Origin of the sequence: Janthinobacterium sp. LM6 (assembly GCF_002002885.1) — a bacterium.
Taxonomy (GTDB): Bacteria; Pseudomonadota; Gammaproteobacteria; order Burkholderiales; family Burkholderiaceae_D; genus Janthinobacterium; species Janthinobacterium kumbetense.
Genome location: NZ_CP019510.1, coordinates 2,519,277 through 2,631,578, shown reverse-complemented (window position 1 = coordinate 2,631,578; position 112,302 = coordinate 2,519,277). Strand labels below are relative to the sequence as shown.

The following is a 112,302-nucleotide window of genomic DNA, read 5'->3' as shown; positions in this document are numbered from 1 at the left end:
CGTCATCTTTGCTGCCGCCATCGTGCTGGCACGCATGACGCAGTGGGCGGAAGCGCGGGAACTGCCCGCCTACCTCGTACAGGGCATGCACCTGGTGGGCAAGGTGCTGTTTTTCCTGGACGGCTGCATCGTCATCGCCGTCAGCAGCATTCTGGCAGCCCGGCTGTTCCGCATGCTCACCAAGGAGGATTTATGAACGACCTTCACTACCTGTTCACACTCCGGCATCCGCGCCGCTTCTGGTACAGCGCCATCGTCATCGCCGTGGCGTCGGCCGTCCTGCTGGGACCATGGCTCGACAGCATTCCCTGGCTGGTGGCGGTTCCCTTCGTGGCCGGCGGCTTGCTGGTGGCGCTCGGCGAGCTGTGGGACGAGATGCACGGCAAGCGCCTGCGGAACGGCGACGACACGCATACACCGTGCCGGCATCCCTGAGACAACGTGATGCGTGCACGCAACAATGGTCACGCCATCGGCCGCGCCTGCGTTCGATTTAAGACTGGCTTCAGCCTCGCCGTGCATCGTGATATGGCGCCAGCGGCAATGGCGCTTCCCTTCACCCTCACGGGCACTGCCCAGCGAAAGAGCCGACATGAGCACATGGATGCGCGCCAACAAAGGTTTTTTGATGTTCCTCCTGCTGTTCGGGGTGTTCCGCACGGCCGTGGCAGACTGGAATCCCATCCCGTCGGCGTCGATGCGCCCCAACCTGCTCGAAGGCGACGTGGTCTTCGTCAACCGCCTCGCCTTCAACCTGAAAGTGCCGCTCACCGATATCGTGCTGCAGCGTCTGGGCGAACCGCAGCGGGGCGACATCGTCACCTTCTCCTCGCCGAAAGACGGCACGCGCCTGATCAAGCGCATCATCGCCCTGCCTGGCGACACGGTGGAAATGCGCAATGAGCAACTGGTCATCAATGGCCAGCCCGCCCAGTACACGGCCCTCGACACGGCCCCTGAAACCATCGCCCACGTGGGCCAGCTGACGGCGCAGCGCATCAATGAACGCAACCCGACCGAGCAGCACCGCATCCAGGTCTTGCCGCAAATGACGGGGGCGGCGCGCAGCTTTGCCCCCGTGACGGTGCCAACCGACCACTTCCTCATGCTGGGCGATAACCGCGACAACAGCGCCGACTCGCGCTACTTCGGCTTCGTGCCCCGTGCATTGCTGATCGGCAAGGCCGAGCGCATCCTCGTGTCGGCCAATATCCAGGAGCATTGGCAGCCGCGACTGCAGCGCTTCGGCATGAAACTGGAATAAACATCCCCTCTGCAACGGCGCCATGCTTTTCGGTTAGCATGGCGCATCATGCAAAATTTTCCCTCCGCCAGCCAGCGGTCCGCCAGCAACGATCTTGCCCTCGTGCAGCTGGCGCAGTTCCTGCGGCGTCATCCCGACGTGCTGCTGCTGACGGGCGCCGGCATCAGCACGGCGTCCGGCATACCCGATTACCGCGACACGGAAGGCGTGCGGCGCGGCAATGCGCCCGTGCAAGGCCCCGATTTTCGCCGCCAGGAAGCCGTGCGCCGCCGCTACTGGGCACGCAGCATGGTGGGCTGGCCGACTCTGGCGCGCGCCACGCCGAATCCCGGCCACCTGGCCATCGCGCAACTGGCCCGGCGCGGGAGAATAGGCGGTCTAGTCACGCAAAACGTGGATGGGCTGCATCAGCAAGCGGGCAGCACCGCCGTCACGGAGTTGCACGGCAGCATACATGGCGTGGTCTGCCTCGATTGCCGGGCTCGTCACACGCGCCGCCTGATCCAGGATCAGCTCGAACACGACAATCCGCAGCTGCTGGGCGCCACGGCCACGCCGGCGCCCGACGGCGACGCCTTGCTGGAACCAATGCAGCTGGCCACCTTCCACCTGCCCGTCTGTCCCCGCTGCGGCGGCACCCTGCAGCCGGACGTGGTGTTTTTCGGCGATGGCGTGCCCGCCGCCTGCGCGGCCGAAGCCGAGCGCAAAATGATGGAAGCTGGCGCCCTGCTGGTGGTGGGCTCGTCCGTCATGGTGTATTCCAGCTTTCGCCTGTGCCGCATGGCTGCCGAAACGGGCAAGCCCGTGGCCGCCATCAACCTGGGCAAGACGCGCGCCGACCATTTGCTCGCTTTCAAGACGGAAGCGCCGGCGCAAGATATCCTGCCGCTCCTCGCGGCCGTGCTGGATTGATGCGGCCCCTGCCGCTGCCACGCGGATCGGCACGCATGCTGGCCGGTGCCGGCATCGCCGTGCTGCTGCATGTGCTGCTATGGCAAGTACTGCGTTCAAACAAGCTGCCGGTTCCCCCTTTGCTGCCGCAGCGCAGCATGCAAATGCTGTTTTTGGCCCCCGTAACGCGGCCTGCGCGCCCCCTGCCGCCAGCCGTTTCAAAAAGCCAGGCGCGGCCCCGGCATGCCGTGGCCATCACGCCCGCGCCAGTGCCCGCAGCAATGCCCGCGCCCGCTTCCGACGCAGCAGCATTGCCGCCGCCCGCTGCGCTCGATCTTGACGCCTTGAAACGCCTGGCCAGGGAAGCGGCGCGCCAGGCGGGGCCATCCATCGTCGGGCAAGCATTGACGGTCGGCGACAGGACGGCGCAAGCCATCGCCAGCGCTGCGCGGCCCAAGTGCGACAACGATTACAAGCCACGCCTGGGCAATGTGGAATTCACCGGCCTGGCCAAGCTGCCCTTCCTGCTGAAAGGCGCGGCGGGCGACAGCGGCTGCAAGTGGTGAGGCGCGGGCCGGCCATGACAGCGCTCCCCCACTCTGGCTATACTGTGAGATTAACGAGGAGAATTCATGCTGGAACTGTTGAGTGAACACGCCTGTTTTGGCGGAGTACAACGCTTTTATCGCCACGACGCGCACGCCATCGGCTTGCCCATGCGTTTCTCGGCCTTCATTCCCGATACGGCGCCAGGCAGTGTGGCCGCCACCAAACGCCCCGCCCTGTTTTACCTGGCGGGTCTGACTTGCACGGAAGAAACGTTCATGATCAAGGGCGGCGCGCAGCGCGTGGCGGCCGAGGAAGGCCTGATCCTGATCGCCCCCGACACCAGCCCCCGTGGCGCGAACGTCGCGGGCGAGAGCGACTCCTGGGATTTCGGCGTGGGCGCCGGCTTTTACGTGGACGCCACCGAGGCGCCGTGGAGCAGCCACTACCGCATGTACAGCTACATCCTGGAATTGCGCGCCCTGCTGGAGCAGGAACTGGCGCTCGACGCGCAGCGCACGGGCATTTTCGGCCACTCGATGGGCGGCCATGGCGCGCTGGTGCTGGCCTTGCGCAATCCTGAACTGTTCCGCTCCGTCTCCGCCTTTGCCCCCATCGCCGCACCGAGCCAGTGTCCGTGGGGCAAGAAGGCGTTCACAGGCTACCTAGGCAACGATGCAGCCAGCTGGCAGCAATACGACGCCAGCGCGCTGATGCGCGGCCTGCAAGGCCAGCCCGTACTGTTTCCCAAAAGCATCTTGATCGACCAGGGCCTGGCCGACAAGTTCTTGCCCGAGCAACTGTACCCCGACGTCTTCGAAGCGGCGTGCCGCGACGCCGGCCAGCCCCTGCAGCTGCGCCGCCATGCCGGCTACGACCACGGCTATTACTTCATCGCCAGTTTCATGGAAGAGCACGTGCGCTTCCATGCTCAAAACCTGCGCACCATAGAGGTATAAGCTACCGAGGCATTTTTTTGATGTAATTTTTACCATAATTCCGTTGATTTTTTAGTTGCTAAAATACATCCTTCCTGCTCCCTGCAATACTAATTCTGGAACTGAATTCGTGCATTTTTTGTACACGCTTTCGCAGCGTAATTTGCGCATTTTTTGTGCACGGAATCGGTATTGCAACACTTCAGGAGAATGAAATGGCAATCTACCAACGTAATGGTCTTTGGCACTGGCGCAAAATGGTCGATGGTGTAACGCTTAGCCGATCCACCAAGACGGACGACAAAGCCTCAGCGACTAAGATAGCCCGGAAATGGGACCATGAAGCAGTCCAGAAAATCAAGGTAGATGGCGAACGTCCTGTATTACTGCATGACGCCATCGACGACTTTCTTGCAGACCGCATGCATAATAAAGGTTACGTCTCGGCAGTGGGCTACATGAAGAAATGGAAGAACGCGTTGCCGAACGTGTACATGAAAAAAAATCATAAGCACCAAGTGCAAAAGGTCGTGACGAATCAGATTAAGCTTGGTCTAGCACACAACACAGTGTCGATATTTGTCACGTATTGGAATGCACTCGTCAATCACTACGAACGCAAAGGCCTATCACCCGGATCTAAGCTAGACCATATCAAGCAATCACCAACCCGCTTCCGAGTTATCACAAATGAGGAAGAAGCCTTGTTGCCGGCAGCAACTTGCCCTGACACCAAGTATCCAGCTAAAAATGCAACCTTCGATGCTATGCGGCAGGACAATCAGGATACTTTCGTTTGCCTACTACATCTGGGTGCCCATATCGGCGAGGCCCATAACTTGCTCTGATCGGACATCAACTTCGAACTCAATACGATCTTCGCAAGACGGCTGAAGCGCGGCAATGACTGTTTGCTTCTCATGACAAACTCACTACGCGCCGTTATGAAGCGCCGGTTCAAGACCCGCATTGACAAGAGAGTATTCCCGATGAAACGCGAAAAGCTCCATGCCGATACCGTCTGGGTACAAAACGTCGTCAAGCGGTCAGGTGTAAGCCTAGAAGGTGGCAAGATCAACAGCCATACATTCCGGCACTCGTGCGCAACTCGCCTATTGCGCGCAGGCATGGACATCACCATGGTGCAGAAATTCCTGGGCCACAAAAACATTGCCAGTACGATGGTCTATCTCCATACCTTGCCAAGTGAAGTTGCGAGTAAGGCAGTGGCAGTGTTCAACAGCGGGTAGCAATAACCTGACTTTTGTTATTGTATGACTTATAGTTCTTTACTGAAATTTTATTTTCTGCCAACTACGTTTCTAGAAAAATAGACTTAACTAAAGGAGAACGAATGAAAAGGCGTGAACGTGACCTAATTGCACTTTTTAACGCACTTTGGTATCGAGATTTTCCCGTGATTCCAGGTCACGAGGATCTTGGCAAGCGCGCAGTTTGGACTACCCACATTGCATCGACCGTGAAGCAATGTGGTGACTTGATGGGTTTGTTTACATGTTTTGAGAGCGGTGGCAGGACTGATGCGGTAATTCAAGATTCTAATCGTCGAGCCTGGGCCAAGGTTGAATGGGAGTGGATTCAACCTAAGCAAGAAAAAGTCAACGAAATTCATAAACTGGCTGAAGCCCACAACCAAGCAGATGTTTTTATCTTCATTGGCTATAGCCGCGCTGATAATCACGAAGAGAATCTTCTAAAAATAAGGAACGTATGGGGTCAGCTTGAAAAGCCCTTAATAGTCATCCTCGTAACGTACTCCTATAAAGGCAAGCGCCGACACTTCGACCATCTTCAAACTCACGTCATCCAGAAAAATCGACAAAAAAAAGTTAGACGGCAGCCTGCGTTACCATGGCATGTACCGGGCACAAAGTGGTCTGCGCTATCACCCGTTTCCGCGAGGATGGATGCGCCGGAAAATGACAGTGAAGAGTAAGTCACCTATCGTATTATATGAATCGAACCTTTTAAAGCTACCCTGAATACCCATGAACGAAACATCCACAACCACAAAAAAATTATTGACTTAGAAGAAGACTCTATTGATGTAGCCACCAAGTGATCTTTTGTGCGCCGCATTGACCCACTCTGTTTGACCCTCCCTTCATTGCCTGGCGAACACCGCCACTCGGTCGTAAGACCCCTTGAACCCCAATTCCATTAGATCCTCGTGAAGCTGTTTTATGCTGCGCCGTTGATAAGTCCAAGGAAGTCCCGGTCACGACTGCGCTTTGCCCTCGTTTGAACTGCGCATACTCAAGCGGAAAACGCCATTCATAGAAATCAGTCACTTGCGCATGGACGATCAGGTCGCGATTGCCAGGCACCGTTATCATAATGAAGTCCATGTCTACGCACTTGGGCACGCCGCCAGCGAAATACGTCTTGCGCTTGGGAAACACCGACTCGACGGTGAACTTGACGTTCAGGCCGACATCATCGCCATAGTCCGTATGCTTCATTAGTCGGCCTGTTCGTGGGTCACGAATGCCGCGTGTATGTTCTTCCGCAAAGCGATTGATGCCGCCTTGATTGGCAATAGCGACATCCAGGTTGATTTCATTCAGGTCGTTATCTGTACTCATTGATTTCTCCTGCCATGCTCGGTGTGAGTAACACTTGTTATCGCGGCTCTCGGATCTGGCGGCAAATAGCAACAGCGTGATTACTGCGCTGATGTATTTAGCTGAAGTCTATTTTTAGAATGACAACCACCATCAAATGAGTTAGAGTCCTCTTTCCATCGCTATCGACCATGTTCTGCCCTTTACCGGGTGAAGGACAGGACTTTGTACATATTCAGTTTTATACCAAAGCTTGTTCTGGAGTGGCTTAAAAAATATCAAGCCACTCTTCTTCACCCTACACATTGACCCATCCTATTTGCATAAATAAGTATCATTTGGATTTTTAAATATGAGCTCCAGTACATCCCTCGACAAAGCATTAAAAGGAAATCCCAATGCCACCAAGGTGGCAGATGGCTACCTAATTAAAGGTGACGGATGGGTGTTCCACGCATTTGAACAGCACAGCGCTGAAGAAATCGAAGGATTAGATCATGCTGAAATATTTTACCTCCCTTTTTGCACGCGAGAGGAAATACTCAGAATGCGAGATAAAAAGAAGGCTGAGGATCACCTATTATGGCTGCGAGCTGAGGCCATCGCTGATCAACCCAGATTTTGCCGAGTGTTCAGGTCCAGGCTAAAGAATGCAAAAAACTGGTCTTTGACAAATTGGTATGCAAAAAAAGAGTCTGCCAGAGACGAGTACCTTAATGGCCTCATGCGATCCGCGATGCAAAAAGTATCTCCAATTCCAGCAGGAATGGCATTACTTAAAGACGTTAATGCCATGTGTTGCAAAACTGAACATGGGAACTACATCGCCATATCTGAAGCCCTTGAACACTTTCTTTATTACATGAACTTGGCGACTTATGGAGAGACGTTTAAACTTGATATTAAAGATCAAATGGCCGCTTTGGTCATAGGTGTGCGCACAATGTTAGGTACAGAATCCATTGACTTTGACATTGATCCTCGTGGAACTCCGCCTAGACTTATAGATGAAGCCATAAAGAAGCTAACCCATGATCAATTATCGTTTACATTTGGCCATGAGTATGCGCACCACCTTCTAGGCCACCTCTCTCAAGGTCAAATAAAAAAGAAATCATTAAGTGAAATATTTTACGCAAATGAATTAGGGAAATCCGTTGGGAGCTACTCATACAAACACAAACAAGAATATGAGGCAGATTTTTTCTCAATTAAAAACATAAAAAGCAACACAGAATACAAAAACCGCTTAGCAAATGCTGCCTTTATTATGTTTTCCCATTTCTCAGTATTAAATCATGCACTTGAAGTGATGGCAGTAAAATCGCAATTCAAGTCAGACCATCCGGATCCTATTGATCGCATTTGGAAGCTGCGCCGTCGCCTAAATAGAAAAATTGGCATGCAATCTGAAGAAATAGAAAATTTACTTGCTAGGGCGGATCAATTTAAAAAAATTCTAGCTGAAAATTTCATACCACTCCATTTTGAAGAACTTGAAATGTACGGATCACATTACCTTCCTAGCTACAAAGAAAAAATCCTTGTCGATAGAGTTGATTTTTAGTGAGGGAAGTACAACACACAGAAATTAACTTAGCGTTCAACGTACTCTTCAAATAAAGAAAAATGACGGCACTGGGTACGGATTCAATCGGCAAAACCCAATCTAAAATATTGCAGTTTTGCCAAATAATAAAAAGGCTGTTCTTTTACGCGCCGAATCGACCCACTCTATTTGCCCTCCCTCCATTGCCTAGCGAACGCCGCTACTCGGTCGCAAGACCCCTTGACCCAATTCCGCTAGGTCCTCGTGAAGCTGTTTTAGGCTACGCCGTTGCTTGCGTGATTTGGCCGCCTCGGTCTTGAGCCACCCTGCGAGGTGAAAAACGTATGGGTCGATGGCGCTGGCCGATTGGCGCTCCGCATAGGCGGGCTCGGTTATCTCCGAGCGTAGGTAACGCCGGACGGTGTTGCGCGAAATTCCGATGCGCTTGGCGATTTCCATCAATGAGCCTTGGTCGCGAAGATGCTAGCGCCTAATAATTCCTAGTAATACCACGTCAATCACTCCGATCCCCTACTCATTCAGATAAGTAGGATTGTGTGCTAAACATGGGGCAATTTTCGATGTAAATCAACACCATTAGCGCATTGCACAGTCAGAACGAAAAGCCAGATAAGCGAAACCGTTACATCAATGCCATTAAGTTGATGATGAACTGTTCAAGTGGTGAAAATTTGAATGCCGACGGAAAATTGTAAACTTTTTTTGAAATTTCATATTTTTCGTGCAGAATTTGTACATGCAATTGTTAACAACGGGAGAGCCGCATGGTTCCTGATGCTCCGCCAATTCAAGGGCTACCGCATGTACAGCTACATCCTGGAATTGCGCGCCCTGCTGGAGCAGGAACTGGCGCTCGACGCGCAGCGCACGGGCATTTTCGGCCACTCGATGGGCGGCCATGGCGCGCTGGTGCTGGCCTTGCGCAATCCTGAACTGTTCCGCTCCGTCTCCGCCTTTGCCCCCATCGCCGCACCGAGCCAATGTCCGTGGGGCAAGAAGGCGTTCACGGGCTACCTGGGCAGCGATGCAGCCAGCTGGCAGCAATACGACGCCAGCGCGCTGATGCGGGGCCTGCAAGGCCAGCCCGTACTGTTTCCCAAAAGCATCTTGATCGACCAGGGCCTGGCCGACAAGTTCTTGCCCGAGCAACTGTACCCCGACGTCTTCGAAGCGGCGTGCCGCGACGCCGGCCAGCCCCTGCAGCTGCGCCGCCATGCCGGCTATGACCATGGCTATTACTTCATCGCCAGCTTCATGGAAGAGCACGTGCGCTTCCATGCGCAAAACTTGCGCGCCGCCTGATCTGCTGCCTTACTGCGCCGTGCTGGTATGCCCGTTGAAGTGGCGCGTGTACCAGTCCGTGGCCAGCAAGGCGGCCTGGTGGCGCGTGTCGGGGCCGCCAGGGGCGGCGATCTGTTCCAGTTGTTTGTCGCAGCGCAAGGTGGCGAACGCCATGCGGTTCAGGCCGGCCACGTCGGGGTCGCGCCCGCCCACGATCAGCAGCGACGGCACGCGCACGTTTTCCAGCGCCGCCTTGCCGGCCATTTCCACCTGGCCATCGCACACGGCCAGCGCGGCGATTTCCGCGCTGCGCCAGGCCGCCAGCTGCATCACGACGGCCGCACTGGTGCCATAGCCATACAGGCCGCAGGGCAAGCGCCGCGTGGACGGGTCGAGCTGCAGCCAGCCCAGGGCTTTTTCCAGCTGGCGCGCCAGCAGCACGATATCGCTGCGCACGAAATACGCATGGCCATTGCTACCGCCGCCAGGCTCGACACCGCCCTGGTCGAAGCGCAGGGTGGCGATGCCCGCTCGCAAAAAATCCTGGGAAGTGGCGTGGCTGGAAGCGCCCAGGTAGTCGCTGTCGGCGCCTGCGCCGTGGGCAAACAGGACGATGCCCACCGGCCGTTCGGGCATTTCAAGCACGCCATCCATTTGAAGTTCATCGGCCGTAATGCTGACAAATTGTTCTTGCATGGTTGCCTCCGCAATCGAGCTGGGATCAAGCTAAAGCTGAAGTCAAGCTGTACGCTGATTTTACGCTGATCTTGCCGGGCCGGGGACAGCCTGCGTGCCCCGGGCGGCCAACTTCAGTGTAGCAGCCCGCGGCCATTCCTGCGCAGCCGTCCGCGCACCGCCGCCAGGAAGGCAAGACTATACGGCGCCGTGCCGGTCCAGCCCCTTCAGCACGGCTTCCGGACGGATCGGCAAATGCCGCACACGCGACGCCACAGCGGCGAAGATGGCGTTGCCGATGGCCGGCGCCACGGCCGTCGTGGGCGGTTCGCCCATGCCCGTTGCCGTGTGCGTGCTGGCAACGAATTCGATGTCGAGCTCGGGCACGTCGGCCATGCGCAGGGGCGTGTAGGTATTCAGGTTGGTATCCTTCACTTCGCCGTTCAGGAAAGCCGTGCCTTCATGCAAGGCCATGCTCACGCCCCACAGGGCGCCCCCTTCCGCCTGCGCCAGCGCGCCATCGGGGTCGACGATGCTGCCCGCATCGATCACCATGAACAATTTTTCGACTTTCACCATGCAAGTGCCGCGATCCACCTTGACCCGCGCGACGCACGCCGTCCAGGTGGGCATGTCGCGTTCCTGGCCGAACGTGGCGGCGATGCCCAGGCCCGTGTCGGGCGGCATGGCCTTGCCCCAGCCCGCCTTGTCCGCCACGCGCTGCAGCACGTGGGCCAGGCGCGCGGCGCCGCCGACGGCGTTCGGCGCGCTGCCCGCATTGCGGCCCGACGCCTGCAGCAGGGACAGGCGGAATACCAGCGGATCGACCTTGGCCGCCTGCGCCGCCTCGTCCATGAAACTTTCCACAGCCCAATTCGTCCAGCCGGGCCCCACGGAGCGCAGCCAGCCGGAGCGGAAACTGCTGTTGGCCAGGTCGTTCGACACGGCCCGCACGCGCTGCGCGCCCACCGCGTACCAGTGGTCCGCGCCGGCGATGGCGAACGTGTCATACGGATGGCCCTGCTTATCCTTGGCCAGGAAGGCGGGAATCATCGCTTGCGTGGGCCAGCCCGCGCTGGCCTCGTGCACCATCGCCGACACCTTGCCCGCGTCGTCGAATGCCATGCGCACATGCTGCACGGACGGCGAGCGGGGCGAATCGAAACGGGCATCGTCGGACCGCGTGCAGATCATCTTGACGGGGCGCCCCACGGCTTGCGCTGCCAGGGCGGCCGGCACGCAATAATCGCCATTCAGGCGCCGCCCGAAACCGCCGCCCAGCAGATAGGTGTGCAGCATCACCTTGTCCTGCTCCACCTTGAGCGCCTGCGCCAGCACGGGCAGGATCAACGATTGCCATTGGTTGCCCGCATGAATGTGCCAGACGCCGTCGATTTCCTGCGCCAGGGCATTCACGGGTTCCAGCTGGAAATGCAGCACGGTGCTGGTCGTGTAGTGGCGTTCCAGTTGCAGGCTGGCATCCTTGAACGCTTGCTCCACGCCGTCATCGTCGACCACGCGCGCGCCCAGGCTGGCATCGGCCAGCTGCTTGGCGGCGTAGTTGAGGATATCCTGCTCCGCCACGTGGGCCGCCGCGCCAGCCCGCCATTTCACTTGCACCAGGTCGGCCGCGCGCATGGCGGCCGCATACGTTTCGGCCACCACCATGACCCAGCCGGGCACCGTGCCGCTGGGATCCTGCAAGGCGAACGAACGCAGATAGCCCTTGACCTTTTTCGCGGCCGCATCGTCGATGGACACCACTTTCGCGCCGTAGCGCGTGGGCGGAATCTTCGGGCGCGCATACAGCATGCCCTCGACCTGCGCATCGATGCCGTACACGGCCGCGCCATTGATTTTCGCGGGTATGTCGAGCGCCTGCACGTGCTGGCCGATCAGGCTGCGCTGCTGCGGCGTCTTCAGCACGATGGCTTTCAATTGTTCCGGCGTGTACTGGCGCGCCAGCTTGCCACGGCGCACGATGTCGCCATAGCTGATCGACCGTCCCCGGCCATGCACGACGCCCAGCCTGGCGTGGCAGGCGGACACGGGCACGCGCAGCAGGCGCGCGCCCTCCTCGACCAGCGCCAGACGCCCGGCCGCGCCGGCACGGCTGAGTGGATCGAAATTCTGCCAGACGGACCAGCTGCCGCCCGTCACCATCAATCCCCATTTCGGGTCCGTGTCCACATAATGCAGGCGTACCTTGCTCCAGTCCGCTTCCAGCTCTTCGGCGACGATGCGCGCCAGGGCCGTACCGATATGCTGGCCCATTTCCGCCTTGGCGATATTGACGGTGATCATGCCATCGCGGCCGATCTGGAACCAGATGCTGGGGTCGAACACGGGCGCGGCCGGCTTGGCGGGCGGCACGCGTGCCACCTTGCTGTCGGCCAAGGAGCTGTCGGCGCGCAAAAAGGCCAGCGTAAACCCCGTGCCGGCGGCGGCGATCAGGAAACCGCGCCGCCCCAGCGAGCTGGGACGGGCAGCAGAATTTTCTTTCGGCAACTTAAACACCGGGCGCCTCCTGCATGCCGGCCGCCAGCTTGATGGCCTTGCGGATGCGCACATACGCCATGCAGCGGCACAGGTTGCCGCTCATGACGGCATCGATATTCGCATCCGTCGGTTGCGGATAATCTTTCAACAAGGTGGCCGCCTGCATGATCTGGCCCGACTGGCAATAGCCGCACTGGGGCGCCTGCGTGGCCAGCCACGCCCGCTGCAACGGGTGCGTGCCATCGGGCGAGAGGCCTTCGATGGTGGTGATGGCGCAGCCGGCCACGGCGGCAATCGGCGTGATGCACGAGCGCATGGCGCGGCCATCCACGTGCACGGTGCAGGCGCCGCACATGCCGATGCCGCAGCCAAACTTCGTGCCTTTCAAGTTGACTTCGTCGCGCAGCACCCACAGCAGGGGTGTTTCGGCGTCGGCCTCGGTGCCGAAGGGCTGGCCATTGACGGTAATGTTATACATGAGTGCTATACATAAGAAACTTTCAAGAATTACTTGCCGGCACGCGCGCGTGTCACGGCCGCTTCCAGGTTCGTCCAGGCCGGCTGGTGGCTGCGGCTGCGGCGCAAATAGGCGGCCAGCTGGGCCACATCGTTGTCCGTCAGCGAAGCGGCAAAGCCGGGCATCAGCAAGCCGGGCATGGCGTCGTCCTTGCTGATGCCGTGCAATATCACCTGGATCAGGTTGGCGGGATCGGGCGCGCTGACGGCGCTGTTCAGGCTCAGTTCCGGGCGCAGAGCCACGGGTTTTCCATCGCTGTTCGAGTGGCACGCCGCGCAGGCGGCCACGTACAGGCTGGCGCCACGGTCGTTGTCGACCAGGCTGACCCTCTGCGAGCGGACGATGCCGGCCTTCACCACGGCATCGGTATCGACCTGGCGTTGTTCAGCCCCGGCCACGCCGGCAAAATACGTGGCCAGCGCGCGGAGATCGCTATCGGGCGAGGCGCCCATGCCTTCGTGCACGACGGCCGACATGGGCCCTGCCGCCACGCCGTGCAGGGCCGTCGCGCCCGTGCGCAGGAAGGCGTACAGCTCGTCCTGCGTCCACGGCAAGGGGGCCGTGTTGGCGCTGGTCAAGGCCGGCGCATACCAGTGGTCGATGGCCGCGCCCAGATAGGACGAACCGGCCAGCTCGGCGCCCAGCGCATTGCGCGGCGTGTGGCAGGCGGCGCAATGGGCCAGGCCCTCGGCCAGGTAGCGGCCCCGGTTCCAGTCCAGGCCTTGCGCAGGATCAAGCTGGAAAGGCGCTGGCTTGAAAAACAGCAGCTTCCAGCCCGCCTGTAGCGGCCGCAAGTTCAGGGGAAACGGCACGCTGTTGGCGGGCGCCGCCGCATACACGGGCGGGCGCGTCATGAAATACGCATACAAGGCCGTCAGGTCCGTATCCGAGACAAGGTTGAAATGGGTGTACGGAAAGACGGGATACAAATGCGCGCCATCGCGGCCCACGCCTTCGCGCATGGCCCGCTGGAAGGCCGCCAGCGACCAGCGGCCGATGCCCGTTTGCCGGTCGGGCGTGATATTCGTCGCGTAGATCGTGCCGAACGGCGTGGCCAGGCCGTGGCCGCCCGCGTAATCGGCGCCGCCCTTGGCCGTATGGCAGGCGGCGCAATTGCCCATGCCCGCCAGGATGCGGCCCCGCTCCACCACTTGCGGGGAAAATGCCGTGGCGGCAGGCGGATCGATGGGCGCCAGCGCGGGGCGCCAGTAATACAGATACGCGGCAAGGGCCGCCACGATGAGCAATGCCAGCGACAGCAGCAGGCCGGTGAAGATTTTCTTGAGCAAAACGGGAACCAGTGAAAAGTAAAGTCCAGGGTGACAGCAAAGAAATAAAGCAAGGCGACCAGCCGCCGGCCAACGGCGGCGGCAACAGGGGCACAGTGACAATCTTACCGCGATTGTGACTTGTTGTATGTACGCAATGACACGCAGGCAACGCCTGCAGGCGGGCTGCGCCTTATAATCAGCGTTTCAGCACGCCGCCGCTCCTTCATGCATACCGTTACCATCATCCTCATCCTCGTCCTGACCGTCGTCCTGTGCGGCTTTCTCGCCCGCTCGCGCTGGGTCAGGCTGCCGCTGCCCCTGATCCAGATCGCCGGCGGCACGGGATTGGCCTTGTTTGGCGTGCAAGTGCCGCTCGATCCCGACATTTTCTTCCTGCTCTTCATCCCGCCGCTGCTGTTTCTCGATGGCTGGCGCATCCCCAAGGGCGCCTTCTTTTCCGACGCGCGCTCGATCCTGATGCTGGCCATCGGCCTGGTGCTGTTTACCGTGCTGGGCATGGGCTTTTTCATCGACTGGCTGATCCCCAGCGTGCCGCTGGCCGTCGCCTTCGCGCTCGGTGCCATCCTGTCGCCGACGGACCCCGTGGCCGTCTCGGCGATCGCTGCCGGCAACCCGATCCCGCCGCGCCTGATGCACATCCTCGAAGGCGAATCGCTGCTGAACGACGCTTCCGGCCTGGTCTGCTTCACGTTTGCCGTGGGCGCCATGATGACGGGCGGTTTTTCCATCGGCGCCGCCTCGCTGAGTTTCCTGCAGGAAGCGGGCGGCGGCATCGTCATCGGCCTGGCCATCTCGTGGGGCGTGGGCCTGGCGAATAAATGGCTCGTGAGCAAGGTGGGCGAAGAACCGGGCCTGCAAATCCTGATCAGCATCCTGATCCCGTTCGCCGCCTACCTGGGCGCCGAGCAAATCCACGGTTCCGGCATCCTGGCCGCCGCCACGGCGGGCGTATCCATGCATTACGCCGACCTGATCGGCCGCCCGCTGGCCGCCACGCGCACCCAGCGCAAGGCCGTGTGGGATACCGTGCAACTGGTCTTGAATGGCGTGATCTTCGTCATGCTGGGCGCGCAGCTGCCCGCCACCGTGGCCGGCTTGCCCGCCGCCTCCGCCGAAATCGGCGCCGGCAGCGCCTGGAAGCTGCCCCTGTTCGTCATCGCCATCACGGTGGGGCTGACCTTCATGCGCTTCCTGTGGGTCTTCATTTCCATGAAACTGACCCTGTTCAAGCACCACAAGAAAATCGCGGGCGAACCGAAGGATGCGGCGCTGCTGGCGCGCCCCAGCCTGCGCCTGCTGCTGGTGGCGTCGTTCGCGGGCGTGCGCGGCGCGCTGACCCTGGCCGGCATCCTGACCCTGCCCCTGTTCTTGCCCGATGGCAATCGTTTCCCGGCGCGCGACCTCGTCATCTTCCTGGCCATGGGCGTGATTCTGCTGTCGCTGCTGCTGGCCAGCGTCACCCTGCCCCTGCTGACCAAGGGCCTGGTGTTCGCGCCGCCCGCGCGCCGTTCGACGGAAGAGCGCAATGCCCGCGCCGCAGCCGCCGAGGCGGCCATCGCGCGGCTGGAAAAAGTGTGCGAAGGCATCGACAAGAATGACAAGCAGCAAGTCGTCACGGAGGCGGCCAACCGCCTGATCGAAGCCTACCGGCGCCGCCTCGCGTATGGCGAAAGCAGCAACGACGAGGCGATGCGCTTGCAGGAACTGGCCAAGGCCGAGCGCGCGCTGCGGCTGGAAGCGCTGAATGCGGAGCGCGATGAACTGTTCCGCCGTCGTATTTCAGGCGAACTGGACGACACCATCCATTTGCGCCTGCTGCGCGAAATCGACTTGCTGGAGGCGACATTGGAAGAATAGCAACACTCTGGCGTGCCACGGCAGTGTTGACAAGTAATTCTCATGGTAAAGAATGCAAGTTTTCACATTCGTGTTTATAATGCAAGGTTGTATGGCGTAGCGCCGTGATTTACTTTCAACCGGGACTTCCGTACAGTCTGTGTTGCTGAGTAACAATTTAAGTAGCCACCCGACCCGAATAAAGACACCGACGCCGTGCCCTCCTCCCCTCGCCACCGGCAGCGCTCCGCGCCGCCAGCCCTGTTCGCTGTCGTGCTGCTGGCCTCGCTGCTCGCCTGCAGCGCGCTGGCGCCGTGCGCGGTGTGGGCGCAAACGGGCGCGGCGGCCGACGCCAGGCGTCCCGCCGAGGTGGCCCAGGTCCTGTTTGGCATCGTCAGCTATGTGCGCTGGCCCGTGGCGCGCCAGGAAGTGCGCGTCTGCATGGTCGGTGCACCCCGCTACGGCGCGGCCATCGTCGACACGCCCGCCTCCAGCCTGGGCCAGCGCATCCGCGTGAAAATCCCGGCGCTGGCAAGCGCGGCCAGCGAATGCGACGTCGTCTACCTGGGCAGCCTGCCCGAGGGAGAGCGCGAGCACTTGCTGGCGCAGCTCATCGGCAAGCCGATTTTATCGGTCGCCGAGCCCGGCACATCGTGCACCGTGGGCACCATGTTCTGCCTGCGCCTGAACGAGGCGCAGATCGGTTTTGACGTCAACCTCGACGCCATCGCCCGCAGCGGCCTGCGCGTGCATCCGAACGCCTTGCAAATTGCACGTCGCAAGGGACCGCCGCCATGAGCGCCCGCATGAGCAACAAGCCTGCCCGCCCGCCCCGCCCCACGCTCGACAGCGTGCTGCGGCGCGCCCACCTGAGCGTATCGCTGATCGCCGTGCTGGCGGCCGGCCTGACCCTGACGGCCGTGGCGCTGCTGGCCCTGCGCGTGTATTCGGACCAGAACCTGCGCCTGGTGGCCCGCTCGATGAGCTACACGGTGGAAGGGGCCGTCGTCTTTGGCGACGCCATGGTCGCCAGTGAAGCGCTGGCCTTGATCGGCGTCAATGAGGATATCGACCAGGCGCAGGTGAGCGACAAGGCCGGCAAGGTACTGGCCCGCTGGGAACGGGGCGAACACAGTACCCGCTACTACATCGAACGCGCGCTGACGGGCTGGATGCTGCCCGATTCGCTGACCTTCCCCGTCACGCGCAATGATCAGGTCATCGGCAACATCACCCTGGTGCCGCACAGCCGCAGCCTGCTGCCCTTCCTGCTCAGCGGCCTGGCCTGCCTGCTCGCCTGCCTGGTGCTCAGCCTGGCCGTCGCCGTGCGCCTGTCGCGCCGCATGGAAACGGAAATCACGTCGCCCCTGCGCCACCTGGCGGAAACGGCCCACCGCGTGCGGCGCGACCGCTCGTTCGAACTGCGCGTGCCGCCAGCCAATATTGCCGAGTTGAACCAGATCAATGACGACTTCAACGCCCTGCTCGACGAACTGGAAGCATGGCAAAGCCATCTGCAAAAGGAAAACGCCTCGCTGTCGCACCGCGCCAACCACGACAGCCTGACGGGCCTGTCGAACCGCGCCTTCATGGAAGCGGAGCTGGAACGCGCCATCCTCGAAGCGCGGGTCGGCAATGGCAAGGTGGCCGTGCTGTTCCTCGACAGCGACCGCTTCAAATACATCAACGACACCTTCGGCCATGCCTCGGGCGACCGGGTGCTGGTGACGATCGCCGCGCGCATCAAGCAGCAATTGCGCGAGGGCGACCTGGTGGCGCGCCTGGGCGGCGACGAATTCGCCATCCTGCTCAAGCCGCTGCGCAACAGCAGCGACGCCATGCATATCGCCGACAACATCATCGCTGCCATGGCGCAAGCCATTGAATTACCCACCGGCAACAGCATCGTCAGCTCGCTGACCATCGGCGTGGCCGTCTTCCCCGACCACGCCATCGACGCCGTCTCGCTGGTAGGCGCGGCGGATGAAGCCATGTACCGCGCCAAGCAGGCGCAGCGCGGCACGCGCCAGGTGGCGCGCCTGCCGCAACCCCATATTCACCCCTGAACCAAGGAGCAACACCATGCAATTTCTCTACAAGCAATTTCGCCGCGGCGTCCTCGGTCTGTTCATGCTGGGCCTGCTGGCCGCCTGCCAGAGCACGCCAGAAATCAAACCGCTGTTCAATGCCGAGCAAGTCGCCACCTTGAAGGAGCAAGGCTTCAACCAGACCGACGAAGGCTGGGAACTGAGCTTTACGGACAAGCTGCTGTTCGAATTCGACGCCGCCAAGCTGACGGCACCGAGCCGCAACGCCATCCAGAAAATCAGCGCCGCCCTGCTGAAAGTGGGCATTACCCACATGCGCGTGGAAGGCCATACGGATAACGAAGGCACGGAAGCGTACAACGACAAGCTGTCGCTGGCGCGCGCCAACGTGGTAGCCGACGCCATGAGCGCATCGGGCATTCCGCGCGACAACATCAGCGTCAAGGGCCTGGGCATGAGCAAACCGGTCGCCTCGAACGCCAGCAAGACGGGCAAGGCGGAAAACCGCCGCGTCACCGTCATCGTTTCGGCGCCTTGAGCCTGGGCGTGCCCGCCGTGCGCTGGGTCGTGATGGGCGTGTCCGGCTGCGGCAAGAGCGCCGTCGGCAGCCTGCTGGCCGAAGCCCTGCACGTGCCCTACGTGGAAGGCGACGACGTGCATTCGCCGCAAAACGTGGCCAAGATGGCGGCCGGCATCCCGCTCGACGATGCCGACCGGGCCGGCTGGCTGGCCGCCCTGCGCGACCGGATCGCCACGGCCCGCGCGCAAGGCAGCGGCCTCGTCGTTTCCTGCTCGGCCCTGAAACGCGCCTACCGCGACGTGCTGCGCGCAGGCGACCCGGCCCTGCGCTTCGTCCACCTGGACGGTCCGCGCGCCGTGCTGGAAAGCCGCTTGCAGCGCCCGGGCCACTTCATGCCCGCCAGCCTGCTCGACAGCCAGCTGGCCACCCTGCAGCCGCTGCAGGCGGACGAGGCCGGCATCGTGCTCGATATCCGTCAGCCGCTGCCCGCGCTGCTCGAACAGATCCTGCAAACGCCCTGACTGGCGGCCGTGCGGCTGGACAGCCCGCGGCCCCCTGTGTAGACTGGCGCGCACTTTCATGAGGGATTTTTATGAGCACACCAACGACAAAACCAGCACCGGGCCCGGAATTCTGGGAACGCGCCGACCAGGTCATCGCCCTGGCCAATGAGCAATGCATGCACAGCGGCGGCAATGAAGTCGCCACCTCGCTGCTGTACGCGGCCGCCCGCTTCAACGCCTTCCTCGTCGCCAGCAAAAGCAGCGACGTGGCCAAGATGCAGGCAGAGAAGGAAGGCGCCGTGGCCTTCTTCACGGAACAGTACAAGCGCATGCTGACCGACAACTTCAACGATTACATCACCAACTTCGACAAGTACACGCAACCGTCGTCGGCCCCCAAGGGCTGATGCCAACGGCCAGCCTGGACAGTCACCGCGTCCGCGCCAGCCACGCTGGCGAAGTGCTGGACGGCTCGGTGCGCTACGCGCCGCTGTCATCGCTGTGGCTGACGGCCATGCTGGCCGGCGCCATTGCCGGCGCCCTGCTCGCCTTCAGCTGGACGGGCATGGCGCTGTTTATCGTCAGCACGGCCATCGTCCTGCTGTTCGGCCACTCGCTGGGCAGCCACCGCAAACTGATCCACGACAGCTTCCAATGCCCGCAGTGGCTGGAATACCTGCTCGTCTACCTGGGCGTGCTGGTGGGACTCAGCGGCCCGCTGGGCCTGCTGCGCCAGCACGAGCTGCGCGACTATGCCCAGCGCTTGCCCGACTGCCACCCGTATCTGCGCCACGGCGCCGGCTTCTGGCGCGATGCCTGGTGGCAACTACACTGCCGCCTCGACCTCGACCACCCGCCGCACATCGCCATCGAGCAGCGCATCGCGCACGACCGCTTTTATCGTTTCCTGGAAACAACCTGGATGCTGCAGCAACTGCCGTGGGCCGTGCTGTTCTACGCCTGGGGCGGCTGGGGCTACGTCTGCTGGGGCGTCTGCGCGCGGGTCAGCGCCGGCGTGCTCGGCCACTGGCTGATCGGCTACTTCGCGCACAACCATGGGCAGATGCACTTTCATGTCGACGGCGCCGCCGTGCAGGGCAGGAATATCCGCCTGACCTCGCTCCTGACCATGGGCGAATGCTGGCACAACAACCATCACGCGTATCCGGGTTCAGCCAGGCTGGGCCTGCTGCCGGGCGAATGGGACCCGGGCTGGTGGATGCTGCTGCTGTTGCGGCGCCTGGGCCTCGTGTCGGGCCTGCGCCTGCCGCACGACCTGGCGCCGCGACCGGAATTGCGCCAGCGGCTGCCCGCCGATAGTTATTGACCAATCGTTCACCAATGCATATAGTGTAAGCAGATACGGGACATCCCGCCCCGCCGCACGCATTGCATACGTACCATGGCCAGACCGCGCAACTTCAACGAAACGACCGTCATCAGCCAGGCCGCCGCCGTCTTTGGCAGCCTGGGCTACAACGCCGCATCGATCGATGACCTGGTCAAGGCGACCGGTTTGCTGCGCGGCAGCCTGTACAAGGCATTCGGCTCCAAGCGCCATCTGTTCGAGCGCGTGCTGGCGCAGGCGCTGCAGCCTGGCTGGCCGGCGCGGGAAGAAGCGGTCGATTTACTGATCATCGCCTTGAAGGAACTGGCGCCCTCCGACGCCGCCATCACGGCGCTGTGCCGCGCCGCCGTGCTGGACACGGGCGCCGAGACGGCCCGCCTGCTGGGCGAACGCCTGTTAAGCCATCTGGATCAACCACCAAAGGAGACACCATGCCTGTCCTCGAATTGAACGACGATGCACTGACCATCCGCCTGGCCCTGTGGGAAAAGCTGGCGTCCTTTCACGGCAACCTGCATATTCCCCTGCAGCATGTGCGTGGCGCCACCGACGATGACGGTTTCCGCGGCACGGCCCTGGGCTTGCGCGCCCCGGGCACCAACTTGCCTGGCGTCATTTCGGCGGGCACTTACCACAAGGGGGGCGACCGCCAGTTTGTCTTCATGACGCGCGGCACGCAGCCGCTGGTCATCGAATTGCAGGGCGAAAAGTGGGCGCGCCTGGTACTCGGCGTGCCTGACGCGCGCGCCATGGCGGCGCGCATCAATGCGCTGGCCACGGCGCCAGCTTGACGCATCAGCCCGGCTCGCCCGCCAGGTAATTGTTCTTCACGCGCACGTAGTGCTCGGCCGAATAGCGCAGGTAGGCGATCTCGGCCTCGGTCAGTGCGCGCACCTTGGCGGCGGGACGGCCCACGTACAAGTGGCCGCTTTCCAGCACCTTGCCCGGCGACACCAGGCTGCCCGCGCCCAGCATCACGTGTTTTTCCACCACCACGTCATCCATGACGATACTGCCCATGCCGATCAGGCATTCGTCGCCGATGGTACAGCCGTGCAAGATCACGGAATGGCCGATGGTGACATACTTGCCGATGGTCAAAGGCGATCCATCGGGCTTGGCTGCATTCCTGTGCGACACATGGCCCATGGAAAAGTCCTGGATATTGCTGCCCTCGCCGATGACGATGCGGTTGACGTCGCCGCGCAGCACGCTGTTGCACCAGATGGAACAGTCGTCGCCGATCTGCACGTCGCCAATCACTTGCGCCGTGTCATGCAGGTAGACGCGCTCGCCCAGCACGGGACGGGTATTCAGGTAAGAGCTTACAGGCATTGTCTTCTCGTTTCTTTAACATTAAACAACAGGTTTCACACCCAGCCGGCGGCCAGCGCAAAAATCGCCAGCCCATGCGCCAGCGATGCGCCCAGCAAGCCGGCACGGCAATATACCAGCCCCGCCACCACGCCCTCGATCACGGTAAACACGAGGATGGGCGCGCCCACCTGCGTGACGGTGGCGGCGAGAAAAGCATGGCACAGGCCAAACAGCAGGCCCGACACCAGCGCCGCGCGCCAGGCCGGCAGCCAGGCGCGCAATTGCTGCTGCAGCAAGCCGCGAAACAGCAATTCCTCATAACAGTTGGCCGCCAGCGCAAAGCCCAGCAGCAAGGGCAGCGCGGATGGCGCAACGGGCGCCAGGGACGGCAAGCCGAACAGGGCTTTCAATCCCGTCGCCAAGGCGATGATCACGCACGCGCCCGCCACGCCCAGCAGCACGGACAGGGCCGGCCGCGTGCCCAGCCAGCGGATCTGCCGGCGCGCCTCGCTTTCCAGCCAGCAAGTACTCGCCACCAGGCCCAGCGACATGGCGCCCAGCGCCAGCAAGACCGGCGGCGGCGCCGTGAAGCGCAAGCCGCCCGCCGCCACTTGCCAGTAGCCGTGCGCCGTCATCGCGTCGCGCGCCAGCACGAAGAACAGCATATGCACGAGCACGCGCAGCAGCGGCACCGTCCGGGGAATGGCCAGCAGCAAGGCGGCGCAGACGAGGAAGGCGGGCGCGATCGCCAGCAGATACTGCGCCAGGGAAGTGATCTCGGGCATCGTTCAATCGTTCAGTGGTGCCAACGGGCACGGGCGCAGCAATTGTATGCGGCGGCCGGCAACATGGGCAAGCTGTCCGGCGATGCCGCCGTCAAGCCGCCTTGCGCCAGCCATGCATCAGCGCATGCGCCGCCAGTCCGGCCGCCAGTCCCCACAGGGCGCCGCCCACGCCCAGCAGGGTCACGTTCGCGGCCGTGGCAAGAAACGTGATCAGCGCCGTTTCGCGCATGCGCACGTCCGCCATCGCCTGCGCCAGGCTGTTGCCGATGGCGCCCAGCAGGGCCAGGCCCGCCAGCGCCGTAATAAAACTGCGCGGCAAGACCATGAACAGGCTGGCCAGGGTCACGCCGAAGATGCCCACGAGGATGTACAGCACGCCGCACGCCAGGCCCGCCACATAGCGCTTCGACGGATCCGCATGCGCATCCTTGCCCGTGCAGATGGCGGCCGTGATGGCGGCCACGTTGAAGGCGTGCGCGCCGAATGGCGCCATGAGCAGCGAACCGAGTCCCGTCACCGTCAAAATGGGATTGGCACTGACCTGGTAACCGTCATTGCGCAGCACCAGCATGCCGGGCATGTATTGCCCCGTCAGCGTAATCAGGAACAGGGGCAGCGCCACGCCCAGCAGGGAGGCCACGGAAAAGCGCGGCATCTCGAACACGGGCGCGGCCAGGGCCAGCTCGATGCCTTGCGCATCGATGCGTCCCTGCGCCAGCAGCAGGGCCAGGCCGATCAGCATGATGCCCACCACGGCAAAGCGTGCCGTGAAACGGCGCAGCACGGCGTACGACAGCAGCAATACCACCACCAGCAGCGGATCGGCGCTGGCGCCGCCAAACGCGTTCACGCCAAACTGCAGCAGGATACCGGCCAGCAAGCCGGCGGCGATGCCGCCAGGAATCCAGCGCACCAGGCGCTCGAAGGCGCCGGACATGCCCAGCACAATGAAGGCGATGGCGGAGATCATGTAGGCGCCGATCACCTCGGCATACGGCGTATGCGGCATGACGGTGGCCAGGAAGGCCACGCCGGGCGTGGACCAGGCCGTAATGATGGGAGCGCGGTAGCGGTAGCTGAGCCAGATGCCCGTCACGCCCACGCCGATGCTCAGCGACCAGACCCAGGACGCCGTCTGCGCGGCGCTCAGCTGGGCCAGCTGGGCCGCCTGGAACACCAGCACGAAGGTGCCGCCATAGTTGACGAGGACGGAAATGAAGGCCGCCATGATGGGGGACGCCAGGTCGCGCCAGCGCGCCCGGTCGGCCATCGCGGCCGTTGTGGTGGTTGATGTCATGTGTATGCCCCTGCCAATGAAAGGGAGCAGTGTAATGGCCACATGGACTGCTCAGGCAGGCCAATTTCCTCACATATAACAGACCACTTGCGCAGTCACCCCAGGGCGCGGGCCAGGCGGACGATGCCGCTGTCGATCTCGTGCGGTGTGAGCGCGGCAAAGCCCAGCAGCCAGCCGCCCCGCACCGGCGGCGTCGCATACAGCCGGCTCAGGCCCGGCAGCACGATGCCCGCCTGCGCCGCCAGGCGCAGCGTTTCCAGCTCGTCCCTGCCCTCGTGCAGCAGGCACGGCATCTGCAAGCCGCCCGGCGGCAGCTGCGCCGCGACCACGTGCGGCAAGTGCCGCTGCACGGCCTGCGCCATCGCATCGCGGCGCACGGCGTAGACCTTGCGCATGGCGCGCACATGGGCCGCGAAATGGCCATCGGCGATGAAACGGGCCAAGGTCAGCTGGTCCAGCTGCGGCGTGTGGCCATCGAGAATGCTGCGCGCATACGTCATCGGTTTCACCAGCGCGGGCGGCAGCACCATGTAGCCGATGCGCAGGCCCGGATACAGCGACTTGGCGAAAGTCCCCAGGTAAATCGTGCGCTGCCGCGTGTCGAGTCCCTGCACGCAAGCCGTCGGCAAGCCCGCGTAGTGAAACTGGCTGTCGTAATCGTCCTCGATGATCCAGCCCTGGCGCTCGGCGGCCCAGGCAGTCAGGGCCAGGCGGCGCTCGAGCGCCAGGGTGGCGCCCGTCGGGTATTGATGCGACGGCGTGACGTACACCGTGTTAGCCCCGCTGCGATCCGCCTGCAGGTGCTCGATGGACAAGCCATGCGCATCGACGGGTACTGGAATCACCCGCAATTGCGCCATCTCGAACGCCTTGCGCGCACCGAAATAGCCGGGGTCTTCCATCAGTATGGGACCATGCGCGTCGGCCAGCACTTGCGCGCACAGGTACAAGGCCTGGCGCGTGCTGCTCAGCACCAGCACCTGGTCCGCCGTGGCCCGCGCGCCCCGCTCCAGGTTCACATAGTCGGCGATGGCCTGGCGCAAAGGCCCGGCCCCTTGCGGGTCGCCGTGCAGCAGCACGCCGGCACTGTGTTCGCCGGCGGCCTGGCGCCGCAAGCGCTCCCACACGTCGACGGGAAAGGCCCGCGTTTCCGGCAAGCCCGTGGCGAAGGCCTTCACGCTCTGCTGGTCAGTCACGCCGCCGCTGGCGAGAATCTGCGCGCCGCGCGCGCTGAGCGCCACCGGCTGCGCGGACAAGGGCGGCAACGCAGTCGCAGGCTTGCCCAGCAAGCTCGCGCCTATCGTCGGCGAGACAAAACTGCCCGATCCCGCCTGCCGCCGCACATAACCATCGAGGCGCAGCTGCGCATACGCCATTTCCACCGTCTCGCGCGACACGCCCAGCGACTGCGCCAGCGCGCGCGTGGCCGGCAGGCGCAGGCCGGGCGCCAGCACGCCGTCGAGTATCAGCTGGCGCAGTGCGCGCTGCACCCGCACGCGCAAGTCGAGCGCCGCCAGTTCGGGCGCGGCGATACGGATTTTCAGGGTGTCGAGTTCGAACTGCGGCGTCATATGGCCTTGGCGCGGGCCGCATCCACGGCCGCCATGCTGCTGGCCAGCGAAAACCCGTGCTGCTGCAGCACCGCCACCAGCTGTTCGCCGGCGCAGCCGAGGCGCAGGTTTTCCGCCACCCAGTCCTGCCAGGCGGCACCGATCTCCGGCATGTGTTCTTCTTCCAGCGTGAGACCGAGTATGCAGCTGGCCAGCAAGCCGTTGATGCGCTTCGTGTCGATCAGGTGCTGCACCACCGCGTGACCCGACTGGGGATATGGGTGCAGGGTGCAGCGGCCGAACGCAGCCAGGCGCTGCGCGTGCATGGCGTCGAGATTCACCGATTCGCTGGCGCTGGCGCCAGGATTAGCCGCGTCCGGCCGCGTGCCGAACACCAGATGCAGCTGCGTATCGTCCGTCGCCCTGGCGCGGCACAGGGCCGCCAGGTCGTAGTAGCCAGACGGCGGCGGCTCTTGCGCCAGCGACTCCATCACGGGCAGCCAGCGCAGCTCGTGGTACAAACGCGCCTGCTGCACGTCGAGAAAGGAGAGCGGTCCGAAGGCGACGATCTGCTGCACATCCAGCAGCAAGCCATACATGACGGCCGCGTACGCGCCCATGGATTGGCCGAGGGTGGTGACGGTACTTGGCGCGATGCGGCGCACCAGTTCGCGCAGGGCTTGCGCCGTCTCATCCACGTGGCTGCCCAGGCCCGCGATGCGGCGGTGATACCAGGCATTGCCCGAATCGCGCACGAGGATCTTGTTCAGATGCTGGCCGCTGGCCTGCTCCAGCTTGCGCAGGCGCCCGTAGAAATCGAAGGCGGGACGCGTGGTCCACGAAACGAAGCCGAAGGCGATCACCAGCGGCGCGCCGGGCACGATGCGATCGACCAGCACGTCGTCGGCACTGGTGGCGACCAGTCGATTATCCAGCGCTTGCGCTTGCAGCATCGGCCCGGCTCCCCGATCAAGGTTGAAACAGCAGAAAGCATGAGTGTAATGCCAGTACTGGCAAAATGGAAACATTCGCCGCTGCGGTACGCGGGCAGGCACGGAAAAACTGCTAGTCTGGCGGCTATTCCCCTTGACACTGGAGTTCACCATGCTGCATCGCCTGACGCATCGTCTCACATACCTGTCCCTCGCCGCCGCCATCGCCATGGCCGGCGGCTGCGCCGCCACGTCCGACAGCGCCAAGCCGGACACCGGCCTGACGCCCAGCTACAGCCTGACGAATACCTACTGGAAGCTGACGCAGCTCGATGGCGCCCCGGTGACGATGGCGCCGCAGCAAGAGCGCGAAGTGCGCATCACCCTCACCGACGATGGCAAGGTCCATGGTTTCACGGGCTGCAACCAGGTCATGGGCGGCTACACGCTGGCCGGCACGGCCCTGCGCTTCACCCAGTTGGCCAGCACGCGCATGGCCTGCCCGCCGCCGTTGATGCAGCTGGAAAGCGCCGTGCTGGCCAACTTGAACAGTGTGACGGGCTACCGTTTCGAAGGCGAGTACCTGATCCTGCTCAAGGATGGCGCGCCCGTGGCCCGCTTTGAATCGGTCTACCTGTGAAATAAAAACCGGCTGCCGTTACAATGGCTTCCAGCCCATCATCCGGAAGGAAGCCATGTCCGCACTGCCCTCGCCGTCTTCATCCCTGACACCATCGGTCGCCGGCCGCTATCGGGCTTTTCTTTTTGATATGGACGGCACCGTCATCAATTCCATCGCCGCCGCCGAACGCATCTGGGGCACCTGGGCCCAGCGCCAGGGCCTCGACGTGGCGTCCTTTTTGCCCACCATCCACGGCGCGCGCTCGGTCGACACCATCGCCAAGCTGCGCTTGCCCGGCATCGACGCGCAGCGCGAATCGCAGGGCATCACGGATGCGGAAATCATCGATGTGGAAGGAATTATTGAAATCGCGGGCGCGCTGCGCTTCCTGCAGTCGCTGCCGCCAGCGCAATGGGCCATCGTCACTTCGGCGCCGAGGGCGCTGGCCACGGCGCGCCTGAAGGCAGCCGGCATGCCGATACCGGCCATCATGGTCACGGCGGAAGACGTCAAGGCGGGCAAACCCCGGCCCGATTGCTATTTGCTGGCGGCGGAAAAGCTGGGCGTGGCGCCCTCAGACTGTCTGGTATTCGAGGATGCCTCCGTCGGCATCGAGGCGGGCGAAGCGGCTGGCGCCAAGGTCATCGTCGTCACCGCCACGCATGCGCATCCGCTGGCCACGCGCCACCCGGCCATCGACAGCTACGAGGGCATCGTGGCGACCGTCGATGGCGACGGCTTTATTGTCCTGGCCGAGACGGCTGCAGCACCCGCGACAAGATAGCCTGCTCCAGCGCGGCGAAAGCCGCGGTGCCGCGCTGACGGGGGCGCGGCAAGTCCACCCGCACGTCCAGGGCGATCTGCCCATCCTCGATCAGCAGCACGCGGTCGGCCAGGGCCACGGCCTCGGCCACGTCATGCGTCACCAGCACGGCCGTGAAACCGCGCGCCAGCCACAGCGACTCGATCAGCTGCTGCATCTCGATGCGCGTGAGGGCGTCGAGCGCGCCCAGGGGCTCGTCGAGCAGCAGCAGTTGCGGCTCGTGCACGAGGGCGCGCGCCAGCGCCACCCGCTGTTTCTGTCCTCCCGACAGGGCTGACGGCCAGTCGTCCGTCCGCTCGGCCAGGCCCACCGTCCACAGCGAAGCGGCCGCCGCGCCGACGGAACGGGGCAGGCCCAGGGCCACGTTGTCGAGCACCGTCTTCCACGGCAGCAGCCGCGATTCCTGGAACATGATGCGGATATCGGGCGCGCCCACGCCGCTGCCGATGGCGATGCTGCCTTCATCGACGCTTTCCAGGCCCGCGATCGAGCGCAGCAAGGTGCTCTTGCCGCAGCCGCTGCGCCCCACGATGGCGACGAATTCTCCCGCTTCCAGCTGCAGGTCGACGTTTTTCAGGACCGGACGTTCGCCAAAGGCCTTGCTCAATTGCGTCAGTTCCAAAGGCACGCCACGGCGCGCCAAAGGAGCTTGCGGGGCAGCCTTGGCCTGCGGCGGCGCGCTGGCCGGGTCGTACTGGACGAAGTGCGACAAAAAATCCGTTTCGATCTGGATGGGGGCGAGCAGCATGGTATGTACTTTCTTCGTTAGCGGTAAGCGGGATTCCAGCGCAGGCAGTGGCGTTCCAGCCGGCGCGAGAACAAATCGGCCAGCTTGCCCAGCAAGGCGTACAATAAAATCCCCACCAGCACCACGTCCGTTTGCAAAAATTCGCGCGCATTCATGGTCATGTAGCCGATGCCGGCCTGCGCCGAGATGGTTTCGGCGACGATCAGCAGCACCCACACGAGACCGAGCGAAAAACGCACGCCGACCAGGATCGACGGCATGGCGGCCGGCAGGATCACGTCGCGGTACAGGGGCCAGCCCGACAGGCCATAGCTTTTCGCCATTTCGATCAGCCCCTGGTCGGCCGAGCGGATGCCGTGGAAGGTGTTCAGGTAGACGGGAAAGAACACGCCGACGGCCAGCAAGAACAGTTTCGCCGTCTCGTCGATGCCGAACCACAGGATCACCAGCGGGATCAGGGCCAGGGCCGGGATGTTGCGCACCATTTGCAGTGTTGTGTCGAGCAGGGTTTCCGCGTGACGGAAGCTGCCCGTCAATAGCCCCAGCAGCAAGCCCAGTCCCGCGCCGACGGTGAAACCGACCGTGGCGCGCCACAAGCTCGTTTTCAGGTGCAGCCACAGTTCGCCCGATACGGCCAGGTGCCAGAAGGCTTTCGCCACGGCCCACGGCTCGGGCAGGATGCGGCTCGACAGCCAGCCCCACTGCGCCGCCAGTTGCCAGGCCAGCAGCAGCGCCACGGGCAAGGCCCACGGCGCCAGCGCATTGCGCCACGGCGTGCCGGGCAGACCTTTGACGGTGGCCGTCGCCATCTCAGGCCGCCTTTTTCTGCGGCGCAGCCGGCACGATATTGCTGGCCATGACTTCGCCGAACGGGCCGCTCAAGGATTGCTCACCCACGGCCTTGCCCTTGCCCAGCAACGGGAATACCAGTTCGGCGAAGCGGTACGACTCTTCCAGGTGCGGGTAGCCCGAGAAAATGAAGGTGTCGATGCCCAGGTCCGCGTATTCCTGCATGCGCGCCACCACGGTCGGGCCGTCGCCCACGAGTGCCGTGCCCGCGCCGCCGCGCACCAGGCCCACGCCGGCCCACAGATTCGGCGACACTTCGAGCTTGTCGCGCCGCCCGCCATGCAGGGCCGCCATCCGTTGCTGGCCCACGGAATCCATCTTGCCGAACGCCGCCTGCGCCTTCGCGATGATGTCGTCGTCCAGGTGGCTGATCAGTTCATCGGCCGCGCGCCAGGCCGCCTCGTTGGTTTCGCGCACGATCACGTGCAATCGGATGCCAAACCGGACTGTGCGTCCCCGCTTGGCGGCGCGCGCGCGGATGTCGGCGATTTTCTCGGCGACCGCGGCGGGCGGCTCGCCCCACGTCAGGTACACGTCCATCTGCTCGGCCGCCAGTTCATGCGCCGGCTCCGACGAGCCGCCGAAGTACAGCGGCGGATACGGCTTTTGCACGGGCGGATACAGGGTTTTCGCACCCTTCACCTGGATATGCTTGCCCTCGAAATCATAGCCGGCCGCGCCGCCCTCGCCCGCCAGGGTGGCACGCCACACCTTGATGAATTCATCGGAGATTTCATAGCGCTTGGCGTGGTCGGCAAACAGGCCGTCCGCTTCCAGTTCTCCCTGGTCGCCGCCCGTGACGACATTGATCAAGAGGCGCCCGTTCGACAGGCGGTCGAAGGTGGACGCCATGCGCACGGCCAGGCCGGGCGTGGACAGGCCTGGCCGCACGGCCACCAGGAATTTCAGCTTTTGCGTCACGCTGATCAGCGACGACGCCACCACCCACGCATCTTCGCAGGAGCGGCCCGTGGGCAGCAGCACGCCGTCGTAGCCGAGCGTGTCGGCGGCCACGGCTACCTGGCGCAAGTAATCGGCATCGACGGGACGCGCGCCCTGCGACGTGCCCAGGTAGCGGCTGTCGCCGTGGGTGGGAATAAACCAGAAGACATTCAATGACATGATATTTGTTCCTTATTTTGTGCTGGTAGCCAGCTGGCGCGCCGGCAGCAGCGCGTCCTTGACGATGATCGGTTTCGGAATCAGCTTCAGGCTGGAAAACGCGTCCGCCACCCTTTGCTGCGAAGCGATCACGTCGACCGACACGGGTTTGACGCCATACGCATAGCGCGAAGCGGCCAGCGCCACGACATCCTTGCCCAGCCCAGTCTGGGCCGACAGGATCGTCGCCACTTCCTCCGGATTGTTGCGGCCCCAGTCATCGACCTTGGCCACTTCATCGAGCACGATGCGCAGGATTTCCGGGTTTTTCTCGGCATACGTGCGCGAAGCGAGATAAAACTGGTAGTTCGCCACCAGGCCCTTGCCATCGGCCAGCACGCGGGCGCCCAGCTGCTTTTCGGCGGCCGCCAGGAACGGGTCCCAGATGGCCCACGCGTCCACGCTGCCGCGCTCGAAGGCGGCGCGCGCATCGGCCGGCGGCAGGAACACGGGCTGGATGTCGGCGTACGCGACACCCGCCTTTTCCAGCGCTTTGAGTAACAGGTAATGCACGTTCGAGCCCTTGTTCAGGGCGATTTTCTTGCCCTTCAAGTCGGCCAGGGTGCGCAGGCCGGAACCCTTGGGCACGACGATGGCTTCGCTGGCGGGCGACGCCGGCTCATTGCCGACATACACCAGGTTGGCGCCGGCCGCCTGGGCAAAGATCGGCGGCGCCTCGCCCACCGTGCCGAAGTCGATGCTGCCCACGTTCAGGCCTTCCAGCAGCACGGGACCGGCCGGAAATTCCGTCCATTTCACGCCCACGCCCTGCTCGGCCAGGCGTTTTTCCAGGGTGCCGCGCCCTTTGAGCAAGGTCAATGTGCCGTATTTCTGGTAGCCGATGCGGACCTCTCCCTTGGCCTGCGCCTGCGCCGCGACCGGCATGCCGGCCGCCATCACGCCGGCGGCGGCGGCAAACAGCAAGCCCAGGGTGGTACGGCGCGAGAGTCGTTGTGCGTGGCGGTGTGTCATGGCAGTTCCTTGGTCGGTGAATAATCAGGCGGCTTGATAGTGGGGCGCGTAAGGCTGGTCTTGCAGCGAACGCACGGGTACGGAGATGTCGGCGGGTGCGGGCGGGCGCTGTCCCTGCAGCACGAACAGGCCGGTGGAGAGTTCCTCGATACCGGCCTGCACGCGCTCGGCAATCGGCGCATCCAGGCTCAGGCCCCGTTCTTCGTGCCACGCCAGCTGCTGCGCATTGGCGTAGATGCTGGTGAAGACCTGCTTGGCGCCCAGCGCATGCAGCACGGGGCGCAACGCGTAGTCGAGCGCCAGGGTGTGGGCATGGCCGCCGCCCGTGGCCAGCGGCAGCACCAGCTTGCCGGCCAGGCCATCTTGCGGCAACAGGTCGAGGAATGCTTTCAGCAAGCCGGTATACGAAGCCTTGTAGATGGGCGTGGCGATCACGATGGCGTCCACGTCGGCCACGGCGCGCACGGCGCGGGCAATCGCCGCGTCGTCGTAGTCGGCCAGCAGCAAGGCGCGCGCCGGCAGGTCGCGCACATGCAGCTTGGCGTAGCTGTGGCCCTGCAGCGCCAGCTGTTCGCCGATATGCAGCAGCAGGCGGCTGGAACTCGATGGGAGTTGCGGGCTACCGCCCAATAACAAGATGCTCATGTGATGCCCGTCCCTGTACGTAATGATTTGATTTGGCTACTTGGATGCTTGCAGCCTATCGCCATCAGCAGTCCGGTAAAACGAATGCTTTCGCGCTTCGATATGCGTTTTTTGACTATCCGGGCCTGACGCCCCGCACGCCATCGCGCATTCAGCCGCGCGGCTTTTTTCGCATATCCATGCGCGGTTTTCTTCGTGTACGGCACGCGCCTGGCGGTGCAATATCGGCCTCATCGTCTTTCTGGAATGTCACTCATGTCTAGCGCCTTTCTCCACTCCGCCTGCTCCCAGGTCCCCGCACAGGAACCGCTGCAGGACGCCATCCGCATCGCAACAAAGCTGGCCGCGCGCCTGGCCGAAACGGCCAATGCCCGCGACCAGGCCGGCGGGCACGCGGCGCAGGAACGCGAATGGCTGCGCGAGTCGGGCTTGCTGACCCTGTCGATTCCCGTGGAATTCGGCGGCCAGGGCGCGTCGTGGCCCCTCGTGTATCAGGTGATCCGCATCCTGGCGCGGGCCGACAGCGCGCTGGCGCACGTCTTCGGCTTCCACCATCTGCAGCTGGCCGGCTTGCAGCTGTACGGCAGCGCGCAGCAGCAGCGCCGCCTGCTCACCTTGACCGTCGACGAGCGTCTGTTCTGGGGCAATGCCTTGAATCCCCTCGACAAACGGGTCACCGCGGCCGACAGCGACGACGGTTTCACCCTCGACGGCATCAAGAGCTTTTCTTCCGGTTCCGTTGGGTCGGACTGGCTGACCGTCTCCGCCTGGCACGCGCCCACGCAGACGGCGCTGATCGCCGCCCTGCCCACGCGCCAGGATGGCGTGACCGTGCAGGCGGACTGGGACGCCTTCGGCCAGCGCCAGACGGACAGCGGCAACGTGCATTTCCACGGCGTCGCCCTGCCGCGCGAGCTGGTGCTGCAGGCGCCCGCGCAGGCCGCCACGCCGCAAGCCACCGTGCGCTCGCAGATCGCACAGCTGATCATGGCCAACCTGTATCTGGGCATCGCCGAAGGCGCGTTCGAGGCGGCGCGCCGCTACACGGACGAACAGGCGAAAGCCTGGTTTGCCTCGGGCGTGGACAAGGCAACGGACGACCCTCTGGTACAGCACCGCTATGGCCAGCTGTGGCTCTTGCTGCGCCCCGCGCAAGTGCTGGCCGACGCGGCGGCGCAGGAACTGGAAAAGGTGTTCCGCAAGGGCGCGCTGGTGACGGCGCGCGAACGGGGCTTGCTGGCCGTCTCCGTGGCCGAAGCCAAATGCCTGTCGCACAAGGCGGGACTGGAGATCAGCAGCCAGATGTTCGAACTGACGGGCGCCCGTTCCACCTCGGCCCAGTATGGCTTCGACCGCTACTGGCGCAACGTGCGCGTACATACCCTGCACGACCCCATCGACTACAAGCTGCGCGACCTGGGACGCTTTGCCTTGAACGGCACGCTGCCCGAGCCGACGGCGTACTCATAATTCACCCACCAAGGAGCTACCATGACCATCGCCCGCCGCAGCATCCTCCTCACCGCCCTGACCCTGGCACTGGCCAGCAGCTTCGTCCACGCCAAGGACCCGAAAGACATCACCATCGGCACCAGCGCCGGGCCGTACGCGGACCAGATCAAGCTGGGTATCAAGCCTATCCTGGAAAAGCAGGGCTACAAGGTCAAGCTGGTGGAATTCAACGACTATATCCAGCCCAACTTCGCGTTGGCAGAGGGTTCGCTGGACGCCAACGTCTTCCAGCACATCGTCTACCTGAAGAAATTCGCGCTGGAACACAAGCTGGCCCTGACGGACCTGATCACGATCCCCACCGCGCCGATTGCCATCTACAGCAAGAAGCACAAGACGCTGGACGACGTGAAGGAAGGCACGACGGTGGGCTTGCCGAACGATCCGACCAACCAGGCGCGCGCGCTGGTGCTGCTCGACCAGCTGGGGTGGATCAAGCTGCGCGCCAGCTTCGACCCCGTGCGCGCATCGGAAAAGGATATCGCCGTCAACACGAAGAAAATCAAGCTGCTGCCGCTGGAAGCGGCGCAACTGCCACGCTCGCTGGGCGACACCGACTACTCCTTCATCAACGGCAATTACGCGCTGGCGTCGGGACTGAAACTGACGGATGCGCTGGTGGCCGAGAAAATCTCGCCCAATTACATCAACCTGGTGGCCGTGCGCACGGCGGACAAGGACAAGCAGTTCGCGAAAGACCTGGCGGCGGCCTACCGCTCGCGCGAATTCCTCGACATCACGAATAAACACTTTGCCGGCTATTCGAAACCCGATTACCAGCAAGCCCTGCAGACGGCGGCCAAATAAGCCATGGCCAAGACGATACGCTTCAACGCCTTCCAGATGAATACCGTGGGCCACCAGTCGCCGGGACTGTGGACGCATGCGCGCGACCGCAGCCACCGCTACACGGACCCCACGCACTGGACGGAGCTGGCGCGGCTGCTGGAAGCGGGCCTGTTCGACGCGGTGTTCCTGGCCGACGTGCTGGGCGTGTATGACGTGTACCGGGGCAGCCTCGATGCGGCCCTGGAACACGGCGTGCAGGTGCCGCTGAACGATCCGCTGGCCCTCGTGCCCATCATGGCGCAAGCCACCACGCACCTGGGTTTCGGCGTCACCTGCGCCCTCACCTACGAGCACCCGTACACGTTCGCGCGGCGCATCTCCACCCTCGACCACCTGACGAAAGGGCGCATCGGCTGGAATATCGTCACCGGCTATTTAGACAGCGCGGCGCGCAACCTGGGCTTGAACCAGCAACTGGGCCACGACGAGCGCTACGACCTGGCCGACGAATACCTGGACGTCGTCTACAAGCTGTGGGAAAAGAGCTGGGATGACGACGCCGTCGTCAACGACAAGGCGCGCGGCATCTACGCCGATCCGGCCCGCGTGCATCCGATCAACCATGCCGGGCGCCACTACCAGGTGCCCGGCATCCATTTGTGCGAGCCGTCGCCGCAGCGCACGCCGCTGCTGTACCAGGCAGGCACCTCGCCGCGCGGCACGCGCTTCGCGGCGCGCCATGCGGAAGCCACCTTTGTCAGTGGCCCCAGCAAGACGGTCGTCAAGCGTTACGCCGACGACCTGCGCGCCGCCGTGCGGCAAAGCGGGCGCGATGGCGACGCGCTGCTGATCTACGCGCAAGCGCTGGTCATCACGGGCGCCACGGAAGAAGAAGCGCGCGCCAGGCATGCCGATTACCTGCGCCACGTGAATATCGAGGCGGCCCTCGTGCTGCTGTCCGGCTGGACGGGCGTCGATTTCAGCCGCTACCCGCTCGACGCCACCATCGAGTACATCGACTCCCCGGCCGGCCGCTCGGCGCTGGCCTCGTTCAGCCAGGCCGACCCGGACCGCCGCTGGACGGTGCGCGAAGCGGCCGAATACATCGGCCTGGGCGGACGCGGCCCCGTCATCGTCGGCGACGCGCGCCAGGTGGCCGACCAGCTGGAAAGCTGGCTCGACGAGACGGGCATCGACGGTTTCAATCTCGCCTTCGCCGTCGCCCACGACAGCATGGCCGACGTGGTGACCCACATCGTGCCGGAACTGCAGCGGCGCGGCCGCTACCGCACCGCCTATGAGGAAGGCAGCTTGCGCCACAAGGTCTTCGGCCAGGGACCGCGCCTGCCCGCCGATCACGCGGGCCGCCAGGTCAGCATCGCACCCGCGTCCGCGCCCGGCTCTGAACTGGCGGCCTGACGCCGCCAGTGACAAGCCTTGTCATTCATGTTAGCTTGCCATGTTGAAAACAAACAGGCGGCTACGTGTACCTTCCTATCCTTCCCATCCTCGTCATGCTGGCCGCCAGCCACGTCGCGGCCCATGCCGGCACGCAGGCTGACGCACCTGCCGAAGCGCCGGCGGAAACCGGCCAGTCCATCCACATCAACAGCATCCGCAATCCGGAATTGAAATCGTACCGCGTGATGGCGGCCGGCCTCGACGCCTTCGATGAATACCATGCGCTGGCGCCGAAAGCGCGCGAAGTGCGCTTCCAGCTGATCACGGGCAGCGGCGCCCCGGCGGACGCCATGCGGGACCTGAGCTTGCGCATCGCCGGCAACGAAACTTCGATTCCTCTGTCCCTGGCCGCCGATGGCAGCTTTACGCTTCCGCGCAGCGCGCAGGCCGAGAGCGAAGACGCGGACCTGATCACCAACAAAAAAAAGGGCAATTACCGCTGGCAGCCGTCCATTCACAGCGACGGCGTGCCGGCCGGCATGCGCCGCCTGGGCGACCTGCGCCTGCAATGCCAGGTGACGATTGCCATCGCCAGGAAAGAGATACCGTTCTGGGTACGCACCCTTGTCGGCACCCTGCTGCGCACCACCGACTGGTGCTCCGCCGAGCAGCTCAAGTTGGGCACCCGCAGCAATGTGCCTCTCGCCAGCGCCACCCTGCTCGATGGCGAACGCCGCATCGCCCTGAAGGTGGAAAAAGAGGGGCATTCCTTCCTCTCGCCCATCGGCGACACCCACTATGCGGACGATACCCTGATCGAACTGCTCTACCAGCAGGATGCCGCCGGCGCGCCGTCCGCCGCCCCTTAGCGTTTGCGTGCAGCCCCGTTCCATGTCAGCATATGCCACCCTGGCACCACGGATAAGGATCGCAATGCCCCCCACTCTTACGCGCGCGCTGGCACTGGCGCTACTGGCAGGCCATGGCTCCCTGGCATGGGCGCAGGCGCCAGTCACGCCGCCGACGCCAGGCTGCGAAGTCTGCGCCACCTGGAACGCGGATCAGGCGCCGTTCCGCATCTTCGGCAATACCTATTATGTGGGCGTAAAAGGCCTCAGTTCCGTGCTGGTGACGTCGCCGCAGGGCCACGTGCTGATCGACGGCGGCTTGCCGGAATCGGCACCGAAGATCATCGCCAATATCGGCACGCTGGGTTTTCGCATCGAGGACGTCAAGCTGATCCTCAATTCGCACGGCCATATCGACCATGCGGGCGGCCTGGCCGAACTGCAGCGGCGCAGCAACGCGCTGGTGGCCGCCAGCCCGTCGGCGGCGCTGGACCTGGCGTCGGGCGAAGTGGGGCCCGATGACCCGCAATACCACGCGCTGCCCAAGTACCCGCCCGTCAAGGACATGCGCCTGGCGCGCGACGGCGGCCAGTTCAATATCGGACCCGTCAACCTGACGGCGCATGCCACGCCGGGCCACACGCCCGGAGGCCTGAGCTGGACGTGGCAATCGTGCGACGGCCCCCGCTGCCTGCACATGGTCTACGCGGACAGCCTCAACGCCGTCTCGCGTCCCGGCTTCAAGTTCAGCGACAGCAGCGAGTATCCGAACGCGGTGGCGGACTTGCGCCGCAGCTTCGAGACCCTGGAAAAACTGCCTTGCGACGTGCTGATCTCCGCGCATCCGGAGGCTGCACAGTTGTGGGAACGGCTGGAAGCGAGCGCCACGGCCGGCAGCGACGCCTTTGTCGACCCGCAAGCCTGCCGCGCCTACGTGGCGGCGGCGCGCACCGTGCTCGAGTCCCGGCTGGAACAGGAAAAGCAGCAGTAAGCTTGCCAAAGCGCTCGTCAACCGTGCATGCTGGCGCGGCGCGGATCTGCTAATCTGGCGCCATTCATTTAAAGAAGGAACCGCCATGTTCAAACTCGCCAGCCTGATTCCCCTCGCCGCCATCGTCGCCATCACCGCCGGCTGCGCGCAAACACCGGTGCGCAGCGACGCTGCCGCCGCCGCGCCAGGCGCCACCTCGCCCGCCAAGCCGGCACCCAAGCTGACGGGCACGCAGTGGAAGCTGAAGGAATTGAAGGGCAAGCAAGTGGTACGCAAGACGCCCGAGCAGCGCGAAGTGACCCTGCTGCTGGCCGAAGGCCGCGCCAGCGGCAACAGCGGCTGCAACCAGATGATGGGCGGCTACACCAGCGATGGCGTCAGCACCTTGAACTTTGGACAACTGGCCGGCACCATGATGATGTGCCAGCCGCAGGACATGGACCTCGAACGTCTGCTCCTGACCACCCTGGGCGAAGTCAATGGCTACCGCTACGCCGACCAGGAATTGCTGCTGCTGAAGGATGGCGTGCCCGTGGCGCGCTATGAAGCGCTGACGGTGAAGTAAGGTTTTTGCAAAGCCAGGCGCCCTGCCCGGCTTGAAGCGTGCCCGAAAAACGTTCAGGGCAAGGCGCAGCGCCGCAGGCAGTACACTAGTACGCCAAGGCTCTGCAACGCCGCCATGGACGTTTTCTCGGCCACGCTTCAATCGTTGCGCATCTGCGCCTGCGATACATTGCTTTCTGGCGGCACGCTCTGCGTCAGCCACACATTCCCCCCGATGGTCGATCCCGCGCCGATGGTGATGCGCCCCAGTACGGTTGCGCCTGCATAAATGACCACGTCATCCTCGACGATAGGGTGGCGCGGCGTGCCCTTGATCAGCGCACCGCTGGCATCGGCCGGGAAGCGCTTGGCGCCCAGGGTGACGGCCTGGTACAGGCGCACCCGCTGGCCGATGATGGCCGTCTCGCCGATCACCACGCCGGTGCCGTGGTCGATGAAGAAGGAGGCGCCGATGTGCGCGCCCGGGTGGATGTCGATGCCCGTCAGCGTATGCGCGATGTCGGCGATCAGGCGCGCCAGGAACGGCGCGCCGAGGGCATGCAGCCGGTGCGCCAGGCGGTGGTACAGGATGGCGATGGTGCCCGGGTAGCACAGCATGATCTCGGCCACCGAGGTGGCGGCCGGGTCGCCCGCGTAGGCGGCCTGCACGTCCGACACCAGCAGGGCGCGGATATCGGGCAGGCTGGCGGCGAAGGCGCGCGTGATGTCGCGCGCCTGCTGCGCCAGGGCCGCATCGTCGCTGGCGCCATCGCCCTCATCGCCGGCCGGCACGGAAAAGAGCAAGCCGCGCCGCACCTGCTCGCTGAGGCGGTTCAGGGTGGTGTTGAGCGTGTCGCCGACAAAATAATCGATGCTTTCGTCCGTCAGGTTGGGCCGCCCGTAATGCGTGGGGAACAGGGCCGCCGACAGGCCGTTGACGATGGTGGTCAGGGCTTCGCGCGACGGCAGTTCGCGCACCCTGCCGTTATGGCGGATCTTGTGCTTGTCTTCGCGCGAACTGCGCAAGGCCTGGATCACGGGTCCCAGGTTCCACTGGGCCGTGTCGTCGGCGGGCGCCGCGGGATAAATACTGTGCATGGCGTATCACTTCCAGAAAACGGCAAACAGGCCGGGTCGCCCCAGCTTAGCGGCGGCGGCAAGCGATGCAAACGAAGAATTCCAAGGTTTCATATGCGAAAAACGCATATGGATGGCAAAAAGGTCGGCGCCAAACCTGATTCCGGTCACTAGCGTAAAATGACGGACTAACAAAAACACTGTTCAACATGACTAAATTATTAACATGGATTTTGGCGGGCCTGGCGATGGTCGGACCGCTTGCAATTGACACCTATCTGCCGTCTTTCCCCGCCATTGCGCATGATTTCAATGCCAGCCCCCTGCTGGTGCAGCAAACCCTGAGCTTTTTCCTGTTCACGTTCGCCTTCATGATGCTGTTTTACGGCACCTTGTCCGACTCGTTCGGCCGCCGTCCCGTCATTCTCGTTTCGCTGGTGCTGTATGTGATCGCTTCCGTGGGCGCCGCGCTGGCGCCGTCGCTGGGCTGGCTGCTGGCCTGGCGCGTGCTGCAGGGGCTCTCGGCGGGCGCCGGCTCCGTCATCGGCCGCGCCATCGTGCAAGACCGCTATTCGGGCGCCGCCGCGCAGAAAATCCTCTCGCACATCATGATGGTGTTCGCGCTGGCGCCGGCCATCGCCCCCGTGCTGGGCGGCTGGCTGCAGGTGGGACTGGGCTGGCGTTGGATCTTCTGGTTCCTGACGGCCTTCGGCGTGCTGATGTTCGTCGTCGTCTGGCGCGCGCTGCCGGAAAGCCTGCCGAAGGAGCAGCGTCACGCCTTCCACCTGGGCGACATCGCCGTCAATTACTGGAAAGTGCTGTGCCACCGCCAGTTCCTGCTGCTGTCGACGGCCATCGGCGCGGCGTTTGGCGGCTTCGCCCTGTACATCGGCTCGGCCGCCTACTTCATCATCAACATTCTGCATTTGCCGGAAACGGCCTTCGCCTGGCTGTTCATACCTTTGATCAGCGGCATGGTGTTCGGTTCGGCCCTGTCGGCGAAAATCGCCCATCGCTACAGCCAGCGCCAGATGATCTGGACCGGCTTCATCCTGATGCTCATCGCCGCGTTGGTCAACATCGGCTACAACTACTTCTTTGCCGCCGAAGTGCCGTGGGCCGTGCTGCCATTGTTCTTCTACTCGTTCGCCCTGTCCATCGCCATGCCGCCGATGACCCTGATGGCCCTGAACCACTTCCCCAACAACAGCGGCCTGGCGTCCTCGATGCAGTCGTTCATCCAGATGCTGCTGTTCGCGCTGGTGTCGGGCCTGGTGGCGCCGCTGCTGTTCGACAGCGCCCTGAACCTGGCGTATGGCGTGATGGCGGGGCTGCTGGTGAGTTTGCTGTGCTGGGTGTTTGCGCAGGGCAAGAAAGCGGAAGTGGTCAAACAGTAACTTTTACAGCGGATTTTTCAGGACGGGGGCACCTGAAAAACGTTCAGGACAAGGCGCCGTGCCGCAGGCAGTACGCTAGTACGGCCAGGCACGGCAACGCAGTCATGGATGTTTTCTCAGGCGCTCCTCAAGGCCAGGGGGCTGGCGTCACATCCAGATATTGCGCGCCGCCCTGCTCTGGCTCGGCCTCATCCTTCTGCGCCGGCTGGTTCAAGGAACCGGCCGGCGAACGCAGACTCAATATCTCTTTGCGCGCCTCGACGAAGTCGGCGGAACTGAGGGGATGCTGCTGGTCGGGCCAGTGGCTGACGGCCCATTCCTGCAAGGTTTCAAAGCGCCGCCACAGTTCGGCGATGAATTCGCGGCGCGCCTCTTCCTCCTGCTGCGGCGTCTTTTCGGCGCCTTCCCCGATATGTACTTGCATGGCTGCTCCCTGGCTGATCAATCGTCCTGCCAGACTACGCAGGGACCAGCCAGGCGTCTGTTCGCGAACGAACACAGGATTTATTCGGGCATCTTGCGGAAACCCACGGCCAGGCGGTTCCAGGTATTGATGGAACCGATGGCCAGGGTCACGTTGACCATTTCCGCCGGCGTCAATTGTGCCGCCAGCGCCGCATACACGTCATCCGGCGCCTGGCTTTGCGGCAGCAGGGTCAGCGCTTCCGTCCAGGCCAGCACGGCCCGTTCGCGCGGCGTGAAGAACGGCGTTTCGCGCCAGACGGACACGGCATACAGGCGGCGCTCCGTTTCGCCCGCCTTGCGCGCGTCGCTCGTGTGCATGTCCACGCAAAAGGCACAGCCATTGATTTGCGAAGCGCGCAGGCGGATCAGCTCGAGCAGCGAGTGTTCCACGCCCAGCCTGGCGATTGCCGCTTCCAGCGCGTACATGGCCTTGACGGCGTCCGGCGAAGCTTGTGTAAAATCGAGTCGTTGCTGTGTCATGATGCATTCCTTGAAGGAGTAGAGATGCACCATTGTAGTAGCCCAGGAACAGCGCGCGGCAGGCCAATCCCCCCGAAAAACAGCAGACCACCAGCAGATACTCCATGGAATTACATATCCTGATCGACGGCACGCGCGACCTGGGCGGCCAGCTGTACCGCCAGCTCAGCGAGGCCATCCGCTCGGGCCGGCTGACGGATGGCCAGCAATTGCCGCCCTCGCGCCTGCTGGCCAGCCAGCTGGGCCTGTCACGCAAGACGGTGTCCGACGTGTATGACAAGCTCGGTTATGAAAAGCTGCTGGTCGGCAAAGTGGGCGTAGGCAGCTTCGTGCAGACGCCGCACGCGTCGCCGCAACGCCGCCACGCCAGCACGCCGCTGGCCAGCGCACAGCGCATCGCCCGCTGGGAAGCGACGCCCACGCCCCTGCGCCGCGCCAGCCAGGAAGAACCGGCGCGCTACGCCTTCATCGGCGGACGCGCCACGCCCGCGCACTTCCCGCAGGATGAATGGCGCGCCTGCATGCTGCACGCGCTGCGCCAGGGCGGCCAGGCGCGCGGCCGCTATGGCCCTGTCGCCGGCTTGCCGTCCTTGCGCGCGGCGATCGCCGGCCATGCCGCTTTCAGCCGCGGCATCCATTGCACCGAGGAACAGGTGCTCGTCACCAGCGGCGCGCAGCAAGCCTTGCACCTGCTGGCGCTGACCTTGCTGGAAGCAGGCGACACGGTTGCCGTGGAAGAACCCGGCTACCCGGTGGCGCGCGCCGTGTTCGCCAGCCAGGGCGCCCGCGTGGTGGGCATCGACGTGGACGAGGATGGCCTCATCGTCGGACAAATCCCGGACGGCACGCGGTTGATCTATGTCACCCCCGCGCATCAATTTCCGCTGGGCATGCCGATGAGCATGGCGCGCCGCCATGCCTTGCTGGAGCGGGCTCAGCAGCTAGGCGCCATCATCATCGAGGACGACTACGACAGCGCCTTCCGTTACGAAGGCCGGCCCGAAGATTCCCTGCAAAGCATGGACCGCTACGGCGTCGTCGCGCACGTGGGCAGCTTTTCCAAGATCATGCTGCCAGAATTGCGGCTCGGCTATGTTGTGCTGCCGCAAGCCATCGTGGCCGCCGTGGAAACGGTGAAATACCTGAGCGATTGCCACACGGCCAGCCTGGGCCAGCATGCGCTGGCCAAGTTCATCGGCGACGGCCATTTGCTGCGCCATATCCGCCGCTGCCACGATATCTATGCGGGGCGGCGCGAGCGGCTGCAGCACTGGTTCAACGGCCCGCTGTCGCCGTGGTTCCGCCTGGTGCCCGCCAGCGCCGGCTTCCACGTGGCGGCCCTGGCCCAGGCACCGCTCGACATCGCCGAATTGCTGCGCCGGGCGCGCCTGGCCGACATCAGCCTGTATGCGCTATCGGGCTTTTACCACGGCGTGGCACGCCACGCAGGCCTGTTCCTCGGCTATGGCGCCATCGACAAGCTCGATATCGACACGGCGCTGGCCCAGGTGCTGGCGATCCTGCAAGAGATCGCTCCCCTCCCCCTCAGCGGGGTTGCCAGCGATAGTGTCCCGTGATGGGATAGCTGAATAGAATATTTTCCTCGCGCGCGCCTTCGCCGATGTTGTGGATGATGAGCGGCACGCCGCTCCACGACTGCTTGTCGCTGACGATGCCGATGTGCGTGAGGTTGCGCGGCAGGCGCCAGGTGACGATGTCGCCCGCGCGGTAAGCGTTCGCTTCTTTGCTTGGCGGCAAGCTGGTGCCGTGGCGGGCAAAGTAGGTGCCCAGGTTCGGCACGCGGCGGTGGTCGATATTGCGGTCCGGCCCCTTCATCTGCCAGCGCCCCTGCTGCTGGTACACCTGCCACGCCTTGCGCATGTCTTCGTGCACCAGCACTTGCAAATCCTGCCCCAGCTGGCGGTAGGCGCGCACCACCACATCCGTGCACACACCCCGTTCCAGCGGCACGTCGCCGCCCGGATAGGCGAGCCGTTCGTAGCGCGGGTCGTACTGCAGGGTCACGCCCACCTGCTTGCGGGCGGCGACGACGAGGGCTTGCGGGGTGGCAAGGGCTGCCGACGCCAGCATGGGCGCCAGGGCAAGCATCAGGGTGGAAAGCAGTTTGATTGGCATCAACGTCAATGGTCGGATGGAAATGCCAACTTTACCGCAGCGGCAAGGAAAACGGCGGACGCTTAGACGGCGGCCAGCTGCGCCAGGTGGGCAGGAAAATCCACGGCCTGTCCCGCCGCATTGATGGTGTCGAAGTAATCATGCCAGCCCGTGGCGGCGATGCCGGCAAGCAAGGCGTCCAGTGCCGCCTCGTCCGGGAAGCGCCAGACGGCATAGAATTGCTGGGCAGCCCCATGCAGCTTGCCGCCATCGATGGCGCCCATGGCCAGCGCTTCGGCGCCGCTGCCGGACAAGGCCGCCATGCCGGCGCCCACAGTGGCGAAATACGCCTGGCGCGCGGCGCCGTCGAGGGCCAGCCAGGCCGGTTTCGGGCTGTACAGTTCTAACAGGTAATGCATGTTTTCCTCCAAACAATTAAGAAAGTGAACGCTGGGCGCGCTTGCAGATACGTGCCGTGGCGGCAACGGGGCTTTCCAGCAGCCATTGCGCGCACAGGCTGCGCACCCAATCCGGCTGGCCCTTGGCCGCATCGTTGAGCCAGTTGGCCACGGAATCCTGCACATAGACGGCCGGGTCGGCACGCAGGGGCTGCAACAGGGGCAAGGCCAGCTGCGGCTCTTCCTTCAGCTCGGCGATGTGCGCGCACCACACGCCGCGCGGGCGCAGCGCTTCGCAGGCAAAGCGGCGCACTCTTTCCGACGGGTCCGCCGTCCACGGCGCCAGCAGCGCGATGGCGTCAGGCAAATGCTCGGCCAGCCGGGGCCGCAGCGCCAGCCAGGCCCATTCGCGCACGCCGAAGTGCCCATCGTCGGCCAGCGGCCGCATGGCGACCAGCCGTTGCGGCAAGGGCCAGCCGGGCTGGGCGGCAATGGCAAAGCAGGCCCAGCCTCGCACCGTGTCGGAAACATGGCCTTGCAGCGACGCCAGGTCGGCGTTGGCATCGAGCAGCATTTGCGCCGCCAAGGCCATACGTTTGGTGATGCCGGCTGCGGCCTGCGCGCGCAGTTGATCCAGGCGGGCCGCGCCAATAGCGGGCACGGCGGCAGCCAGCAACTGGGCAAAATCGATGGCCAGCCCTTCCGTCAGGGTGGCGCTGGCCACCATTCCCTGGTTCAGCAGGGCCAGGCGCGCGGGAGCGATGTCGGCGATGCCGCGGCTCATGCGGCGCCCCTGTCCGTCTTGCGCCAGGCTTTTTCCAGCAGCGCACTCAACAATTGCATTTCCTCCGGCGTGAAATCGGCAAACAGGCTGGCGATCCATTGCGCGTGCTCGTCGACCAGGGTGGCGGCAGCCATTTCTCCCTTGAGGCTCAGGCGCACCAGCAGCTTGCGCCGGTCGGCCTGGTCAGGATGACGCGCGAGGAAACCATCGCGCTCGAGGCCGTCGAGCAAGCCCGTGATGGTGCCGCGCGTCACGCCGGCCCGCTCGGCCAGCTCGTGCGGCGACAGTCCGTCAGGCACATCGCGCAGCAGGGACAGCAGCACAAATTTCCCTTCCGACAAGCCGTGCCTGCCCAGGCGCGCGGCGCAATCGCCATCGATGGCGGACGCCAGCCCCAGCACTTCAAAGCACAGGCGCAAGCGTCCGACGGATGCCGGCATGTCGGGGCCGAGTGCGCGGCGCTGCACGTCGCCCAGCAGGGCCGTGTATTTCTGTTCGAGCTTTATCATATGGCACAATATAATATGGCGCCATATTAAATGTCAAATGGAAAACCTGAACGGCTTTCCCGCGCGCCTAGAAATGTGCCTTGTCCCTTGCCCACGCGATGATGGCTTGCGCATCGATGGCGCCCGGCTGGCGCGCCACTTCCACGCCCTTGCGAAACAGGGCCAGGGTGGGAATGCTGCGGATATTGAAACGGCCGCCCAGGTCCGGCGACGCTTCCGTATTCACCTTGACGACGCGAAACGCGGGCTCCAGGGTCTTGGCGGCTTGCACATAGTATGGCGCCATGCTGCGGCACGGACCGCACCAAGGCGCCCAGAAATCGACCAGCACGGGAATATCGCTGCGTTCGATATGCTTGAGAAAACGGGCGCTGGCCAGGTCCACGGGTTGGCCCGTAAATAAATCCTTCTGGCACTTGCCGCACGTGGGCTGCTCAATCAGGCGTGCTGCCGGCAAGCGGTTGACGGCGTCGCAATGGGGGCACACGATGTGCAGGGAGTCTGGCGTGGTCGGGGTCATGGCATTCCTGGATGCAAGCTGGTTAAAGCGCTCAATCAGGCATTCTACGGCGATTCGCGCCAGCCATGGCGGCGCGCACAACAGGCAATTGTTGCTTGACCATAAATACTGCAGAATATACATCATTGCCGGATTGCTGTACCCTGCCCGGGACGACACCGCCAGCCCACGCGAGGAACCATGCACATGACCGCTCCCCCGGCGCACGCCGCTCTCGATGCCACCCTGGCGCGCCAGCGCGCCGCCTATCTGGCCCACCCCGTGCCCAGGTTCGCCGAGCGCAAGCGCGACCTGCAGACCCTGCAGCGCTACATCCGCGACCACAAGCTGGCATTGTGCGAGGCGATCAGCGCCGACTATGGCAACCGTTCCCACCATGAAACCTTGCTGGCGGAGATATTCCCCGCCATCGACGGCATCGATCACGTATTGAAAAAGTTGAAAAAGTGGATGCAGCCGCAGCGCCGCAGTGTGGACTGGCGCAATTTTCCGGGCGCCCGCAACCGCGTCATTCCCCAGCCGCTGGGCGTGGTGGGCGTGATCGTGCCGTGGAATTTTCCCGTCAACCTGAGCCTGGTGCCCTTGACCTATATCTTCGCCGCCGGCAACCGCGCCATGGTCAAGATGAGCGAAAACTCGCGCCACCTGGCGCGGCTGCTGATCGACACCATGCCCGCCTATTTCCCGCCGGAAAAGCTGCAGTTTGTTGACGAGACGGGCGGTGTAGGTATTGCGTTTTCACAACTGCCGTTCGACCATCTGCTGTTTACGGGTTCCGGCCAGACGGGCCGCGCCGTCATGGCGGCGGCCGCCCAGAATCTGTGCCCCGTGACGCTGGAGCTGGGCGGCAAGGCGCCGGCCATCGTCTGCGCCGATTTCGACGTGCGCACGGCAGCCGAGCGCATTTTGTTCGTCAAATACCTGAACGCGGGACAAATCTGCACCAGCGTCGACCACGCCTGGCTGCCCGAGGCCGGCATTCCTGCCTTCGTCGAACACGCACGCACCATCATGCCCACGCGCTACCCGCGGCTGGACACGCCCGACTACACCTCCATCATCGACGAGGCCGCCTTTGAACGCCTGCTGCAGGCGCTCGACGAAGCGCGCGCACGGGGCGCGCAAGTGATTTCGCTGTTGCCGGGGCCAGCGTACGACAGGACCACGCGCAAGATCGCGCCGCACATCGTGCTCGACGCGCCCGAAGACAGCCTGCTGCTGACGCGGGAAATCTTCGGCCCCATCCTGCCCCTGCGCGGCTATGCCAGGCTTGACACCGTGATCGACAGCATCAACGCGGGGCCACGGCCGCTGGCCATCTATCCCTTCAGCAACAATAAACAGACCGTGCAGCTGCTGATCGACACGGTGATGTCGGGCGGCGTATCCGTCAACGACGCGCTGTTCCATGTGGGCCAACACGATCTGCCCTTCGGCGGCGTGGGCGAGTCCGGCATGGGCCACTACCACGGCGTCGAAGGCTTTCACACTTTCAGCAAGCTGCGCCCCGTGTTCTACCAGGCGCGCTACAGCCCCTTGACACTGCTGCGGCCGCCGTACGGCAAGCTGGCCAGCCGCGTATTGAACTTCCTGACCCGCTGATTACAGGAACAGCGAGGCGGCGATGGCCCACATGACGAGGGCGATGATGCCGTCGAGCACGCGCCAGGCCATGGGCTTGGCAAACACGGGCGCCAGGTAGCGGGCGCCAAAGCCCAGCAGGAAGAACCACAGGGCCGACGCCATGATGGCGCCGCCGGCGAAGTAGAAGCGCCCCACGCCTTCATGCTGGCCACCGATCGAACCGAGCAAAATCACCGTGTCGAGGAAGGCGTGCGGGTTCAGCAGGCTGAACGCCAGCGCCGCGCCGATCACGGCCCAATAGCCTTCCGGCGACTTGGCTGCCGACACCGTCAGGGCCGTTGGGCGCCAGGCGGACTTGGCGGCGCGCAAGCCATACGCGATCAGGAATGTGGCGCCGCCGGCCTTGGCCCACAGCAAGAAATTGGGGTTGTCGGCAATGAAGGTGCCCATGCCGGCCACGCCGGCCGTGATCAGGATCGCATCGCACACCAGGCAGACCAGGATGCAGGTGAGCACGTAATGGCGCTTCAAACCCTGTTTCAGCAAGAAGGCGTTTTGCGTGCCGATGGCCACGATCAGGCTCGCCCCGAGCCCCATGCCTTTCAAGAAGATTGCGCTGTCCATATCGATTCCTTTATTGCTTTCCATCACGCGCACGGCCGCCCACGCTCTGCCGGCAACGGCAAAGTCATCAGAGGTAGGTGGAGGGTGGTGCGGAACCAGGAGGACCGCGCGGGAGAGTGGAGTTGTTACCCTATTTCAACAGTGTAAAGAAAAAGTAAATATAAGTATAATGAATGATTCTAACCATATATAAGAGAAATTTATGCGCGTCGTCGATTACCGTGGATTGGCCGCCCTCGACGCCGTGATCGGCCTGGGCAGCTTTGAAAAGGCCGCGCAGGCGCTGGCGATCAGCCAGCCGGCCGTGTCGCAACGCATCCGCACCCTGGAAAACCTGGAAGGCACGTTATTGATCATCCGCAGCCACCCGCCCCTGCCCACGGAAGCGGGCCAGCGCCTGATCGCCCATTACCGGCAAGTCAAGCTGCTCGAAGCGGCGCTCGACGCCCAGCCCGGCCCCACCACGCATTTGCCGGAACTGGCCATCGCCGTCAACGCCGACAGCGCCGCCACCTGGATCCCGGAAGCGCTGGGGCCGCTGCTGTCGCCGCCGTCCTGCCTGCTCGACATCCGCCTCGACGACCAGGACCACACCCTGAGCCAGTTGCGCGAAGGGCGCGTGTTTGCCTGCGTCACCAGCGCCAACGACCTGGTGGCCGGCACCACGGCCACGCCGCTGGGCGGCATGCGCTACCTGTGCGTGGCCTCGCCCGCGTTCGCGCAGCAATGGTTTCCCCATGGTTTTACGGTGGAAGCCGTCAGCCAGGCGCCCGCCATCACGTTTGGCAGCAAGGATGCGCTGCACGAGCGCTATCTGCAGCACCGCCTCGGCTACACGGGCCGCTATCCGCACCACGTGCTCGGTTCGGCGCGCGACTTCGTGCGCTTCATCGAAGCGGGCTATGCGTATGGCATGGTGCCTTTGCTGCAGGCGGAAACGGCGCTGGCCACCGGCAGGCTGGTCGACGTGGCGGCAGGACAGGCGCTCGACGTGCCCCTGACCTGGCATGCCTGGGATATCCAGACCCCGCTCACGCGCACCCTGTCGGACGCCGTCATCGCCACGGCGCGCAAATGGCTGTTGCAGGATTGATTGACGCATGCCACATTTATCTATGCTATACAGCAACTTCCCCGTGTGCGCCCTGTCCTGCCTGGCCTACACTGCAAGCATCAACCCTCACCATCAGGAGCTGGCATGACGATCCTGCGCACCACCCTGCTCGGTTTGCTGGCGGCCATCCCGCTGGCTGCCGGCCTGGCCGCCTGCTCGCCCTTGATGGCCATCAATGCCTTCTCGTCCGGCAGCGCCTCGCACGTGACGCGCGGCCTGGCTTACGGCCCCCTGCCACGGCAAAAGCTCGACGTGTACGCCCCCAAAATCCGCACGGGGCCCGTGCCCGTGGTGGTGTTCTTTTATGGCGGCAACTGGACGACGGGCGAGCGCGCCGACTATGCCTTCGTGGGCCATACGCTGGCGGCGCGCGGCTATCTGGCCGTGATCGCCGACTACCGGCTGTATCCGGACGTGCACTATCCCGAAATCCTGCAGGATGCGGCCCGCGCCGTGGCCTGGGCCGCGATGGAATCGAGCCGCCACGGCGGCGACCCGACGCGTCTGTTCGTCATGGGCCATAGCGCCGGCGCCTACAATGCGGCGATGGTGGCGCTCGACGCCAGCCTGCTGGCGCGCCACGGCATGCACCCGCACGACTTGCGGGGCTGGATAGGCCTGGCCGGCCCCTATGATTTCCTGCCGATCGAAAACACCACCACCCGGCCCGTTTTCTTTTACCCGGACACGCCCGCCGCGTCGCAGCCCATCCACCACGTGACGGTCGAAGCCCCGCCCGCCCTGCTGATCGCCCCCCTGCCCGGACAGGATAAATTGGTCGATCCGCGACGCAACACGGGCGGCCTGGCCAGCGCCCTGCGCGCGCTTGCCAGGCCCGTGACGGAAACGTATTTCGACCACGTGGGCCACGCCACCCTCGTCGCCACGCTGGCCACGCCCTTGCGCAGGCTGGCGCCCACCCTGGACGCCGTCAGCGCCTTCATCGACGCCAACTGCGGAAGCGGCAGCGGTGACGCGATCTTGTCCGCGGTCTTGCCCGAGGCAGCCGTGCCGGCAAGCATCACCTTGCCAACCCGCGCACCTGGCGCGGCCACGCCGGCCGCTGAACTGCACGCATACGACAAAACGCCCGCCCCGTGAAGGGCGGGCGCTCTGTCCAAACCAAAACGCACGATGTTGCGTGCCGGCTGGCCGCATAGCTAGCCGCACCTCAAGGCTCGGTCCTCGCGATGCGGCTCAGCCGCAAGCAGCCTCGTGCTTACTCTTTACGGCTGGCGCTGCTGCTCTTGCTTTGTGCGGAACCCGCTTGCGATACGCTGCCGCTGGCCGAGCCTTCGCTGCCGGCCGACTGCTGGCTGCCCTGGTGGCTGCCGCTTTGCAGGCTTTGGCCGTCACGGCTTTGCGCGCCCCGTTGCTGGTCGCGGCTGGCGCCGTTTTGCTGATACGCCTGGAACGGTTCAGCGATGCGCTGCATGGCTTCCTGCTGCTTGCGCACGTTTTTCTCCGTTTCTTCCGACGCCGTGCGGGCCACTTCTTCGGCCAGCGCCTTGGCAGTACGGCTCGTTTCATTCACATGACGCTCTGCCACGTTGGCCAGTTCGACCTGCGTATCGGCTGCCAGGCGCGACACCTGCTGCTGGTATTTGCGCAGTTGCTCGGCGGCTGGCTGGCCCGCCGCGGCAGCCACCTGGAACACATCTTCAGCGCGCTCGACCGTCAGCAGGTTCTGGCTGGTGACCGTGCTTTCTTCCAGCAAGCCTTGCGCCAGTTGCATGTTCAGGTCGCTGAAGTGCTGCACCGACTGGAACAGCGACTTCGACAGTCCATTGAAAAAAGCCAGTTGCGCTTCCAGGTGGTTTTTGGCGGCGGGGGTAACACTACGGGAATATGGATACATGGAGTTCCTCATTAAATAGCGGTTGGGTGGACATAAACAAATGGCGACACCACCGACTGTCGAACGGTGAGGCAGACGGCCGGGCTACGCCACGAAACGCGAAAAAACATATCCGATTGGTGGGACGATGCTTTGCAACGCGAGTCCCAAGGCTACGTGAGCACCGCAGTTGAGGGATGATCTGGATCAAAGGTGCGCTAGGCTGCGCAGAAAGTTTTGGTTGGACGGCTTGCCCTTGGCAAACGTCAGTGACGTGACGGTAAATCTGTGCCAGGCACGTTCAGCCCGGCACGACGGGCTTGTAGCCACGGCTGCGCAGCGAAGCTTCCAGCCAGCGGTTGCCATACCAGCCGCGCGCCAGCAGGTAACTGAGCTCCGCGGCAGCCATCAGCAGCATCATCGGGCCGATGCGCAGCTCGGTGGCCAGGTGGCTGCCAAACCACAGGCACGCATCCATGGCCAGCATGAGCAGCAACAGCCACCAGCGGCGCTTGGCGAAGGCCCAGAACGAGCCAAGCAACAGGGCCGGCCAGGAAAACCCTGCTTTCACATAGGCATAGCGGCCGGCATCGTCGGCAAACAGGGTGGCGCTGTGCTTCATGCTGCTCTCTTCAGGTAATGACCGGCGTCAAGGTGCGGGATGGTGGCAGACGGCTTCGACATTGTGACCGTCCGGGCCCAGCACGAAGGCGCCGTAGTAATTCGGATGATAAATTTCGCGGATACCGGGGGCGCCGTTATCCTTGCCGCCCGCTTTCAGTGCGGCCTGGTAAAAAGCATCCACCTGGGCACGGTTGTCCGCCGCGAAGGCGAGATGCATGCCGGCATGCGGCGCGCCGCCCACGCCGAACCAGAAATCGGGCTTGCCATCCTTGCCCAGGCCAACCCAGCCCTGCACTTCCATCACCACCGACACGCCCAGGGGCGCCAGGGCGGCCGAAAAGAAGGCCTTGCTGGCCTGTGCATCGCTGACATTCAAACCGATGTGATCAAGAATCATGCTGGCGCTCCTTTGGAAGTGATAGAACAGGCCGCACAGTATGCGCCAACATTGCCTTTTCAGCAAGTAAAACTACAGGTCCGGCGCATAGCGGGCAACCATCTGTTCCTGCGTTTCCTGCGGCCCGCTGCCGCCCGTCTGGTCCTGAATCATCTGCCCCATCGTCGGCAATACGCTGCGTTCGACCTGGGCCGCGCTGTCCCACAGGCGCGAACGCATGAGGGCCTTGGCGCAATGCAGATACGCCTCGGCCACGCGCAGGCGCATGACCAGGCGCGGCGGGTTGCGCTCGCCGGCGAAGTGCGCCAGCAGCGCAGGATCGTCGCTGAGACTGGCTTCGCCATTCACGCGCAAGGTTTCATCGACGCCGGGGATCATGAACAGCAGCCCCGCCCTCCCCGTCTCGGCAATATTGCTGAAGCTGTCGAGGCGGTTATTGCCCTTGGCATCGGGCAGCAGCAGGGTATGGGAATCGAGCACCTGCACGAAACCGGGCGCGCCGCCGCGCGGCGAGGCGTCGAGCTGGCCGCCAGCGCCGCCCGAGGCCAGCACGGCGAACGGAGACAGCCCGATGAAGGCGATGCAATGCGGGTCGAGATGGTCGAGCTGCTTGCTCAGCGCCCGCCCCTGCGCGGGCGGATAATGCGCGCGCAGTTGCTCCAGGGTGATGGCCACGTGCCTGCCTCGCCTAGCGCAGGTTGCCCGTGTGGCCCAGCGAATAGCGGCCCGGCTGCGGCCATACGGTCAAGCCGTGCGGTTCCTGGCCAACTTTGACCTTGGCAACGTCGCCGCTGTTCGTATCGATGCGGTACACCACGTCGTCGAAACGGCCGGACAGCCACAGGTACTTGCCATCGGCGGACACATTGCCCATGTCGGGGCTGCCGCCGCCAGGTATCGGCCAGTTCGCCACCACTTTTTCCGTCGCGAAATCGATCACGCTGACGCTGCCCTTGCCCTTGGGCTTGCCGTGGATGCGGTGCGTGCCACGGTTGGCCACGTACAATTTCTTGCCATCGCGGCTAGGGTACAAGCCGTGTGCGCCCACGCCCGTCTGGATGAAGCCGATTTCCTTCAGGGTGGCGCCATCGACGATGTGCACGCCGTCGGCGTCCATGTCGGCGATGAAGAATTTCTTGCCGTCCGGCGAGATGCGTATGTCTTGCGGCATGCCCTTCTTGACGCTGCAGATTTCATTCGCCGGGCCGCCCACGGGGCCGGACTCGGCAAAGCGCTTGGCCGGCATCTGCAGTTTCAGATAGCCGTCGACCTTGCGGCCCACCAGGTCGATCTTGGCGATGGTGCCGTCGAACTCGCAGGTGAACATGGCGTAGCGGCCGTCATTGGAAAAATCGGCATGGTTGATGCCGCCGCACTGGGGCGTGTCGATCGAATACTGCACGGCCATGGTCTTCGGATCGCGGAAATCGAGGCGGTGGCGCGCTTCGGCCACGACGATGGCCGACTTGCCGTCCGGCGTGTAATACATATTGTAGGGATCGTCGACGGGCACTTCCTTGCCCGGCTTGCCCGTCAAGGGGTCGACCGGCGTCAGGCTGCCCTTGTCCGTGCGCTCGGCATTGTTCGCCACCCACAGGGTGCGCAAGTCCCACGACGGCACCACGTGCTGCGGGCCGCTGCCGACCTTGAACTTGTCGACCACTTTCAGGCTGTCCTGGTCGATCACATACACGTCGTTCGAGCGCAGGTTCGGCACGTAGACGCGGCGCAAGTGATCCTTGACGACGGGGCTCATATTGCTGCTGGCGATGCTGCCATACACGTTTTTCGGATCCACCAGCGGCGGCATGCCCGGCAGCGGAGAGTAGGCGGCAGCCGGCGCTACAGCAGCAGCGGCAGCGGCCGGCGTGCTGGCGCCGATGACCTGGCTGGCCACGCCCAGGCCGGCCAGTGCGGCAGCCAGGGCGGACAAGGTGACGATGGTGCGTCGTTGAGATTTTTTCATGTGATTTCGCGTCGTTTCGTTGCAAAAGCCGGAAGTTCAGCACTTCCAGCGGAATTATTTAGGTCGTTGCAGCAGTTGCCTGATGGCGGCCACCGAGGTATCCACCTGCAGCTTGATGCCGATCTGGCCCAGTTCAGCCGTGGCGCGGGTCGCGTCGCCGCGCACGCCGTCCGCCACGCCAGGCTTCGCTCCGTGGGCCATGGCCTCGCTGCGCACCAGCGACGGGTCCGTCGCCAGCATCAGCGCCGCGTCCGCCAAGCCGGCATGCAGGCCGATCTCGGCGCTGCTGTGGCCGCGCTTCTGCAGTTCGGCAATATAGGCCGATTGCGTGATGTCATAGTAATCGAGCAAGGCGTAAGCGCGCGCTTCCTTGCCGGCGGAAGCCTTGCCTCAGGCGCGGTTGAGTTTATTCGCCACGTTCTGCTCGTTCTTTTGATAGCCGCCATGGTCGCCGAGAAAAATAATGTCGCGGAAACCATGCTGGCGCAGGCTGGCAGCCGCCCCTTCCAGCACGGCTTCAAAGGCGGCTGGCGGTATCGAGATCGTGCCGGCAAAGCGCATGTGGCCGGCCGGCGGGGTAATACTGCCTTCCGGCACGTAGGAAACAACGGGCGCGACGATGGTATTACCCAGCTTTTGCGCAATCTGCCGCGCCAGCAGCCCGGCGCGCACATTGTGCTTGCCCAGCGCGATGTACGGTCCGCTTTGCTCGACGCCGCCAATCGGCACCAGCACGGTGGTGGCGCCATGGTCGATACGGCTGCGCAACTCCGTGCTGGTCAGTTCTTCCAGCATGACGCTGCTGCTGGCAGGCGTAGCGGCCAGGGCGGGCGCCGTGAACAGCAGAGCCGAAAACGTCAGGACGAACAGGGAAACGAGGGGCTTGCGTGAAATACGGAGCGTGGATGGCGCACAGGGCGCCGGTCGCTGGGGGAACTGCAGAGTCATAAGCCAACATCTTTCCGAGGTCAAAGGCGCCGTGCCCGGCCTTGCCAGGCAAGCTGGCTGCCACGCAGGAATTGTATTCCATCATGACGGGAAGGGCACGTTAATTTGACGCGGTGCTTTGCAAGGAATTGACCAAGAGAAACTATCTGTCAGGCAGTGGTCGCCTTCGCCCTGCCCGCCTCGCCATCATGGAGGGTTTCGTTGCGTTTCTCGGCATAGGCCTTCAGCGCAAGCATCGTCCTGGGAAGCCCGTCCCTGACTTGCCTGGCAACGCCTGGCCCGAACAGAAAGGCAAGCGCTCCTGTAAACCACACGCGGTGAACGACTGCCGATCCGCCATTGACGGCGGCAACCGTGTGCTCGAAGTGGATGCGGAACAGGGGGATGTGGCCCTCGACGGTGAACGAGCGGCCGGCCGTGCGCTCCGTGACCAGCATCGCAATACCCATCCCTTTATTCGGGACTATCCTGCCCTGTGTTCCAACAGCGAATGGCCCATTGAGCCCGGCTTGCTTTGTATCCGGATCCCACAGGTGCCATCGGTCGACCTCGCTCCAGATTTGATCGATGACCGTGGGCGTGACGGCAATGTGGATGCTTTCTTCGATTTGCGTCAATGGGGACTCTCCCTATTCATAGCAATATAATTAAATTCTGGCTGTACTTGCCGCAGACAGAGCCGGGCCATAACGACAGCCTTGTTTGGAGCCAGGCTTGAGCGGTAAGCCAGTGAGTTGGCGCGCTTGACAAGGCACAACCAGGCAAGCATGTCACACCTGGGCACGATGCTATCCTAAAAACGCTGACCGTGAGCACCTTGGACGTTGAGAAATGATGAAGGCAACACACTGGAGGGTTGAAGAGCTAAAGCATCACACTGCGGATATCGTCTGGCTTGATGCCGAGGGTGCTCGCCGTGCCTATGATGTAGTGCGCCTTCATGATTCGAAGACGCATCCCGGCCTGGACGTTAACACCGTTGGCTCCATCGAGCGGTTCGCATTCGGCAATGATGTGGCCAGCGCGACCAGGTGGTTACGTGCCCGTATGCCGGGAAGTCAGCAGGTCGTAGTTGTGTTTGGAGAAGACGAATGCTTGGTATGCAGCAGTGTGTTCCTGGTCGAGAATTGGTCGGATATTTTTGTCCCTTCGCGTGACGACGCGATGATCCATTCGAACAACACGCCTCTTATCGTATTTTATTGCCATGAGAATGCATTCGAGGTGAGGCAGCGAATTGTCTTTGATTAAGAACCCGGTCCGGCCAGGAGCCAACAGCCAGGACGAGTCCGGTCCCGAATTGCACCGCTAAGATGAGCCTGCTATCATCGTTCACATTCAACGCAACTACTATCGGAGTTCACAGTGACGGCATACATCCCCGCTTTGATCTGGCTGCTTTCGGCAGTGGCTTGCCACCTGATTGCCAAACGACGCCTTCTGAAAAAAACTGCGGTCAGGGACATGATAGTCGCTCTGACAGGCCCGTTTGCCATCCCCTGGCTTCTCATCGCAAAGCCCGAAAAAACCTAAGCACGCGAGCACCCGCAGGTTTGGACTGAACATCGGCAGTGGGGCGAAAACTGCTGGTGACGGCAGACGGCCAGGAGCAGCGGTCGCGCTTTTAACTCTTCCTTCAGCCGAGCTTAGCTGCGCCGCTGATCATTTATATTAGGCTGCTCGTGAGAACAAATTTTCATTGCACCTCGATCGAAGATTATGGCAACGGCCGATTAGCAATTGTTCGAGGCTCATTATCGTCGGGAACTGCTTCCCCAGGGATGTCGCTTCAGATTGGATTGAGCGGCACATTCGGCATGACGGTTCCAATCACCGACATACTCGATTCCGGCGAGCTATTGATTGACTGCGACGATCAGGAGGGCGTGGAGATGCTCCTTGCATTTGATGTGGCGAACGAAGATCTCGACCTTGGGTAGAATTCAATATCGTCAAGCCTGCGTTCAGATGTCCGTTTTGGGGCTGAACCTGCCGACGACTGCAACCGGCCAGAAGCGGACAGTCGGCAATTGACCAATTAAGCTTTACTCAGAAAGTCAGCATGTCTCACCGTGATCCTTTTGATGTTATTTCATCCACCGTTGATCTGGATGATCCGGTAGAGCACGGTGATGCTCAACGCTTTATGGTTAACGCCCTGGCTCGGGTGATCGAATGTCTACCCGTTACCGCGCAGTCTTCTGTTTTGGTTGCTAAACGATATCTTGAGGGCGCGGCAACGGATAGCGAGGCCTTAGCTGTCCGGGTGAGGCTTTGGGAGACCATCCGAGGACGCGATATGTCGGATGACCCTGAGGTGTTGCGTATCAGAACCACGATTTGTGCGCTGCACGGCATGGACGCTGAAGCACCTTACGACAAGTTGGAGTACTTTCTGTTTTTTTGGGAGCGCAGCGGCTTAAGCATGGTCGAGCTAGCTGGAGCTATGTTCGACACATACGGCGTTGTTTATCACGACGCTTAATCTGCTGCGGCGGCATATGTCGAATGCGTCAGATCTATGTCTGCTTCGGGGCGAAAGCGGACTCACGCGCCCGAAAATGAGACAGGCACCCAGACTGGCGAAGAGCCGGGTGCCCCCCTCATTCCGCCCTGCCCGCCCGGGCAACTTGACGACCCTCGCCACAGGCGCAGCACGTCCACGCTCGCGCACCGGACAGTTGCGCCGCACAACCCCGGCGTACCGGGGCAGTCACAAAGTTTAAGCGCGGGCACTGCGGCCGGGCAGCGCCAGGCGCCGGCTGGCCGTTGCCGGGGCCGGCAAGCCGCCTGCCACTTTCAGCGGTTTTGCCTGGGCGTCGCCGCGCAGGCGGAACACGGCTACCACGTCGACCAGCTCGACGGCGCGGTCTTGCAGCGAGGACGCGGCGGCAGCAGCCTCTTCCACCAGGGCCGCGTTCTGCTGGGTCACCTGGTCCATTTGCGAAATGGCCTGGTTCACTTGCTCGATGCCGGCGCTTTGCTCGTGGCTGGCGTTGGCGATATCGCCCATGATGTCCGTCACGCGACGGATGCTGGCGACGATTTCTTCCATCGTCGCGCCCGCCTGGTCGACCAGCGCGCTGCCCGTGTTGACCTTGTCGACGGAATCCTCGATCAAGCCCTTGATTTCCTTGGCGGCAGCCGCCGAGCGCTGCGCCAGGTTGCGCACTTCGGTGGCCACCACGGCGAAGCCGCGGCCCTGTTCGCCCGCGCGGGCCGCTTCGACGGCCGCATTCAGCGCCAAAATATTGGTTTGGAAGGCAATGCCGTCGATCACGCCGATAATGTCGGCGATCTTCTTCGCCGATTCATTGATCGAACCCATCGTGCCCACCACTTGCGCCACCACGGCGCCGCCCTTGCGGGCCACGTCCGAGGCGGACACGGCCAGCGAGTTCGCCTGGCGCGCATTGTCCGTATTCTGGCGCACGGCCGAGGTCAGCTCCTCCAGGCTGGACGCAGTTTCTTCCAGGGAAGACGCTTGCTGCTCCGTGCGCACGGACAAGTCCGCATTGCCGGCGGAAATCTGCGCGGCCGCCACGCTGACCGTATCGGCCGAGGTGCGCACGGTGGCGATCACGCCGACGATGCGCTCGAGGAATTTGTTGAAGGCAGTGGCCGTGCGGCCCACTTCATCCATGCGCTCGACGGGCATGGCGGCGGACAGGTCCAGCGAAGCGCTGACACGCTCCAGCGTGTGTTCGATATCGCCCAGGCCGCCGCTGATGGTGCGGTAGATATGCCAGGCCAGCGCACCCGTCAGCAGCACGGCCACGCCCAGCACGGCCAGCATGGTGTTGAACGCCGTGTCGTAGGCGGCCAGGCTTTCCGCTTTGACATCGTCGACCAGCTTGTTGTTGTAGGCGATATGGTCATCCATGCTTTTCTTGGCGGCCGCGGCCGTGATGGCCAGCGGCGTGCCGGCCAGCAAGGTGGCGCGCACGCCATCCATGTCGCCCGCGTAGGCGGCGGCAAAGAATGGCACCAGCGCGCGGCGGTAGGCTTCCATGGCGGCCTGGTCGGCGTCGAGCATCTTGCTGTCCGTCGCGTCGTACAGGCGCTCGGCGCGGTAAGTGGCGATGACCTTGTCGAAATTCGTGTTGGCATCGGCCACGGCCTTGTCCAGCGCCGTCTTGTCGGCCAAATTCGAGAACACGGACAGGCGGTAGCCGGCCAGGCGCGAATCGGCCAGGAAACCCTTGGCCGCATTCAAGCCCTGGATGCTGGGGATGATGCGGTTTTGCACCGTGTCAAAACGCTCCTGGGCGCGCTGCAGCTGGATGGCGCCGCCGGCCCCCAGCAATAGCAGGGCCAGCAAGGCGATGGTGAGAGTCAGAATTAATTGCTTGGTGATATTCATGGTGTTTCACAGTAAAAAGAGTGGCCTGGCAAGGCCAGGCAGGATAAATAGCTGCCGATCGGGTGGCCGGGGATCGGTGGCTAGGCCGCCAGCGGGGAAGCGTCAGGCGTGCGGCGCAGCAAGTCGCCATGCTGGCGGCAAAACGCCAGGCCCGCCTTGTGGCCCACATCGAACAGCAGCTGCATGTTCGAGCTGGACCAGTCCAGGGTGTCGGGCCAGTGCTGCTCCGGGATGCCGCCCATCAGGTCGAGCTTGAGCAAGCGCCGCTTGGGCTGGCCCGTGCGCGCATCCGTGTTGTGCTCGAGTTCGAACAGGCGCAGCTCGCTCTTGGAAATTTTCACCAGCGGCGTGATGATGGAGCGCACCCAGGCGTCGTACAGGTTGCGCGGCTTGCGCAGCAAGCGCTCGTCGCCGAGGATATCGAGGATGACCAGGGTATCGGCGTCATGGTGCTCGCCCTTGCCTTCGATAAACGGGTCGAAATTGAGCGTGTCGAGCGCCGCGCCTTCGATGTAATCGTCGCCCGCGATGGTGGTGGGCGCATACAGGAAGGGAAACGACAACGCGGCGCGCACGTGGATGGCTTCGATTTCGTGCTTGCCCCAGATTTGCATGCGGTGTTCGCTGAGGTTGTAGGCATTGATGTAGAAATCGGGGCGCATGCGGGCCACGCCCGAGAAATCCACGGCCTTTTCCAGGAAGGGCAAGTGCGCGCATAGGCCCAGGCTTTTCGCCGACAGGTCCGACGGCGACAGCGACGACACCATCAGCTTGCCCCAGTCCGACCAGGCCGTGGGCACGCCCGCAAACGTTTGCTGGAACGCCTGAAAAAAAGGATTGTTGGCCGGCGGCTGGAAGGCGTCGCGGAAAGTGCTCGCGTGCATGCCCGGCTTCTGGAACACCTTGTAGTTGATCGGGATCATCTTGTAGATGCTGTCGGCCACGCCCGTGTCGGCCCAGCTTTGCAAGGCCTGGCGCGGCGTCGCCTCGTGCGGCGTCGTGTAAAGCAAGCCCATCAACACACCGGCGCCCGAGGCGGAAATGACGTCGAACTCGATGCCCTCATCGAGGAAAGCGGCCAGCGCGCCGGCGATCAGGGTAGAATTTGGTGCGCCGCCACCAAGCAGCAAACCCGTTTTACGGGCCGGTTTCGCTGGCGCGGCTGGCGCCGGATCCGGCGGTGTCGTAGTGACTGTCTTCATGCACACTCCCTGAACGGAACGGGGTTACCATCCCTTAATTGTTGGTTACTACACGCTTATGGCGCCTAATCCTGCACATGTTCCCGCAAGCGACCAGCCGATGCAATGTTGCAGAAACAGATATGAAATTAACATAAATAAATTCCTTATGGCAATTTCCATAACGAATGACCGGTATTCAGGAAGGATATAAGTTGATGCCGTGCGGCATTGCCTGATGCGGTGCAGCAAATATAAATTCGGCAGCGTTAGGAATAATCTCTTTGGGGTAGGAATATTCCCCAACCAGCCGCCGGCGCGGCGGCCAGGGGCATCAAGGGGAGGATGCAGGGTCGGCAGGGGGCGCGGAAAAATGCAGGTGGGTACACAAATGGTCAACAAAGACGCGGATTTTGGGCGACAGGTGGCGGCTTGACGGCCACAGCACCCAGAACTTGCTCGAGTGCAGCAAGTAGCCGGCCAGCACGGCTTGCAATTCGCCGCGCGCAATAGCGTCGCGCACGATAAAGTCAGGTAAATAGGCGAGGCCCACGCCCTGCGCGGCGGCGCCGATCAGCGCTTCAATATTGTTGCAGGTCAAGGCGGTCGGCAAGCGCAACTCGCCGCCGCTGTCGCCCCCGGCGCGCTGCAGCGCCCATTCCTGCAGTTTCCCTGTGGTGGGGAATTTATAGCGCACGCAAGCGTGCCCTTCCAGCGCGCGCGGCGTGGCCGGCACGCCATGGCGGGCGAAATACGCGGGCGAGCCCACGATGGCGAAGGCAAACGGCCCCAGCTCGCGCGCCATCAGCCGCGAATCCGTCAAGGTGCCGCTGCGCACGGCCACGTCGACGCCTTCGGCTACCACGTCGACCAGGCGGTCGTTGAAATCGAGGTCGAGCTCGATTTCCGGATACTGGCGCGTAAAGTCGGCCAGCAGGGGCAGGATGATGCGGTAGCCGATCACGGGCAGGCTGACCTTGAGCTTGCCGCGCGGCGCCTCGGCCAGGTGCGACAGTTCCGCCTCGGCATCACCGAGGTCGGCCAGGATGCGCTGGCAGCGTTCGTAAAACAGCGCCCCCTCGTTGCTCAGGCTGATGCGCCGCGTGCTGCGGTTGAGCAGGCGCACGCCCAGCTTTTCTTCCAGCCGCGCCACGCTCTTGCCCACGGCCGAGGCCGACACCCCGAGCAGCCGCCCCGCCGCCACATAACTGGACGTTTCCGCCGCGCGCACGAAGGCGGCAATGCCGTTCAGATTATCCATGTCATCTCGCCATGTTTATTAGGGAATATTTGTCCGTTATGAGTGGATTTTCAACCACTTTTTCATTGATTACGTCCATATTATCATCGGATTCCCTCTTTCTGGAATCATTCCCATGGATACCAATCACCGTATGAAGCCGGCCTCCCCGGCCCGGCGCGCCTTCGTGCTGGCGGCCGTCTGCCTGGCCGCGCTATGCATGCCGCTCAGTTTTACGGGGCCGGCCATCGCCATTCCCGCCATCGCCGCCGAGCTGCACGGCTCGCCGCTGGCGCTGGCGTGGATCACGAATGCCTTCATGCTCAGTTTTGGCGGCTGCCTGATGGTGGCCGGCGCGCTGGCCGACCGCTATGGCCGCAAGCGCGTGTTCTTGCTGGGCATGGGCGTGTTTTCCGCCGCCGCGCTGGCCCTGGCGGCGGCGCCGTCCATTGCCCTGCTCGACGTGCTGCGCGCCATCCAGGGCCTGGGCTGCGCCATGGCCCTGTCGAGCGGACTGGCGGCCCTGGCGCAGGAATTCGACGGCCCCGCCCGCGCGCGCGCCTTCAGCCTGATCGGCACGGCCTTCGGCGTGGGCCTGGCCTTCGGTCCCTTCCTGGCCGGCACCTTGATCACGCACACGGGCTGGCGCGCCATTTTTGTCGCCACGGCCGCGGCCGGCCTGGCCGCCCTGCTGGCCGCCGCGCGCGCCATGCGCGAATCGCGCGACCCGCAAGCGCAAGGCGTCGATTGGCCCGGCGCCCTGACGTTTACAGGCGCCTTGTCCCTGTTTACCTATGGCTTGCTGCAGGCGCCGCACAAAGGCTGGGACAGCGCCGCCAGCCTGGGTTTATTCGGTGCTGCGGCCTTGCTGCTGGCCGCGTTCATCCGCGTGGAGCGGCGCGCGGCGCGCCCCATGCTGGATTTATCCCTGTTCCGCCTGCCCGCCTTTGCCGGCGTGCAACTGCTGGCGGCCGCGCCCGCGTTTTCCTTCGTCGTGCTGCTGGTATTGTTGCCGGCCCGCTTCATCGGCATCGAAGGCTACAGCGCGCTGGAGGCGGGACGCATGATGATAGCCCTGTCGGCGCCCATGCTGGTGCTGCCAGTCCTGGCCGGCATGGCGGCGCAGCGCCTCGCCGCCGCGCACATCTGCGCCAGCGGCCTGCTGCTGGCGGCGGGCGGCCTGCTGTGGCTGTCGACGTGCGCGCCGGGCCAGCCGTCCGTCAGCTTGCTGGGTCCGCTGCTGCTGATCGGCTGCGGCATCAGCCTGCCCTGGGGCTTGATGGATGGCCTGGCCATCAGCGTCGTGCCCGTCGAGCGGGCCGGCATGGCGGCCGGCATCTTCAATACGACGCGCGTGGCGGGCGAAGGCCTGGCGCTGGCCATCGTCAGCGCGCTGCTGGGCACGTTTACTGTCGCGGCGCTGGGCGGCATTGCCGGCATCGGCGCGGAGCAGGCGGCGCTGGCGGCGCCCTTCCTGGCGCTGGGCGAGCTGCGCCACGCGGGCGCATTGTTGCCGCAGGCCGGCGCCGCCGAACTGGCGCAAACCTATGGCGCCGCCTTCCGCCACTTGCTGTATGTGCTGGCCAGCATTACGACGGCGTCGGCCCTGCTGATCCTCGCCTTCCTGCGCCATCCGGCGAATGCAGCCGATGCCGCACGTGGCACGGCAGCCCTGCCCGCCTGCAAGGCGCCAAACTAAGCTGCCCGGCTTTCCCGCGGCAGCCATCCCCTGCCCCGCCATACACGGCGGCGCCCACGCGCCGCCGCCCGCCGTTGATGTTTCTCCGCAACACCTCAAAAGTTTCAAGGATTAAAACTAGTTTACTGATCAAAGCGCTTTGAACTATACTCAAAGCGCTTTGAAACATAACTAAAGCGCTTTGGCTGTGCGAAGTTATGCGCACCGATCCCACACCTATAAAAACACTGGAGACGCAATGAACCAACATTTCTTGAAAACTTTGCCTGCCGCCGTGGCGTTGGCCTTGAGCGCTTCGGCCGCCCAGGCCGCCCTGCCGATCGATTTCGGCGGCTACATCCGCTCGGGCTTCGGCACCAGCAGCGAAGGCGGCAAGGAAGCGTGTTTCGGCCTGGCCGGCGCCTCGTCCAAGTATCGTCTGGGCAATGAGTGCGAAACCTACGGCGAGCTGAAATTCGGCGGCGAAGCCTTCAAGGCAGCCAACGGCACCACCTTCCGCATCAATACCCTGGTGGCGTTTTCCGTCAACCAGAACCAGGACTGGGAACAATCGGATCCGTCGTGGCGCGAAATGAACGTCGTCGCCGACAAGATCGGCACGGGCGCCTTCGCCGAAGCGCGCGCCTGGGTCGGCAAGCGCTACTACGACCGCCAGGACGTGCACATCACCGATTACTACTTCTGGAACAACAGCGGCCCTGGCGCCGGCCTGGAAAACATCGACCTGGGCGCCGCCAAGCTGGCCTACGCCGTCGTGCGCACGGCCGATGACGGCGACAGCAAGCGCATGGGCCTGTCCCACGACCTGCGCTTCTCCGGCATCAAGGTCAACCCGGATGGCGAACTGACCCTGGGCCTGCAATTCAACCAGAAACGCAATGCGCAAGGCGCGGCCCCCATCGCCAGCGGCCACTTGCTGACCATCATGCATACGCAAGGCAATCTGCTGGGCGGCTTCAACAAGGTGGCATTGCAGTACGGCAAAGGCAGCGCCGCCAACACGGGCGGCTTCAGCCTGGGCGCCAACAAGGATGACAAGGTCGTGCGCCTGACGGAACAGATCATGATCCAGCCCAAAGGCGCCTGGTCGGGCATGGGCACCTTCGTCTATGAAGACAAGGAATCGGCAGGCGTGAGCAGCAAGTGGACGTCGATCGGCGCGCGTCCCGTGTATCACTTCACGGACAACTACAGCCTGGCCGTGGAACTCGGTCACGACATCGTCAAGCCGGAAGGCGGCGAAAGCCGCAACCTGACCAAGCTGACCTTCGCGCCGCAACTGTCGGCCGGTAACAGCTTCTGGTCGCGCCCCGTGCTGCGCGCTTTCTACACCTACGCCAAATGGAACAAGGCAGCCCAGTCGGCCGCCGCCGCGGAATCGGCGCTGTCGTCGACCGGCGTGTTCGGTGGCAAGACCAACGGCAGCTCCGTCGGTTTCCAAGTGGAAAGCTGGTGGTAAGCGCGGGACTCTAGGACTTTGGCAAGCGTCCCCGGACGCTTGCCGGTGGCAGCAACACCGCCCGCTTATCCAGGGGCAAGTAATATCCGGACCCACCATTTCGCCGCTGCACGCGATGGCCGGCAGCTTCAATGTAGTGATTCAGCAGTATCCTCTTTTAGCGCGGGCGCCCCTGGGTTTGCCCGCGTATTTTTTTGGGCGCCGCCGCCGCTTGCCATGACCCTGATCAATCCGGCATTTATCAGATAAACTACCCGTCATCGCACCGCATCGCTCCCGACCCACCCTGGATAGACCCCAACCGCAGCATCCATGAACCTCAAAAATCTCGCCAAAACGCTAGGAATATCCGAAACCACCGTCAGCCGCGCCTTGAATGGCTATCCGGAAGTGAGCGAACGCACGCGCGAGCGGGTGCTGGCCGCCGCGCAGGCGGCCGGCTACCGCCCCAATCCCATGGCGCGCAGCCTGGCCGTGGGACGCACGAATATCGTCGGCATCATCTACCCGCTGATGCCGAACGACCTGGCCGACCCCATGTTCATCGACATCGTCGGCGGCATGTCGGAAGCGCTGGAAGCGCAGCAGATGGACATGATGATCGCGCCCGCCTCGGCCACCAACGAATTCCACACCTATGAACGCATGGTCAAGGGCCGCCGCATCGATGGCCTGATCGTCGGCCGCACGAAGCCGTTCGACGAGCGCATTGCCTACCTGGCGCAGCAGGGCATGCCGTTTGTCGCGCACGGCCGCACCCAGCTGAACCAGCCGCACGCGTGGTTCGACTACGACAACGAGGCCGGCATGCGCCTGGCCGTCGAGCGCCTGGCGCAGCTGGGCCACCAGCGCATCGGCCTGATCAGCGCCACGCCGGACCTGAACTTCGTGCGCCAGCGCGTCGAGAGTTTCCAGCACGCCATGCAGGCGGGCGGCCTGGCCGTCGACCCGGACAACCTGGTCGACAACGCGCACGACCGCCGCGCCGGCTACCAGGCCATGCAGCGCCTGCTGGCCCGCTCGCCCCGCCCCACGGCCGTCATCGTCGACAACCACATGTCGGGCGTGGGCGCCGTGCGCGCCCTGCTCGACGCGGGCATCGCCATCGGCCGCGACATGTCGCTGATCGTCTGGGGTGTAATGGAAGATTCCCTGGCCGGCCACAACGTCACCACCGTCGTCCAGCCCGACCCGCGCGGCGCCGGCGCGAAGATGATCCACATGCTGCTGGCCCTGATGGACGGCACGCCCGTCACCGACCTGCAGGAACTGTGGCCGTGCGAACTGTTGCCGGGCGAGTCGGCCGGGCCCGTAATCCACGCCTGATTTCCCCTCGCACCGCGCAACCCGCGAAATACTGGGGTCAGTCACTGCGTGATCGGAATGCGCCCCACCGGGACGCATTCCCCCGGCGGGTCTGACCCCGGCTCTCCCGCCTTGTTGTCCTGAATCACCCTCATAAAAAAATCGTATGTCTGGCGCGTGTATCGCTTTACTTTTCAAAGCGCTTTGAACTATACTCATTTCATACCCAAAGCGCTTTGAATTTTAAAATAAGACGTTCGCCTACCAACCAGCAGCGCGTCCTGATAGCCAAGGCTACAGGCAACTTTTAAGAAATCATTCATGCCGACCATCCAGAACAATCTCGCCCACCTGCCCGCCGACTGGTGGCGCAGCGCCGTCATCTACCAGGTTTATCCACGCAGCTTCCTCGACAGCAATGGCGACGGCATCGGCGACTTGCCTGGCATTACCTCCAAGCTCGATTACATCGCCGCCCTGGGCGCCGACATCGTGTGGATTTCCCCCTTCTTCACGTCGCCGATGAAAGACTTCGGCTACGACGTGGCCGACTTCTGCGACGTCGACCCCATGTTTGGCAGCCTGGCCGATTTCGACCGCCTGGTGGCGCGCGCCCATGAACTGGGCTTGAAAGTGATGATCGACCAGGTGTTGTCGCACTCGTCCGACGTCCATCCATGGTTCGTGGAAAGCCGCTCCAGCCGCGACAATGCCAAGGCCGACTGGTATGTGTGGGCCGACCAGAAACCGGATGGCACGGCGCCGAATAACTGGCTGTCCGTGTTCGGCGGTTCCGCCTGGCAATGGGAGCCGCGCCGCGGCCAGTATTACCTGCACGATTTCCTCGCCAGCCAGCCCGACCTGAATTTCCACAATCCAGCCGTGCAGCAGGCCCAGCTGGACAACCTGCGTTTCTGGCTGGAACGCGGCGTCGATGGCTTCCGCTTCGACTCCTGCAACTTCCCGTATCACGACCAGTTGCTGCGCGACAATCCGCCCGCCGCGCAGCGCGACGCCAGCAGCGTGTCGGCCATCAACCCGTACGGCATGCAGGCGCACGTGTACGACAAGACGCAGCCGGAAAACATCGCTTATTTGCAGCGCGTGCGCGCCGTACTTGACGAATATCAAGCCATTTCCATCGGCGAAGTGGGCGACGACAATGCACTGGCCACCATGGCTGCCTACACGGGCGCCGACAAGCTGCACATGGCTTACAGCTTCAACTTGCTGACGGCGGAGTTTTCCGCCGCGCACATCCGCACGCAGGTGGAAGAGTTCGAAGCGCAAGTGGCCGACGGCTGGGCTTCCTGGTCCGTGGGCAACCACGACAGCGTGCGCGTCATGACGCGCTGGGGCGGAGATAATCCGTCGCCATCGCTGGCCAAGGTGGTGCTGGCCGTGCAGGCGGCGCTGAAAGGCACGCCGTGCCTGTACCAGGGCGACGAGCTGGCCCTGACGGAAGCGGACATTCCTTTCGAAGCGCTGCAGGACCCGTACGGCATCCCGTTCTGGCCACAGTTCAAGGGCCGCGACGGCTGCCGCACGCCGATGCCGTGGGTGGCCGATGCGCCGCACGGCGGTTTCAGCACGGCAAAACCTTGGCTGCCCGTGCCGCCCGAGCATTTGGCGCGCGCGGTGGATGTCGAAGAAAACGATTCCGCTTCACCCTTGCAGTTTGCGCAGAACATCCTCGCCTGGCGCCGCACCCTGCCGCAATTGCTGCGCGGCGACATCGTCTTCTTCGATGCGCCGGAACCCGTGCTGGCCCTGCGCCGCGACTTGCCGGGCCAACCGCCCGTGCTGGCTGCCTTCAACCTGGGCACGCAAGCCGTCACGTTCGCCTGGCCTGACGCGGCGCCAGCGGCCGACCTGGCCGGTCATGGATTGCCAGGCAGCAAGGATGGCCAACAGCTCAGCCTGCCCCCGCATGGCGGCTGGTTCGGCACCCTGGCGTAAATCGCAGGCTTTGGCGGCCATGCCGCCAATTACAATAACGAGCCCCGCGCATCAGCGGGGACGGATTGACACAGTGAGGACGACATGGCAGGACTGAAATTAGCAGGGCTGAAGAAGGCATATGGCGACGTGCAAACCCTGCACGGCATCGACCTGGAGATCGCCGACGGCGAATTCATGGTCTTCGTGGGCCCGTCGGGGTGCGGCAAATCAACCTTGCTGCGCAGCATCTGCGGCCTGGAAGAAATCAGCGGCGGCGACTTGTTCATCGGCAAGACCCGCATGAACGACGTGCCGCCCGCCAAGCGCGGCATCGCCATGGTGTTCCAGAGCTACGCCCTGTACCCGCACATGAGCGTGGCGCAAAACATGGCCTTCGGCCTGAAACTGGCCGGCATGAACAAGGTGCAGATCGCCGACGCCGTGCAGCGCGCCGCGCAAATCCTGCGCATCGAACCTTTGCTCGAACGCAAACCAAAAGACTTGTCGGGCGGCCAGCGCCAGCGCGTAGCCATCGGCCGCGCCATCGTGCGCAAGCCCGACGTCTTCCTGTTCGACGAACCGCTGTCGAATCTGGACGCCTCGCTGCGCGTGCAGATGCGCATCGAACTGGCGAATCTGCACCGCGAATTGCGCTCGACCATGATTTACGTCACACATGACCAGGTCGAAGCGATGACCCTGGCCGACCGCATCGTCGTGCTCAACGCGGGCCGCATCGAGCAGGTGGGCGCGCCGCTGGAGTTGTACCACCACCCCGCCAACCTGTTCGTGGCCGGCTTCCTCGGTTCGCCCCGCATGAACTTCCTCAAAGGCAAGATCCATAGCTATGCCGATGGCGTCGCCACCATCGCCACCAACGCGGGCGGCATGCTGCAGGCCGTGTTGACGCAGCCATTGGCCAGCGCTACCCCCGTCACCGTCGGCGCGCGCCCCGAGCACGTGCAGGCATGCGCGCCCGGCGCCACGGCCGCCATCACGGCCACCGTGCAGGCGGTGGAAAAACTGGGCGACATCAGCTATCTGTATGTGCAGGTGCCGGGCGGCGACGAGCCGCTGGTGGTGCGCGCCGATGCGGAAACGGACTGGGCGATTGGCCAGTCCGTGGCGCTGCAGGTGGCGCCCGCCCGCGTCCATGTGTTCGACGAGCATGGCCAGACCCGTACCTGATTTCGAATTTAAGGGGCCAGGCGCTACAGGCGCCGCCTGGCCTGGTTGCATCGTTTCAGCCTTGATACTCAACATAAACTTAGCATAAAAAAAGATACTGGAGATTGACATGTCCTTCACGCACCCGAAACGCAGCTTCATCAAAACCACCCTGATCGCCGCCGCCCTGGCCGGCATCGGCAACCTGGCCGCCGTCAGCATGGCGAACGCGGCCGAAGCAGGCACCCTCTTGATCTGGATCAATGGCGACAAGGGCTACAAGGGCCTGGCCAAGGTCGGCGAGGAATTCACCAAGAAGACGGGCATCAAGGTCGTCGTCGAGCACCCGGAAGATGCGCCGAACAAATTCCAGCAAGCGGCCGCCGCCGGCAAGGGCCCGGACATCTGGATCTGGCCGCATGACCGCATCGGCACCTGGATCGACGCCGGCTTGCTGCAACCATTGACGCCAAGCAAGGAAGCGCGCGCCGCCATCCTGCCGCTGGCCTGGAACGCCTTCACCGTGGGCGGCAAGACCTGGGGCTACCCGATCTCCATCGAAGCCGTCGCCCTCGTCTACAACAAGGACCTGGTGCCGACCCCGCCAAAAACCTTCGAGGAAATCGCCGCGCTGGACAAGAAATTGTCCGCGCAAGGCAAGAAAGCCATCCTGTGGGATTACACGAATACCTATTTCACGTGGCCTTTGCTGGGCGCGGGCGGCGGCTTCCCGTTTGAAGTCAAGTCCGACGGCCGCTACGATGCGGCGAAAACGGGCGTGAACAATGCCGGTTCGCAGGCTGGCGTGAATGCGCTGATGACCCTGATCAACAGCGGCGCCATGCCGAAGGGCGCTGGCTATGCCGAGATGGAAGCCGGTTTCAACCAGGGCAAGATCGCCATGATGATCAACGGCCCATGGTCGTGGGACAATGCGCGCAAGTCGAAGATCAATTTCGGCGTGGCAACGATCCCTACCGTGGCAGGCAAGACGGCCACCCCATTCGTGGGCGTGCTGGGCGCGATGATTTCGAAAGCCAGCCCGAACAAGGACCTGGCGACGGAATTCCTGGAAAACCAGATGCTGCAGATCAACGGCCTGAAAACCATCAACGCCGACGTCCCGCTGGGCACGCCGGCGAACAAGGTGCTGTTCGCGGAACTGAAGGCCAATCCGAACATCCAGGCAACGATGGAAAGCGCGCAAGCGGGCCGCCCGATGCCGAACAACCCGGAAATGGGCCGCTTCTGGTCGTCGATGCAATCGGCGCTGGAAAACATCACGCAAGGCCGCCAGACGACCAAGGATGGCCTCGATGCGGCGGCGAAGCGGATTACGACGGCGAATTAAGAGCTATATCGTTGGCTTGGTTGACGCTTTCAACATGAATCAACCCTAAACCCAAAACGACATCCGGGGTCGGACCCTCAGGGTCCGACCCCGGCCGTTCAACGGGTTCGGCCATCAATACGCCAACATCGTTCCCGCGCCATCCTTACAGCGCTTCATTTTCACAGGTATCCATCGTGCGCAAGTTTATCGGCCCTACGGTATTGACCATCAGCATGGCGCTGGGTCTGTATCTGCTCTTCATGTTGTACATTTCCGGCCAGACCATGCTGGCCGCCGTTTTCCTCGGCTTGCTGACCCTGACGACGTTTGTCTTCACGTCGCCGCGCGCCTATGCCTACCGTTATCTGTTTCCCGGCATCACGGCGGTGATCGTCTTCGTGCTGCTGCCGATGGTGTACACGGTGTCGATCGGCTTTACCAATTTCAGTTCGCGCAACCTGCTCACCTATGAGCGCGCCACGCAATACCTGCTGGACGAGACGCAGCGCGTGGAAAGCGCCGGCTATGCCATGACCGTGCATGCCGACAACAAGGAATACCGCTTGCGCCTGGAAAGCCCGGACACGGGCGAAGTGCTGCTGACGCAGCCGCTGGCCCTCAAGCGCGCCGTGCCCCTGAACGTGGAAGTGACGCCGCTCGACCCCGTGCAGGCGCCCGTGCTGGCCCCGCCGCTGCCCATCAAGGACATCATCGCCCTGCAAAAGGATATCAAGTTGCTCACCTTGATCCTGCCGAACAGGATCGAGCTGCGCATGGTGGGCTTGCGCGAATTCGGCCCCGTCGCGCACGTCTACAAGCAGTTGCCGGACAAAACGCTCAAGAAAGTCGCCACCGGCGAACTCGTGACACCGAACTTCAAGACGGGCTTTTATGAAATGCCGGACGGCACGAAACTGGAACCGGGCTTCAAGGTCAACGTCGGTTTCGCCAACTTCGTCAAAATTTTCTCCGACGAAGCGTTCCGCGGTCCTTTCCTGCGCATTTTCGTGTGGACCATCGTTTTCGCCCTGATCAGCGTGGCCACCACGACGGGCCTGGGCATGGTGCTGGCCGTGCTGCTGAACTGGGATGCGCTGCGCTTCCGCGGCCTGTACCGTACCCTGTTGTTCCTGCCCTACGCCGTGCCGGGTTTTATCTCCATCCTGGTCTTCAAAGGTTTATTTAACAATAACTTTGGCGAAATCAACCTCGTGCTCGACGCCTTGTTCGGCATCAAGCCCGCCTGGTTCTCGGACACCACGCTGGCCAAGGCCATGATTCTCATCGTCAACACCTGGCTTGGCTACCCCTACATGATGGTGGTGTGCATGGGCTTGATCAAGGCGATCCCGTCGGACCTGTACGAAGCGTCGGCCCTGGCCGGCGCGGGACCGCTGACGAATTTCTTCAAGATTACGTTACCCCTGATCATCAAGCCGCTGACGCCGCTGATGGTGGCCAGCCTGGGTTTCAATTTCAATAATTTCGTGCTGATCAGCTTGCTGACGGGCGGACGTCCCGATTTCCTCGACACAACGTTACCGGCCGGCACGACGGACTTGCTCGTGTCCTACACCTACCGCATCGCGTTCGAGGATTCCGGCCAGAACTTTGGCCTGGCCGCCGCCATCTCGACCCTGATCTTCTTCCTCGTGGCCGCGATTTCGCTGGTCAACATGCGCCTGACGCGCATGAACAAAGCATAAAGGACAGCATATGGCTATCGTTGTCGACCGTTCCAACCGCTGGCGCATCCTGGCGGCCCACGTCGCCGTGATCGCGCTGATCGCGCTGGTGATGTTTCCCTTCCTGATGATCTTGTCGATCTCTTTGCGTCCTGGCAACTTCGCCTCGGGCAGCCTGATACCGCCCGAGATCAGCTTCGAGCACTGGCGATTGGCGCTGGGCATGTCTTACCAGGCGCCCAACGGCACCCTCGTCGAGCCGGACTTCCCCGTGCTGCTGTGGCTATGGAATTCCATCAAGGTGGCCAGCATGAGCGCCACCGTCACCGTGCTGCTGTCGACCACCTGCGCGTATGCGTTCGCGCGCATGCAATTCCGCTTCAAGTCGCAGACCCTGTCCGCGCTGATGCTGCTGCAGATGTTCCCCGCCGTGCTGGCCCTGGTGGCCATCTACGCCATCTTCGATGTGCTGGGCAGCTACGTGCCGTGGCTGGGCATCGACCACCACGGCAGCCTGGTGCTGGCCTACACGGGCGGCATCGCCCTGCATATCTGGACCATCAAGGGCTACTATCAAACCATCCCCATCGAGATCGAGGAAGCGGCCAAGGTCGACGGCGCCACGCAATGGCAGGCGTTTGTCTACGTGCTGCTGCCGATGACGGTGCCCATCCTGATGGTGGTGTTCCTGTTGTCGTTCATCGGCGCCATCATCGAATACCCGATCGCTTCCGTGCTGCTGCATGAACAGAACAACCTGACCCTGGCCGTCGGCTCGAAACTGTTCCTGTACGAGCAAAAATACCTGTGGGGCGACTTCGCCGCGGCAGCCATTCTGTCCGGCTTGCCCATCACGGCCGTATTCCTGCTGGCGCAAAAATGGATGATCTCCGGCCTGACGGCTGGCGGCGTGAAGGGCTGACCATGCGACGCTCCCTGACTGCGCTGGCCGCCCTGTTACTCAGCGCTTCGGCGCAGGCAGGGAGCTTCAGCTTCGCTGACAACCCCATCGTCTACTTTGCCGTAACGGACCGTTTCGCCAACGGCAATCCCGGCAACGACCACAGTTACGGCCGCGCCGCCGACCCGCAAGGCGGCGACGTGGGCAGCTTTCACGGCGGCGATATCGCCGGCCTCACGCAGCAGCTGAAGGCCGGCTACTTCACGGACCTGGGCGTCAACGCCCTGTGGATCACGGCGCCGTACGAACAGATCCACGGCTGGGTGGTGGGCGGCAAGCAGCAATTCCAGCATTACGCCTACCACGGCTACTGGGCACTCGACTACACGACCATGGACGCCAACATGGGCACGCGCGAGGAATTGCGCGAGATGATCGATATTGCCCACGCGCAAGGCATCCGCGTGCTGTTCGACGTGGTGCTGAACCATCCCGGTTACGCTGACTTGCGCACCCTGGCCGAATACAAGGTGCCCGTGCTATGGCCCGGCCACGAAAAAGCCACCCTGCGCGACTATCATAGCTACATCGACTATAACAACTTTGATTTCGCACAATGGTGGGGCCCGGACTGGGTGCGCGCCGGCTTGCCCGGCTATCCGGACGGCGGCAAGGACGACTACACGATGCAGCTGGCGTATCTGCCCGACTTCCGCACGGAAAGCGCCAAGGCCGTGGGCTTGCCGCCCATCCTGCAGCGTAAAAGCGATACGCGCGCCGTGGCCCTGCCCGATACCAGCGTGCGCGGCTACTTGGTAAGTTGGCTGGCCGACTGGGTGCGCGAATTCGGCGTCGACGGTTTCAGGGCCGACACCGTCAAGCACGTGGAACCAGACAGCTGGCTGGCCCTGCGCGCCGCGGCCACCGATGCCCTCAAGGATTGGAAAACCCGCCACCCGCAACAAAAAATCGACGACGCTCCGTTCTGGATGACGGGTGAAGCGTGGGGCCATGGTCCCGAGCGCAGCAGCTGGCATGATGCCGGCTTCGACTCGATGATCAATTTCGATTTCCAGAATCGCGCGAGCGGCGACTGGACAAGCATCGACGGCGTCTACCGCCAGTACGCCACTTTGCTGGGCAAACGCATTGGCAATGCGCCCCGCTACGACATCCTGTCGTATATCTCCTCGCACGACACCAGCCTGTTCCCGCGCGGGCAATTGAAGCACGGCTTGTCCGCCCTGCTGCTGGCGCCGGGCGGCGTGCAGCTGTTCTATGGCGATGAAAGCGCGCGCCAGCCTGGCGCGGCGCCCATTGGCGACGAACAGCAAGCCACACGCTCTGACATGAACTGGGGCTCGCTCGATGCGGCGACGCTGGCGCATGCGCGCAAGCTGGGCCAGTTCCGGCTGCGCCACCCGGCCCTGGCGCACGGTGAGCATCGCCTGATTGATGAAAAGCCGTATGCCTTCGCCCGCGTGATGGAAGGCGACGCCGTCATCGCCGTGCCGGAAGCGCAAGGCGCGCTCGAACTGAAAGTGCACGGCGTGTTTGCCGATGGCGCCCTGCTGCGCGACACCTACACCAATCACACTTACACCGTCAGCAATGGCGCCGTCGCAGTGAATGCGGCCGGCACCGTCCTGTTAGAAAAGGCAGCACCATGAGTACCTATGACATTTTAGTGGTCGGCGGCGCCGGCATCGACACCATCGTGCGCGTCCCCGACCTGCAATTGCCCGTCGCCGATTCGCTGCACGTGCCGCCCATCCGCGACTACGTGGCGCACACGGGCAATGGCGTGGCGCTCGGCTGCCACGCGCTGGGACTGCGCTGCAAGTTCATCGACTTCATCGGCGACGACGCGCAGGGCGCGGCCATCCTGCAGCGCTATAAAGAGACCAAGCTCGATTTTTCACACCTCGTCGAACCCTCGGGCACGCGGCGCAGCGTCAACCTGGTCGACCCGCAAGGGCGCAGGCTGTCGCTGTACGACGGCCGCCACCCGGAAGACGTGCGCATGCCCGCCGCCTTTTATCTTCCCTACCTGGGGCCGGCACGCCACGCGCACTTTTCCATCATGGGCTGGGTGGCCGAGCTGTTTGACGATGCGCAAGTGTGCGGCACCACCGTGTCGACCGATCTGCACGACTGGGACGGCGTCAACCCGCACCACAAGGTGTTCGCCCTGCGCGCCGACCTGGTCTTCCTCAGCACGGCGGCGCTGGGCGAGCGCACGCAGTCCGTCATGCGCGCGATTGTCGCGGAAGGCCGCGCGCAGGCGGTGATCGCCATGGCGGGCGCGGATGGCGCCTACCTGCTGGAACGGGGCAGCGAGACCGTGCGCCACACTCCGGCGGCAGGGTTGAAGCTGCCCGTGGTGGACACGAATGGCGCGGGCGACTCGTTCGTGGCCACCTTCCTGCACGCCTGGCTGGGCGGCGCGGGCCTGGACGAAGCCATGCGCCGCGGCGCCATCGGCGGCGCGTTTGCCTGCGCCCAGCATGGCACGCATGAACGGTTTATCGGCCAGGCAGAGCTGAATGACTTATATCAAGACAGCACTAGCTTATGACTTAAAATTCTATCAAGCGTGATAACTTGGTAACGGGCGCATGGCACAATGGCTGCGAATTTCAAACGCTTCACCATTGCAGACCATTCGAACCGGAGACCACATGAGAATCGAAACCCTGGCCGTGCACGCCGGCTACACCCCCGACCCGACCACCAAGGCCGCCGCCGTCCCTATCTACCAGACGGTGGCCTACGCCTTCGACAATGCCCAGCATGGCGCCGACCTGTTCGACCTGAAAGTGGCCGGGAATATCTACACGCGCATCATGAACCCCACGCAGGACGTGCTGGAAAAGCGGGTCGCGGCGCTGGAAGGCGGCGTGGCCGCGCTGGCCGTGGCATCGGGCATGGCGGCGATCACCTACGCGATCCAGACGATTGCGGAAGCGGGCGACAATTTCATCTCCGCCAGCCAGCTGTATGGCGGCACCTACAACCTGTTTGCCCACACCCTGCCGCAGATCGGCATCGAAGTGCGCTTCGCCGATGCGCGCCAGCCCGAGACCTTCGCCGCGCTGATCGATGCGCGCACCAAGGCCATCTTCTGCGAATCGATCGGCAACCCGCTGGGCAACGTCACGGATGTGGCGAAACTGGCCGAAATCGCGCACGCGCACGGCATCCCGCTGATCGTCGATAACACGGTACCGAGTCCCTATCTGTTCCGCCCCATCGAGCATGGCGCCGACATCGTCGTCCACTCGCTGACCAAATACCTGGGCGGCCACGGCACCACCGTGGGCGGCGCCATCGTCGACAGCGGCAAATTCCCCTGGGCCGAACACAAGGAGCGCTTCAAGCGCCTGAACGAACCGGACGTGTCCTACCACGGCGTCGTCTACACGGAAGCGTTCGGCCCCGCCGCCTTCATCGGCCGCGCGCGCGTCGTCCCGCTGCGCAACATGGGCGCGGCCATTTCACCGCTCTCCGCCTTCCAGCTGATCCAGGGCATCGAGACCCTGGCCCTGCGCATGGACCGCATCTGCGACAACACGCTGGCCCTGGCCAAGCACTTGAAAAACCATCCGAAAGTCGCGTGGGTCAACTACGCGGGCCTGGAAGACCACCCGGACCACGCGCTGGTGAAAAAATACATGCGCGGCCGCGCCTCGGGCATCTTGTCCTTCGGCCTGAAGCTGGCGGCAGGTGAAGACCCGCGCGCGGCCGGCGCCCGCGTGCTCGACGCCCTGCAGCTGTTCACGCGCCTGGTCAACATCGGCGACGCCAAGTCGCTGGCCACCCACCCGGCCTCCACCACGCACCGCCAGCTCAATCCGGAAGAACTGGCCAAGGCGGGCGTGTCCGAAGACATGCTGCGCCTGTCCGTGGGCATCGAGCATATCGACGACTTGCGCGAAGACCTGGAGCAGGCCTTGAACGCGGCGTAAGCCTCTTTTCCACGCCGTCCGGAGGGGACTTCATGCCATAATCGGCGGCATGTCTTCCCCTCCTGCTCCCCCTAAGCAGCCGGCCTCCGGCCTGTTCCGCGCCGAATATGCGCGGCGCATGAATGCCGTGCTCGATCATATCGACCGTCACCTCGACACGCCGCTGGACCCGGCCACCGGCGAATTCTCTTGTGATATCTGCATCCCCGTGCGGCCCCTGTAGCTTCCTCTTTCGCGTGTATCAGCCAGCGATACCATAGCGCGATGCCGGCTTGCCGCGCATCGCGCCTGCGAACAGGGCCAGGCGGGCCGCGTCAAACTGCTCCCACAAGGCCTGGTCTTCAACGGAAGGCAAGGTCACCAGTTCGCCCTGGTCCAGGCCCGCCAGCGCCGCATCGACACAGTCTTCGGCGCGCATGATGGTGGCCTGGTCCAGCTGCGCCAGCGGCACGCCGCTCAATTCCCAGATTTCCGTCGCCGTCGATGCGGGCAGCACCAGCTGCACCACGATGCCCGTGCCGGCCAGCTCCTGCTGCAAGCCGCGCGTGAAATTCATCACATAGCCCTTGGTGGCGCTGTAGATCGTGCTGACGGGCAGGATGTGGAAAGACAGCACGGAGCCGATATTGATGATGGTGCCGCTGTTGCGCTGCTTGAACTGCGGCAGCACGGCGTAGCTCAGCTCCGCCACGGCCGTCACGTTGACCTTGTCCATGGTGGCGATGCCCGCTTTCGGCGTATCGACGACGGGCGCCAGGGTCGAGGCGCCCGCATTATTGACCAGCATGGTGATGGCCGGATTGCTGGCCAGTTCATCGGCCACGCGCTGCAGGTCGGCCGGTGCGGACAGGTCCGCCGCCATGGCACGCACGGACACGCCATACTTTTCCGCCAGCGACCTGGCCAGCACGCCCAGACGTTCGACCCGGCGCGCCACCAGGATCAAATCGAAGCCGCGGCTGGCCAGGCGGTCCGCATACACGGCGCCCAGGCCCGACGATGCGCCAGTGACGAGAGCCGTGCCCGGTGTATTGACTGTACTCATGATGATTCCTTTGCAATTGGTAAATTCGAATGAATGGCTTTCAGCAGGACGGATCAAACATGACAACCGTCATCCTTTGATGTGACACTAAACATGATGATCATCATGCTTAGTGTCGCAAGCATGACGTACGTAATGTATGATGTCAACAGAAATTATTTAATGATCGGGAGAACACCATGCGATACCCAGCGGCCGAGACGGCAGAAAAACACCAGCGCATCCTGCAGGAAGCGGCGCGGCTGTTCCGTGAACAGGGCTTTGACGGCGTCAGCGTGGGACAGATCATGAAGGCGACAGGACTCACGCATGGGCCCTTCTACAACCACTTTGCCTCGAAGGAAGCGCTGATGGCGGAAAGTACCCTGCACGGCTCGGAGCACTCGCGCGCGGCGCTCGATGCGGCAACCATCAGCCCGGAAGCCATGCGCCAGTATGTGCGCGATTATGTGAGCGCGGCCCACCGTGATGCGCCGGGCAACGGATGCTTGCTGGCGGCGCTGGCCGGCGACGCGCGCAAGCAGCCGGCAGTGCTGCCCGCCTTCACCTTCCACCTGAAATCCATCATCGGCAAGCTGACCACGCATTTTCCATGGCAGAAAAAACGCAACCCCCGCCAGGAAGCCATCGTCATGCTGTCGGCCATGGTGGGCGCCGTGGCGCTGGCGCGCGCCGTCGACGATGCCGCGTTTTCGGACGAGATCCTGGCGGCGGTCAGCACGGCATTCGCGCCGCCAGCACTTGCGCCACCTGCCTGACCCTGTCGTTCACCGAACCTGACACATCGACAAAGGCGATCCCCCGCCGCGCCAGCTCCGCCTGATACCACGCATGCTGGCGCGCGCGGAAATCCTCGTCGCGGCGCGTGCCGTCCTGGATGAAGGGAAAATCAGGTGCGCACAGCAGCACCAGGTCGTAGCGGTGCTCGGCCAGCCGCGCCAGCTCCTGCTCCGCCTTGCCGAACATCTCGACGCAGTAAAAATACGTCGTCATGGGCGAGGTGTCGCAAAACAGCCAGCGCCGCGCAGCCAGGCGCGCCTGCGCTTCGCGGCGCAGCTGTTCCCGGCCGATTTTCAGCAAATCGTCATAGTTCAATACGCCATCCTGACTTTCCCACAATTCGCGGCCATACTCGGCCACCCAGGCCGTCTCGAAATGCGCCGCCAGCGCCTCCGCCAGGGTGGTCTTGCCGCTCGATTCGCCGCCGAGCACGCACACGCGCGCGACAAAATCGGCGCGCACAATCGGCGACAGGAACGCACTGTGCGCATGCGGGTCTTGCCGCACCCGGGTGCCGGACACGGGCACCTCAGTTCTCGCCCGGTCCACGCTCACGTGCGCCACCGGCCCGCCGGCATAATGCCGTTCCAGCACCTGGGCAAAGCCGGGGCCATAGTCTTCGCTGGTGAACACGGCATCGGCGGGCAGCGCCAGCACCGTCCAGCACAGCCAGCCCATGAAGTGGCGATGCAGCTCGCCATCGTCGTCGTTGTGCGGCAAATGACGGGCAGGCACGCCGCGCGCGGCGCACAGGGCCGCCAGACGCGCATCGTCCAGCACCACGATGTGCGCCTGCGGGAATTGCGCGCGCAGCCACCGTTCCCGGCGCGCCGGCTCATAGCCGGGAAATTCGGGCCTGGTGTAGCTGACCACCAGCAGTTCTTCGCAAGCGTCTTGCGCACGTTTGATCAACAGTTCGTGGCCCTGGTGCAGCGGACAGAATTTGCCGACCACGAGGCCGCGTTTATAAAGGTTCATGCCACTGCTTCCTGCAAATCCGAGGTGTATTGAATGATCTTGTCTTCCGCCAGCAAGGTCTCGACCGTGATGGCGCCGAAAAAAGGCGCGAGCAAGGCGCGCGCCCGGTCAGCCTGCGGCATGGCGCCCGGCGCCAGGCGCAGCGCGATGGCGCCGTCGCCATGCTGGTGCACGCCGAACAGGGCGATGGCCAGCGGTTTCAAGGCGTGCGTGATATCGATATTATTGATCCATGCACCGCTGACCGTCCTGTAGCGCAGGGGGCTGCGGCCGGCCAGCCCCACCAGCACGGGACCGTCGGGTCCATGCGCCAGCGAGGCGTAGTCGCCGGTGCGGTAGCGCACGAGGGGCAGGCAAAAGTTAAAACCGCCCGTCACGGTGATCTCGCCGCGTGCGCCATCGGGCACGGGCTGGCCCGCACTATCGAGGATTTCCACGTACAGCCGGTGCTGCAGCAGCACGTGGCCGCCGGCCCGCTCGTCGTAGACAGCCACGGGCCCCACTTCATTGAGCGAATAGATGTCGAGCACGGGGCAGCCAAAACGCGCTGCCAGGCGGGCGCGCATGCCGGGCAACAGCATCATCGAGACGGACAGCAGCGCGGCCGGCTTGTGCGCCATCGGCAGGGTCAGCAGTTCGGCAAACGAGATGGGGTCGCCCGCGATCAGCTCGGGCGCCATGGCGTCCAGGTAGCGCGCGCGGTCGTCCGGGTGGTGCCAGTCGTCCGGGTGCAGGTTGATCTTCGCCAGGCCGGACTCGTTCATCGTGGGCGTGACGGAAACATAGGTGAAGCAGCGGCGCTGGTGCCCCAGCAGCATCACGCCCACCTGCCCCGCGCCATGGCGCAGAATCACGCCGAAGCGGCACAGCGCGCGCTTGTGGTAGGCCAGGTAGCGCCCCGCCACCAGCGGGTGCGAAGCGATCAGCAGCGGGTGGCCCGTGGTGCCCGTCGTCTGGAAATTGATCATGCGCGCCAGGTCCGCATCGTCGGGCACGAAGGCGGCAATGTCGTGGGCCAGTTCGGCGCGGCTGATGGGCGCCACGTCCGCAAGGCGCGCGGGGGGCGAACCGCAGGCGCGGTAATGCGGCACCGTGGCGTAAGCCGTCCTGAGAAAATCCGCCAGCCAGGGCGGCGGCGCGTCTTTGCTCCAGCCGATCTCCGCCTGCATGACTTCCTGCTCATAGGCGCGCAGCGCTTCGACCTCCCCGGCCAGCAGCTTGTTGCCGCTGCGGTTGCGGTAGCGGGGTGCCGCGGGATGGCTGCGCAGCTTGTCCAGCATGCGCGCCCCCGCCTGCGTCAGGGTGGGACAGTAGTCGCAGTCCGATTCCCAGGCGCCGCCAGGCAGATTGACATCAGCTTTGCCAGCGAGCGTCATTCGCGCGACCACTTGTCGGCCGATTCCTCGGCCGCCTTCTTCGCCAGCGCCTCGCGGATTTCCCGCGCGCGCTGCTCGGCCAGGCGGCTCGCTTCGAGCAGGCGGCGGCGCTCCGTGCCGCTGATGGCGGACAGTCTGTCCGTGGCCTGCGCCACGCTTTCGTCGCGGGGCCGGAAACCCAGGCGCGCCAGCACGATGCGTGCCAGTTCTTCGCGCCGCTCGGGGTCTTGCGTGAACTGGTGGGCCGGCGTGGCCGCGGCCAGTTCGCGTGCCGCCTCGCCCAGTACCTGCAGCAAGGCTGGCTGCGGCAGCTGCTGCCCGATGAACCAGTCGTCGGCCAGCAGCCAGCACAGGATCATGGCCAGCGCCAGCCGGTTGCGGTCCGCCTTCACTTGCGCGCCGATAAACCCCTGCAGGGACGCGGCCGGCGCGCGCGCGCCATGCAGCAGCAAAATGTCGTTGACCAGCGCTGCCACCGCCACTGCCTGCGCATTGGCGACGCCGGCGATACGGGGCTCGGCGAGGAATTCGACGGGCGTGTCGGCCAGGCGGTGGGTTAATATTTCGAGGTGGGGACCAGAAAGATTCATGGGCCTTTTCCTAATACAGTGATGTGCAAATTTAGCCCGAAAAGCAAAGGCTGGGGTCAGACCCGGCGGGTCTGACCCCAGATTTAAACATAATGGCGCCGGCTGAACGCCCGCGCAAAGTCCAGCAAGTCCTCGTAGCGCTCGACGGCGTGGATATCCCACCCTTGCTCGCGGCGCGCGCGTTTCAAATCGTCATAGGTTTGCTGCAGCCACTTGCTGGCCGCGGCGCCATCCCAGTCGCGCTCCAGGTTCAGGGCCATGGTGCCGCCCGCGCCGCCCTGGGCCAGCGCTTTCGCCGAGATATCCCAACCGCTGTTACCCAGTTCATCCTTGTCGAACATGGTGGTGATGCCGTCGTCGGAAATCATCAGGATGTGCGCGGGCCCTTCGCGCTTGGCCGCATAGGTCTGGCGCAGGCGGTGGATGGGGAAACAGGTACCGCCGCCAAAAAATTCCGTCAGCACGCCCAGGATCATGTCTTCATCGCGTACGAAACCTGGCGTCTGCATTACCTCGTTCTTGCCGCTCCACAGGGTTACCTGCACTTTCGCGCCCGCGCGCAGGGCCGACAGGGCGATGACGGCGCCGGCCAGTGTCAAAAACGAGGTGTGCGCCTGCGGATTCGGCATGGAGCCGGAACTGTCCACGTATATATCCAGGTCGACGGGCACGGCATCGACGGCGCGCGCCGGTTCGCGGCCGTACACTCGGCGCACGGTGGTCACGCCGGGCACGGGGCGCGGCGACTGCATCACGGACTGCAGCCAGTCGATGTCTTCCAGCGGGTCGCCGATTTCCCATGGTTCCAGCCCCTCCATCTGCGGCTCCTGCGATTCCGGCGCCGGGCGGCTGGGAAACGTCACCAGGTGCGGCAAGGCCCGCTCGCGGTAGTAGCGGATGGCGATTTCATGGTCGCTCAGATCGATGCCCGAGGCCTTCAGAATGTCGCCCAGCTCGAACGGTTCGCGCAGCTGGCCGCCGCCCGCCCTGGCCGGCGCCTCGCCTGGCGGCTCCTCGCCATCGAGGCCGGAAATGCGCTTGTCGTGCACGGGGTGGATGGCGCCGCCCTCCTCGTCATCCTCGATCTGCTGCGCGCCGTAGGTCTGGCAGCCACGCGCCGCGTCGCGCGTGTCCTGCAGATAGCGGCTCGGACTCAACGCATCCGTGTCTTCCACCAGGTAGGGCAGCAGCAAGGTGGCGAAGCGGCCCGCCGCCAGCATCCAGTCGTTCGCATACACGCGTATCAGGCGCGCGCCCAGCCAGGCGTCCGTATCCAGGCGTTCGTCGGCCTCGTTCTCTGCCCCTGCTCCGCCCAGCTCGCCCTTTTCCAGCTGCCACAGGTTTTCATAGATGCGCATGTACAGCGTCCATACGCCGCCGCTTTTAGCGTCAGCTTGCGCCGTGCGCCCCTGCTGCAGCTTGCGGTAGATGTCGGCCATGCGCAAATTCGCCTGGCGCTGCAGGCGGTCGTTGATGAACAGGTCCGTGTACAGGTTGGCCACCATCGGCGCGTGCTGCTCCAGGGTGGGCAAGGCGCGGCGCATGCGCGCCAGCAGGCGGAACTGGTCGCCGGCGCTGCCCGGCGCGAGGATATGGTGGCCGATTTCATGCGCGAGGATTTCCAGCGCATAGTCGTCCAGCCCCAGCTCCGTCACCAGCGGCAAGTCCACCACCACGCTCTGGTCCAGCAAACGGATCATGGCGAAGCTGCCGGACAAGCCCTGCCTGCCGGCTTCGACGCGGCTGGCGCACAGGCTGGGGTCGCGCAGGCGCGTAAACTTGCTCCATACGGCCAGGGCCTCGGGCCAGGCGGCGCGCCAGCGGTCGATCAGGACGGTGTCGGCATCGTTCTTCATGCGAGCGGCAGCAGGCGGATGGCGTGCGTCCACGGTGACGTGATGGCCAGCGTATGCGCATTCGCGGCCAGCGCGATGTCGCAGGTCGGCAGGTCGAGCGCGATGCTGCGCGCGCCGACGTGAACGGTGGCCCCATCGAGGCGCACGGACGCCGGCACGCCGGTTTGCGCCAACTCAAACTCCTGCGCCGTGGCGCTGTGCAGCACGGCGCCATAGGCGTCGGCCACCAGCAAATAATGGCGCTCGGCGCTGCGCACGACAAAGCCATCCTGTGTGGCGCGCACCAGCGGCGGCGTGGCGAAGTCGCCACCAAGACCGCTGAAGCTGCCGAACTCCCGACCTTCGGCATTGCCGCGCCACGGATAGTCCCTTAGCTGCGCATGCACCTGCGGCCATTGCGCGCCAGGCTCGCCAAAGGCGGCCAGCGCCAGCGCATGCGGCAAGGTGTCGGCGGCGGCCAGCGCGCCCTGGCGGAAATGCGCGACGCCGGCGCGCCAGGCCAGCACCTGACCCACGGCGCGCAGCTGCGCGACGCTGCCGACTTGCGGCGCCACGGCAGCCATCCCGGCCTGCCATTGCGCGGGCCGCGCTCCCGCCACGGAGGAAATATGGATGGCGGCGTTGCTGAGCATGCCCAGCACGTCGACGGGGGCCGTCGCCAGCAGCGGCGCAAACGATGGCGCCAGTTCGCGCCAGACGGTATTGAGGAAAGGGTTTTTCGCGGCAGGACCGGCCAGGCCATGGCCCACCAGCTCCAGGGCCATGTCGTAGGCAGCCAAGGTGAGGCCGCCCACGCGCTCGGGTGCCGCAGCGGATACGGCCGCCACCAGCGGATCGACGCCGTCTTGCAAGAAGGCGCCGAAGGCAGCCATGTCGAGCGCGGGAAAGCGCCGGCGCGCTTCCGCCGCGCGCGCATTGAACTGGGCGCGGCCGCTGGCAAGTATCGCCGCAAAGGCAGGAGAGATCATCGCCACCTTTCAGTCGCTGTGCGAAAAGTGCAGCAGATAGCGTTCATCGCCCAGTTCGAACGCGATCTCGTCCCAGTGGATCGCGTACCAGAAACCGGAGGGCGGCGCCATGGTCACGGCGTGCAGGGAAAATCCGCCCAGCGCCTCGTCGAGCGACTCCAGGAACCTTGCCACCAGCTGCGCGCGGAAGCGTCCCGGTGGCGCCACCTGCATGTGCCGCGACGAGAAAAACCAGCGCTGGCACACCTGCTCCAGCTGGGCACGCGCGCACGGCGCCAGCTTGATCTGCCACAAGGCTGCCGGCAAGTCGCGTGCGGGTTCGATCATGTTCAAGGCATAATCCTCGACGCGCAAGCCCAGCGCCGTGGCGAGATCGGGCGCATCGGGCAGGCGCTGCAACTCGTAGCTGGCACACAGGTCGCTGGCTTCACTATTCAGTAGGGCCAGCGCTTCCAGGAAGCCTTGGGACGCAGCGAGGTTCAAGGCGAAACTCATTGCGAACGCAGCCAGCTGCGGTAATTCGTATACCGCTGATGCAGGTATTTGAGCTTCAGCAGGTCGTCATACAGGGGGCCGTACAGTTTGCGTCCCTTCGTGCGCTCGCCGATCAGCTTTTCGATGCGGTTCAGGCGCGCCAGGGTTTCGCGCTCGCTCACGCCATCGAGGCCCAGGTCGAATTCGGCCGACAGCACGCCGACGGGATCGTCGCGGTCCAGATCCAGGCGGTTGAATTCATCGTTCGACAAATCGAACAGGCGGCGCAGCCAGCCCAGCCTGTCGCTGCGGTAGGCGGCGTTTTCCGGCAGCGCGAAAAACGGCGCATCCGGGTCCGGCTGCAGCTTGTTGTGCAGGACGAATGGCAGCACCTGGCGCAAGTCTTCCAGCTCCACCTCGCCATTGCCGCGGAAATAAGCCATGGCTTTGGCGTAGATCAAGAGCGCCATCAGGGTGCGCACGGAAATGCCGTTCAAGGTCTGGCAACCGAGATCCTTCAAACGGTCGCGCCCATTGTCGGCCGCCTGCGCGGCGCCACGGTCGGCGCCGGCCAGGCGGGCCGTATCCTTGGTCATGTATTCGAACTGGCCGCCCGCCGTCTCGAACAGCTCGAACTGGCTGGCGAAGAATTCCAGGCGGCGGCGCACGGCGTCGGGTATGCCCACCTGGCGGATCGCCTCGCCGATCTGGTCGACCTCCCCTTCCGTGAAGATGATATCTGGCGGCACCAGTTCTTCTGGCCGCACGTTTTCCTCCACGCGCAGCAGCAGTTCATTCAGGAAGCGGGGGTTGAAGGCCAGCGCCTGCATCGTCACGTCGACCCGGTCGCGCAGCGCTTCGATCACCTGATAGGTACCGCCGCCCTGGTCATCGTTGGCCGTCAGATACCAGGCCGCTTCCGGACATTCGTAAATATGGTTCAGCACTTCCGCGTAATTGTCGCCCATGACGGTGAGCAGCGCGCTTTGCGTGCGCGTGGGGATACGGTTGTATTCATCGACGATTTTCACGCGCATGCCCAGCCAGGCGCGCCAGGCGATGCGGATATCGTCCATGCTTTGCGCGTTGACCAGGTCCGCCGGCAGCGGATTGCCCAGCAAGTCGGCCACCGTCATCTGCGGGTGTCCATGCTGCATGGCGCGCTTGACTTCCTTGACGGTGGAACCGGCCAGCACGCCCATCAACAGTGCGCTGGCCGTCTTGCCCCGCCCCGGCCCGCCGACGAACAGGCATTTGCGGCGCGTGGCGAACGTCAGCAGGGGCAGCAAAATGAAGCTGGAATAGCTTTGCGCCGACGGCAGATTCAGGGTGCGGCGGCTGTCGCCCACGGCATAGGTCTGCGACGGCCCATCGTTGTATTCGATATCGTAATGGGGGCTGATGATGGCGTGGTTGACGATCCAAAAGTATGCCTGGCGCAGCTTTTCATCGAAAGGCCGGGCTTGCGCCTCGCCTTCCGCTCCCAGCGCGATGGGGCCCTGGTACAGGTCCGCCACGTCGAACTGCCGCGCGGCGGGCACGGCCTTGGGCTTGGTGGGGGCTTGTGAAAGACGCTGGAACAGATTAAAAGCTGACATGATTGGCTAACGCCTGTCAAAACCTGCTGCGCGTCGGTTTTGTCAGGCGTTGTTATTTAATGTGGAAACGAAATTATTGCATATCGGCCCAGTTATGCCTTGTTCAAATCGACAATGGTTTCCTCCATCCCACGCCAGCGCCACCAGCCCAGCGCCACGCAGGCCAGCAGCAAGGCCAGCAAGCCCGCCACTTCATGGCGGATTTCATACAGCGAGGCGCCCATTTGATTGAGCGCAACAAAGCCCTGGATGCCGGCCGTCGACGGCAGCAGCCAGCGCAGCCATTGCAACACGACGGGCATGGACGACACGGGCCAGGTCAGGCCCGCGAGGAACAGCACGGGCATCGAGGTGGCGATCATCAGCTGCGTGCCCCGTTCGCGCGTGCGGAACAGCATGCCCAGCAGCATGCCGAACGCCGCCTCACACAGCGAGAACAGCACCAGCAGCAAGAGCATGCCGCCAAAGTTGCCGCCACGGGGATAATCCTGGAACCAGAAGACAAAGCCGAAGAAATAGCAGCAGTTCAGGAAGGCCACACAGGCAAACGCCAGCAGCATGCCCGCGTAGCCGCCGGCCGTGCGCCTGCCCGCCACGGGAAAGGCCTTGCGCTGGTACCAGGTGCCGAACAGCATGGTCATGCCGATCAGCAAGGTCTGTTGCACGATCAGTGTCGCCACGCCCGGTACGACATAGGCGCCATAGCCTTCCTTGACGTTAAACAGGGGCACGGCGTCGAAGGCGATGGGCGAGCGCTGCTGGTTGGCCTGGATGGTGGACGGCGTGCCCGCCCCCAAACGCTTGAGCTCAATACCGGCCGACACCGTTCCCACCACTTCGGCCAAGCCGTTCAGGGCCACCTTGTTCAGCATCAAATACAGGCCATTGCCCGCCACCTGCGCGTGGGCGGCGCGGCCGGCCAGCACGTCCGTCTGCAAACCATCGGGAATGATCAATACGCCCATGACCTGGTCGCGCCATAATAAATCTTGCGCGACGGGCAAGTCCGGCGTGACGGCGACCACGTGCAGCGACGGATGGGCCATGGCGAAGCGCGTCAGCTGGCGCGACATGGCGCTGCGGTCCTGGTCGACGACCGCCACGGGCACGCGCTGGACGATTTCCGTCGAATACGGCAACGGATAGAAGAAGGAATAGATGATACCGCCGATAAACAGCAGGGTCAGCGCGCCCTTGTCCGTCAGCATGGCGCGCCAGGTGGCGACAAAGGCCGGCCAGATCATGTGCGTCCCCAGGCGGCAGGCGCATTCGCGCGGCGCGCCAGCAAGAACACGCCCACGGCGCCGCAGCCGATGGCGATGCCGGCCAGTATCAGCATTTCCTGCACTCCATAGCGCCATGGCGCGCCGGCCAGCCAGTATTTCGTTTGCAATTGCAGATAATGCGTGAGCGGCAAGGCTTCCGCCCAGGCGCGGGCTGGCGCCGGCATGGCCATCAAGGGAAAGGCCTGGCCCGCAAACGCGAAGGCCGGCGCCGTAATAAATGCCGCGCCCGACAGCGCCAGGCGCAGGGACAGGGTGGCGGCGATCAGCAAGGTGGCCAGGCCGCAATACGCGAGCACCAGCAACAGCATGCTCAGCAGCAATGCCGGCAAGCTGCCCGCCACGGCCCAGCCCCGCGCCAGGCTGAAGAACAGCAGATACAGCAGCGCCAGCGCGCTGTAGGCGACGAGGGGAAACAGCAGCTTGGCGCCCACGGCGCGCAGCCAGCTGCCATGGGCCGAGGCCAGCCATTGCGGCACCGTGCCGTCGCGCAACTCGCGTCCGATACTCGTGACGACGGCGACGACGATGAAAATCTGCAGCATGGCCGGCATCAGGGCCAACGTTAAAAACGCTTCATAACTGGTGTTTTCATTGTATAGACTGTTCAGGGTCGTGCGGATCGGTTCGAACTGGGCCGCCGCCTGCATGCCCGACATGCCTTTCTTTACCCGCGCCGTCATCTCGATGCCGGCCGACAAGGTCGTGCTGACCGTGCGCACGTCGCGCAGCAAGGCGCCCGCGTGCGAGGAAAACTGCGCGTTGTACAGCCATTGCACGGTGGCCTGGCGGCCGCCCAGCAGTTTCTGTTCGAAATCGTTCGGGATCAGCAAGTAGCCGAATGCCGTGCGTTCGCGCAAGCGATGCAGGGCTTCGTCGCTGGACGCCACTTTCGCCGCCACCGCGATGCCGGGCGACGCGTCGAGCCAGCGCGTGAGCTGGCGCGACAAGGTGGAGTTGTCGTTATCGATGACGACGATGGGCAAGTCGCGCGCGATGCCGGCGGAAAATACCAGCCACAACATGCCGCACAGCACGAGCGGAATCCAGCTGAGCATGCCGAAGTCCCAGAAGTCGCCACGCAGGCGCCGCCACTCGCGTGCCAGCGCCGCCGGTTGCACTTTGTCAATCTCGCTCATCGGCTATCAGAGCGGTGGAAACACGACCGACATGCCCGGACGCAAGCCCTCGACCTTGATGGCGGGACGCAGGCGGATTTCAAACGTGCGCAAATCCGTGCCGCCCGGACGGGCCGCGCGCCACGTGGCGAAGTCCGGCAGCACGGCCACGGAGCTGACCTTGAAGCTCAGTTGCTGTTTCAAGGCCGGCACGTTCGCCGTGTGCGTGCTGCCCATGGAAAACGCCGCCATCTCGTCTTCGCGCACCTGCAGCACGGCCCAGGCGTCGTCGAGGTTCACCAGGGTAATTACGGGAAAGCCTTGCGGCGCCAGTTCACCTGGCTGTATCTGTATCTTGCTGACCTGGCCCGCCACCGGCGCGGCGATCTTCGTTTCGGCCAGCGCGATCTGCGCTTCCGTCAGCACGGCGCCCACCTGGCGCGCCTGGGCGGCGGCCGCCGTCTTGTCTTCGGGACGGGCGCCCTTTTGCGCCATGTCAAACTGGGCGCGGGCAGCCTGGGCCAACTGGTCGGCGGCGCGCCATTGCGCTTGCGCCTCGTCGCGTTTCTGCTGGGCAATCACGCCTTGCTCGTACATATTGTTGACGCGGGTATACGTCGTCTTGGCGATGGTGGCGCCCGTTTGCGCCCGCTCCCAGTTGGCTTTCGCAGCGGCAATTTCTTCCGGACGCGCACCGGCCTGCGCCTTGTGCGCCACGGCCTCGGCTGCCTGCGTGGCGGCCGTCGCTTGCGCGATCTTCGCATCCACTTCCGGACTCGTCAGCTGGAACAGCAGCTCGCCTTTCGGCACCGTCTGGCCCAGCTTGACGTACAGCTGGCCCACCCTGCCCGGCACTTTTGACGAGACATTGACTTCCTGCGCATCCATCTGTCCCTGCAAAGGCAGGCGCTGCGGCTGGAACGCCTGGTACAAGCCCCAGCCCACGAAGCCCAGAACGATGACAGCGGCGACTATGGCCAATGGTTTTTTGGAGGTGCTCATTATTATTTGTCCACAGGTAATTGGATATCGGCCGCGGCGGCCAGGCTGCCCAGGCGCTGCGTCTCGCCCGTCGCTTCCAGCAATTGCGCCAGCCCCATCACATAGTTATACGCCGTCTGCGCGCGCTGGGTTTCCACCTTGGCCAGGTTCAGGCGCGCGTCGACCACTTCCAGCGACGTCACTTGTCCTTGCTGGAAAGCAACTGTTTGCAAGCGGATATTTTCGCGCGCCAGTTCCACCGACGAGGCCGTGGACAGGTACTGGATACGGGCGTTTTCCAGCGCGCGCCAGTTCTTTTCGATCAGGGTGGGAATGTCGCGCTCTGCCTGGCGCGCCACCACTTCCACCCGCTCCTGGTCCAGCTTGGCGGCGGCGATCATCTTGCCCGTGTTGATGCGGTGCACGAGCGGCACGGACACGACCAAGCCAACAGCCCAGTTCGAGCGCACGAGTTTTTCATTGCCGCGATTCAAGTTGTAATTACCGATGGCAAAGACGGTAGGCGCGTATTCCTTGCCATGCAGCTTCAAGGCTTGCTCGGCCTGCACGCGCTTGCTGTCGATCTTTTTCCAGTTCGCGTTTTCGCGCATGCCCGTGCTGATGAACGATTGCAAAGTACCCACCGGCAAGCTGTTGACGAACAGGGGCGTGCTGGGCCGCACTTGCGTATTGACGGCGAGCAAGCGGTCCAGCGCCACTTGCGCGATTTCCTCGTCGCTGCGCGCCTGCGCTTCGTCGCTGCGGGCGCTGTCCAGTGCCACGTCGGCGCGCAGGCGTTCCGCGCGCGAGATCAGGCCGCCCTTTTCCAGCTTGGCCGCATCGCGCTGGTGCTGCGTCACGCCGGCCGTCACTTCGGCCCGCACGGCCACCACTCTTTTGGCCAGCAGCAACTGAAAATAGCGCTGCGCCACCAGGGTCGCCAGCTGCTCTTCCGCTTCCGTGCGCTCCGCTTGCGCGGCCAGGGTCAGGCTCGATGCAAGCCCCTTGACGGCGTCCAGGCGCCCGCCCGTGTAGATTGGCCACATGCCCAGCAAGCCGAACGAGGTCAGGTCCGTCACCACTTCACGGTTCAGGGAATTGGGAATGTGCGGCGTGGGCAAGCCGGGAATCGGCGGCAGCACGGATTCGATGCCGCCCACCACGCCCGACAAGCCGCTCGTATCGATACTCAAATCCGTCGACAATCGGCCGCGAAACGCCGTCAAGTCCACGGAAGGACCGTCGATATTCGACAGCGCCTCCGCCTTGAGGGTTTTCGCGCGCACGTCGAGCGCGGCGCCCTGCACGGCGCCCGACGCCTTGGCCGCCTGCTGCAGCGCTTCGCTGAAACTCAAAGGCGCGCCGGCCGGCGTTTGCGCCTGGGCCGGCAGCGCTGGCAGTAATGCGGCCAGCGCGCCAGCGAAAAATAAATGTCCTTGCAATCTGCCCATGTAGCGTCCAGTCAATGAATGAGGGGAAAGCACGGGGTTGCCATGTTTATACTTTCACAATAGCAATTATATCCATGGATGTCTATTCCAGCCTGCACTATTGGTTACGCAGGCAGACAGACAAAAACGGGCGCCTCTTGCGGGGCGCCCGTTGAGCTCAAGCAGCTACCCGGCGAATTACTTCTTCGCCTTCTTGCCGCCCTTCTCCTTTTCAAATACGGCAAAGAACTCGGACGCCATGTTGCGGATGGCGCGGCCGATGTTGGCGTAATCGTATTCGTTCAGGTTGGCCAGCGACACGCGGCCGGACGGGTGCGTGGTGCCGAAGCCGCGGCCCGGCAGCAGGATGACGCCCGTTTCCTCGGCCAGGCGGAACAACGCTTCGTTCGGTTTCAGTTTTTTCAGCAGCCACTGCGAAAACTCCACGCCATGCATCTGCGCGGCCAGCGATTCCATGTCCAGCAGATGGTAGTAGCGCACGGAATTGGCGTCGTGCACCATCGGCAAGCCCAGTTCGCGGTACAGCGCTTCCTTGCGGCGCAGCACGATACGCTTCATCGACTGCTTGTACTTTTGCTCTTCATCCATCAGCGAGAACAGGGAGAACAAGGTCATCTGCGCCTGCACGGGCGTGGACAGGCCGGCCGTGTGGTTCAGCGCCACCGTACGGCTGTCGGCCACCAGGCGGTCGATGAATTTCAGCTCGCGCGGCTCCGTCGTGATGGAGTGATAGCGGGCATCAAGCTGCTTCTTGATGGTTTCCGGCAACTTGGCAATCTTGGCGTCAAGCACATTGTTTTCATGCGTGGCCACCACGCCCATGCGCCAGCCCGTCGCGCCGAAGTATTTCGAGAACGAATACACGAGGATGGTGTTGAACGGACACATGGCGAACAGCGAGACGAAATTATCGGCAAAGGTGCCGTACACGTCATCGGTCAAAATGATCAGGTCCGGACGCTTCTTGATGATCTTGGCGATGTATTCCAGCGTTTCGTCATCGATCTTGACGGATGGCGGATTGCTCGGATTGACGAGGAAGAAAGCCTTCACCTTCGGATCGAGCAGCTTGTCCAGCTCCTTCTTGGTGAATTGCCAGTTGTTCGATTGCGGCGCATCGATATGCACGGTGTTCAGCTTGTAATCGTTCAGCTGGGGAATTTCGATGTACGGCGTGAAGATCGGCATGCCCAGGGCAATCGTGTCGCCTTCCTGGATGATGTGGTTCGATTTCAGGCTGGCGAACAGATAGGTCATGGCCGCCGTGCCCCCTTCGACGGCGTACATGTCGAAGTTGCCGACGAAAGGATGGTCGCCGATCATTTCGCGATGGATATACTGGCCGACGATTTTCTCGGACAGCCGCAGCATGCGGTCCGGCACCGGATAGTTGCAGCCGAGAATGGCTTCGCACATTTCATAGATGAAGTCGCCCGCGTCCAGGCCCAGCTGGTCGCGCACATACGACACGGCCGCCTCGATGAAATGCGCGCCCGGGTTGCCTTCGTGCTTGCGCACGAAGATTTCAAAGCGGGCCTCGATGCCCTCGCGCGTGGGAAAGCCGCCCACGTCGTCCATGTACACGTAGGAACGTTCCGCTTCCGTCATGGCGAACTGGCCAAACTGGAAGAAACCATGGCGCGGCGTGGTCGCCAGGAAATTCGGGTTGCCGCGGCCCGCATTGAGCATCAGACGGTTGCTTTGCTTGGCCGTCTGGATCAGCGCATCCTTCAATTCGAAGGGGCTCAACAGTGCGAGTTTGCTTGGGTTACTGAAATCCATTTCAACGACTCCTTATCAACTGACAATATGGGAAAAGCCCCGCACAGGCGGCTTAGGTCCTGCAAATACGCCCGACTCAGACGAAGGCCACAATCAGCGGCCCCAGCAAGGTCAGGAAAACGTTGGCCAGGGCATACGTGATGGCAAACGGTACGGTGGGAATCGAGTTTTGCGCCGCATTCAGCACTTCGCCGAACGCGGGATTGGCGCTGCGCGAGCCGGACAAGGCGCCAGCAAACACGGCGACGTTGTCATAACGCAAGATGTAGCGGCCGATCAGCATGGTCAGTATCATCGGCAGGATGGTCACCACCACGCCCACGCCGAACAGGGTCAGGCCGTGTTCGCGCACGGTTTGCACGGCTTGCAGGCCGGAGGTGAGGCCGACGACGGCAACGAAGCCGGCCAGGCCCAGGTCTTTCAGGATTTGCACGGCGCCGCTGGGCATGTAGCCAAACGTCTGGCGCTTGGCGCGGAACCAGCCGAATACCAGGCCCGACAGCAGCACGCCGCCGCCGCTGCCCAGGGTCAGCGGAATCGAGCCGATGCGCGCCACCAGCAAACCCACGAGCAAACCGACGACGAGGCCGGCGCCCATGTAGACAAAATCCGTCTTGGCGCTCGGCACGATCATGTAGCCCACTTCGGCCGCCACGCGCTTGACGTCCTGCTCGGCGCCATAGATGGTCACCACGTCGCCCGTCTGCACCACGGTTTCCGCTTGCATGGGCAGGATCTTGCCCATGCGGCTCAGTTGCACGACAAAGATGCCGTGGCGTACGCCCGGCGCCGTCGCGCTGCGGATTTCGCCCACCGTCTTGTTGTGGTAAGCCTTGTTGGTCAGCACCATGTCGCGGCGCTGCATCACCAGTTCCATGCCTTCGACGGCCAGCAATTCCTTGCCCAGCTGGGAAGACACGCTGAGCATGGCTTCGCGCCGCCCCACCAGCAGCACGATATCGTCGGCCGCCAGCACCAGGTCGGGGCTGACGTCGATGATCTGGCCATTGCGTTTTACGCGTTCGATGGTGATGGCCGTGCTCGGGTGGGCGCTTTCGATGTCCGCCACGGAGCGCCCGGCACCGGGGCCCACGTCGTAGATGCGGCCGATGAGGTCGGGCGCGGCCGGCGTCTGGCCCGGCCCCAGCACTTGCACGCCCGCCTGCAGCGCCGTTTCCGCCTTGATCGCATCTTCGCGGATGGTGCGCCCCATGAGTTTCGGCAAGATATTGACGCAGACGATGATGGCGCCGAACGAGCCGAACACATAGGTCACGGCATAGCCGACGGCCACGTTGCCCTGCAGGCGCGCCACTTCGTCAGCCGCCAGGCCCAGCTTGGTGATCGCGTCGCCGGCCGTGCCGATGATGGCCGACTGCGTCAAGCCGCCCGCCGCCACGCCGGCCGCCAGGCCCTTGTCCAGGCCAAAGACCCTGGCCAGGATGACCACCGTCAGCAGCGCCGTCACGGCCAGCACGACGGCCAGGATGATTTCGCGCACCGACTGCCGGCCCAGGGAATTGAAGAATTGCGGCCCGCTTTCATAGCCGACGGCGTAAATGAACAGGGCGAACAGCACCGATTTCACGCCGGGATCGATGGCGACGCCCACCTGGCTGACGAGCACCGCCACCAGGAGTGAACCGGCGACCCCGCCCAGCTGAAACGAGCCGAACTTGATCTTGCCGATGTAGTAACCCGCTGCCAGGGAGAGAAACAAGGCAATTTCAGGCGACTTCTTGAATAACTCATGCAACCATTCCATGCGGACCGCCTTTCGTGTTGAAGGAATTCTTTACTGCGTTTGCCCTTGCTGGCTGCTCATGCGTGCACCGACCCTGCCAGGGCCACGATCAGCGGCCCCAGCAGGGGCAGCACCACGTTCGAGATCGCATAGGTAATCGTGTAGCCCAGCAAGGGCGTGGAATTGCCGGCCGCATTCTGCACGGCGGACAGGGCCGGCGTGCTGCACTGCTGGCCGGCGATGGCGCCCAACAGCACGGGCGCTTCCAGCTTGAGGAAAAAGTGTCCCACCAGCAAGGAGAGCGAGGCGGGGATGACGGCGATCAATACCCCCATCAAGGGCAGCGACAGGCCGTACTGGCGGATCAGGTCGATCGCCTGCGGTCCCGACGCCAGGCCCACGCAGGCGATGAAGGTGGCCAGGCCGATATCCTTCATCATGTCGAGCGCGCTGGAGGGGATGCCCTGCATGCCCGGCTTGCGCGCCTGGTACCAGCCGAACACGAGCCCCGTCAGCAAGGCGCCGCCGCCCGTGCCCAGCGAAAACGGGATGCCGCCCAGCTTGGCGGAGAAGCCGCCGATATACACGCCCAGCACGATGCCGATGCTGGCATACACGATATTGCTGCGGTCGCCCGTGGGCACGCGCTTGCCGATGGCGGCCAGCGCCGTGTTCAGTTCCCTCCCTTCCGTCGTGCCATACAGGCGCAGCACGTCGTCGCGCTGCAAGGAAAGATCAGGCAGCGGCGGCATGCTGTGTTCGCCACGGACGACGGTCGCCACGTGCACGCCGGACGGCAAGGCCAGCTGGCGCAAGGGCTGACCGACCAGCGCGGCTTGCTGCAGTACCACTTCGACGGCGGAGACGGCCATGTTCAAACCCGTCGTGTCGGCAAATTCCTCGCCCAGGATGGCTTCAGCCGCCACCAGCGCGGGACGGTGGCCGATCACCAGCACTTCGTCGTTATTGCGCAAGCGCAATGCCGGTTCCAAGGGCAATACCTTGCCGTGCCGGCGCACGCGCGTGATGCTGGCGCGGCCCGCAAAGATATGCTGCAAGGCGTCGAGGCGGCGTCCCGCGCCGCGGCTGATGCGGTAGGCGCGGCCCACCATCTCCGGCGTGGCCTGCACGCCGTCGCCATCGGTCTGCGCGCCGCCCATCTTTTCCCACAATTTATCGGCTTCCTCACGCAGGTTGACACGCAGCAACAACGGAAAAATCTGGCTGGTGACGATGACGATGGCGATCAGGCCGAAGATGTAAGTGATGGAATACGCGGTGACCACGTTGGCCTGCAATTCGGCGATGCGCGCTGCCGGCAAGGCCAGCTTGGAGATGGCGTCCGTGGCCGTACCGACGACGGCCGACTCCGTCGCCGCGCCCGCCATCATGCCGGCCGCCGTGCCCTGGTCCAGGCCCAGGAAGCGCGTGGCCAGCAGTACCAGCGCCAGCACCACCACCACTTCGATCAGGCAGAGTATGCCCAGACGCAAGCCCTTGGCATTCAGGTTGGCAAAGAACTGGGGGCCGCCCGCATAGCCAAGGGCAAAGATGAACAGCATGAAGAAGACATTCTTGACGCTGGCGTCCAGGGTGATGCCCAGCTGGCCGATCAGCAGCGCGGCGACCAGGGTGCCGCACACGCCGCCCAGCTGGATGGGGCCGAAGCGTATCTGCCCTGCCGCGTAACCCAGGGCCAGCGCCAGGAACAGGGCCAGTTCCGGCACCTGGTGCAATACGGACGTGATCGAATCGAGCATGGACGAACCTTCGAAAAGATAACGGATGGTGACAAGGGGACAGCGCGTTCGGCGGCTGGCGGCAGCTGGCTGTGGAACGGGCGCACGGCTCCCGCACGGCACCTGCGGCAAGCGCTTGTGCTGGGAACGTAAGCAAAAGAGTTGCAACGTGGAATTATGTTCGGTGAAAATTTTACAAGTGTCAACAGGTGTTCTGTTGAACTCGCTTTGCGTTTCATCAAACATCGGGCGCACGATTGAAGCCGCTGTTTGACACTGATCAATAAAACTATTAGTAATGTTTTGGACGATACCAAAGTGCCTTGCGCGCCAGCGGCGTCTGCTCGGGCAAGTCGGGATTGGCCAGCTCCAGCACGTGGCGCCGGGACAGATGCAGACCATCCGCGAGACGGCCGAAATGGCGCTGGAACAGCTGCGCGAAACTGCCATCGGCAAGCATGCTTTCCAATCCCCTTTCAATGTGGCGGGCCAGTTCCGGCCGGTGTTTGCCGACAAAGAAGTACAGCGCGGCCGGGTAGCGGATGACCAGGTGGGCGTCCAGCGCCAGCGGCAAGTGCGCATGGCTGGCCAGTTCGCTTTGCGCCTCGATCACGGAACGGGGAAAGTAATCGATGCGCCCTGCCGCCAGTTGCTGGAACAAGCCTTCATAGGTACTCGAGGTATCGAGGCGCAAGCCATTCGCCTGCAGGATGGCGGAGTCGGGCCAGTCGCGCATCTGGCCGGCCGACAGCCGCGCCAGGGCGGCGATGCTGCGCACGTCGCGCAGCAGCTGCGGCTGGCGCGCCTGGATCAGGGCCACGCGCCAGCCGATCAGGCCGCGGTCGATGGGGATGCGCACCGGCAACAATTGCGTTTCGCGCGCGCGGCTCGTCATGGCCCAGACGACGTCGACACCACCCGACGCCGTGGCGATTTCCTGCATGGCGCGCGTCTGCACCATGCGCAGTTCGGAGCGGCGCAAGGCATACGCCTGGCCCGAACGGGCCAGCGCCTGTTGCAGCAAGGCCGTCACATAGCCTTGCTGCGGATCATCGAGCGCCTGGTGGCGCGGATACACGAGCGGCAGCGGCGGCACCGCGCCGGCGGCAGCGCCCAACGGCCACAGGGCGGCAAGCTTGAGCAGGGGGCGGCGCTGCATGGCCCCTCCTTTCCAGCGCTGTCATAGCGTTCTTATCAGAATGACAGTATCGCGCAGCAGGGCATGCTTGTCGACTGGAATACGGCAACTGTGTACAAAACAACAGCACTTTCAAGCTGACCCGCAGGGCTGGGGATTAATCCAGATCAATAAAACCGCAAATACAAAATAAATCTTGCGTGCTGCTCTGGACGGCATGCGCATGGCTCGCCTACGCTGTTTTTTTATCTGAAAAACAAGAGGAACCCATGCAGACTGCACGCTTGAATATTATCGGAATGGATCATGAAGGCTGCGCCGACAGGCTGACGGGCGCGCTTGAAGCCGTCACGGGCGTAGCCACCGTGTGCGTCTCGCTGGCGCGCCACGGCGCCACGGTGCAGTTCGACGAACGGCTGGCCACGCAGGAACGCCTGCTGGCCGCCGTCAATGACGCCGGCTTCATGGGCGAGGCGACGGATGAAGAACAGCTGGCCTCGTGCAGCGGCGCCTGCGGCCACTGCCGCCACTGACCGCCCTGCCGGCAATTCCCCACTCAGCCTTCCCGCGCGCCCCGGTCGCGCAGATGCGCCAGCACGCGGCGCGGTCCCAGCGCCTGCAGGTCGAATGGCGGCAACTCGATAGCATCGAGCGTATTCTTGAACAGCAAGCCCAGTTCCGTGTCGCCTTCCAGGCTCAAACGGCGGCTGAAGAACAGCGTGTCCGGATCTTCCTGGCGCCGCGCCAGCAGCATCAAGTCATGCACGCTGGCGGCGATGCACAGATCGGGCACGTCGACATAGCGCTCGGCCACGAACACCGTGCCCTGCCACTCGAAGTCGAAGGCGATGCCCGCGTCCAGCAGCCGCAAACGCAAGCTGCGCCCTTCCAGGCTGCGCCGCACGTCGTCGGGCAATTGCGGCGCCAGCAGGCGGTTCAAGCCCTGCACGAACAGCCAGGAGGCGGGATACGGGGGCAGCTTGGACAGCAATTCGGCCAGCGGTTCCGGCAGCCGGTACGACACTGCGGGCTTGCTCATGCCGGGACGGGCGGGGACCGGCGCCGGGACGGGCAATCTTTCCAGTTGATCTTGCATGGTGCTTCCTTTCGAGGCGTTCAATGGGCGGCGTGCTGTTCCATGCCGGGCCGGCCGTGCCAGTAGCCGTCGCAGGCGCCGGCCGGCTGGCAGGCCGCCAGCTGGGCCTGGGCGCCGATGCCGCTGACCTGGCCGCGGCGGGCGCGGTCGAAGATGGCGATGACTTGTTCCGTATGCATGGCCTGCGGGCTGATGCGCGCCACCGCCACGCCCATGTCGCGCATGGAGTCGAGTTCGCGCACCAGGTTGTAGACCAGCGCCGACTGCGTCTGCGTGCCATTCAGTACGAGGAAGGGCACTTCGTCGCGCGTGCGCAGCAGCAGGCCGTCCGGCTCTTCCAGGCAGCTGTAGCCGCAATCGTCCTTCGGCAGGTTGCGGTTGCGCGCCGTGAAGCAGCGCGCGGAAAACGCCAGCGGCATGCGGCCGTAGGCGAAGACTTCCGTCTCCAGCCCTTCCGGCTTCTGGCGCTGCATCTCGGCCAGCGCCGTCTGCCCCATTTCCAGCGGCATCACCCAGCGCTGCGCGCCCAGGCGCGCCAGCAATTGCAGGCTGGGGCCGTTGAACAGGTTCAGATGGGGACCGGCGACGAAGGACGTGCCCTTTTCCATGCAGTGCACGGCGCCCATGTCGTTGGCCTCGACCGGATAGCGGCCATTGCCCGTGATGCGGCGCAGGGTCGCCAGTTCCGCGCCCGCCTCGATCAGCGCCTGCGTCGACAGCACCACTTCCTTGCCGGCGGCGGCCAGCATGTCGGCGATATCGAGCCAGTCGGCCAGGCGCAGCTCATGCCGGCGCGAGCACACGGTTTCGCCCAGGTAGACGATATCGACGGCGGTGCCGGCGATCTGCTGGTAAAACTCGAAGACGGTGGCGCGCGGCCAGTAGTACAGCAAGGGGCCCAACGATAGTTTTAGCATGCCTTTTCCAGTATTTTTAAGTTACAGAACCGTAGCGAGCGGCTCGCGGCGGGGTCGAGAAGCGCAGCAGGCTTTGCTATTTCCAGGAGCGGTGATACGCGCCCAAGGTGTGCTGCTGGCCCTCGGCCAGCTTGTCCATGGCCGCCATCCAGCCCGGCTTGACGGCGTAGCGCGCATTGCCTTCGCGGCAGGCGTCGATCGCTTCGCGCCACACGCGCGTGACCTGCGCCACGTAGGCCGGGCTGCGCTGGCGCCCTTCGATTTTCACGGCGCGCACGCCCATGGCGATCAGCTGCGGCAGCAGCGCCAGCGTGTTCAGGCTGGCCGGCTCCTCGATGGCGTAATACTCTTCGTCATTGACTTCGAAACGCCCCTTGCACAGGGTCGGGTAGCTGGCATTTTCGCCCGGTGCGTAACGGTCGATCAGCACGCCGTTCAGGCGCGATTCGAGGCCGTTCGGCGTTTCCAGCCAGCGCACGGATTTCGCCGGCGAGCACACGCCGTGGGTGTTCGGCGCCTCGCCCGTCGCATATGACGACAGCGCACAGCGCCCTTCGACCATCACGCACAGGCTGCCGAAGCCGAACACCTCGATCTCGACTTCCGTCTTGGCGATCAGTTGCTCCACCTGCGCCATCGACAGCACGCGCGGCAGCACGGCGCGGGCGATGCCGAAGTGTTCCTGGTAAAAATTGATGGCTTCGTAGTTGGTGGCCGAGCCCTGCACGGACAGGTGCAGGCGCAGCTGCGGGTGGTGCTGGGCCGCGTAGGCCATCAAGCCCGGATCGGCGACGATCATGGCGTCGATGCCGGCATCGGCGGCGCGGTCGATGGCGCTGCGCCACACGGCCCAGTTGTGCGGCTGCGGATAGGTATTCAGCGCCAGCAGCACCTTGCGGCCATACTGGTGGGCGTAGCGCACGCCCTCGGCGATGGCCTTCTCGTCGAAATTGAGGCCGGCGAAATTGCGCGCATTGGTGGCGTCGCGAAAACCCAAATAAACGGTGTCGGCGCCATTGTCGACGGCCGCTTTCAAGGCTGGCAGGCTGCCGGCGGGGCAGACCAGTTCCAGCGGTCCGGCCACGCGGGTGGCGGTGGTTGATTCAAGCATCATGGTGTTCACAGTCCTGTATCGGCTCAGGGTGCAGACTATAGCCCCGCCCAGGCTGCCCAGTCCTTGACGCAGGTGAAGGAATGCATGCATGGCTGGCGCGCGTTCAACTTGCTTGACCTGGCTGTAAAATGCCCCCCCTTTTCTCCCTGTCCGATTGCCCGCCATGACCCGCAAACCGCTGCTGATTTTCCTGCTCACCCTGTTCCTCACCGCGCTGCAAGTGCAGTGGGCCGGCCCGGCCGATGGCTATGACGCGGGGACCATCTCCGTGCTGTCGCCCGAAGTGCTGGGCGCGTATCCGGGCGTGCTGCTGTTCCTGCTGGCCGTATTCGCGCGCCGCCAACTGCCGCTGCTGCGCCAGGCCGCCATCTGCACGGGCCTGCTGGCCATCTACTGGCTGCTGGCCAATTACGTCACCTTCGACGCGCGCGTGGCCAGCTGGAGCACCTACTCGCCGCTGGAAATCTGGGCCCACGTGCTGCCCGCCTCCGTCGCCAGCATCGCCGCCTGCGGCGCCGCGTATTTCGGCGCGACCGTCTTGATCCTGCGCCAGGGCCGCCTGAAAAAATAAACAGAGGCGCTTTTTTCACCTGCATCAAGGATTCGTCACGCCGCTGCACGCGCCCTTTGACGCCACTATATTTAGTGATTAATCTCCATAAAAACACCGCATGTTGTGTTTATTGGAGGTTTCATGACGACGAATGCAGTTTCCCCAACACGCGGCCAGGTCGATGTCGCCGCGTCCATCAATGAATACCTGGACCGGCGCGACTGGCGCGTCAACGCCAACGCCAACCAGGGCTACTCGCTGGGCGGCCTGATACTCAACGTGTCGGGCAAGGTCATCGCCAACTACTGGCTGGACCAGGTCTATCCGCCGGAAGTGGGCGCGGCGCACCGCGAAGCGGCGCTGCACATCCACGACCTCGACATGCTGGCCGGCTATTGCGCCGGCTGGTCGCTGCGCACCCTGCTGCACGAAGGCTTGAATGGCGTGCCGGGCAAGATCGAATCGGGTCCGCCGAAACACATGTCGAGCGCCATCGGCCAGATCGTCAATTTCCTCGGCACCCTGCAAAACGAGTGGGCCGGCGCGCAGGCGTTCAGCTCCTTCGACACCTACATGGCGCCCTACATCCGCAAGGACAGCCTGCGCTATGAAGACGTGCGCCAGTACATGCAGGAGCTGATCTTCAACCTCAACGTGCCATCGCGCTGGGGCACGCAGACACCGTTCACCAACCTCACCTTCGACTGGGTCTGCCCGGACGACCTGCGCGAGCAGATTCCCGTCATCGCCGGCCAGGAAATGGACTTCAGCTATGGCGAGCTGCAGGCGGAAATGGACATGATCAACCGCGCCTACATCGAGATCATGATGGCGGGCGACGCCAAGGGCCGCGTCTTCACCTTCCCCATCCCCACCTATAACATCACCGAGGATTTCGACTGGCATAGCGAAAACGCGGAACGCCTGTTCGAGATGACGGCCCGCTACGGCCTGCCCTACTTCCAGAATTTCATCAATTCGGAACTCAAACCGAACATGATCCGCTCCATGTGCTGCCGCTTGCAGCTGGACTTGCGCGAACTGCTGAAACGGGGCAATGGCCTGTTCGGTTCCGCCGAGCAGACGGGCTCCCTGGGCGTGGTGACGATCAACTGCGCGCGCCTGGGCCACCTGTGGCGCGGCGACGAGGCGGCGCTGCTGGCGGACCTGGACCGCCTGCTGGAGCTGGGCAAGACCAGCCTGGAAATCAAGCGCCGCACCATTGAGGAATTGATGCAGCAAGGCCTGTTCCCCTACACGAAGCGCTACCTGGGCACCCTGCGCAACCATTTTTCCACCCTGGGCGTAAACGGCATCAACGAGATGATCCGCAATTTCAGCGGCGACGCCTGGGACATCACGACGCCAGAAGGCCATGCGCTGGCAGTGCGCCTGCTCGACCACGTGCGCGACCGCATGGTGGCCTTCCAGGAAGAGACGGGACATATGTACAACCTGGAAGCGACGCCGGCCGAAGGCACGACGTACCGTTTCGCCCGCGAAGACCGCAAGCGCTATCCCGCCATCCTGCAGGCGGGCACGGTCGACAACCCGTACTACACGAATTCGTCGCAGCTGCCCGTCGGCCATACGGACGACCCGTTCGAGGCTTTGGCCCTGCAGGACACGCTGCAGCGCAAGTACACGGGCGGCACGGTGCTGCACCTGTACATGACGGAAGCGCTGTCGGACGCGAACGCCTGCCGCGAACTGGTAAAACGCGCCCTGAGCCGCTTTTCGCTGCCCTACATCACCGTCACGCCCACGTTTTCCATCTGCCCGCGCCACGGCTACCTGGCCGGCAAACATGAATTCTGCCCCACCTGCGACGCGGAACTGATCGCGCGCAAACAATCCGATCTTGCTCACCCACTCAAGGAAACGCCATGAATGCACGTCCCGACTTCACTCCCGCCATCACCCTGCTCGACACCGAACGCCAGCGCTGCGAAATCTGGACCCGCGTGATGGGCTATCACCGCCCCGTCGCCTCGTTCAACATCGGCAAGCAGGGCGAATTCCACGAGCGCCAGTACTTTACGGAAGCGGGCGCCCGGATTGGCCAGCCCGCCTGCCATGGCGCTTGAACTGAAAGTGGGCGGCCTGACGCCCTTTTCCGCCACCGACTATCCCGGTAAGCTGGCCGCCGTCGTCTTCGTGCAGGGCTGCCCCTGGCGTTGCGGCTATTGCCACAATCCGCACTTGCAGCCCCGCACACCGGAAGGCGCCATGCCCTGGCAGGATGTACTGACCTGGCTGCGGCGCAGAGCGGGCCTCGTCGACGCCGTCGTCTTCAGCGGCGGCGAGGCGTGCATGGACCCGGCGCTGGGGCGCGCCATGCTGGACGTCCGGGAACTGGGTTTCGGCATCGGCCTGCACACGGCCTGCATCTATCCGCAGCGCCTGCAGGAAGTGCTGCCCCTGGTCGACTGGGTGGGCTTCGACATCAAGGCGCCGTTTGCCGACTATCGACATGTGACCCGCGTGGCCGGCAGCGGCGACCCGGCGCGCGCCTGCCTGGACGCCATCCTCGCCAGCGGCGTCGCCTACGAATGCCGCACCACCACCCACCCGGACCTGCTGCCGGACGACCAGCTGCTGGCCCTGGCCGCCACTCTGGCCGCCAAAGGCGTCGATAACTACGTTCTGCAGCAATTCCGCGCCGAAGGCTGCGCGGATGCGGCGCTGTCCGGCCGCCCCCTGCACGGCTATCCGGCGGCGTGCACGGTGGCGCAAATCGGCGCCATGTTTCCCCGTTTTACATTCCGTAATCATGGCAGTTGAGCCGACAAGCACATTATTTCGGAAAGCCCCGCAAAATTCCCCGTTCTGCAACGCTGAAATGTCTTGCGTGCTGTAATGTATCAACTGTGCTGCGCACCACGCGCAGCCCGTCAGATTCCTCACACCGCATTACAGATAAGCGTCATCCATGAACGATTTCACCGCAGCCAGCCCAGGCACCCCTTCCACTCATGCCGACATCCTGTACGGCCCGCCGCGACCGGATCTGCTGCGAGAAGAAGTGCTGGCCGACCTGCTGGAAGCGACGGCCCGCCGCTGCCCGCAGCAAACCGCCCTGATCGATGGCGCGCGCAGCATCACGTATGCGGAACTCGATGCGCAGGCGGGCCTGGCTGCGGCGCGCCTGGTGGCGGCCGGCGTCAAGCCCGGCGACATCGTGGGCCTGTGGCTGCCGCGCGGCGCGCATTTGCTGCTGATGCAGGCGGCCATCGCCAAGGCGGGCGCCGCCTGGCTGCCCGTCGATGAAGACACGCCCGTCGAGCGTCTGCAAGTGTGCCTCGATGACGCCAATGGCGCCGGTGTGGTCAGCTGCGCGCAATTCGCGCCGCGCCTGTCTGATGCTGGCGTCCAGCGCCCCGTATGGACGGCGGAAAGCTTGCTGGCGCCCGCCGCGCCTGGCGAACATTTGCCCGCGCGCGGCGCCGTGCTGCCCGAACACCCGGCGTACGTGATCTACACGTCCGGCTCCACGGGCAAGCCGAAAGGCATATTGATCAATCAGCGCAGCATCTGCCACTTCCTGCGCAGCGAAAACGCCGTGCTGGAAGTGACGCAAGACGACACCGTCTACCAGGGCTTTTCCGTCGCCTTCGACATGTCGTTCGAGGAAATCTGGATCGCCTACCTGGTGGGTGCCACCCTGTGGCTGGGACCCAAGGATATCTCGGGGGATCCGGAAACCTTGCCGCGCGCGCTGGCCGCCAACCACGTCACCGTGCTGCACGCCGTGCCGACCTTGCTGGCCCTGTTCGCCGAAGACGTGCCGAGCCTGCGTCTGATCAACCTGGGCGGCGAGATGTGCCCCGAGTCCTTGGTCGAGCGCTGGTCGCGCCCGGGCCGCGCCATGTTCAACACCTACGGCCCCACGGAAGCCACCGTCTCGTGCAGCCTGGCGCGCCTGCGGCCCGGCGAACCGGTGACCATCGGCACGCCGCTGCCCAACTATGGCTTGCTGGTGCTGCAGGTGGCCGAAGCGGGAGAAAACCGTCCCTTGGCCCTGCTGCCACGTGGCGAGACGGGAGAACTGTGCATCATCGGCCCCGGCCTGGCCGAGGGGTACCTGGGCCGGCCCGACCTGACGGTGGAAAAATTCCTCCCCAATCCCTGGGCGACCAGTGACGATGACGCGCGCCTGTACCGCACGGGCGACCTGGCCCGCATCGATGCGGACGGCCAGGTGCTGTGCCTGGGCCGCGCCGACGACCAGGTGAAAATTCGCGGCTTCCGCGTGGAGCTGGGCGAGATCGAAGCCGTGCTGGCGCAGCAAGCGGGCGTGGGCACGGTGGCAGTATTGCTGCGCAAGGACGACGGCATCGACCAGCTGGTGGCGTATATCGTCTGCAGCGACGAGGCGCCCGAGGACGCCCTGGCGGCAAAAACCCTGCGCACTGCCCTGAACCTGCATTTGCCGCCGTATATGGTGCCGGGCCGTTTTGAATTACTGCCGCTGATGCCGCGCCTCACTTCCGGAAAAATCGACAGGAAGGCCCTGAAAGCCATGCCATTGTCGGCGCCGCCAGCAGGCGAGGCGGGCGAATCGGACGTGCCGGAAACGCCGGCCGAAGCGGCCCTGTTCGCGGCGCTGGCCAAGCTGTTTCCCGGCCAGGCGATCTTGCGCCGGCTGGACTTTTTCAGCGACCTCGGTGGCCATTCCTTCCTGGCCGCGCGCCTCGCATCGAGCCTGCGCGCCGATCCGGCCTACGCCCACATGACGGTGCGCGACATTTATCAGAACCGGCAGATCGGCAAGATCGCCGCCGTCTTGAACGAGGCACCCGCGCTGGCCACGCCGGAAGCGGAATGGACGCCGCCATCGACCTGGAAACGCTGGCTGTGCGGCGCGGCGCAGGCGGCGGCCGTGCCGGGCCTCGTCACCTTGCGTATGGCGCAGTGGATGGCGCCGTTTTTCACCTATCACTTCTTCACGGGCGACACGGGAGACACCGTGCCGCGCGCCATCGCCGCCTCGATCGGCGTGTTCCTGCTCGCCACCCTGGCCGAATTTGCCATCGCGATTGCCGGCAAGTGGCTGATCGCCGGGCGCCTGAAGCCGGGCAGCTATCCGCTGTGGGGCGTCACCTATTACCGCTGGTGGCTGGCCGACCGCCTGGTCGAGTCGGCGCCCGCCTACCTGCTCAGCGGCTCGTCCCTGAATAGCTGGTGGCTGCGCGCGCTGGGCGCCAAGGTGGGCAAGGAAGTCGTCATCGGCTCGATGACCCTGCGCGCGCCCGACCTGCTGGCCATCGGCGACAATGTCAGCGTGGGCAATGCCGTCAACTTTGAAAACGCCAGGGTCGAGCGGGGCCGCCTGTTGCTGGGCCAGATCCGCATCGGCGACGATGCCTGCATCAGCTCTTACGCTATCCTGGAAGGCAATACCAGCGTGGGCGCATTTGGCCACCTGGAGGGACAATCGGCGCTGGCCGATGGCGCCTCGGTGCCGGCCGGCAGGGTCTGGACTGGCTCGCCCGCGCGCGATGTCGGCCCGTTTGACGTGGCCAGCCAGCCGCCGCGCCCCGCCGTCTCGCGCCTGCGCCTGACGGGCGAAACCCTGTTCTTCTGCTTTGGCATGGTCCTCATCGCCGTGCTGTTCTTCATGCCCGTCTTCCCCAGCTTCGTGCTGATCGACTGGTTCGACGAGCGCGAAATGATGCCGTGGCTGCAGGGCCGCGACGTGACGACCCAGCTGGCCCGCTACTTCCTGCTGGCCTTCCCCGCCAGCGCCGTGCTGATCGTGCTGACCGCCCTGCTGTCGGCGGCCATCCGCTGGGGCGCGCTGCCCCGCCTGAAGCCGGGCAGCTCGCCCGTGCACAGCAATATCTATTGCGCCAAGTGGCTGGTCAGCCATATCCAGGAATCGAGCCTGAACGTGCTGCACGGCATTTACGCCACCGTCTACGCGCCGTACTGGTACCGCCTGCTGGGCGCCAAGGTCGGCAAGGGCGCCGAGATTTCCACGGCGCTGGGCGTGGTGCCCGACATGCTGACCCTGGGCGACGACACCTTCATCGCCGACGCCGTCATGCTGGGCGACGAACAGATCGACGGCGGCTGGATGACCATGCGCCCCACCGTCATCTCGCACCGCAGCTTTGTCGGCAACGGCAGCTATATCCCGGACGGCACGGTGCTGCCCGAGCACGTGCTGATCGGCGTGCACACGCATGCGCCGCGCAATGAACAGATGCACAGCGGCGACACGTGGCTGGGCTCCCCGCCCATGCACCTGCCCGCGCGCGAGCAGGTCAGCGGCTTTGCCGAGCACCTGACCTTCAAGCCATCGCTGTTGCGCCGCCTGGGCCGCAGCCTGATCGAAGCGTTCCGCATCGTCGCGCCGCACGCGGTGGTGATCGCCGTCGGCTATACCCTGGTGCTGGACGTGATGCCGATCGCGGGCGCCGGGCGCTGGGGCGAAGTGGTGGGCGACCTGGCCATCGCCGGCCTGGCCTACGGCATCGGCAATTTCCTCGTGGTGGTGCTGTTCAAGTGGCTGCTTCTGGGACGCTACCGCAAGCACGCGGCGCCCATGTGGACGCCGTTCGTGTGGATTTCGGAAGGCGTGACCAATCTGTACGAAGGTATCGCCGTGCCCAACTTCATGCGCTACCTGCGCGGCACGCCGTGGCTGCCTCTCGCCTTCCGCCTGTTCGGCTGCAAGATCGGCCGCGGCGTCTACATGGACACGACCGACATCACGGAATTTGACTGCGTGCACATCGGCGATTACAGCGAATTGAACGCCCTCACCTGCCCGCAAACGCATCTGTTCGAAGACCGCGTGATGAAGATCGACCACGTGGAAATCGGCCGGCGCGTCTACATGGGCCCGCGCAGCTCCGTGCTGTACAGCGCCAAGGTGGGCGACAATGCGCGCCTGGGACCGTTGACCCTGGTGATGAAGGGCGAGCACATCCCCGCCGGCAGCAACTGGGCGGGCTGCCCGGCGGCGCCGCTGCGCAGCTGATCGCAGTTGATGAATCGTACGGTGCTCTGGTCTGGAAACGGCGTGCTGGTAATCGGCATCGCCGCCGTGCTGCCGCGCACCGAGGCCCGGTTGCGCATCCGCGCCGCCGTGCGCGAGGCGCTAGCCCAGTGGCTGCAGCTGGACATCGAGGCGATTTCGGTGGAGTCAACGCCTGGCCAGGCCCCGCGCCTGCTGCTGGCCGGCCGCCCAGCGGGTTTGTCATTGACCCATGACGAGGGCATCTCGCTGGCCGCCGTTCATCTGCATGGCCCTGTCGGCATCGACGTGATGCGCGTGCAGGCTATTGCCGACTGGTTCAATCTGGCGCGCGACTACCTGGGGCCGCAGGTGACGCAGGAGCTGGCTTCATTGCCCGATGCTCAACGCCCCTTGGCCCTGGCGCAAGCATGGACGGCGCGCGAGGCGGCGCTCAAGTGCGCGGGCTTGCCGTTGATGGAATGGGATGGGGTGGTATTGAATTACAAGGTACAGCACATCGCCTTGCAGGACGGATTTGTCGCAATGCTCGCAACCCCGAAGACGAAGACTGGGGTCGGACCCTGAGGGGGAATAGGGTTCAACGGACCGTATTCCGATTCCAAAGGAACCGACCCCGGCCTTTCTGCCGTTGGGTTTCCACGCGAAACGTACATCAATCCTCACTATCCAATCCTGAGCGACCGCCGCCGATCTGGACGAAAATCAGTTTTACGATAATACTGACGAGCAGTCCCAGCACCCCGATCAATTCCAGCATGGCCATTCCTTTGCAGTGACAGCAGACCAGGCCACTGTAACGCGAACCCCGGGGCCAGGCTAATATCAAATCAGGCAGTCTACGATCTCGAAAAGGCATACGATTGATTTCCATCAGACAGTTCCGCTATTTTGTCGAAGTCGTCGATGCGGGCAGCTACTCGCGCGCGGCGGAAAAATTATATATCGCGCAGTCGGCCCTGAGCCGGCAGATCAAGGAGCTGGAGGGCGAGGTGCAGGCGCTGCTGCTGACGCGCGATGCGCGCCATATCGAACTGACGTCTGCGGGACAGGTCTTCTATGAGCGGGCCAAACGCATCCTCGAAGATATCGATGAAACCGTGCGCCAGACGCGCCACGTGGGACAAGGGGCGCAAGGCATCATCCGCCTGCTGCATTCGAGTTCCGTGACCCTCACGCCCGCCATCGGCGCCGTGCTGAACCGCCTGCTGGCACAGTTTCCCGGCGTTTCGCTCGATATCTCCAAGGGATCGTCGGAAAACCAGGCGGCGGACATCGAGGAAGGCCGCGCCGACCTGGGCCTGGTGCGCCTGCCCACCTTGCGCAAGCATGCCAACATCATCGTGCGCGAACTGTACGCGGAAAGGCTGGTGGTGGCCGTGTCAGCGATGTCGCCATTGGCCGCGCTGGAGCGCACGACGATCGCCGCCCTGCGCGACGAAGCATTCGTCTCGATCCCGCACAAGGACCGCGGAGGCCTCAGCTACCTGGTGGCGGGCCTGTGCCTGGCGCAGGGCTTTTTCCCCAAGGCGGCGCGCGCCCTGTCGCGCAAGACCTCGCAGCTGAACCTGATCGAAGCCGACATGGGCATCGCCATCGTCCCGGACAGCATGCGCCTGGTGGCGCCGCCCGGCGTGCGTTTTATTCCCTTGCCGGACGAAGAATCGCACTCCGTCGTGGGATTGATCTCGCCGCGCGCGGCCGGCGGCATGGTGGCCGCGTTTACGGAAGCATTCGTGCGCGAGATGGCCAAACTGCCGGCCGGCTAGCCTTCCGCGTACAGCACCGCATCCGCGTCGCGCACGGCCGCCATCAGCAAGGCCAGCTTCATGACATCGAGCTTGCCGTCCGTGCGCACGCGCGAGCACAGGTCGATGCCGTAGGGGCGTACCTGGCGCAGCGCGTCGGCTGCGTTGGTGGCGTCCAACCCGCCGGCCAGGAAGACGGGACGGGGGCTGGCGCGCACGAAGCGCGCGCTGATGCTCCAGTCATGCGTGCGGCCCGTGCCGCCCAGTTCAGGCACGGCAGCGCCGGGACGGCCCGAATCGAGCAGGAAAGCGTGCACGTGGGGCGCATAGGCGGGAATCAGCGCCAAAGCCTCGGGCCCCTCCACGTGGATCACCTGCACGCGCCGCACGTGCGGCAGCAAGCGTGCCAGTTCGGCCACCTCGCACGGGTCGATATGCCCGACGATCTGCACGGTGGACGGCTGCGTGGCGCGCACGTGTTCTGCGATGGCTGGCGCCGTCGTCTCGGACGTCAGCAAAAAGGTGGCCACGGGCGGCGGCGTCCAGGCGGCGATTTGCGCGATGCGCGCATCGGGAATCGGGCCAGGGCCGGAGGGCATGGCCGCCACCAGGCCCAGCGCGTCGGCGCCGGCGGCAATGGCCAGTTGCGCTTCGTCGATGGAAGCGATACAGCAAATCTTGATGCGGGTTCTCATGGCCTGGCGTGTTCAATCGGGATGATCAACATTACAACACAGGGCGGCGCGCGCGCCAAGACACGCGGTCAAGCCCGCGCGCGATTGTGTGCCAGAATGGGGCCTGCCCACTTCCCGAGGAATCCATGGCCGACTACAAGAACCCCAGCTATGTGGCCCGCTCCATGCATCCGCGTTTCGATGAACTGACGTCACCGGGCGAAGCCGTGCCGTATTCGGGCATCTACCGCTGCGACGGCTGCGCGCACGAAATCGTCTCGACGGAAGGCCACGTCATGCCGCCGCAAAACCACCACCAGCACAGCAGCGAGCAGGGGCCGATCCGCTGGCGCCTGATCGTCAGCCCGCGCTGATTGACATGCGCCAGGTGGCGGACGATACTTGATTTATCCGGGATCGCCATTGGAAGCCGCATATGCGCATCGTCGACTTTGAAATCCGCAAGGAGTGCCCGCCGCAGTTGTGCGACTGCGAACGCGAGCGCCTGCTCGACGATGCGCAGGCGGACCTTGCCATCCTGCGCCTGAACCTGGCGGAAGAAAAGCGCCTGCTGGCGCATATCGAGGGCATCGCCACCCATGCGCAGTTACGGAAGCTGCAGCAGCGCTTGCGCGACAACCTGGGCGTGGAATTGCAGATTACACCGGGCAGCGGCGAAGTGCGCACCGTGCGCGGCTTCCAGATCCGCCTGCTGGAGCGGCCCGGCCTGTGCCGCAAGACGCGCGCCGCCGTTCCGGCTGCCGTGCGCCGCTGCCTGGCCGCGCATCCCGAGATCGCGTTTGCGATATTGAATGAAAACGATTTGCTGGGCGGAGTTTAACCCCACGGCAAAGGCTGGGGTCAGACCCTCAACACTGTTAGCGTCAAGCTCGGTGCCAACGTATCCGGGGGTCTGACCCCGGTTCTACGCTGCGTGTATCTCGATCACTTTCCTGCCCTTCGCTTCGCGCGCCCGCAGCTGCCCGCAGCCGCCCTCCACGTCCTGCCCGGCCGAATCGCGCAATTTGGTCAGCACGCCGCGCGCGTGCAGGGCGGCGGCAATCGCACGCGCCTTTTCCCAGCTGGGGCGCTTGAACGGCAAGTCGTCGATGGTGTTGTACGGGATCATGTTCAG

Annotated in this window: 112 protein-coding genes and 3 pseudogenes (2 of these 115 running past the window's edge); 59 read left to right on the top strand and 56 right to left on the bottom strand. The window is 63.8% G+C overall.

Translation table 11 applies throughout. The features are described 5' to 3' along the window. The 9 genes from BZG29_RS11750 to BZG29_RS11710 all read left to right on the top strand — a co-directional run. Positions 1 to 196: the 3' portion of a hypothetical protein gene (locus tag BZG29_RS11750; RefSeq protein WP_034757293.1), read on the top strand. The gene continues 56 nt to the left of window position 1, outside the view; only the last 196 of its 252 coding nucleotides appear in the window; its start codon lies beyond the left edge, outside the window; its stop codon occupies positions 194 to 196. Then, positions 193 to 435, top strand: coding sequence for a hypothetical protein (locus BZG29_RS11745; RefSeq protein ID WP_077402661.1), 243 nt, complete (start codon positions 193 to 195; stop codon positions 433 to 435). Before BZG29_RS11750 ends, BZG29_RS11745 begins: the two co-directional genes overlap by 4 nt. Positions 436 to 592: 157 nt before the next feature. Beyond that, the gene (gene lepB / locus BZG29_RS11740; RefSeq protein WP_077402658.1) at positions 593 to 1,264 is read left to right on the top strand and encodes a signal peptidase I; all 672 of its coding nucleotides are present in this window, start codon (positions 593 to 595) and stop codon (positions 1,262 to 1,264) included. 48 nt (positions 1,265 to 1,312) lie between these two features. Continuing rightward, on the top strand, positions 1,313 to 2,176 hold the full coding sequence (locus BZG29_RS11735; protein WP_077402655.1) for an NAD-dependent protein deacetylase: 864 nt from the start codon (positions 1,313 to 1,315) through the stop codon (positions 2,174 to 2,176). A gap of 35 nt (positions 2,177 to 2,211) precedes the next feature. Then, the gene (locus BZG29_RS11730; protein ID WP_150130879.1) at positions 2,212 to 2,721 is read left to right on the top strand and encodes a hypothetical protein; all 510 of its coding nucleotides are present in this window, start codon (positions 2,212 to 2,214) and stop codon (positions 2,719 to 2,721) included. 66 nt (positions 2,722 to 2,787) lie between these two features. Continuing rightward, the gene (gene fghA / locus BZG29_RS11725; RefSeq protein WP_290440889.1) at positions 2,788 to 3,660 is read left to right on the top strand and encodes an S-formylglutathione hydrolase; all 873 of its coding nucleotides are present in this window, start codon (positions 2,788 to 2,790) and stop codon (positions 3,658 to 3,660) included. Between the two features lie 194 nt (positions 3,661 to 3,854). Further along, complete coding sequence (locus BZG29_RS11720) at positions 3,855 to 4,487, top strand: hypothetical protein (protein ID WP_077402649.1); 633 nt, start codon at positions 3,855 to 3,857, stop codon at positions 4,485 to 4,487. A 6-nt stretch (positions 4,488 to 4,493) separates the two neighbouring features. Continuing rightward, entirely contained in the window at positions 4,494 to 4,889 is a 396-nt protein-coding gene (locus tag BZG29_RS11715; RefSeq protein WP_077402646.1) for a tyrosine-type recombinase/integrase, read from the top strand. 104 nt (positions 4,890 to 4,993) lie between these two features. After that, on the top strand, positions 4,994 to 5,596 hold the full coding sequence (locus tag BZG29_RS11710) for a hypothetical protein (RefSeq protein ID WP_216350365.1): 603 nt from the start codon (positions 4,994 to 4,996) through the stop codon (positions 5,594 to 5,596). A gap of 103 nt (positions 5,597 to 5,699) precedes the next feature. On the opposite strand, the gene BZG29_RS27715 is transcribed toward BZG29_RS11710, so the two are convergent. Then, positions 5,700 to 6,245 carry a hypothetical protein gene (locus BZG29_RS27715; RefSeq protein ID WP_150130878.1) on the bottom strand — a complete coding sequence of 182 codons (546 nt, stop codon included), beginning with the start codon at positions 6,243 to 6,245 and terminating at the stop codon, positions 5,700 to 5,702. Between the two features lie 331 nt (positions 6,246 to 6,576). On the opposite strand from BZG29_RS27715, the gene BZG29_RS27710 reads away from it, so the two are divergent. Next, on the top strand, positions 6,577 to 7,791 hold the full coding sequence (locus BZG29_RS27710) for a M48 family metalloprotease (protein WP_150130877.1): 1,215 nt from the start codon (positions 6,577 to 6,579) through the stop codon (positions 7,789 to 7,791). Between the two features lie 179 nt (positions 7,792 to 7,970). Here BZG29_RS27710 and BZG29_RS28450 read toward each other — a convergent pair. Then, positions 7,971 to 8,232: pseudogene (locus tag BZG29_RS28450) on the bottom strand (IS21 family transposase); the annotation flags it as partial. Positions 8,233 to 8,589: 357 nt separating this feature from the next. Between BZG29_RS28450 and BZG29_RS11700 the strand changes: the two are divergent. After that, positions 8,590 to 9,096: pseudogene (locus tag BZG29_RS11700) on the top strand (alpha/beta hydrolase-fold protein); the annotation flags it as partial. A gap of 9 nt (positions 9,097 to 9,105) precedes the next feature. Here the strand turns inward: BZG29_RS11700 and BZG29_RS11695 are convergent. The 4 genes from BZG29_RS11695 to BZG29_RS11680 form a co-directional block, all read right to left on the bottom strand. Beyond that, entirely contained in the window at positions 9,106 to 9,771 is a 666-nt protein-coding gene (locus BZG29_RS11695) for a dienelactone hydrolase family protein (protein WP_077402643.1), read from the bottom strand. A 177-nt stretch (positions 9,772 to 9,948) separates the two neighbouring features. Continuing rightward, positions 9,949 to 12,267, bottom strand: a complete 2,319-nt coding sequence (locus BZG29_RS11690; protein ID WP_150130876.1) for a molybdopterin cofactor-binding domain-containing protein — start codon at positions 12,265 to 12,267, stop codon at positions 9,949 to 9,951. Next, positions 12,260 to 12,727, bottom strand: a complete 468-nt coding sequence (locus BZG29_RS11685; RefSeq protein WP_077402636.1) for a (2Fe-2S)-binding protein — start codon at positions 12,725 to 12,727, stop codon at positions 12,260 to 12,262. Before BZG29_RS11685 ends, BZG29_RS11690 begins: the two co-directional genes overlap by 8 nt. A gap of 29 nt (positions 12,728 to 12,756) precedes the next feature. After that, positions 12,757 to 14,055, bottom strand: coding sequence for a cytochrome c (locus BZG29_RS11680; RefSeq protein ID WP_077402633.1), 1,299 nt, complete (start codon positions 14,053 to 14,055; stop codon positions 12,757 to 12,759). A gap of 207 nt (positions 14,056 to 14,262) precedes the next feature. Between BZG29_RS11680 and BZG29_RS11675 the strand changes: the two genes are divergently transcribed. The 9 genes from BZG29_RS11675 (at position 14,263) to BZG29_RS11635 (ending at position 21,104) form a co-directional block, all read left to right on the top strand. Then, complete coding sequence (locus BZG29_RS11675; protein ID WP_077402630.1) at positions 14,263 to 15,915, top strand: Na+/H+ antiporter; 1,653 nt, start codon at positions 14,263 to 14,265, stop codon at positions 15,913 to 15,915. 195 nt (positions 15,916 to 16,110) lie between these two features. Then, positions 16,111 to 16,692 carry a YfiR family protein gene (locus tag BZG29_RS11670; protein ID WP_253192857.1) on the top strand — a complete coding sequence of 194 codons (582 nt, stop codon included), beginning with the start codon at positions 16,111 to 16,113 and terminating at the stop codon, positions 16,690 to 16,692. Positions 16,693 to 16,700: 8 nt separating this feature from the next. Continuing rightward, positions 16,701 to 17,960 carry a diguanylate cyclase gene (locus BZG29_RS11665; protein WP_253192856.1) on the top strand — a complete coding sequence of 420 codons (1,260 nt, stop codon included), beginning with the start codon at positions 16,701 to 16,703 and terminating at the stop codon, positions 17,958 to 17,960. A 16-nt stretch (positions 17,961 to 17,976) separates the two neighbouring features. Next, positions 17,977 to 18,480, top strand: a complete 504-nt coding sequence (locus BZG29_RS11660; protein WP_077402620.1) for an OmpA family protein — start codon at positions 17,977 to 17,979, stop codon at positions 18,478 to 18,480. Positions 18,481 to 18,488: 8 nt separating this feature from the next. After that, positions 18,489 to 18,983, top strand: a complete 495-nt coding sequence (locus BZG29_RS11655; RefSeq protein WP_077409067.1) for a gluconokinase — start codon at positions 18,489 to 18,491, stop codon at positions 18,981 to 18,983. 71 nt (positions 18,984 to 19,054) lie between these two features. Next, on the top strand, positions 19,055 to 19,372 hold the full coding sequence (locus BZG29_RS11650; RefSeq protein WP_077402617.1) for a DUF3144 domain-containing protein: 318 nt from the start codon (positions 19,055 to 19,057) through the stop codon (positions 19,370 to 19,372). Further along, positions 19,372 to 20,292, top strand: coding sequence for a fatty acid desaturase (locus BZG29_RS11645; protein ID WP_150130875.1), 921 nt, complete (start codon positions 19,372 to 19,374; stop codon positions 20,290 to 20,292). The genes BZG29_RS11650 and BZG29_RS11645 overlap by 1 nt, the downstream gene beginning before the upstream one ends. 75 nt (positions 20,293 to 20,367) lie before the next feature. After that, positions 20,368 to 20,763: a helix-turn-helix domain-containing protein gene (locus BZG29_RS11640; protein WP_077402611.1), complete on the top strand. Its 396-nt coding sequence runs from the start codon at positions 20,368 to 20,370 to the stop codon at positions 20,761 to 20,763. Beyond that, the gene (locus tag BZG29_RS11635; protein WP_077402608.1) at positions 20,745 to 21,104 is read left to right on the top strand and encodes a hypothetical protein; all 360 of its coding nucleotides are present in this window, start codon (positions 20,745 to 20,747) and stop codon (positions 21,102 to 21,104) included. The genes BZG29_RS11640 and BZG29_RS11635 overlap by 19 nt, the downstream gene beginning before the upstream one ends. A 4-nt stretch (positions 21,105 to 21,108) precedes the next feature. Here the strand turns inward: BZG29_RS11635 and BZG29_RS11630 are convergent, their stop codons facing one another. The 5 genes from BZG29_RS11630 to BZG29_RS11610 all read right to left on the bottom strand — a co-directional run bounded on the left by BZG29_RS11630 (position 21,109) and on the right by BZG29_RS11610 (position 26,215). Further along, on the bottom strand, positions 21,109 to 21,648 hold the full coding sequence (locus tag BZG29_RS11630) for a gamma carbonic anhydrase family protein (RefSeq protein WP_077402605.1): 540 nt from the start codon (positions 21,646 to 21,648) through the stop codon (positions 21,109 to 21,111). Positions 21,649 to 21,683: 35 nt separating this feature from the next. After that, positions 21,684 to 22,415 (bottom strand): CPBP family intramembrane glutamic endopeptidase, encoded by a 732-nt coding sequence (locus tag BZG29_RS11625; RefSeq protein WP_077402602.1) that lies wholly within the window; start codon positions 22,413 to 22,415, stop codon positions 21,684 to 21,686. A 91-nt stretch (positions 22,416 to 22,506) separates the two neighbouring features. Further along, the gene (locus BZG29_RS11620) at positions 22,507 to 23,712 is read right to left on the bottom strand and encodes a benzoate/H(+) symporter BenE family transporter (protein WP_216350364.1); all 1,206 of its coding nucleotides are present in this window, start codon (positions 23,710 to 23,712) and stop codon (positions 22,507 to 22,509) included. Positions 23,713 to 23,807: 95 nt separating this feature from the next. Further along, complete coding sequence (locus BZG29_RS11615) at positions 23,808 to 25,283, bottom strand: PLP-dependent aminotransferase family protein (RefSeq protein ID WP_077402597.1); 1,476 nt, start codon at positions 25,281 to 25,283, stop codon at positions 23,808 to 23,810. Then, on the bottom strand, positions 25,280 to 26,215 hold the full coding sequence (locus tag BZG29_RS11610) for a hypothetical protein (RefSeq protein WP_077402594.1): 936 nt from the start codon (positions 26,213 to 26,215) through the stop codon (positions 25,280 to 25,282). The genes BZG29_RS11615 and BZG29_RS11610 overlap by 4 nt, the downstream gene beginning before the upstream one ends. Before the next feature lie 151 nt (positions 26,216 to 26,366). Between BZG29_RS11610 and BZG29_RS11605 the strand changes: the two genes are divergently transcribed. Together BZG29_RS11605 and BZG29_RS11600 are read left to right on the top strand one after the other, a co-directional pair. Beyond that, a complete protein-coding gene (locus BZG29_RS11605) occupies positions 26,367 to 26,834 on the top strand; it encodes an META domain-containing protein (protein ID WP_077402591.1) in 468 nt (155 codons plus the stop codon). Between the two features lie 55 nt (positions 26,835 to 26,889). Further along, positions 26,890 to 27,600: an HAD-IA family hydrolase gene (locus tag BZG29_RS11600; protein WP_077402588.1), complete on the top strand. Its 711-nt coding sequence runs from the start codon at positions 26,890 to 26,892 to the stop codon at positions 27,598 to 27,600. On the opposite strand, the gene BZG29_RS11595 is transcribed toward BZG29_RS11600, so the two are convergent. From BZG29_RS11595 to ssuE, 5 genes are all read right to left on the bottom strand, one after another. Next, positions 27,557 to 28,387: an ATP-binding cassette domain-containing protein gene (locus tag BZG29_RS11595; protein WP_077402585.1), complete on the bottom strand. Its 831-nt coding sequence runs from the start codon at positions 28,385 to 28,387 to the stop codon at positions 27,557 to 27,559. The genes BZG29_RS11600 and BZG29_RS11595 overlap by 44 nt on opposite strands. Positions 28,388 to 28,404: 17 nt before the next feature. Beyond that, on the bottom strand, positions 28,405 to 29,196 hold the full coding sequence (gene ssuC, locus BZG29_RS11590; protein WP_077402582.1) for an aliphatic sulfonate ABC transporter permease SsuC: 792 nt from the start codon (positions 29,194 to 29,196) through the stop codon (positions 28,405 to 28,407). 1 nt (position 29,197) lies between these two features. Beyond that, complete coding sequence (gene ssuD / locus BZG29_RS11585) at positions 29,198 to 30,358, bottom strand: FMNH2-dependent alkanesulfonate monooxygenase (protein ID WP_077402579.1); 1,161 nt, start codon at positions 30,356 to 30,358, stop codon at positions 29,198 to 29,200. A 12-nt stretch (positions 30,359 to 30,370) separates the two neighbouring features. After that, entirely contained in the window at positions 30,371 to 31,294 is a 924-nt protein-coding gene (locus BZG29_RS11580; protein ID WP_253192897.1) for a sulfonate ABC transporter substrate-binding protein, read from the bottom strand. Between the two features lie 99 nt (positions 31,295 to 31,393). After that, complete coding sequence (gene ssuE, locus BZG29_RS11575) at positions 31,394 to 32,014, bottom strand: NADPH-dependent FMN reductase (RefSeq protein ID WP_077402573.1); 621 nt, start codon at positions 32,012 to 32,014, stop codon at positions 31,394 to 31,396. Positions 32,015 to 32,269: 255 nt separating this feature from the next. On the opposite strand from ssuE, the gene BZG29_RS11570 reads away from it, so the two are divergent. From BZG29_RS11570 to BZG29_RS11545, 6 genes are all read left to right on the top strand, one after another. After that, positions 32,270 to 33,484 (top strand): acyl-CoA dehydrogenase family protein, encoded by a 1,215-nt coding sequence (locus BZG29_RS11570; RefSeq protein WP_077402570.1) that lies wholly within the window; start codon positions 32,270 to 32,272, stop codon positions 33,482 to 33,484. Positions 33,485 to 33,505: 21 nt separating this feature from the next. Then, entirely contained in the window at positions 33,506 to 34,333 is an 828-nt protein-coding gene (locus BZG29_RS11565) for a MetQ/NlpA family ABC transporter substrate-binding protein (protein ID WP_077402567.1), read from the top strand. A 3-nt stretch (positions 34,334 to 34,336) separates the two neighbouring features. After that, positions 34,337 to 35,734: an LLM class flavin-dependent oxidoreductase gene (locus BZG29_RS11560; protein ID WP_077402565.1), complete on the top strand. Its 1,398-nt coding sequence runs from the start codon at positions 34,337 to 34,339 to the stop codon at positions 35,732 to 35,734. Between the two features lie 65 nt (positions 35,735 to 35,799). Continuing rightward, complete coding sequence (locus BZG29_RS11555; protein ID WP_150130874.1) at positions 35,800 to 36,585, top strand: hypothetical protein; 786 nt, start codon at positions 35,800 to 35,802, stop codon at positions 36,583 to 36,585. A 64-nt stretch (positions 36,586 to 36,649) separates the two neighbouring features. After that, positions 36,650 to 37,555 carry a subclass B3 metallo-beta-lactamase gene (gene bla, locus BZG29_RS11550; RefSeq protein ID WP_077402559.1) on the top strand — a complete coding sequence of 302 codons (906 nt, stop codon included), beginning with the start codon at positions 36,650 to 36,652 and terminating at the stop codon, positions 37,553 to 37,555. An 85-nt stretch (positions 37,556 to 37,640) separates the two neighbouring features. After that, the gene (locus BZG29_RS11545; protein ID WP_052140418.1) at positions 37,641 to 38,120 is read left to right on the top strand and encodes an META domain-containing protein; all 480 of its coding nucleotides are present in this window, start codon (positions 37,641 to 37,643) and stop codon (positions 38,118 to 38,120) included. Positions 38,121 to 38,257: 137 nt separating this feature from the next. Here BZG29_RS11545 and epsC read toward each other — a convergent pair whose 3' ends face one another. Continuing rightward, entirely contained in the window at positions 38,258 to 39,196 is a 939-nt protein-coding gene (gene epsC / locus BZG29_RS11540; RefSeq protein ID WP_077402556.1) for a serine O-acetyltransferase EpsC, read from the bottom strand. Between the two features lie 188 nt (positions 39,197 to 39,384). Between epsC and BZG29_RS11535 the strand changes: the two genes are divergently transcribed. Then, the gene (locus BZG29_RS11535; protein WP_077402553.1) at positions 39,385 to 40,572 is read left to right on the top strand and encodes a multidrug effflux MFS transporter; all 1,188 of its coding nucleotides are present in this window, start codon (positions 39,385 to 39,387) and stop codon (positions 40,570 to 40,572) included. 127 nt (positions 40,573 to 40,699) lie between these two features. Here the strand turns inward: BZG29_RS11535 and BZG29_RS11530 are convergent, their stop codons facing one another. After that, on the bottom strand, positions 40,700 to 40,996 hold the full coding sequence (locus tag BZG29_RS11530; protein ID WP_077409066.1) for a hypothetical protein: 297 nt from the start codon (positions 40,994 to 40,996) through the stop codon (positions 40,700 to 40,702). A gap of 80 nt (positions 40,997 to 41,076) precedes the next feature. Beyond that, complete coding sequence (locus BZG29_RS11525) at positions 41,077 to 41,517, bottom strand: carboxymuconolactone decarboxylase family protein (RefSeq protein ID WP_077402550.1); 441 nt, start codon at positions 41,515 to 41,517, stop codon at positions 41,077 to 41,079. Between the two features lie 104 nt (positions 41,518 to 41,621). On the opposite strand from BZG29_RS11525, the gene BZG29_RS11520 reads away from it, so the two are divergent. Then, positions 41,622 to 43,094 (top strand): PLP-dependent aminotransferase family protein, encoded by a 1,473-nt coding sequence (locus BZG29_RS11520; protein ID WP_077402547.1) that lies wholly within the window; start codon positions 41,622 to 41,624, stop codon positions 43,092 to 43,094. Here BZG29_RS11520 and BZG29_RS11515 read toward each other — a convergent pair. From BZG29_RS11515 to trxC, 5 genes are all read right to left on the bottom strand, one after another. Next, complete coding sequence (locus BZG29_RS11515) at positions 43,063 to 43,653, bottom strand: DUF1287 domain-containing protein (RefSeq protein WP_077402544.1); 591 nt, start codon at positions 43,651 to 43,653, stop codon at positions 43,063 to 43,065. The two genes, BZG29_RS11520 and BZG29_RS11515, sit on opposite strands and share 32 nt — an antisense overlap. Positions 43,654 to 43,715: 62 nt before the next feature. Further along, positions 43,716 to 44,051 (bottom strand): DUF6616 family protein, encoded by a 336-nt coding sequence (locus BZG29_RS11510; RefSeq protein WP_077402541.1) that lies wholly within the window; start codon positions 44,049 to 44,051, stop codon positions 43,716 to 43,718. 16 nt (positions 44,052 to 44,067) lie between these two features. Continuing rightward, positions 44,068 to 44,814, bottom strand: coding sequence for a HEAT repeat domain-containing protein (locus BZG29_RS11505; protein ID WP_077402538.1), 747 nt, complete (start codon positions 44,812 to 44,814; stop codon positions 44,068 to 44,070). Next, positions 44,811 to 45,320: a MarR family transcriptional regulator gene (locus BZG29_RS11500; protein ID WP_216350387.1), complete on the bottom strand. Its 510-nt coding sequence runs from the start codon at positions 45,318 to 45,320 to the stop codon at positions 44,811 to 44,813. The genes BZG29_RS11505 and BZG29_RS11500 overlap by 4 nt, the downstream gene beginning before the upstream one ends. Before the next feature lie 70 nt (positions 45,321 to 45,390). Then, the gene (gene trxC, locus BZG29_RS11495; protein ID WP_077402532.1) at positions 45,391 to 45,843 is read right to left on the bottom strand and encodes a thioredoxin TrxC; all 453 of its coding nucleotides are present in this window, start codon (positions 45,841 to 45,843) and stop codon (positions 45,391 to 45,393) included. 186 nt (positions 45,844 to 46,029) lie between these two features. On the opposite strand from trxC, the gene BZG29_RS11490 reads away from it, so the two are divergent. After that, positions 46,030 to 47,445, top strand: coding sequence for a coniferyl aldehyde dehydrogenase (locus BZG29_RS11490; RefSeq protein ID WP_077402529.1), 1,416 nt, complete (start codon positions 46,030 to 46,032; stop codon positions 47,443 to 47,445). On the opposite strand, the gene BZG29_RS11485 is transcribed toward BZG29_RS11490, so the two are convergent. Further along, entirely contained in the window at positions 47,446 to 48,051 is a 606-nt protein-coding gene (locus BZG29_RS11485) for a LysE/ArgO family amino acid transporter (protein WP_034785705.1), read from the bottom strand. It abuts the gene before it with no gap. Positions 48,052 to 48,253: 202 nt separating this feature from the next. Between BZG29_RS11485 and BZG29_RS11480 the strand changes: the two genes are divergently transcribed. Together BZG29_RS11480 and BZG29_RS11475 are read left to right on the top strand one after the other, a co-directional pair. Beyond that, positions 48,254 to 49,144 carry a LysR family transcriptional regulator ArgP gene (locus tag BZG29_RS11480; protein ID WP_077402526.1) on the top strand — a complete coding sequence of 297 codons (891 nt, stop codon included), beginning with the start codon at positions 48,254 to 48,256 and terminating at the stop codon, positions 49,142 to 49,144. A 105-nt stretch (positions 49,145 to 49,249) separates the two neighbouring features. After that, entirely contained in the window at positions 49,250 to 50,266 is a 1,017-nt protein-coding gene (locus BZG29_RS11475; RefSeq protein ID WP_077402523.1) for an alpha/beta hydrolase, read from the top strand. 118 nt (positions 50,267 to 50,384) lie between these two features. Here the strand turns inward: BZG29_RS11475 and BZG29_RS11470 are convergent, their stop codons facing one another. The 7 genes and pseudogenes from BZG29_RS11470 to BZG29_RS11440 form a co-directional block, all read right to left on the bottom strand. Further along, complete coding sequence (locus BZG29_RS11470; protein WP_077402520.1) at positions 50,385 to 51,023, bottom strand: phasin family protein; 639 nt, start codon at positions 51,021 to 51,023, stop codon at positions 50,385 to 50,387. A gap of 280 nt (positions 51,024 to 51,303) precedes the next feature. Further along, positions 51,304 to 51,624: a hypothetical protein gene (locus BZG29_RS11465; RefSeq protein WP_077402517.1), complete on the bottom strand. Its 321-nt coding sequence runs from the start codon at positions 51,622 to 51,624 to the stop codon at positions 51,304 to 51,306. Between the two features lie 27 nt (positions 51,625 to 51,651). After that, positions 51,652 to 52,023, bottom strand: coding sequence for a VOC family protein (locus BZG29_RS11460; RefSeq protein ID WP_171984983.1), 372 nt, complete (start codon positions 52,021 to 52,023; stop codon positions 51,652 to 51,654). A 72-nt stretch (positions 52,024 to 52,095) separates the two neighbouring features. Then, on the bottom strand, positions 52,096 to 52,698 hold the full coding sequence (locus BZG29_RS11455) for a pyridoxamine 5'-phosphate oxidase family protein (RefSeq protein WP_077402515.1): 603 nt from the start codon (positions 52,696 to 52,698) through the stop codon (positions 52,096 to 52,098). A 13-nt stretch (positions 52,699 to 52,711) separates the two neighbouring features. Continuing rightward, complete coding sequence (locus BZG29_RS11450; RefSeq protein WP_077402512.1) at positions 52,712 to 53,989, bottom strand: YncE family protein; 1,278 nt, start codon at positions 53,987 to 53,989, stop codon at positions 52,712 to 52,714. Positions 53,990 to 54,043: 54 nt separating this feature from the next. Next, positions 54,044 to 54,784, bottom strand: a pseudogene (locus BZG29_RS11445) (creatininase family protein). Between the two features lie 302 nt (positions 54,785 to 55,086). Then, the gene (locus BZG29_RS11440; RefSeq protein ID WP_077402509.1) at positions 55,087 to 55,554 is read right to left on the bottom strand and encodes an SRPBCC family protein; all 468 of its coding nucleotides are present in this window, start codon (positions 55,552 to 55,554) and stop codon (positions 55,087 to 55,089) included. Between the two features lie 214 nt (positions 55,555 to 55,768). Here BZG29_RS11440 and BZG29_RS11435 point away from each other — a divergent pair, with 214 nt between their 5' ends. From BZG29_RS11435 to BZG29_RS11430, 3 genes are all read left to right on the top strand, one after another. After that, positions 55,769 to 56,188, top strand: a complete 420-nt coding sequence (locus BZG29_RS11435) for a hypothetical protein (protein ID WP_150130872.1) — start codon at positions 55,769 to 55,771, stop codon at positions 56,186 to 56,188. Between the two features lie 548 nt (positions 56,189 to 56,736). After that, positions 56,737 to 56,877 (top strand): hypothetical protein, encoded by a 141-nt coding sequence (locus tag BZG29_RS28115; protein ID WP_171984982.1) that lies wholly within the window; start codon positions 56,737 to 56,739, stop codon positions 56,875 to 56,877. A gap of 122 nt (positions 56,878 to 56,999) precedes the next feature. Beyond that, entirely contained in the window at positions 57,000 to 57,422 is a 423-nt protein-coding gene (locus tag BZG29_RS11430) for a hypothetical protein (protein ID WP_077402502.1), read from the top strand. A gap of 237 nt (positions 57,423 to 57,659) precedes the next feature. On the opposite strand, the gene BZG29_RS11425 is transcribed toward BZG29_RS11430, so the two are convergent. The 3 genes from BZG29_RS11425 to BZG29_RS11415 form a co-directional block, all read right to left on the bottom strand. Next, complete coding sequence (locus tag BZG29_RS11425; RefSeq protein WP_077402499.1) at positions 57,660 to 59,300, bottom strand: methyl-accepting chemotaxis protein; 1,641 nt, start codon at positions 59,298 to 59,300, stop codon at positions 57,660 to 57,662. An 80-nt stretch (positions 59,301 to 59,380) separates the two neighbouring features. Further along, positions 59,381 to 60,502: a patatin-like phospholipase family protein gene (locus BZG29_RS11420; protein ID WP_077402496.1), complete on the bottom strand. Its 1,122-nt coding sequence runs from the start codon at positions 60,500 to 60,502 to the stop codon at positions 59,381 to 59,383. Between the two features lie 313 nt (positions 60,503 to 60,815). Then, a complete protein-coding gene (locus tag BZG29_RS11415; protein ID WP_077402493.1) occupies positions 60,816 to 61,742 on the bottom strand; it encodes a LysR family transcriptional regulator in 927 nt (308 codons plus the stop codon). 115 nt (positions 61,743 to 61,857) lie between these two features. On the opposite strand from BZG29_RS11415, the gene BZG29_RS11410 reads away from it, so the two are divergent. The 12 genes from BZG29_RS11410 (at position 61,858) to BZG29_RS28110 (ending at position 77,402) form a co-directional block, all read left to right on the top strand. Further along, positions 61,858 to 63,420, top strand: a complete 1,563-nt coding sequence (locus tag BZG29_RS11410; RefSeq protein WP_253192855.1) for an MFS transporter — start codon at positions 61,858 to 61,860, stop codon at positions 63,418 to 63,420. A 238-nt stretch (positions 63,421 to 63,658) separates the two neighbouring features. Then, a complete protein-coding gene (locus tag BZG29_RS11405) occupies positions 63,659 to 64,879 on the top strand; it encodes a carbohydrate porin (RefSeq protein ID WP_077402490.1) in 1,221 nt (406 codons plus the stop codon). A gap of 312 nt (positions 64,880 to 65,191) precedes the next feature. Continuing rightward, positions 65,192 to 66,205, top strand: coding sequence for a substrate-binding domain-containing protein (locus BZG29_RS11400; RefSeq protein WP_077402487.1), 1,014 nt, complete (start codon positions 65,192 to 65,194; stop codon positions 66,203 to 66,205). Between the two features lie 300 nt (positions 66,206 to 66,505). Next, complete coding sequence (locus tag BZG29_RS11395) at positions 66,506 to 68,143, top strand: alpha-amylase family glycosyl hydrolase (protein WP_077402484.1); 1,638 nt, start codon at positions 66,506 to 66,508, stop codon at positions 68,141 to 68,143. An 84-nt stretch (positions 68,144 to 68,227) separates the two neighbouring features. Continuing rightward, positions 68,228 to 69,313: a sn-glycerol-3-phosphate ABC transporter ATP-binding protein UgpC gene (ugpC, locus tag BZG29_RS11390; protein WP_077402481.1), complete on the top strand. Its 1,086-nt coding sequence runs from the start codon at positions 68,228 to 68,230 to the stop codon at positions 69,311 to 69,313. Positions 69,314 to 69,422: 109 nt separating this feature from the next. Continuing rightward, complete coding sequence (malE, locus tag BZG29_RS11385; protein WP_077402478.1) at positions 69,423 to 70,643, top strand: maltose/maltodextrin ABC transporter substrate-binding protein MalE; 1,221 nt, start codon at positions 69,423 to 69,425, stop codon at positions 70,641 to 70,643. A gap of 176 nt (positions 70,644 to 70,819) precedes the next feature. Continuing rightward, positions 70,820 to 72,331 (top strand): maltose ABC transporter permease MalF, encoded by a 1,512-nt coding sequence (malF, locus tag BZG29_RS11380; protein ID WP_077402475.1) that lies wholly within the window; start codon positions 70,820 to 70,822, stop codon positions 72,329 to 72,331. A gap of 10 nt (positions 72,332 to 72,341) precedes the next feature. Then, a complete protein-coding gene (malG, locus tag BZG29_RS11375; RefSeq protein ID WP_077402472.1) occupies positions 72,342 to 73,232 on the top strand; it encodes a maltose ABC transporter permease MalG in 891 nt (296 codons plus the stop codon). A gap of 2 nt (positions 73,233 to 73,234) precedes the next feature. Continuing rightward, positions 73,235 to 74,881 carry an alpha-amylase family glycosyl hydrolase gene (locus tag BZG29_RS11370; protein ID WP_077402469.1) on the top strand — a complete coding sequence of 549 codons (1,647 nt, stop codon included), beginning with the start codon at positions 73,235 to 73,237 and terminating at the stop codon, positions 74,879 to 74,881. Further along, complete coding sequence (locus tag BZG29_RS11365) at positions 74,878 to 75,789, top strand: carbohydrate kinase family protein (RefSeq protein WP_077402466.1); 912 nt, start codon at positions 74,878 to 74,880, stop codon at positions 75,787 to 75,789. The genes BZG29_RS11370 and BZG29_RS11365 overlap by 4 nt, the downstream gene beginning before the upstream one ends. Positions 75,790 to 75,892: 103 nt before the next feature. Continuing rightward, complete coding sequence (locus BZG29_RS11360) at positions 75,893 to 77,179, top strand: aminotransferase class I/II-fold pyridoxal phosphate-dependent enzyme (RefSeq protein WP_077402463.1); 1,287 nt, start codon at positions 75,893 to 75,895, stop codon at positions 77,177 to 77,179. A 49-nt stretch (positions 77,180 to 77,228) separates the two neighbouring features. Further along, on the top strand, positions 77,229 to 77,402 hold the full coding sequence (locus BZG29_RS28110; protein WP_171984905.1) for a hypothetical protein: 174 nt from the start codon (positions 77,229 to 77,231) through the stop codon (positions 77,400 to 77,402). An 18-nt stretch (positions 77,403 to 77,420) separates the two neighbouring features. Here BZG29_RS28110 and BZG29_RS11355 read toward each other — a convergent pair whose 3' ends face one another. Beyond that, entirely contained in the window at positions 77,421 to 78,224 is an 804-nt protein-coding gene (locus tag BZG29_RS11355; protein ID WP_077402460.1) for an SDR family oxidoreductase, read from the bottom strand. A gap of 179 nt (positions 78,225 to 78,403) precedes the next feature. Between BZG29_RS11355 and BZG29_RS11350 the strand changes: the two genes are divergently transcribed. Next, positions 78,404 to 78,982 carry a TetR/AcrR family transcriptional regulator gene (locus BZG29_RS11350; protein ID WP_077402457.1) on the top strand — a complete coding sequence of 193 codons (579 nt, stop codon included), beginning with the start codon at positions 78,404 to 78,406 and terminating at the stop codon, positions 78,980 to 78,982. On the opposite strand, the gene BZG29_RS11345 is transcribed toward BZG29_RS11350, so the two are convergent. The 15 genes from BZG29_RS11345 to BZG29_RS11275 form a co-directional block, all read right to left on the bottom strand. Beyond that, entirely contained in the window at positions 78,939 to 79,982 is a 1,044-nt protein-coding gene (locus BZG29_RS11345; RefSeq protein ID WP_077402454.1) for an AAA family ATPase, read from the bottom strand. The two genes, BZG29_RS11350 and BZG29_RS11345, sit on opposite strands and share 44 nt — an antisense overlap. Continuing rightward, on the bottom strand, positions 79,979 to 81,358 hold the full coding sequence (locus tag BZG29_RS11340; protein WP_077402451.1) for an AMP-binding protein: 1,380 nt from the start codon (positions 81,356 to 81,358) through the stop codon (positions 79,979 to 79,981). The genes BZG29_RS11345 and BZG29_RS11340 overlap by 4 nt, the downstream gene beginning before the upstream one ends. Next, positions 81,355 to 81,948 carry a hypothetical protein gene (locus tag BZG29_RS11335; protein WP_077402448.1) on the bottom strand — a complete coding sequence of 198 codons (594 nt, stop codon included), beginning with the start codon at positions 81,946 to 81,948 and terminating at the stop codon, positions 81,355 to 81,357. Before BZG29_RS11335 ends, BZG29_RS11340 begins: the two co-directional genes overlap by 4 nt. Positions 81,949 to 82,031: 83 nt before the next feature. Further along, positions 82,032 to 83,804, bottom strand: coding sequence for a VWA domain-containing protein (locus tag BZG29_RS11330; protein WP_077402445.1), 1,773 nt, complete (start codon positions 83,802 to 83,804; stop codon positions 82,032 to 82,034). Beyond that, positions 83,801 to 84,772 (bottom strand): hypothetical protein, encoded by a 972-nt coding sequence (locus BZG29_RS11325; RefSeq protein WP_077402443.1) that lies wholly within the window; start codon positions 84,770 to 84,772, stop codon positions 83,801 to 83,803. The genes BZG29_RS11330 and BZG29_RS11325 overlap by 4 nt, the downstream gene beginning before the upstream one ends. Before the next feature lie 9 nt (positions 84,773 to 84,781). Further along, a complete protein-coding gene (locus tag BZG29_RS11320) occupies positions 84,782 to 85,255 on the bottom strand; it encodes a hypothetical protein (RefSeq protein ID WP_150130870.1) in 474 nt (157 codons plus the stop codon). An 8-nt stretch (positions 85,256 to 85,263) separates the two neighbouring features. Then, complete coding sequence (locus BZG29_RS11315) at positions 85,264 to 86,844, bottom strand: AAA family ATPase (RefSeq protein WP_077402437.1); 1,581 nt, start codon at positions 86,842 to 86,844, stop codon at positions 85,264 to 85,266. A 92-nt stretch (positions 86,845 to 86,936) separates the two neighbouring features. Beyond that, the gene (locus BZG29_RS11310) at positions 86,937 to 88,088 is read right to left on the bottom strand and encodes an ABC transporter permease (RefSeq protein ID WP_077402434.1); all 1,152 of its coding nucleotides are present in this window, start codon (positions 88,086 to 88,088) and stop codon (positions 86,937 to 86,939) included. Continuing rightward, a complete protein-coding gene (locus BZG29_RS11305; RefSeq protein WP_077402431.1) occupies positions 88,085 to 89,266 on the bottom strand; it encodes an ABC transporter permease in 1,182 nt (393 codons plus the stop codon). The genes BZG29_RS11310 and BZG29_RS11305 overlap by 4 nt, the downstream gene beginning before the upstream one ends. A gap of 6 nt (positions 89,267 to 89,272) precedes the next feature. Beyond that, entirely contained in the window at positions 89,273 to 90,247 is a 975-nt protein-coding gene (locus BZG29_RS11300; protein ID WP_077402428.1) for an HlyD family secretion protein, read from the bottom strand. Positions 90,248 to 90,249: 2 nt separating this feature from the next. Next, positions 90,250 to 91,677: a TolC family protein gene (locus BZG29_RS11295; RefSeq protein ID WP_077402425.1), complete on the bottom strand. Its 1,428-nt coding sequence runs from the start codon at positions 91,675 to 91,677 to the stop codon at positions 90,250 to 90,252. Positions 91,678 to 91,854: 177 nt separating this feature from the next. Then, positions 91,855 to 93,459, bottom strand: coding sequence for a bifunctional aspartate transaminase/aspartate 4-decarboxylase (locus tag BZG29_RS11290; protein ID WP_077402422.1), 1,605 nt, complete (start codon positions 93,457 to 93,459; stop codon positions 91,855 to 91,857). Positions 93,460 to 93,535: 76 nt separating this feature from the next. Continuing rightward, a complete protein-coding gene (gene aspT / locus BZG29_RS11285) occupies positions 93,536 to 95,224 on the bottom strand; it encodes an aspartate-alanine antiporter (protein WP_077402418.1) in 1,689 nt (562 codons plus the stop codon). Between the two features lie 56 nt (positions 95,225 to 95,280). After that, on the bottom strand, positions 95,281 to 96,963 hold the full coding sequence (gene aspT, locus BZG29_RS11280) for an aspartate-alanine antiporter (RefSeq protein ID WP_077402415.1): 1,683 nt from the start codon (positions 96,961 to 96,963) through the stop codon (positions 95,281 to 95,283). A gap of 271 nt (positions 96,964 to 97,234) precedes the next feature. After that, entirely contained in the window at positions 97,235 to 98,101 is an 867-nt protein-coding gene (locus BZG29_RS11275; RefSeq protein ID WP_077402412.1) for a transporter substrate-binding domain-containing protein, read from the bottom strand. Positions 98,102 to 98,349: 248 nt separating this feature from the next. Between BZG29_RS11275 and BZG29_RS11270 the strand changes: the two genes are divergently transcribed. Then, the gene (locus BZG29_RS11270; protein ID WP_077402408.1) at positions 98,350 to 98,613 is read left to right on the top strand and encodes a heavy-metal-associated domain-containing protein; all 264 of its coding nucleotides are present in this window, start codon (positions 98,350 to 98,352) and stop codon (positions 98,611 to 98,613) included. A 23-nt stretch (positions 98,614 to 98,636) separates the two neighbouring features. Here BZG29_RS11270 and BZG29_RS11265 read toward each other — a convergent pair whose 3' ends face one another. From BZG29_RS11265 to BZG29_RS11255, 3 genes are all read right to left on the bottom strand, one after another. Beyond that, positions 98,637 to 99,176, bottom strand: coding sequence for an SCP2 sterol-binding domain-containing protein (locus BZG29_RS11265; RefSeq protein WP_077402405.1), 540 nt, complete (start codon positions 99,174 to 99,176; stop codon positions 98,637 to 98,639). Between the two features lie 20 nt (positions 99,177 to 99,196). Further along, complete coding sequence (locus tag BZG29_RS11260; RefSeq protein WP_077402402.1) at positions 99,197 to 100,093, bottom strand: U32 family peptidase; 897 nt, start codon at positions 100,091 to 100,093, stop codon at positions 99,197 to 99,199. A 76-nt stretch (positions 100,094 to 100,169) separates the two neighbouring features. Next, complete coding sequence (locus tag BZG29_RS11255) at positions 100,170 to 101,204, bottom strand: peptidase U32 family protein (protein ID WP_077409063.1); 1,035 nt, start codon at positions 101,202 to 101,204, stop codon at positions 100,170 to 100,172. Positions 101,205 to 101,370: 166 nt separating this feature from the next. Here BZG29_RS11255 and BZG29_RS11250 point away from each other — a divergent pair, with 166 nt between their 5' ends. From BZG29_RS11250 to BZG29_RS11220, 7 genes are all read left to right on the top strand, one after another. Continuing rightward, complete coding sequence (locus BZG29_RS11250; protein ID WP_077402399.1) at positions 101,371 to 101,778, top strand: hypothetical protein; 408 nt, start codon at positions 101,371 to 101,373, stop codon at positions 101,776 to 101,778. A gap of 123 nt (positions 101,779 to 101,901) precedes the next feature. Next, positions 101,902 to 103,650 carry a ribonucleoside triphosphate reductase gene (locus BZG29_RS11245; RefSeq protein ID WP_077402396.1) on the top strand — a complete coding sequence of 583 codons (1,749 nt, stop codon included), beginning with the start codon at positions 101,902 to 101,904 and terminating at the stop codon, positions 103,648 to 103,650. Beyond that, a complete protein-coding gene (nrdD, locus tag BZG29_RS11240) occupies positions 103,647 to 103,847 on the top strand; it encodes an anaerobic ribonucleoside-triphosphate reductase (protein ID WP_077402393.1) in 201 nt (66 codons plus the stop codon). Before BZG29_RS11245 ends, nrdD begins: the two co-directional genes overlap by 4 nt. Beyond that, complete coding sequence (locus BZG29_RS11235; RefSeq protein WP_077402390.1) at positions 103,837 to 104,544, top strand: anaerobic ribonucleoside-triphosphate reductase activating protein; 708 nt, start codon at positions 103,837 to 103,839, stop codon at positions 104,542 to 104,544. Before nrdD ends, BZG29_RS11235 begins: the two co-directional genes overlap by 11 nt. A 148-nt stretch (positions 104,545 to 104,692) precedes the next feature. After that, a complete protein-coding gene (locus BZG29_RS11230) occupies positions 104,693 to 108,748 on the top strand; it encodes a Pls/PosA family non-ribosomal peptide synthetase (RefSeq protein WP_077402387.1) in 4,056 nt (1,351 codons plus the stop codon). 21 nt (positions 108,749 to 108,769) lie between these two features. Beyond that, positions 108,770 to 109,312: a 4'-phosphopantetheinyl transferase superfamily protein gene (locus BZG29_RS11225; protein ID WP_171984981.1), complete on the top strand. Its 543-nt coding sequence runs from the start codon at positions 108,770 to 108,772 to the stop codon at positions 109,310 to 109,312. A 296-nt stretch (positions 109,313 to 109,608) separates the two neighbouring features. After that, positions 109,609 to 110,514 carry a LysR family transcriptional regulator gene (locus BZG29_RS11220; RefSeq protein WP_077402380.1) on the top strand — a complete coding sequence of 302 codons (906 nt, stop codon included), beginning with the start codon at positions 109,609 to 109,611 and terminating at the stop codon, positions 110,512 to 110,514. On the opposite strand, the gene BZG29_RS11215 is transcribed toward BZG29_RS11220, so the two are convergent. Beyond that, entirely contained in the window at positions 110,511 to 111,188 is a 678-nt protein-coding gene (locus BZG29_RS11215; RefSeq protein ID WP_077402377.1) for a phosphoribosylanthranilate isomerase, read from the bottom strand. The genes BZG29_RS11220 and BZG29_RS11215 overlap by 4 nt on opposite strands. A 125-nt stretch (positions 111,189 to 111,313) precedes the next feature. Here BZG29_RS11215 and BZG29_RS11210 point away from each other — a divergent pair, with 125 nt between their 5' ends. Both BZG29_RS11210 and BZG29_RS11205 read left to right on the top strand, forming a co-directional pair. Then, positions 111,314 to 111,541, top strand: coding sequence for a hypothetical protein (locus BZG29_RS11210; RefSeq protein ID WP_077402374.1), 228 nt, complete (start codon positions 111,314 to 111,316; stop codon positions 111,539 to 111,541). A gap of 62 nt (positions 111,542 to 111,603) precedes the next feature. Then, positions 111,604 to 112,008, top strand: a complete 405-nt coding sequence (locus tag BZG29_RS11205; RefSeq protein ID WP_077402371.1) for a hypothetical protein — start codon at positions 111,604 to 111,606, stop codon at positions 112,006 to 112,008. 84 nt (positions 112,009 to 112,092) lie between these two features. Here the strand turns inward: BZG29_RS11205 and BZG29_RS11200 are convergent, their stop codons facing one another. Further along, a protein-coding gene (locus tag BZG29_RS11200; protein WP_077402368.1) for an RNA methyltransferase crosses the window boundary here: on the bottom strand, positions 112,093 to 112,302 show its end. 819 nt of this gene lie beyond the right edge of the window; the window shows 210 of its 1,029 coding nt (coding positions 820-1,029); its start codon lies beyond the right edge, outside the window; the stop codon is at positions 112,093 to 112,095.

Bases quoted from the DNA above. Each gene is read 5' to 3' on its own strand.
- BZG29_RS11745 (WP_077402661.1), top strand. From the start codon at position 193: ATGAACGACCTTCACTACCTGTTCACACTCCGGCATCCGCGCCGCTTC.
- lepB (WP_077402658.1), top strand. From the start codon at position 593: ATGAGCACATGGATGCGCGCCAACAAAGGTTTTTTGATGTTCCTCCTG.
- BZG29_RS11735 (WP_077402655.1), top strand. From the start codon at position 1,313: ATGCAAAATTTTCCCTCCGCCAGCCAGCGGTCCGCCAGCAACGATCTT.
- BZG29_RS11730 (WP_150130879.1), top strand. From the start codon at position 2,212: ATGCTGGCCGGTGCCGGCATCGCCGTGCTGCTGCATGTGCTGCTATGG.
- fghA (WP_290440889.1), top strand. From the start codon at position 2,788: ATGCTGGAACTGTTGAGTGAACACGCCTGTTTTGGCGGAGTACAACGC.
- BZG29_RS11720 (WP_077402649.1), top strand. From the start codon at position 3,855: ATGGCAATCTACCAACGTAATGGTCTTTGGCACTGGCGCAAAATGGTC.
- BZG29_RS11710 (WP_216350365.1), top strand. From the start codon at position 4,994: ATGAAAAGGCGTGAACGTGACCTAATTGCACTTTTTAACGCACTTTGG.
- BZG29_RS27715 (WP_150130878.1), bottom strand. From the start codon at position 6,245: ATGAGTACAGATAACGACCTGAATGAAATCAACCTGGATGTCGCTATT.
- BZG29_RS27710 (WP_150130877.1), top strand. From the start codon at position 6,577: ATGAGCTCCAGTACATCCCTCGACAAAGCATTAAAAGGAAATCCCAAT.
- BZG29_RS11695 (WP_077402643.1), bottom strand. From the start codon at position 9,771: ATGCAAGAACAATTTGTCAGCATTACGGCCGATGAACTTCAAATGGAT.
- BZG29_RS11685 (WP_077402636.1), bottom strand. From the start codon at position 12,727: ATGTATAACATTACCGTCAATGGCCAGCCCTTCGGCACCGAGGCCGAC.
- BZG29_RS11675 (WP_077402630.1), top strand. From the start codon at position 14,263: ATGCATACCGTTACCATCATCCTCATCCTCGTCCTGACCGTCGTCCTG.
- BZG29_RS11665 (WP_253192856.1), top strand. From the start codon at position 16,701: ATGAGCAACAAGCCTGCCCGCCCGCCCCGCCCCACGCTCGACAGCGTG.
- BZG29_RS11660 (WP_077402620.1), top strand. From the start codon at position 17,977: ATGCAATTTCTCTACAAGCAATTTCGCCGCGGCGTCCTCGGTCTGTTC.
- BZG29_RS11650 (WP_077402617.1), top strand. From the start codon at position 19,055: ATGAGCACACCAACGACAAAACCAGCACCGGGCCCGGAATTCTGGGAA.
- BZG29_RS11645 (WP_150130875.1), top strand. From the start codon at position 19,372: ATGCCAACGGCCAGCCTGGACAGTCACCGCGTCCGCGCCAGCCACGCT.
- BZG29_RS11640 (WP_077402611.1), top strand. From the start codon at position 20,368: ATGGCCAGACCGCGCAACTTCAACGAAACGACCGTCATCAGCCAGGCC.
- BZG29_RS11635 (WP_077402608.1), top strand. From the start codon at position 20,745: ATGCCTGTCCTCGAATTGAACGACGATGCACTGACCATCCGCCTGGCC.
- BZG29_RS11630 (WP_077402605.1), bottom strand. From the start codon at position 21,648: ATGCCTGTAAGCTCTTACCTGAATACCCGTCCCGTGCTGGGCGAGCGC.
- BZG29_RS11625 (WP_077402602.1), bottom strand. From the start codon at position 22,415: ATGCCCGAGATCACTTCCCTGGCGCAGTATCTGCTGGCGATCGCGCCC.
- BZG29_RS11620 (WP_216350364.1), bottom strand. From the start codon at position 23,712: ATGACATCAACCACCACAACGGCCGCGATGGCCGACCGGGCGCGCTGG.
- BZG29_RS11615 (WP_077402597.1), bottom strand. From the start codon at position 25,283: ATGACGCCGCAGTTCGAACTCGACACCCTGAAAATCCGTATCGCCGCG.
- BZG29_RS11610 (WP_077402594.1), bottom strand. From the start codon at position 26,215: ATGCTGCAAGCGCAAGCGCTGGATAATCGACTGGTCGCCACCAGTGCC.
- BZG29_RS11605 (WP_077402591.1), top strand. From the start codon at position 26,367: ATGCTGCATCGCCTGACGCATCGTCTCACATACCTGTCCCTCGCCGCC.
- BZG29_RS11600 (WP_077402588.1), top strand. From the start codon at position 26,890: ATGTCCGCACTGCCCTCGCCGTCTTCATCCCTGACACCATCGGTCGCC.
- BZG29_RS11595 (WP_077402585.1), bottom strand. From the start codon at position 28,387: ATGCTGCTCGCCCCCATCCAGATCGAAACGGATTTTTTGTCGCACTTC.
- ssuC (WP_077402582.1), bottom strand. From the start codon at position 29,196: ATGGCGACGGCCACCGTCAAAGGTCTGCCCGGCACGCCGTGGCGCAAT.
- ssuD (WP_077402579.1), bottom strand. From the start codon at position 30,358: ATGTCATTGAATGTCTTCTGGTTTATTCCCACCCACGGCGACAGCCGC.
- BZG29_RS11580 (WP_253192897.1), bottom strand. From the start codon at position 31,294: ATGGCGGCCGGCATGCCGGTCGCGGCGCAGGCGCAGGCCAAGGGAGAG.
- ssuE (WP_077402573.1), bottom strand. From the start codon at position 32,014: ATGAGCATCTTGTTATTGGGCGGTAGCCCGCAACTCCCATCGAGTTCC.
- BZG29_RS11570 (WP_077402570.1), top strand. From the start codon at position 32,270: ATGTCTAGCGCCTTTCTCCACTCCGCCTGCTCCCAGGTCCCCGCACAG.
- BZG29_RS11565 (WP_077402567.1), top strand. From the start codon at position 33,506: ATGACCATCGCCCGCCGCAGCATCCTCCTCACCGCCCTGACCCTGGCA.
- BZG29_RS11560 (WP_077402565.1), top strand. From the start codon at position 34,337: ATGGCCAAGACGATACGCTTCAACGCCTTCCAGATGAATACCGTGGGC.
- bla (WP_077402559.1), top strand. From the start codon at position 36,650: ATGCCCCCCACTCTTACGCGCGCGCTGGCACTGGCGCTACTGGCAGGC.
- BZG29_RS11545 (WP_052140418.1), top strand. From the start codon at position 37,641: ATGTTCAAACTCGCCAGCCTGATTCCCCTCGCCGCCATCGTCGCCATC.
- epsC (WP_077402556.1), bottom strand. From the start codon at position 39,196: ATGCACAGTATTTATCCCGCGGCGCCCGCCGACGACACGGCCCAGTGG.
- BZG29_RS11535 (WP_077402553.1), top strand. From the start codon at position 39,385: ATGACTAAATTATTAACATGGATTTTGGCGGGCCTGGCGATGGTCGGA.
- BZG29_RS11530 (WP_077409066.1), bottom strand. From the start codon at position 40,996: ATGCAAGTACATATCGGGGAAGGCGCCGAAAAGACGCCGCAGCAGGAG.
- BZG29_RS11525 (WP_077402550.1), bottom strand. From the start codon at position 41,517: ATGACACAGCAACGACTCGATTTTACACAAGCTTCGCCGGACGCCGTC.
- BZG29_RS11520 (WP_077402547.1), top strand. From the start codon at position 41,622: ATGGAATTACATATCCTGATCGACGGCACGCGCGACCTGGGCGGCCAG.
- BZG29_RS11515 (WP_077402544.1), bottom strand. From the start codon at position 43,653: ATGCCAATCAAACTGCTTTCCACCCTGATGCTTGCCCTGGCGCCCATG.
- BZG29_RS11510 (WP_077402541.1), bottom strand. From the start codon at position 44,051: ATGCATTACCTGTTAGAACTGTACAGCCCGAAACCGGCCTGGCTGGCC.
- BZG29_RS11505 (WP_077402538.1), bottom strand. From the start codon at position 44,814: ATGAGCCGCGGCATCGCCGACATCGCTCCCGCGCGCCTGGCCCTGCTG.
- trxC (WP_077402532.1), bottom strand. From the start codon at position 45,843: ATGACCCCGACCACGCCAGACTCCCTGCACATCGTGTGCCCCCATTGC.
- BZG29_RS11490 (WP_077402529.1), top strand. From the start codon at position 46,030: ATGACCGCTCCCCCGGCGCACGCCGCTCTCGATGCCACCCTGGCGCGC.
- BZG29_RS11485 (WP_034785705.1), bottom strand. From the start codon at position 48,051: ATGGACAGCGCAATCTTCTTGAAAGGCATGGGGCTCGGGGCGAGCCTG.
- BZG29_RS11480 (WP_077402526.1), top strand. From the start codon at position 48,254: ATGCGCGTCGTCGATTACCGTGGATTGGCCGCCCTCGACGCCGTGATC.
- BZG29_RS11475 (WP_077402523.1), top strand. From the start codon at position 49,250: ATGACGATCCTGCGCACCACCCTGCTCGGTTTGCTGGCGGCCATCCCG.
- BZG29_RS11470 (WP_077402520.1), bottom strand. From the start codon at position 51,023: ATGTATCCATATTCCCGTAGTGTTACCCCCGCCGCCAAAAACCACCTG.
- BZG29_RS11465 (WP_077402517.1), bottom strand. From the start codon at position 51,624: ATGAAGCACAGCGCCACCCTGTTTGCCGACGATGCCGGCCGCTATGCC.
- BZG29_RS11460 (WP_171984983.1), bottom strand. From the start codon at position 52,023: ATGATTCTTGATCACATCGGTTTGAATGTCAGCGATGCACAGGCCAGC.
- BZG29_RS11450 (WP_077402512.1), bottom strand. From the start codon at position 53,989: ATGAAAAAATCTCAACGACGCACCATCGTCACCTTGTCCGCCCTGGCT.
- BZG29_RS11435 (WP_150130872.1), top strand. From the start codon at position 55,769: ATGATGAAGGCAACACACTGGAGGGTTGAAGAGCTAAAGCATCACACT.
- BZG29_RS11430 (WP_077402502.1), top strand. From the start codon at position 57,000: ATGTCTCACCGTGATCCTTTTGATGTTATTTCATCCACCGTTGATCTG.
- BZG29_RS11425 (WP_077402499.1), bottom strand. From the start codon at position 59,300: ATGAATATCACCAAGCAATTAATTCTGACTCTCACCATCGCCTTGCTG.
- BZG29_RS11420 (WP_077402496.1), bottom strand. From the start codon at position 60,502: ATGAAGACAGTCACTACGACACCGCCGGATCCGGCGCCAGCCGCGCCA.
- BZG29_RS11415 (WP_077402493.1), bottom strand. From the start codon at position 61,742: ATGGATAATCTGAACGGCATTGCCGCCTTCGTGCGCGCGGCGGAAACG.
- BZG29_RS11410 (WP_253192855.1), top strand. From the start codon at position 61,858: ATGGATACCAATCACCGTATGAAGCCGGCCTCCCCGGCCCGGCGCGCC.
- BZG29_RS11405 (WP_077402490.1), top strand. From the start codon at position 63,659: ATGAACCAACATTTCTTGAAAACTTTGCCTGCCGCCGTGGCGTTGGCC.
- BZG29_RS11400 (WP_077402487.1), top strand. From the start codon at position 65,192: ATGAACCTCAAAAATCTCGCCAAAACGCTAGGAATATCCGAAACCACC.
- BZG29_RS11395 (WP_077402484.1), top strand. From the start codon at position 66,506: ATGCCGACCATCCAGAACAATCTCGCCCACCTGCCCGCCGACTGGTGG.
- ugpC (WP_077402481.1), top strand. From the start codon at position 68,228: ATGGCAGGACTGAAATTAGCAGGGCTGAAGAAGGCATATGGCGACGTG.
- malE (WP_077402478.1), top strand. From the start codon at position 69,423: ATGTCCTTCACGCACCCGAAACGCAGCTTCATCAAAACCACCCTGATC.
- malG (WP_077402472.1), top strand. From the start codon at position 72,342: ATGGCTATCGTTGTCGACCGTTCCAACCGCTGGCGCATCCTGGCGGCC.
- BZG29_RS11370 (WP_077402469.1), top strand. From the start codon at position 73,235: ATGCGACGCTCCCTGACTGCGCTGGCCGCCCTGTTACTCAGCGCTTCG.
- BZG29_RS11365 (WP_077402466.1), top strand. From the start codon at position 74,878: ATGAGTACCTATGACATTTTAGTGGTCGGCGGCGCCGGCATCGACACC.
- BZG29_RS11360 (WP_077402463.1), top strand. From the start codon at position 75,893: ATGAGAATCGAAACCCTGGCCGTGCACGCCGGCTACACCCCCGACCCG.
- BZG29_RS28110 (WP_171984905.1), top strand. From the start codon at position 77,229: ATGTCTTCCCCTCCTGCTCCCCCTAAGCAGCCGGCCTCCGGCCTGTTC.
- BZG29_RS11355 (WP_077402460.1), bottom strand. From the start codon at position 78,224: ATGAGTACAGTCAATACACCGGGCACGGCTCTCGTCACTGGCGCATCG.
- BZG29_RS11350 (WP_077402457.1), top strand. From the start codon at position 78,404: ATGCGATACCCAGCGGCCGAGACGGCAGAAAAACACCAGCGCATCCTG.
- BZG29_RS11345 (WP_077402454.1), bottom strand. From the start codon at position 79,982: ATGAACCTTTATAAACGCGGCCTCGTGGTCGGCAAATTCTGTCCGCTG.
- BZG29_RS11340 (WP_077402451.1), bottom strand. From the start codon at position 81,358: ATGACGCTCGCTGGCAAAGCTGATGTCAATCTGCCTGGCGGCGCCTGG.
- BZG29_RS11335 (WP_077402448.1), bottom strand. From the start codon at position 81,948: ATGAATCTTTCTGGTCCCCACCTCGAAATATTAACCCACCGCCTGGCC.
- BZG29_RS11330 (WP_077402445.1), bottom strand. From the start codon at position 83,804: ATGAAGAACGATGCCGACACCGTCCTGATCGACCGCTGGCGCGCCGCC.
- BZG29_RS11325 (WP_077402443.1), bottom strand. From the start codon at position 84,772: ATGATCTCTCCTGCCTTTGCGGCGATACTTGCCAGCGGCCGCGCCCAG.
- BZG29_RS11315 (WP_077402437.1), bottom strand. From the start codon at position 86,844: ATGTCAGCTTTTAATCTGTTCCAGCGTCTTTCACAAGCCCCCACCAAG.
- BZG29_RS11310 (WP_077402434.1), bottom strand. From the start codon at position 88,088: ATGATCTGGCCGGCCTTTGTCGCCACCTGGCGCGCCATGCTGACGGAC.
- BZG29_RS11305 (WP_077402431.1), bottom strand. From the start codon at position 89,266: ATGAGCGAGATTGACAAAGTGCAACCGGCGGCGCTGGCACGCGAGTGG.
- BZG29_RS11300 (WP_077402428.1), bottom strand. From the start codon at position 90,247: ATGAGCACCTCCAAAAAACCATTGGCCATAGTCGCCGCTGTCATCGTT.
- BZG29_RS11295 (WP_077402425.1), bottom strand. From the start codon at position 91,677: ATGGGCAGATTGCAAGGACATTTATTTTTCGCTGGCGCGCTGGCCGCA.
- BZG29_RS11290 (WP_077402422.1), bottom strand. From the start codon at position 93,459: ATGGATTTCAGTAACCCAAGCAAACTCGCACTGTTGAGCCCCTTCGAA.
- aspT (WP_077402418.1), bottom strand. From the start codon at position 95,224: ATGGAATGGTTGCATGAGTTATTCAAGAAGTCGCCTGAAATTGCCTTG.
- aspT (WP_077402415.1), bottom strand. From the start codon at position 96,963: ATGCTCGATTCGATCACGTCCGTATTGCACCAGGTGCCGGAACTGGCC.
- BZG29_RS11275 (WP_077402412.1), bottom strand. From the start codon at position 98,101: ATGCAGCGCCGCCCCCTGCTCAAGCTTGCCGCCCTGTGGCCGTTGGGC.
- BZG29_RS11270 (WP_077402408.1), top strand. From the start codon at position 98,350: ATGCAGACTGCACGCTTGAATATTATCGGAATGGATCATGAAGGCTGC.
- BZG29_RS11265 (WP_077402405.1), bottom strand. From the start codon at position 99,176: ATGCAAGATCAACTGGAAAGATTGCCCGTCCCGGCGCCGGTCCCCGCC.
- BZG29_RS11260 (WP_077402402.1), bottom strand. From the start codon at position 100,093: ATGCTAAAACTATCGTTGGGCCCCTTGCTGTACTACTGGCCGCGCGCC.
- BZG29_RS11255 (WP_077409063.1), bottom strand. From the start codon at position 101,204: ATGCTTGAATCAACCACCGCCACCCGCGTGGCCGGACCGCTGGAACTG.
- BZG29_RS11250 (WP_077402399.1), top strand. From the start codon at position 101,371: ATGACCCGCAAACCGCTGCTGATTTTCCTGCTCACCCTGTTCCTCACC.
- BZG29_RS11245 (WP_077402396.1), top strand. From the start codon at position 101,902: ATGACGACGAATGCAGTTTCCCCAACACGCGGCCAGGTCGATGTCGCC.
- nrdD (WP_077402393.1), top strand. From the start codon at position 103,647: ATGAATGCACGTCCCGACTTCACTCCCGCCATCACCCTGCTCGACACC.
- BZG29_RS11235 (WP_077402390.1), top strand. From the start codon at position 103,837: ATGGCGCTTGAACTGAAAGTGGGCGGCCTGACGCCCTTTTCCGCCACC.
- BZG29_RS11230 (WP_077402387.1), top strand. From the start codon at position 104,693: ATGAACGATTTCACCGCAGCCAGCCCAGGCACCCCTTCCACTCATGCC.
- BZG29_RS11215 (WP_077402377.1), bottom strand. From the start codon at position 111,188: ATGAGAACCCGCATCAAGATTTGCTGTATCGCTTCCATCGACGAAGCG.
- BZG29_RS11210 (WP_077402374.1), top strand. From the start codon at position 111,314: ATGGCCGACTACAAGAACCCCAGCTATGTGGCCCGCTCCATGCATCCG.
- BZG29_RS11205 (WP_077402371.1), top strand. From the start codon at position 111,604: ATGCGCATCGTCGACTTTGAAATCCGCAAGGAGTGCCCGCCGCAGTTG.